Source organism: Rhodococcus sp. Leaf233 (genome assembly GCF_001426165.1).
Lineage (GTDB): Bacteria > Actinomycetota > Actinomycetes > Mycobacteriales > Mycobacteriaceae > Rhodococcoides > Rhodococcoides fascians.
In genome coordinates, this window is sequence record NZ_LMRO01000009.1 from 741,571 (window position 1) to 856,913 (window position 115,343).

Here is a 115,343-nt window from a genome sequence, read left to right on the forward strand (position 1 = left end):
TTGTGCGACGAGAACGACGAGCCGACGCGCCCGGCGAGTGCATCGGCGACCATGAAGCCCACGTTGTGCCGAGTCTTGTCGTACTGCGGACCGGGGTTGCCGAGCCCGACTATCAGGGCGGGGCCGTTTTCGGTGCTCACGGGCGTCATTCTTCCATCGATGGTCCGAAACGAACGGCGCGCCGTCTCCCGAAGGAGAACAGCGCGCCGCTCGAGATGCAGGGGAGAGGATCAGCTCTCGTCGGAGCTGTCTTCGTCCTCGGAAGCTGCTTCTTCCTGAGTCTCGGCCTCGCCGGTCTCGGAGATCGGCTCGGTGCCTTCGCCGTCGGCCTCGAGGTCTTCCTCGGACGGTGCCTCGACGACGTTGACCAGGAGGGTCTCGCCGTCGGAGATGAGGGTGACATCGGACGGCAGATCCAGGTCTGCCGCGGTGATCTGCGTGCCGATCTCGGCACCCTCGACGGAGACGACGAAGTTCTCCGGGATCTCGAGCGCGTCGGCCTCGATCTCGACGGCGGTCGAGTCGGTGGTGACGAGGGTGCCCGGTGCGGCGTCGCCCTCGACGATGATGTTGACCTCGACGGTGACGCGCTCGCCCTTGTTCAGCACGAGGAGGTCTGCGTGCTCGATGCTGCGACGGATCGGGTGCACGACGATCGACTTGGTCAGTGCCAGCTGCGACTTGCCGGCGATGTCGAGGGTGAGCACAGCGTTGGTGCCGTCGTTACGCAGCACGGCAGCGAATGCGCGGGCGTCGAGTGCCAGGTGCTGGGGGTCGGTTGCGTGTCCGTACAGAACGGCGGGAACGAGGCCGTCGCGTCGAGCGCGGCGTGCGGCACCCTTGCCGAATTCGGTGCGGACCTGTGCGGTGAGGTTGTTTACCTTCGATGCCATGGTGCTACATGCTCCTGATAACTGTGATCTGTGGTTCGTGCGGCGTACTTCGTCGGGCTGTCAAACTCGTCGGGGCGGACACGAACGAGCGCGGCCAACGGGGCCGAGCCGCGTCGATAACGGTGGATCCTGATGAGCCGGATCTACCCTCGCCGAGACAACCTGGAAGACAATACACGATGCTCCGCAGTGGCTCGGTTATGTGCCTGCTGGGGCACTTACCCGCGCCACTGCGAGCGCAGCGAGCAACTCGGCGGCCACCGACCGGGCGACGGCGATGGCGTCGTCCCGACCGCCTGCGGTTCCCATGACCACCGCACCTTCGTGCAGCAGTGACAATCGAGTCCCGAGTTCTTCTGAATCGGGGTATCCGGCATCGGCGGCCAGGCGTGCGAACAGCGATCGCGTCCACGCCTTCTCCGACTCGATGATGGCCAACACCGGGCTGTCGGTGCCGCCGAACTCGGCGAATGCGTTGACGAATCCGCAGCCGCGATGGTTGTCGCGCATCCACAGGTCGAGTGCGTCGTAGACCCCGAGTACACGCTGCTCACCCTGGTCGAGGGAGTCGACGTACTGCGTCACGTGCGCACACCAGAGGTCGTATCGCCGCTTCAGATAGCGCTGCACCAGGCCGTCCTTGGAGCCGAAGCGGTCGTACAGGGTCTTCTTGGTCGTGCCGGCTTCCTCGGCGATCAGGTCGACGCCGACGGCGCGGATTCCGCGGTCGTAGAAGAGCTCGCTCGCGACGGCGAGAATTCGTTCCGCTGCGGGGGTCAGTGGCTTGTCGTGCATGACGACCTTTCGAAAGCGCTGGTCGGAGTGGGGTGCACTGCGAGTATACAGACCTGTATGTTTACATCGCTCTCATGACCTCACGCATCGATGTTCTCGCCGGTACGGCTCTGGTGATTCTGTGGAGTTCGGGCTTCATCGGAGCAGAATTCGGCACCGCCGAAGCTCCGGCCCACACGCTGCTGGCATGGAGATACCTGGTGGCAGTCGTGCTCCTCGTCGCGTGGTGCAGATGGCGACGACTCACCCCGACGTGGCACGCGCTGCGTATCCACGCAGTCCTCGGCCTCTTCTGTCAGTTCCTCTACCTCGGTGCCACCATCACCGGCATCGGCATGGGCGTCCCTCCGGGCGTCGCCGCCCTGATCGCTGCTTTGCAGCCGTTGGTGGTCGCGCTGGCCTCGAGCAGGATCTTCGGCGAACGCGTCGGATCGAGAGGAATCCTCGGCCTCGTCGTCGGCATCGCCGGAGTGACGCTCGTCGTCGTCGGTGACCTGTCCGGTGCCGATCTCGCCTGGCCCGTCTACCTGCTTCCTGCCGCGGGCATGCTGGCGCTGTCGGCCGGGACGATCGGGCAACGGCTACTGGATCCGAAAGAACCCATCGCGCTGGCCATGGCCATCCAATGTGGCATCAGCGCAGTCGGTTTCATGACGTGGAGTGCACTTGCCGGCGACGCGGTACCGCCCATGACGACGGGTTTCTGGGCTGCGGTGGCGTGGACGGTGGTGCTGTCGACCTTCGGCGCTTACGGCGCGTACCTGTTCGTCGTACGCCGCAGTGGACCGACTCGTGCCAGCGTGCTGCTCTACCTGACACCGCCGACGACGATGCTCTGGGCTTTCGTGATGTTCGGCGACGCGATCACCTGGTTCGGTATCGCGGGCCTCGCAGTCTCGGGGATCGGGGTCGCCGCCTACCTCAGCGCACATCCGGACCGCAGGGCACGCTCACGCACCGGCGAGCACAGCGAGCATCGTGTCCAGTTCGGCGAAGGTGACGAAGTAGTGCGGGGATGCACGGACGACGGCGTCGAGCCCCCGGCCTGTCATGTCCAGTCGAGTGGAACCGCGATGGCTCACCGTGACCGTCACGTTTCGGTCGGCAAGTCGGTCGCGGACGGCCACCGGCTCCTCACCGTCCACGGTGAACGAGACGATGCCGCTCTTGCGGTCACCGAGATCGTGGACGGTGACCCCGGGAATGCGTCGCATTCCGGCACGTAGGTACTCGGCGCGCTCGGAGATGGCGTCCGCGACGTCGTCGATGCCCAGTTCGAGTAGATAGTCGACGGCCGCGCCGAGGGCGAGGCGGGCTGCGACGTCGCATTCCCAGAACTCGAAACGTGTTGCGTCGTCGGCCATTCGGTAGGTCGACGTGTCTTCCCACTGCGCGCTGTGCAGATCGAGAGCCGGTGGATGCAAGCTTGCAGCCAATTCCGGACGCAGGTACAGGAACCCGGTACCTCGGGGCCCACGTAGCCACTTGCGTCCGGTGGCCGACAGGGCGTCGACGCCGAGTTCGTCCACGTCCACCCGCAGCTGGCCGATGGACTGACACGCGTCGAGCAGAACGAGGGCACCGTGTCGATGGGCGAGATCGGCCACTGCGCGGGCCGGGTTGATCAAGCCTCCGTTGGTGGGCGCATGCACGACCGACACCACCTTGACCCGGTCGTCGAGCATCTGCTCGAGTGCGTCGATGTCGATGCACCCCGACGCGTCGCTCGGAATCACCTCGACCGTGGCCCCGGAGACCTCGGCGCGGTGCAGCGCGGAAATGGCGTTGCTGGCGTATTCGGCCTCGCACAGCAGGATTCGATCCCCGGCCGACAACGGCACCGAGTAGAAGAAGTCGGTCCACGCACGAGTGGCGGAATCGCTCAGAGCGATGGTCGACGCCGGTGCCCCGATCAGGGTTCCGATCGATGCCTTGACGGCCGCGAGATCGTCGAGGCGTTCGCTCGCGGCCCGGTACCCGCCGATCTCCGCCTCGCGGCGCAGATGGGCTATCGCGGTGTCGACGACGACGGTGGGCGGCAGCGAGGAGCCGGCGCTGTCGAGAAATACCCGGCCCGACGCACCAGGGGTGTCGCGGCGAATGCGGTCGTGATCGAGCATCGATAGTCCTTCCGGTAGCGAACTCTCGGGCATCAGGGTTCCACAATCGGTAGCCTCGATACGACGCGGGATCTCGGCGTTTTCGATCCTGGCAGCTGGGTACATTGCGTAGTCGGATCGCGGTGAGTGGGAAAGAAGGAAATGTGTCCTCCAACGAGAAGTCCCTCGAGCTGAGCACGCGCCCAGCCATCGAGGCATACGTGTCGAAGGTGTGTTTCAAGCTGGGGCCACCGTCGCTCATCGGTGCCGAACTCGAATGGCTCACGGCCCTCGACGACGGTTCGCGGCCCTCCCTGTCAGCTCTGGCCGCTGCGCTCGGTGATCACTCCCCGCGCAGTATCGCTCCCGAGTCACCCGCCCTGACGTTGCCGGGCGGAAGTATCGTCACCGTCGAACCGGGCGGCCAAGTCGAATTGTCCAGTTCGCCTTCTATTTCCGTTTCCCAGCTCGAACCGCTGCTCGACGCCGATGCCCGACTGTTGCACGACATGCTCGGTCGCGACGGCATCTCCATCAGCGCAGTTCCCGCCGACGCCGTGCGAGATCCCGAACGACTACTGGTCTTACCGCGCTACTGCGCGATGGAAAACCGTTTCACCACCATCGGGCCTTTCGGCAAGCTGATGATGTGCAACACCGCCGCCACCCAGGTCAGTGTCGACGCCGGACGTGATCGGGCGGAGGTCACTTCGCGATGGCAGATGCTGCACGCCATCGGCCCGGCCTTCGTCGCCGCGTTCGCGCGCTCTCCCGAACTCGCCGGGGCACCGACTGGTGCGTGGGCATCGCAGCGAATGCGGACCTGGCTCGAACTCGATTCCAGCCGGACCACAGTACCGAACACGGGCGATCCGATCGCCGATTACGCGCGGTGGGCACTCGACGTTCCGCTCCTCTGTATTCGGGGAACCACCCAGAACTGGGTAGCGCCGTCCGGCATCACTTTTGCGCAGTGGCTCGACGATCCGAGCGTTGTCGGTCGCCCCGCAACCTACGCCGATCTCGATTACCACCTGACGACACTGTTCCCGCATGTCCGAGCCTGCGGGCACCTCGAAATCCGTTACCTCGACGCGCAACCCGACGGGCAGTGGGTGATACCGGCCGCCGCGTTCGAGGCGCTGTTGTCCACTCCCGGTCTGGTTTCCCAGGCCACCGAACTCGGTGCAGGCACAGCTGGTCGGTGGCTCGATGCGGCCCGGGCAGGTCTGGCCGATGGCGAGCTGCGCAGGGCCGCAAGCGAACTGCTCGATCTCGCATCATCGGCCGGAGGAGAGTTCTCCCAGCAGTTGCGTGCGGCATCTCGGAGATGTCGCGCCGGTATTTCGCCCCACGAATTCGATGCGGTGTCGCCGACATCGCAGAGCCGAAAGGAATCGGTGTGAGCGCCGAAGAACTCAGGACCAGGATCGAGACCGTGCTGACTCGGAGCCGGTCCCGCAGTGCCGCGCTCACCGAGTGCGTGGACGAAACCGAACTGATGGCTCAGCATTCGCCGTTGATGAGCCCGCTGATCTGGGACCTGGCACACATCGGCAGTCAGGAAGAACTCTGGCTCGTGCGCGACGTCGGTGGCCGCGATCCGGTGCGGCCGGACATCGACGAGTTGTACGACGCGTTCAAGCACTCGCGTTCGTCGCGAACGTCCCTGCCGCTCCTGACGCCCGAGGAAGCGCGCGCCTACGTGCATACCGTGCGGGACAAGGCCTGGGACGTGTTGGAGCACAGCACGTTCGAGGGTCGGCCGGTCGAGAAGCACGGGTTCGCGTTCGGAATGATCGCCCAGCACGAGCAGCAGCACGACGAAACCATGCTCGCAACCCACCAGTTACGTTCCGGCCCAGCCGTTCTCACTTCTCCCACACCGCCGACGTCCACGATGCCGGTGGCGGGGGAAGCCATCATTGCCGGTGGGCCGTTCTCGATGGGAACGTCACTCGACCCGTGGGCTCTGGACAACGAGCGGCCTGCGCACGCCGTGCACGTGCCGACCTTCGCCATCGACCGGGCCCCGATCACCAACGCGCAGTACATGAACTTCATCGCCGACGGTGGCTACGAGCGCCCCGAGTTGTGGACGGAGAAGGGGTGGGCGCACCGCGTCGACGCGCAGCTCACCGCCCCGCAGTTCTGGGAGTCCGATTCCGACGGCACCTGGTGGCGTCGGAGCTTCGGGGTGCGCAGGCCGGTGCGTCCGCTGCAACCCGTCGTGCACGTGTGCTGGTTCGAGGCCGACGCCTACGCGCGCTGGGCAGGCAAGCGGCTACCGACGGAAGCGGAATGGGAGAAGGCCGCGCGGTACGACGCGGCGTCGAACACCTCCCGCGCCTATCCCTGGGGAGACGCCGAACCCACTGCAGCACATGCCAATCTGAATCAGCGACATCTCGAACCGGCCGATGTGGGGGCGTATCCGCAGGGTGTGTCCTCGGCCGGGGTCCATCAGCTCATCGGTGACGTGTGGGAGTGGACGTCCTCGGGTTTCGAGGCGTACCCGGGATTCGAGGCATTCCCGTATGCCGAGTACTCGGAGGTGTTTCTGCGCGGCGATTACAAGGTGTTGCGTGGCGGCTCTTTCGGCACCGACGAGGTGGCCTGCCGCGGGACGTTCCGAAACTGGGACCACCCGATTCGTCGGCAGATCTTCAGTGGGTTCCGGTTGGCCCGCGACGTCGAGTCGCACTGAATGTGCCGTCATCTCGGGTACCTCGGAGCAACTACCTCGGTCGGGTCACTGCTGACCCGGGGCGAGAACTCCCTGCGCACACAATCGTTCGCGCCCACCGACATGCGGGGCGGCGGCACCATCAACGCCGACGGGTTCGGCGTTGCCTGGTGGGACGGCGACGACACCGTACGCAGCTATCGCAATCCGATGCCCATCTGGACCGACCCTGCGATCGACGATGCTCTGCCGCAACTGCAGTCGACGTCGGTGATCGCGGCGGTCCGATCGGCCACCGTGGGAATGCCGGTCGAACGCAGTGCCTGTGCCCCGTTCACCGACGAGCGATGGGCATTCAGCCACAACGGCGTCGTGTTCGGTTGGCCGGAATCGTTGGCGGAGCTGTGGTCGGAGATTCCGCCGACCGATGCGTTGATGCTGCCGGCCCCTACCGACGCCGCCGGATTGTGGATCGTGCTGCGAAACCTGTTGCGCACACACGATCCCGAGTCGGCATTGCGCATGCTGGTTCGAGAGGTTCTGGCCAGGTCGCCCAAGGCGCGCCTGAATTTTCTGCTCTCGGACGGCACGTCCATGTATGCCACGGCGGTGCATCATTCGCTGTCGGTACTGCAGACCGAGGATTCGGTCACGATCGCCTCCGAACCCGTCGACGACGATCCCGAATGGATCTCTATCGACGACCGCAGCATCGTCGTCGCGACAGCGACCGGTGTCACCGTTTCGACCCTGGAAGAATGAAGGAGAGTCATGAGCACGGTGGACGTACATCTGACCGATACGACGCTGCTGGACGAATTGCGCAAGGACGTGCGGGAGGGCTTGACGGCCGACCCGAAGTGGCTCTCGCCCAAGTACTTCTACGATGCCGTCGGCAGTGAGCTGTTCGAGCAGATCACGGTGCTGCCGGAGTACTACCCGACCCGCACCGAGCGCGCGCTGATCGAGGAGCATGCACTCGACATCGCCCGGGCCACCGAATCGTCGATGTTGATCGAGCTGGGCTCGGGTTCGTCGGAGAAGACCAAGCTGCTGTTGTCTGCCGGAATCGAACACGGTTCGCTGACAACGTATGTGCCTCAGGATGTGTCCAGTACCGCCTTGGAGGGTGCTATCGAGCAGATCTCGAAGGAGTTCCCGACGCTGGAACTGCACGGCATCGTCAGCGATTTCACCGATACCCTGCACAATCTTCCCTCCGGAACCGGCCGCACCATCGCCTTCCTCGGCGGCACTCTGGGGAACCTCATCCCGCAGGAGCGCGAGGAATTCCTTGCGGCCGTAGCGGACGCACTCGACCCCGGCGAGTTTCTGCTGCTCGGGGTGGGCTTGGTGATCGATCCGGACGTGCTCGTTCCCGCCTACGACGACGCGGCCGGGGTGACAGCGGAGTTCAACCGAAACGTGTTGTCGGTCCTGAACTCTCGGCTCGGCGCGGACTTCGACCCCGAGGCCTTCGAGCACGTGGCACTGTGGAACGCCGAGCACGAGTGGATCGAGATGCGCCTGCGGGCCACAGCTGCGCAGGAGGTGTGTTTGCACGATCTCGACCTGCACGTGCACTTCGAGTCCGGAGAAGATCTACGTACCGAGATCTCCGCGAAGTTCCGGCCGGACGGCATTGCCGGTGAACTGAAGATGGCGGGCTTCGACGTCCTCCATCTGTGGTCCGACGCAGATTCGCGCTTCGCTCTGATCCTGGCCGGAAGGGTCTGAACGGACCGCTGGCATTGCGGGCACCACTGCACACTATGTTCGCCGATCGACGGAATTCCGTCGATCGGCGTCGGTAGTGGGCAACCCTGCCCGTCGATGCCGCGTATTCACGGGAGTCGACGTCCCGTTGCTGCAACCGACTTCCGGCGACGACGCACCACCGTGATGATTTCGTCCACGACGCGATCGAGTTCGGCAAGCGCTGTGGCCGCCGAGTATCGCAGCACCAACCATCCGTCGAGCACCAACTCGTTCTGGCGTCGACGATCGTTGTTGAACGTCGCGGGATCGGTGTGGAACTCTCGTCCGTCGATCTCGACGATGACTCGTGCGGAAAAGTCGACCAGGTCGCCGTAGAACCTACCTACGCGCGCATTGATCTCCATTGTGAAGTGGCGAGCTTTCAATGCCCGCGCCACCACCCGTTCCGGCTCCGACAGAGTTCTCGGGCAACAGGTTCGAAGCTGCTTGCGCACTGCAGCCATCCCGTCCATGCCTTTTGCCGTGTCACACAGTTCAGCGACCCGACGCCACGGCACGTGATTGTCTATGGCGTTGTCGAAGAACTTCTCGAGATCGGGCGTCGACAAGCAGGTCGCGACATCGACGAACGTTTGCTCCAGGGACACCACTCGCATGCCGCGTCGCGTGGTGGTGTCGCCGAGAACTCGGCGATGAACTCGGATCCAGGGCACCGACCTCGACTGGCCGGTCGGGCCGACAGTGACGTCGACCAGACGCGGTTCGTATTGGATCAGTCCCCATAACCATGCCGCACTTTCGTGACTCAGTGCGGCGTCCGGTCTCCACAGGGTGGCCCCGAGGCACAGTCCGAAATAGTCCGGCTTCTCCGTCGCGTAGACCTTCGGCAGCAGTCGCACCAGCTCACCCGACCGCGACCGCCTCGAAATCGTGCTCGTGCTGATTCCTTGTGCGAGCAATTGCTGCACTGTGTAAACCCCCATTGCTACACCGTTGCGGCTGACGGGCCCGCGCAACAGTGGCAATCTCGCAATTGTGGATAACTCGACGACGTTATCCACAGGACTGCCCGGCGGAGCGGGCACGGTTGCACGCTACGGTCGCCGATCGACGGATTTCCGTCGATCGGCGTCGGTAGTGCGCAACCATGCCCCTGGTAGCCAACCCGGAAGCCTCGAGGTCAGGTGTCCGCCAACGCGAGTACCGGCGAGATCTTGTTCGCCCGCCGCGCCGGTGCCAACGATGCTCCGAGCGCCAGAAGCCCGCCGCACAGTACCGTGCCTGCGATGACGGCCCAGGGGAGTGTCGGAGCAGACACGCCGCCGCCGCTCAGCGAACCCAGCAGCGATTGTGCTGCGGCCCAACCGTATCCGATTCCGAGGATCAGCCCGAAGCCCATCGACGCGACCACCATCTGGGTGCTCTCCGAGACGATCATGGAACGAATCTGCTTGCGGGTGAATCCGAGTGCGCGCAACAGACCGATTTCCCGGGTACGTTGCAGAATGCTCAGCAGCAGGTTGTTCACCATGCCGACCGCGGCGATGACGGCGGAGAAACCGATGAGGCCGGTCATGATTCCGACGGTTACCGTCAGCACTTGACCGATGGTCTCCTCGTCGTACTCGTCGACGAGCATCGATCGATAGCTGTACATCGCGACTGCGAAGGTGACCACCAAGGTCACCCCGATGAGCAGGCCCACTGCGGTGCGGGTGCTGCGATCCGGATAGCGAATTGCGTTGGCGGACGCCAATCGTGCGGCCGGCCCGCGGCCCGCCATCTTTCCGACGAGTCGGAGCACGCCGGGCAGAATGCGGTACGCACCCACCATGATGCCGGTGAACGATGCCACACCGCCGAAGAACGCGACCAGTACTCCGCCGGGGTTGACCATCCCGATCAGCACACCGAGGCCGAGCAGCACGACACCGCCCGCGATGAGCACGATCGACAACACCGTCCGTACCCGCCTCGACCGTGGGGTCTCGATCCCGGTGTCGACGGCACCGCCGGTCGCCTGAATCGGAGTGACGTCCAGAACTTTCCGTGATCCGACGTACGACGCCAGCGTCGTCGTCAGAACCACGGTGACGACGGGAAGGACCACGAGCGGTTGTACGGACGTGTACTGCACGTCCGGCAATTGGCGGGCCGATACCGCGACGGCGCGGGCCAGGTGACTGACACCGACACCGAGCACCAGACCGACTGCGCCACCGAACAACCCGACGAGGAAGCCTTCCCGGGCGACCGATCGACGCAGATCGCGAGCCCGGGCACCCAGTAGGCGGAGCAGCGCGATGGTGCGGGTGCGGCCGGCCACGATCGTCGCGAACGTGTTGGAGGTGACGACAGCCGCGACATACAGGGCAAGGCCGATGAACACCAGGGCTACGCAGTACAACGCCACGATTCCGGTGCTGTCGCTGCCGTCGTCGAAGATGTCGACCAGAAACGCAGTGGCCTGGATCAGCACGACGCCGAAGAACGACGCGAGCGCCGTCACCAGAATGCTCGCACCGTGTTCCCGAGACGCCCGAGCAGATGTGGACACGCTCATCGGAGAACACCTTCCATTCCCAGCATGTAGTTCGAGATCTGTTCCGGCGTCGAACGTCCCAGTTCGTCGACGATGCGGCCGTCGGCGAGGAAGACGATGCGATCGGCGTAACTGGCCGCGACTGGATCGTGGGTGACCATCACGATGGATTGACCGTACTGATGTACCGCCGCAGCGAGGAGGCCGAGAACCTCACGCCCGGTGCGGGAATCGAGGTTTCCGGTGGGCTCGTCGGCGAAGATCAGCTGCGGCCGAGTACCCAGAGCTCGAGCGATCGCGACGCGTTGCTGCTGCCCACCCGAGAGCTGATGGGGCCGGTGCCCGACGCGGCTCTGCAACCCCAGGGTGTCGATGAGTTGCTCGATCCAGGCCGACTCCTCAGCGGTGGGCGCGCGGCCGTCCAGCTCGAACGGCAGCAGAATGTTGCCCCTGACGTCGAGCGTCGGAACGAGATTGAACGACTGGAAGATGAAGCCGACCTGCTTGCGGCGCAACGTCGTCAGAGCGTCGTCGCCCGCCGACGTGATGTCGGCTCCGGCCAGCATGAGCTGCCCGGAACTGGGGGTGTCCAACCCTGCCATGACATGCATGAGGGTGGACTTGCCGGAACCCGATGGCCCCATGATGGCGGTGAACCTGCCGCCGTGAATGTCGAGAGAGACGTTGTCGAGCGCGCTCACCGGGTTGGACGAGTCGCCGAAATGCTTGCTGACTTGGATTGCCCGTGCAACAGGGCCTGCTGTGATCGTCATGGCACCAACGCTATGAATTCGCAGGACCGAAGTAATCAGGCGCGAGTCTTCGCGTCGTACATCTGCAGGATGACTTCGGTGTCAGTCTCCAGTCAGTCCGTGCTCGAAGGCGTAGACCACCAACTGCACCCGATCACGCAGGTGGAGTTTGGCGAAGATGCGGCTGATGTGTGTCTTCACGGTGGCTTCGCTGAGATACTCCAGCTCGGCGATCTCGGAGTTACTCAACCCTCGTGCGGTGAGCCTGAACAGCTCCTTCTCCCGCGCCGTGAGAGTGGCGAATTCGGCCGGTGCCTTCGGTACAGCGGGAGTCGGGGTGAAGTGCGCGAGCAGGCCGGTCGTCGCCGACGCGGCAATGACCGAGTTGCCCGCGTGCACCGTGCGGATCGCCGCGAGGAGGAACTCCGGGTCGGCGTCCTTGAGGACGAATCCGCTTGCACCGGAACGGATTGCACGTGCAGCGCTCTCGTCGAGATCGAACGTCGTCAAGACCAGAATCCGGGGCGGGTGCTCGGATGCGGCCAGGATCTGCTCGGTGGCGGCGATACCGTCGAGCACCGGCATCCGTACGTCCATGAGCATCACGTCCGGCGTTGCGGACGCAGCGAGCGCAACGGCCTCGACGCCGTTCCCGGCTTCCCCGACGAACTCGAGGTCGGACTGGGAGGAGATGAGCATACGAATGCCCGCCCGGAACAGTTGCTGGTCGTCCACCAGGGCCACTCTGATGCGCTCGCTCATGACACTTTTCCCTTGCTGGCTTCGGACGCGGCAGGAAGCCACGCAGTGACGGTCCACGACGAGTCGTCACCGGACGCGATGCACGTACCGCCCGAGAGGCCGGCACGCTCCTTCATGCCGGCGACACCGTGGCCGGAGGATTCGGTGACCGAACGGCCGGGATGGACACTGTTGCGGACCGTCAGTTCGACGCCGGCAGAATCGGATTCGATGGTGACGGACACCGGCTCGTCCGGGTCGCCGTGGCGCAGCGCATTGGTCAACGATTCCTGTGCGATGCGGTACAGCGCCAGGTGCGCTCCGGCCCCCAACGACGAGCCGGTGGTGTCGATGGTGGCGTCGATCTGCAGACCGGTGGCCCGCATCGAGGCGAGCAGTCGATCCAGATCCTCAGACGTAGGGTTCGGAAGGTCGCCTTGACTGTGTCGCAGCTGGCCGAGCAGTACCCGTACATCGGACAGCGCGGCGCGAGCGGTATCGGAGATGGTGGTCAGTGCGGTGTCCACCGCGGCGGGATCGACAGCGCGTACGTACCGCGCGCCGTCGGCCTGTGCGATCACCACGGCCAGCGAATGCGCGACGATGTCGTGCATGTCGCGGGCAATTCGGTTGCGCTCCTGCTCGATTGCCACCTCGTGCTCGGCGCGGGCCTGATGAACCTCCGCGAGCTCACGGGCGTGCGCGGATTCGATCGATGTGCGCCGCGCGTAAGCCAAGCGACCCAAGGCCCAGGACAACCCGAGTATCGCCCACAGGCCCGCGAGGAGGAAAGCGAACTGTAGGAGCCGGGGTTCCTGAAAGCCCTCTTCCGTGGGTGGGCCGAACGGATTTCCGTCCACGTAGGCCAGATACACCGCTGCGATCACTCCGCCGCCGACGGCGGACGCGAGCCCGAGGCGTCGAACCACGTTGTCGCCGTACGCGGCCGTGCAATACAGAATCGCGAAGATCGCAGTGTCCGCGGACAGCGGCAGCACTCCGGTGACCATCTGCACGACGGCCAGCACCCAGGCGAGCGCCAAGGACCATCGTGGTGATCGGCGTCGGATGGCCAGTGCAACGCCGAACCCGACCAGAACGCCCACACCTGCGGTACCGGCGACTCCGTTCACGGTGGACGCCAGCAGCAGCAGGACGAACACGACCGCGTACGCGGCGTCGAGTACCTGCCGTGAGATCGAAAGCTTGCGCAGCACTCGATCAGACTACGTGCATCAGTTGGTGCGGCGACGCGCCTTCTCGAGGGCGGCCAGCGTCGTCAGAACGGTCGTCCGCTGCTTCTCGAGGTCCTTCATACGGGCGCGTGCCGGTAGGCCCTGCGCGCCGTCCAGTGCGCTGATCTGTTCGTCCACCGAGGTGAGCTGAGTCAGCAACTTCTCCACCCGCGACTGCAGTTCGATCGCGTCGATCCCGGTGACACCGGCCTGCGACTTCTTGGTGGGTGCTTTCGCCGGAGCGGACCCCGACGTCGTCGCCGAAGAAGACGCCGCTGCGTTCACTGCAGCAGCGGCTCTGGGCCGCAACGCTTTGCGGACCGCGGCCGGGTCGGGGAGCTTCTCGAGTCGAATGCGGTTGAGCACCTCACGCGCATCGCGGGCGGTGACGCGGTACTCGCGCTCCTCCTCGTCGTCGGACGCGAGCGTGCCACCGAGAGGCCGCAGGCCGTACATGCCGATGAAGTGCTTCGCCTCGTCGATGACGGCTTCCTTCTCTCGGCACAGGCCGCACCGCGGCTCGTTACGGAAGGTTTCGACGCTGTCGGTGCTGCCGCACCAGACGCACCCGCCCGGCGTCCATCGAGCGATTCTGACGGTAGTAGTTCCGGCCGGGGCGTTGAGAGAATGTGCGTCGATCACGACGAGTCATCTTAGGTGACAACAAAACCCGCCCCGCACGCCCCCGTCTCGCGAGCTGCATATTCCGGCCACGGGCGTGACGTAGTTCATGCAGTGCAGGTGGGGAGCGGGCGGAGCGGGTTTCGGATCGAGCGAAACAGACCTACTGTTACGCGCTGCCGTTGAAAAGGCTGGTGACCGAACCGTTTTCGAACACCTCGCGGATGGTGCGGGCGAGCAGCGGTGCGATCGAGAGTTCGGTCAGCGTGTCGAAGCGCTTCTCGTCGCTGATCGGCAGGGTATTGGTGACGACGACTTCCTTGGCACCGCAGTTGGCGAGGCGCTCGGCGGCCGGGTTGGACAGCACGCCGTGGGTTGCGGCGATGACGACGTCACCCGCTCCGGCTTCTTTGAGTACCTTGACTGCGCCTGCGATGGTGCCGCCGGTGTCGATCATGTCGTCGATGAGGATGCAGGTGCGGCCTTCGACCTCGCCGACGACGCGGTTGGACTTGACCTGGTTGGGCACCAGGGGATCACGCGTCTTGTGGATGAAGGCGAGCGGTGCGCCGCCGAACGAGTCGGCCCACTTCTCGGCGACGCGCACGCGGCCGGAGTCGGGGGATACGACGGTGATGTGTTCGAGGCTGTACTTGCCGCGGATGTGATCGGCGAGCTGGCTGTGTGCATGCATGTGGTCGACGGGGCCGTCGAAGAAGCCCTGGATCTGGTCGGTGTGCAGATCGACGGTGATGATGCGGTCGGCACCGGCGGTCTTGAGCAGATCGGCGACGAGGCGAGCGGAGATCGGCTCGCGGCCGCGGTGCTTCTTGTCCTGGCGTGCGTACGGGTAGAACGGGAGGATCGCGGTGATGCGCTTGGCGGATCCACGCTTGAGTGCGTCGATCATGATGAGCTGTTCCATCAGCCAGGTGTTCAGCGGGAACGGGTGCGACTGCAGAACGAATGCGTCCGATCCGCGGACCGACTCCTCGAAGCGCACGAAGATCTCGCCGTTGGCGAAGTCACGTGCCGTCTGCGGGGTGACGTCGATTCCGAGTTCCTTGGCGACCTGCTCGGCCAACTCCGGATGTGCTCGGCCAGAGAACAACATGAGGTTCTTCTGGTTGTCGATCCAATTAGGGGTGGTCACTGCTTTTCGCCGTCCTTTAGTTCTTGCCGAGCACGATCTGCGCGCGCCGCTGCCTGTGCAGCTTCGGTTCCGGGCCTGTTGTGAACGACCCAGCCTTCGATATTGCGTTGCTTGCCACCGGACACGGCCAGTGCGCCGGGAGGAACATCGTCCCGAACCACTGTTCCTGCACCGGTGTAAGCGCCGTCGCCCACGTGCACAGGGGCGACGAACGTCGAGTCGGATCCTGTGCGTACGTGGGATCCGATTTCCGTGCGGCTCTTGTTGACGCCGTCGTAGTTGGCGAAGACGTTGGAGCAGCCGATGTTGCTGTGCTCCCCGATCGTGGCGTCGCCGACGTAGGTGAGGTGCGGGACCTTGGTGTGGTTGCCGATCGTCGCGTTCTTCGTCTCCACGTAGGCACCGAGCTTGCCGCCCGTGCCGAGGACGGTCCCGGGGCGCAGGTAGGTGAACGGCCCGACTGTCGCATCCGGTCCGATGACGGCCTGCTCGGCGTGGGTGCGGACGACCGACGCGCGCTCGCCGATCTCGACGTCCCGCAGTGTCGAGTCGGGACCGACGACCGCGTCGTCGGCGATGTGCGTCTTGCCGTGTAGTTGGACGCCGGGTTCGATGCGTACGTCCGCGCCGAGGGTGACGTCGATGTCGATCCAGGTGGTCGCGGGATCGACGACGGTCACGCCTGCGCGCATGTGCCGTTCGATGATGTGGCGGTTGAGCACGGACGTGACGTGCGCCAGCTGAACGCGATCGTTGACGCCCACCACCAGGTCCGGATCGGCGAGCTGGGTGCCGTAGACGGCCTTGCCGTCGGCCTTGCTGATCTTGACGACGTCGGTCAGGTACAGCTCGTGCTGCGCATTGGCGGTGCTGAGCTTGCCCAATGCCGTGCGCAGAGCGACCGCGTCGAATGCGTAGACGCCGGAGTTGACCTCACCGATGAGGACCTGAGCGGGGGTGGCGTCGGCATGTTCGACGATCTCGGCCACCTCGCCGTCGTTCGTACGCACGATGCGGCCGTAGCCGTTGGCATCCTCGGGGAGGAAGGTCAGTACCGTCGCCGCCGCCGGGCGGGGAGCGCTCAGGTGCTCGTCGAGCAGAGCTTTGAGGGTATGGCCGTCGAGCAGCGGGACGTCGGCGGCAGTGACGAGGACGGTGCCCTCGAAGTCGTCCGGTAGCGCCGCAAGGCCGCACTGGACGGCGTGCCCGGTACCGAGCTGTCGGTCCTGCACTGCGGTGTGGATGGTGCGGCCGAACGTGGCGGCCAAATCGTGAACTGCGGCGCTCACCCGTTCGCGATCGTGGCCGACGACGGTGACCAGGTGGTCCGGGCCAAGATCGGCGGCGGCGTGCAGCGCATGGGCGAGCATGGTGCGGCCGGCCAGGGGATGCAGAACTTTCGGAGTCTTGGACCGCATTCGGGTACCTGCACCCGCAGCGAGAACGACCACGGCGGTCTGCACAGGCATTGAGCTCCTCGGGGCGATGACGCGAAACGGGCATGCACGAATGGTCTTGCTCGCTCCGCCGCCAGGACTCGAACCTGAACTATCTGAACCAAAATCAGAGGTGCTGCCATTACACCACGGCGGATAATCGACCAGCGGTGGCAGCAGTGGCCGACGAATCGAACGACGCCTTCGTTAGCCGCTGCGCTCCCACTGAGCGCACCGATCCTCGCATGAGAGGTGGCGGTGAGTCGAACCGCGACGCATAACAGACCACTTGCGTCGTTCCGGCGCGGCCCCTGCGACGGATAAATCGGATGGATCGGGCATCGTTAGTCTGTAGTAGGCGTCGATTCGACGTCCAGATTGCCCACGGTCGGTGACGGAAGCGGTTTTCGATGACAGGCGCAGCCTCCGAGCAGGAACGCACACCTCGTGTCCGCATGACGGGGACACAGAGACGCGAGCAGTTGATCGAGGTGGGGCGCACGCTGTTCGCCGAGCGTGGGTACGAGGCGGCGTCGGTGGAGGAGATCGCCGGACGCGCGAACGTGTCCAAACCGGTGGTCTACGAACACTTCGGGGGCAAGGAAGGCCTCTATGCCGTCATCGTGGATCGCGAGATGTCGACGCTGCTGGGCATGATCACCAGTTCACTCGAACTCAACCGGTCGCGTATTCGGGTCGAACGAGTCGCGCTCGCCCTGCTGACGTACATCGAGGAGCGCACCGACGGATTCCGCATTCTGGTCCGTGATTCGCCGGCATCGGCCGAGGACGGCAAGTACTCGTCTCTCCTCAACGAGGCTGTGGGACGCGTCGGGCACATGCTCGCGGGGGATTTCTCGCGACGCGGTCTGGATCCGGAATTCGCGCCGATGTATGCGCAGGCGTTGGTCGGCATGGTGTCGATGACGGCCCAGTGGTGGCTCGACGTGCGAACGCCGCCCAAGGAAGTGGTTGCGGCCCACGTGGTGAACCTGTGCTGGAACGGGCTGACGAATCTGGAGGCGGACCCTCGACTGACCGAGGAATGACAACTCTGTTTCGGCTCTCACCGAGGAAAAAAGGGGGTATCGTCCCCTTTGTCGGGCGGGAGGGCCGCAACACATCAGGGGCGATTGTCATCCAAACCGATGCATGTTGGCGTCAAAACGTAAAGCTGCTCAGTGGTACCGTTCGGGCGTAATTTGCGCAGTGGAAGTTCAATCGCAGAGGCGGATCCTATGGTCAGGCAGGCTCGCGCTGAGATCACTCGCGACACCGTGCTTGCAGGCGCAGCGAATGTCTTCCTGCGCCTCGGGTACGCGAACGCAAGCCTCAGTGAAATCATCTCTCAGTCCCAGGTCACCAAGGGCGCGTTGTACTTCCATTTCGGCTCGAAGGAAGAACTCGCACGTGCCGTCATCGACGAGGGCAATGCGCGTCTGAGCACGGCTTGCATGCAGTTCAACGACGGGCGCATTCCGGCTCTGGAAGCTGCGATCGGTATCTCCTACATCGTCGTCGACCTCTCCGTCACCGACCCGATGGTGTCGGCGATGCTGCGTCTGAGCCATCAGATCGGTGATTACCGCGGCACCGAGGGCAACGTCATGGCCGGCTGGAGCGTCGCGTTCGACAAGCTCGCCGCCAAGGCCATCGCACAGGGTGACATCGACCCCAGTTCGGATCCGAGCACCATCGGTTCGCTCGTGCTCGAAATCCTCACCGGCGTTCACATGGTCGCCGTCGCCACCTCCACCACCGAGGAACTGCCCTCGCGCATGGAGCGACTCTGGTACTACCTGCTCCCCGCGCTGGTGCCGACGAACAAGTTGGACTACTTCCGCGAATTCGCGGCCCGTCGCGTCATTCGCTTCGGTCCGTAGTTCGGGCCCCCAGTTCCAGGCTCCGATTTCGAGGCCCTGATTCTCGGGCTCGGTCCTGGTTCGACGGCATCTCCCGCGTGTCACGGTGTCGGTGCGCTCCCATAGACTCGACGGGACTGTGCGTGCGCAGCCATCGCCTCGACTCGTTCAGGAGCATTGCTGTTGTCTTCCGATTCCCTGCCTGCCATGACCACGTCCGGGCCGGCCCCGATCGTTCACGACGCGGCGCTTCACCTTTCGGGGCTCGCCAGTGTCGCGTTGACGGATGCGTCGATGGTCGCGGTCGCCGACGCGATCGGAACGGCCGAGCACACGTTGATCGGGCCGCACTCGGTGCGTCCGTTCGTGGCCGCCGCAATCGCGCAGCACACCCAACTTCTGATCGTCACGGCGACGGGACGCGAAGCCGACGACCTGACGAGTGAACTCACCCAGATTCTCGGTGGCGGCGTCGCCATGTTCCCGTCGTGGGAGACGCTGCCGCACGAACGGCTCTCCCCGAGCGCCGATACCGTGGGTAAGCGGCTCGATGTGCTCCGTCGTCTCGCCCGCCCCGGTGACAGCGACTACGGCGATCCGCTGCGTGTCATCGTGACCACCGTTCGCTCGCTGGTGCAGCCGATGGCCCCGGGTCTCGGCGAGATCGAACCCGTCACGCTCAAAGTCGGTCTCGATCTGGACTTCGACGGGCTGATCCATCGCCTCGTCGAATTCGGCTACCTGCGCGTCGACATGGTGGGCAAGCGCGGCGAATTCGCCGTCCGTGGCGGCATTCTCGACCTGTTCTCGCCGACGGCCGATCATCCGGTCCGCGTCGAATTCTGGGGCGACGAGATCACCGAGCTCCGCGCATTCGCGGTCTCCGATCAGCGATCGCTGCCCGATCACGAGGTCGATCTCGTCATCGCGCCGCCGTGCCGAGAATTGCTTCTCACGCAGGAAGTTCGCGATCGCGCGGCCGTGCTCGCCGCCGACAATGCCGGTGACACCGCGTTGGTCGAGATGCTGGACAAGCTGTCGGCCGGCGTCCCGGTGGAGGGCATGGAGGCGCTGCTGCCGCTGCTGCAACCCGGCGAGTTGCAACTGCTCGCCGACACACTGCCCGCCGGAACCCACGTCCTGCTCTGCGATCCCGAGCGAATCCGAACTCGCGCAACCGATTTGGTCCGCACCGGACAGGAATTCCTCGAAGCGTCCTGGACTGCGGCATCCATCGGTGGAGCCGCGCCACTGGATACGTCCGCCCTCGATACGTCCAGCCTCGAGGGGGCCTCGCTCGATCTCGGTGCCTCCGCGTACCGCTCGCTGCGGCAGGTACGCGAGTCGGCCCAGGTGCACGGCCGGCCGTGGTGGACCATCAGCCCCTTGGCGTCGGGCAACGGCGAAGAAGTGGAGCTCGCCGTCGATCCCGTGCCCGAGGTGCGAGGTTCCGAGGAAGCCTTGACGGCGCTGTACGCCACCCTGCGAGCCCACATCGCCACCGGGGGACGGGCCGTCATCTCCGTGGCCGGAGCCGGTACCGCCAAGCGCATCATCGAACGCCTCGCCGAGGCCGAAGTTCCTGCCGCACATCTCGATTCCGGTGCCGTCCCGGTTCCGGACGTCGTCAACGTCCTGTGCGGGTCTTTGCACGACGGTCTGGTGTTTCCCGACGCAAAGCTCGTGGTCGTCACCGAGAGCGATCTCACCGGTAACCGTGTCGCGGCGGCGGGGGAGGGGCGCAAGCTACCGGCCAAGCGTCGCAATCAGGTCGATCCGCTGGCTCTCGTCGCCGGCGACAGCGTCGTGCACGACCAGCACGGCATCGGCCGGTTCGTCGAGATGGTCGAGCGCACCATAGGCGGCGCCAGGCGCGAATACCTCGTCGTCGAATACGCGCCGAGCAAGCGCGGTCATCCCGGCGACCGACTGTTCGTGCCGATGGATTCACTCGATCAACTCTCGCGCTACGTCGGCGGCGAACTGCCGACACTGAGCAAGCTCGGCGGGTCCGACTGGGCGAACACCAAACGCAAGGCGCGCAAGGCGGTTCGCGAGATCGCCGGCGAACTCGTGCAGCTGTATGCCGCTCGTCAGGCGGCTCCGGGACACGCCTTCGGGGCCGACACTCCGTGGCAGCGCGAGATGGAAGATGCGTTCGGGTTCACCGAAACGGTCGATCAGATGACGGCCATCACCGAGGTCAAGGCCGACATGGAGAAGGCCGTACCGATGGACCGCGTCATCCTGGGCGACGTGGGTTACGGCAAGACCGAGATCGCTGTGCGTGCCGCGTTCAAGGCAGTTCAGGACGGCAAGCAGGTGGCCGTCCTGGTCCCGACAACGCTTCTCGCGCAACAGCATCTGCAGACGTTCACCGCGCGGATGGCGTCGTTCCCGGTGACGGTCAAAGGGCTCTCTCGCTTCACCCACGGTGCCGATTCCAAAGAAGTGATGGCCGGATTGGCCGACGGCACCGTCGACATCGTCGTCGGCACGCACAGGTTGCTGCAGACCGGTGTCGCCTGGAAGGACCTCGGCCTGGTCATCGTCGACGAGGAGCAGCGTTTCGGCGTCGAGCACAAGGAGCACATCAAGTCGCTCCGTACTCACGTCGACGTGCTGACGATGTCGGCCACCCCGATTCCGCGAACGCTGGAGATGAGCCTGGCGGGCATTCGCGAGATGTCGACCATCCTCACCCCGCCCGAGGAGCGGCATCCGGTGCTGACCTACGTCGGCGCGTACAACGACAAGCAGGTTGCGGCCGCCATTCGGCGTGAATTGCTGCGCGACGGCCAGGTGTTCTTCGTACACAACCGAGTGAGCTCGATCGACAAGGCCGCGAAGAAGATTCGTGATCTCGTCCCCGAGGCGCGGGTGGCAACCGCGCACGGTCAGATGAACGAGGAAACTCTCGAACGCACCGTGCAGGGTTTCTGGCAACGCGAGACCGACGTGCTGGTGTGTACCACCATCATCGAGACCGGTCTCGACATCTCCAACGCCAATACGCTGATCGTCGAACGCTCCGATTCGCTCGGCCTGTCCCAGCTGCATCAGCTGCGCGGTCGAGTGGGTCGTAGCCGCGAACGCGGGTACGCGTACTTCCTGTACCCGCCGGAGAAGCCGCTCACCGAAACCGCCTACGACCGTTTGGCGACCATCTCGCAGAACTCCGACCTCGGAGCCGGTATGGCCGTGGCGATGAAGGACCTCGAAATTCGTGGTGCCGGAAACGTTCTGGGAGCCGAGCAGTCGGGCCACGTCGCCGGCGTCGGATTCGATCTGTACGTGCGGCTCGTCGGTGAAGCGGTCGAGGCCTACCGCGCTGCCGCCGACGGTAAGCCGATCACGACGGACGAGGCACCCAAGGAAGTGCGTATCGACCTCCCCGTCGACGCGAACATCCCGCCGGATTACGTCACCAGCGATCGGCTCCGGCTCGAGGGGTACCGGAAACTCGCCGCCGCGGCCGACTCCGAAGGCATCGACGCCGTCATCGACGAACTCGTCGATCGCTACGGCCCGCTACCCGAGGAGGTCGGACGCCTGGTCTCCATCGCGAAGCTGCGCCTGATCGCCAAGGAATACGGCCTGACCGACGTCAATGTGGCCGGGACACAGGTGAAATTGGCTCCGATGGACCTGCCCGATTCCAAGCAGATCAGGCTCAAGCGCCTCTACCCGAGCGCGACGTATCGTGCGACCACCGGAGTGGTGCAGCTGCCGTTGCCCCGCGTCGAAGGCGGCGGTGTCGGAGCGGCGCGCGTCCGCGATGTCGAATTGGTGCAGTTCATCGCCGATCTCATCCTATCCTTGGACGGGAAGCCATCTCGGTCCGTCCTGTTGGAGCAAACTGTGGGGGTGTAGCGGTGACGATCGTTCTGCTCGACCCTGTTCGTCCTACTCAGGTACCGGTGGACGCCGTCGAATTTCTCGGTGGCGCAGTGCAGTTCACCGAAGAGGTTCCGGTGAAGGTGCGCTGGTTGTTCTCCGGCACCGCCGCGCCCGACGACGTCGATGCCGTGTTGGTGAGCACCGACCGGACCAATCCCGATGTACAGAACCGGATCGCCCGCGGCGAACGCGTCGTCGCGGCCGAGAAGCTTCCGGGCGACGACGTCATCGCGGCGGTTCAGCTGATGGACCGTTTGCGTAGCGTCGGCGGCTGGGAAGCTCAGCAGACGCACGAGTCGCTGCGCGGCTACCTTCTGGAAGAGACCTACGAGCTGCTCGACGCCATCGCCGCCGGCAACTTGGTCGACCTCCGTGAAGAGCTGGGAGACCTGTTGTTACAGGTGCTCTTTCACTCCCGGATCGCTCAGGACGCCGCCGAGGACCCCTTCGACGTCGATGACGTTGCCGCAGGTCTGGTGCGGAAGCTGACACACCGCAGCCCGCATCTGAGCCGAACCGACACCGGACCGATCGACATCGTCGAGCAGGAGCGGATGTGGGAAGAGAAGAAAGCGTCGGAAAAAGCCAGGGGCTCCTGCCTGGACGGCATCGCGATGTCTCAGCCGTCACTTGCATTGGCGCAGAAGGTGATCGGACGCGCGAGTAAGGCGGGACTGCCCGACGAGCTCGTTCCGGACGGTCTTCGGGTCGTCCACATCGGCGTCGACCATTCGAACGGCGGGGACAGTGCCGAGGACGCATTACGGCGTCGAGTACTCGATTTCGCCGCGTTGATCCGTAATGCCGAGGCATCGGCCCGCAATGCGGGCGTCACGCCGGGAGAGATGAGTGCGTTGGATTGGATCGAACACTGGGGTCTACGGGGCTGACCGGGACGCTTTCTGCTTCCAGGCACGCGAGGACAGCAATCGCATCCCGTTCAAAGCAACGATGACCGTGGAGCTTTCGTGACCGGCCACGCCGATCGGTAGCGGAAGGGTACCGATCAGATCCCAGGCCACCAGCACGACGATGAACGTCGCCGCAATCGCCAGGTTCGCGACCACGATGCGGTGAGCCCGCCGCGAAAGCGCGATGACGGACGCCAGGGCCCCGAGGTCGTCGCGGATCAGGACGGCATCGGCGGTGTCGAGCGCGAGATCGGATCCTCGACGTCCCATGGCGACACCGATGTCGGCCGTGGCCATCGCCGGCGCGTCGTTGACGCCGTCGCCGACCAACAGCACTCGCCGCGGGGTCTCGCCGTCGGTACGTTCGTTCTGCAGTTGTGTGACGGCCTCGGCCTTGTCCTGGGGCAGCAGCCCCGCGCGTACGTCGACAATTCCGGCGCGCGCTGCCACTGCTCGAGCGACGCGGTCGTTGTCGCCGGTGAGGAGCACCGCTCGGGTGCCGACCAGTTCTTCCAGACCTGCGACCGTGGTGTCGGCTTCCGCGCGAACGATGTCGACGAGTCCGATCACCGCGATCGCTTCTCCGTCGAGGTGCACGATCACCGCCGTCATGCCCTCGGCTTCTCGAAGGGCGGCGGTGCGCTCGACCGGGGCGTTCGTGTTGTGCTGTGCGGCTTCGAGTTTGGTGACCGTGACGGTGCGGCCGTCGACCGTTGCCGTGACTCCCATGCCGGGTGTCGAATCGAAGTGCGTTGCCGTGGTGATCGCGACGCCCCGGCTCGTGGCGTAATCGACGACAGCGAGCCCGATGGGGTGCTCGCTTCCGTTCTCGGCTGCCGCTGCCAGGCGGAGCACTTCGAGCTCGTCCAGGGTTCCTAGAGTATCGATGCACTCCACTCGGGGTGTTCCCTCGGTGAGGGTCCCCGTCTTGTCGAAGGCAACCGTGTCGATGGAGCGCAGCTGCTCCATCGCCACGGCAGACTTGACCAGCACGCCGTTTCTGCCCGCGGTGGCCATCGCTGCGAGTAGGGGCGGCATGGTCGCCAGGACCACCGCGCACGGCGAGGCGACGATCATGAACGTCATCGCCCTCAGCAACGACGATTCGAGGTCGTTGCCGAGCAGCATCGGCACCGCGAATATCGCTGCGGTACAGAGCACGACGGTCTTCGAGTAGTACTGCTCGACTTTCTCGATGAACAGTTGCTTCTCGGCCTTGGTCTCGGACGCATGCTCGACCATGGTGACGATGCGCGCGATGATCGTGTCGGACGGGTCGACGTCGATCCTGATCCGTAGTGCGCCGGTGCCGTTCATGGTCCCGGCGAACACCTCGTCGCCCACGGATTTCGAGACGGGTACCGATTCCCCCGTGATCGAGGCCTGATTGATGTCGGATGCACCGTCGACGATGGTGCCTTCACCCGAAATGCGTTCGCCGGGGCGCACTGTCACGATGTCGCCCGGGCGCAGGTCGGATGCATCGACTGTTCGTTCGTGGCCGGGGGCGTCGAGCACGGTCGCGGTCTCGGGTGCCAAATCCAGCAAGCTCCGGATCGAATCGGCGGTGCGTCTGGTGAGCACCGCTTCGAGGGCACCGGACGTGGCGAAAATGACGATCAGCAGTGCGCCGTCGAAGATCTGCCCGATCGCGGCGGCACCGAGTGCGGCGACGATCATCAGCAGGTCGACGTCGAGCGTTCGGTCCCGCAGCGCCCGGAGTCCTTCCAGCGCAGGCTCCCACCCACCGGTGGCGTAGCAGGCGAGGTAGAGCGCCCAGTACGTCCATGTCGGCGCGTCGATCAACTGCGCGAGAAGTCCGAGGGCGAACAGTGCCGTCGCGGCCAGCGCCCATCTGACTTCGGTGATGTCGACGAGACGGGTGCGGCTCGCGCCGGCTGGGGGTCGCACGTCGGCCTGTGCCGGGGCGGTGCTGGTGAAAGTCATGTGGGCCTTCGTTCCTCGGAGAGTGCGAACCTCACCGTACAGGATTACATGAAGACCTTTACATGTGTACATAAACTATAGTTGTCGCATGGGACATGGAGTCGAGGGACGCAGCACGCCGCCTGCGCAGCTCGATGCCGAATCTGCCGCCACGGTGGCCGCGACCCTCCAGGCTCTGGCCACGCCGAGCCGACTGCGCATTCTGACGCAGCTACGGCAGGGGCCGAGCGGGGTCAACGATTTGGCCGAGGCAGTGGAAATGGAACAGTCGGCGGTGTCGCATCAGCTCCGGTTGTTACGCGCCATGGGACTGGTCACCGGGACTCGCTCGGGCCGAAGCGTCATCTATCGCCTGTACGACAACCACGTCGCGATGTTGCTCGACGAGGCCGTCTATCACATCGAGCACCTCGGAATGTCGGCGTCGGATTTCCCCTCCGACGCCGACTCCGCCTGAGATGTTCTCACTTGCCCCAATACTCGCGCTGGCGGGACATTCCTCGTCCCTCGGGTCGGGATCAATGTGGGTTTCAGTCGGTCAGAGTGCAACAATGGCGCATTGATCCGGCCCGGCTACCTACGCCAGAACAGGTGATGAGTCATACCGCTGCTACTCGGGACAACTTCGTGCTCGAATCTGTCGTTCAATTCGTCGGGTGAATCCCACAGCTTCAGGCCCGAGCCGAATTCGATGGGTGCGACGGCGATGTGCATGGTGTCGACCAGATCGGCGTCGAGGAATTCGCGGATACTCGTGACGCCACCGCCGAGTCGCACGTCCTTCCCGTCGGCCGCCTCCTTTGCCCGTTTGAGCACCTCGGCGGGCTCGCCGTCGACGAAGTGAAACGTGGTGTCGGAGAGTGTGATCGACGGCCGTTCGTGGTGGGTGAGTACGAAGACGGGCGTGTGGAACGGCGGCTCGTCACCCCACCAGCCCTGCCACTCGTGATCGGCCCACGGTCCCCGTTGTGGCCCGAACTTGTGTCGGCCCATGATCTCGGCACCGATGTTGTGGGCGAAATCGCGGGCGAAGTAGTCGTCGAGTCCGCGGCTACCGCTCGAACCGGCGTTCCCGGGAAAGCTGGCGGTGGCGAAGTACCACCTCATCAGTGCCAGATGGTCGAGACCGAACGGGCTCTCCAAGCTCTGGTCCTTGCCCGCCGCGATTCCGTCGCTCGAGACGGTGAAATTCTGTACCCGAACCAGCTGACCCATATGTGCTCCCGATGTCGATGACGAAAACATACGACGGTGTAGACCGAACCGCGTGCACGAACTCACCGCCCGCCCGCCCGCGTCAATGGACCATTGCACACCGCGCAGACGTATGCAGTGCGCCCTTCACGCGGACCGGGCTTCCGCGTGAATGAACCCTTGCAGCGGTCAGACGTATGCAAGGGTCCATTGACGCGGACGGGGTGGGGCCGGCGTTCGAATCACTCGAACAGCGTCGAACCCCAGTATTCGGATTCTCCGACGCCGGGTGGGCATGCGAATACTGCAGACCCGACGTGTTGGATGTATTCGTTCAGTGCGTCCTTGCGAGACAGGGCCAACTGCATCGGGACGAATTGGGTCAGGGGATCGCGGCAGTAGGCGATGAAGAACAGTCCGGCGTCGAGGTGTCCGAAGCCGTCCGATCCGTCGGTGAAGTTGTATCCCCGACGCAGGATCTGGACGCCGCCGAGGTTTTCCTTCGACGCCAGACGCACGTGTGCGGTCTTGTCGATGAAGGTGCCTTCCGGTCCCTGTGACTCGAAGTCGAGTGCGTCGAATTCGTCCTTCTGGCCGAGCGGTGCGCCAGTTCCCTTGCTGCGTCCGATCACTCGCTCTTGTTCCTTCAGCGTGGTGCGGTCCCACGATTCGATGAGCATGCGGATGCGGCGGGCCACGAGGTAGGAGCCACCTGCCATCCATTCCTGATCATCGTCAGGGGCAACCCAGACGTTGTCGTCCAGCAAAGACGGGTCCTCGGCCTTGAGGTTGGCGGTCCCGTCCTTGAAGCCGAACAGGTTTCTCGGGGTGTCCTGGGTGGTCGAGGTGGACGAGGTACGCCCGAAGCCCAGCTGAGACCACTTCACCGAGACCGTGCCGAAGCCGACCCGGGCGAGGTTGCGAATGGCGTGCACGGCAACCTGCGGGTCGTCGGCGCAGGCCTGGATGCACAGGTCTCCGCCTGAGCGGCGGGGGTCGAGGTTGTCGGCCGGGAAGTGCTGCAGATCGGCAAGCGACGCAGGCCTTCTCGACGCCAGATCGAATCGATCGAACAGTGCCGGACCGAAACCGATCGTCAGCGTCAGCGACGATGCGGACAGGCCCAGCGCCTCACCGGTGTCGGTGGGCGGGTTGTACTGGCCACCGTCGACAGCTCCGCCGTCGAACGTCTCCTCGCCATGCACCAACCGCTCGGCCATCAGGGTCCACTTCTTCAGCAGCGCAACGAAATCCTCGCGCGAGTCGGTGGTGACGTCGAACGCGACGAAGTGCATGCGGTCCTGCGCCGGGGTGACGATGCCGGCCTGATGGTCGCCGCGGAACTCGACGACGTCCGACGTCGGCACCTCGGCTCCCGAGGCCGTCGCGTGTCCCGCGATGGCCCCGACTCCGACGAGTGCAGCCCCGGTCCCGACGGCACCGAACAGGCGCCGCCGGGAGAACTGTCCAGTCTTACTGTCCGGCAACGACACCCTGCACCTGGCTCACTTCGGCGGACAGTGCGTCGATCTTGTTCGACAGTTCCTGTCGCTGCGGTTCGGTCACGGTGTCGTAGAAGACGAAGCCGTCGCCGCTGCGGTACTTGGCGAGTTCGGCGTCGAGTTCTGCGAAGCGGGCGTCGATCGCGGTGCCCAGTTCGGCGTTGCGCTCGTCGAGGATCGGACGCACGGCCGCGATGGCTGCCTGCGAGCCGTCGACGTTGGCCTGGAAGTCCCACAGGTCGGTGTGCGAGAAGAAGTCCTCTTCACCGCTGATCTTGGTCTTGGCGACCTCGTCGAGCAATCCCTGTGCGCCACCGGCGACCTGGACGGGGTCGATGGTGAAGTCGTCGGCCTTGATCTTGTCTGCGAGTTCGGTGATGTCGGCCTCGAGCTGATCGGCCATCGCGTTGGTGTCGGGCTGCAGTCCCTGCGTCCACAGGTCCTTCTCGATGCGGTGGAAGCCGGTCCACTCCGCGCCGGGCTCGACGTCGGGCTCGCGCAGGTCGATGCGCGGATCGAGATCGTCCGGGAAGCTCTCGGCGACCGGCTCGATGCGCTCGTAATAGCTACGCGCGATGGGGAACTGGGCCTTGGCTGCGGCCACGTCGCCGCTCCTGACCGCGGTGACGAACGACGTCGTGGTCTCCTGCAACGCGTCGATCTGACTGACGACGTAGCGCTTGTAGCCGTCGGCTGCCTCGGTGAGCAAGCCGTCCTCGTCCGTCTGGCGAACCGAATCGCCGGTCACGACGAAATCGGCGCGGACGCCGTCGCCCACCATGCCTGCCTTGCAGGCGGTTTGGTACGTGCCGGGGTCGGGCAGAGCGACGATGAGCTGACGCGTCAGACCCGGTCCGATGTTCTCGACCTCGCCCATGACGCGGTCGCCCTCGCCGTAGACGTAGAACTCGGTGACCTTGCTGCCGTTGTTGGTGATCTGGAACGTGGAGTTTCCGGTGGTGCCCTCGGATGCACCGACGTCGCAGGACGAGTCGGTGGCCGTGACGGCGATATCGCCCGACGCGGCCTCGGTCGAGGACTTCTCGGTGCATCCGGCCAGGGCCATCGGTAGAACCGCGACCGCGGCCAGAGCGTAGGTGGTACGACGCATGGTGGTGGTGCCTTTCAGGAGTTCTGAAGTACAGGCTCGGGAGCCGCGGGAACGCGGACCGGGCGGAGGAAGAGGAACAACACGACGACGATGTACAGCACCCATGCGATCGCTTGGAAGACAGTGGGTTCGGGGCGGAAGTTGAAGATCCCGGCGAGTACCGTGCCGTACCAGCTCGAGGCATCGAAGTGTGCGGTGATGTCGAAGGCGACAGCGCTGCCACCGGGCAGGACTCCGCCGATCTGCAGGGCACGGATGCCGTAGGCCAGGATTCCGGCGGCGACCACGATGAGGAAGATGCCGGTGTACTTGAAGAACACGGCAAAGTTGATGCGCACCGCGCCGAAGTACAGGAACACCGTCAGTACTGCGGCGACGACGATGCCGAGTAAAAGTCCGAGCAGTGGCCACAGGCTGCCGTTGGTGTTCTCGGCGTACCCGACCATGAGCAGTGCCGTCTCGACGCCCTCACGGCCGACGGCGAAGAACGAGAGCGTCAGCACTGCCGCAGGCCCGACGGTAAGAGCTTTCTCCATGTTCGCCCGCAGCTCGCCGGAGATGTTCTTGGCGGCGGTGCGCATCCACAGGACCATGGCCGTGACGATGACGACGGCGACCAGCGAGGCCGCTCCCGCGATGATCTCGGCCGTCAGTCCGGTGACGGTGGACGTGCCGTAGTGGATCACGAAGAAGATCGCCGCCACCATCGCGACGGCCAGGCCGACTCCCAGCCACACCCACTTGAGGGCGTCGCGGCGGTTCGCCTTGACGAGGAACGCCACGAGAATCATCACCACGATGCCGGTCTCGAGACCCTCGCGAAGACCGATCAGACCGCTGCCGAACATCTGGGTAGCGATCGACGGCGCAGATCCTGCGGCAGCCAGTACGGACACGGAAGGTGCTCCTGTTGTGCGTCGAACATTGGTACGCCTTGCCTCGCGAAGGGTAGGCGACCCTCATGCGTGAAGGTTGACAGAAACATACACCCTGCAACCTGGTCCTTATGCACGTTGTACTGGGGTTTTATCGGTCTTTAGCTTTCTATTACCTTCCGTGTGCAGGATGGTGAGGTGATCTCACGAATCTGCGTGCTCGCCACCGCATCGGTACTCCTGGCGCTCACCGCATGTGGCAGCAGCGAGCCGAAGCGTGAGATTCCCGAGGGCATTCCGCCCGGCCCGGGCACGGAGGTGCCGATCATCGACTTCAATGCCCCCGGCCGAACGGCCGATCTGCTCATTGCCTGGGCAGAGCCCCAGACCGATGCGCTCGGTATCTCGGTGACCGCACTCGCGTCGTACGGGCACGCTGCCGCGATCATGGCCGAGACCGACGCGGACTGCGGTATCGCCTGGACGACACTGGCCGGGATCGGGTACATCGAGAGTCGGCACGGCACCTACCAGGGATCTTCCGTGCAACCCGACGGACTCGTCGCACCGCCGATTCGCGGAATCCCACTCGACGGCGGCCCGGGCGTCGCCGAGATCCCGGACACCGACGGCGGATCGATGGACGGCGATGCCGAGTTCGATCGTGCGATGGGACCCATGCAGTTCATCCCCGAGACGTGGAAGAAATGGGGAGTCGACGCCAACGGCGACGGCATCGCAGATCCGGACAACATCGACGACGCCGCTCTGACGGCTGCGCGTTATCTCTGCGCGCGAGGCGGTGATCTGCGGACGGCGCAGGGGTGGGAGAGCGCGTTGATGGCGTACAACCTCTCGGGCCAGTATCTGCGTGACGTGCGAGATCGAGCGGCCGCGTACTCGGTAGGCACCAGGCCGTAGAAACTCCGTGCATCGCGGGCACCATGCAACAGCGGCTAGTCTTGCACCCGGCACAGTCCGCCGGTCCCCGTTACTAGGAGAAGCATTCGTGGCCATCATTGAGCAGGTCGGAGCTCGCGAGATCCTCGATTCCCGTGGCAACCCCACGGTTGAGGTCGAGGTCGCATTGGACGACGGGACGTTGACCCGTGCAGCCGTTCCCTCCGGCGCATCCACCGGTGAGCACGAGGCCGTCGAGCTTCGTGACGGCGGAGACCGCTACGGCGGCAAGGGCGTCGAGAAGGCCGTGAACGCGGTGCTCGACGAGATTGCACCCGCCGTCATCGGCCTCGACGCCATCGAGCAGCGCACCGTCGACCAGGCCCTCCTGGACCTCGACGGCACTCCCGACAAGTCCCGCCTCGGCGCGAACTCCCTACTGGGTGTCTCGCTCGCCGTCGCCAAGGCTGCTGCGGAGTCCACCGGACTCGAGCTCTTCCGCTACCTCGGTGGCCCGAACGCCCACATCCTGCCGGTGCCGATGATGAACATCATCAACGGTGGCGCGCACGCAGACAGCGGCGTCGACGTGCAGGAATTCATGATCGCGCCGATCGGTGCGGCCACGTTCAAGGAGTCGCTGCGCTGGGGTGCCGAGGTCTACCACGCACTCAAGGCAGTGCTCAAGGCCAAGGGCCTGTCCACCGGCCTCGGCGACGAGGGCGGCTTCGCTCCCGATCTCGCCGGCACCAAGGCAGCTCTCGACCTGATCCTCGAGGCCATCGGCAAGACCGGTCTCAAGCCCGGCCAGGATGTCGCGCTCGCCCTCGACGTGGCGGCCACCGAGTTCTACACCGCGGGCACCGGCTACGCCTTCGAGCGTGAGACCAAGTCCGCCGAGCAGATGTCGGCCTTCTACGGCGAGCTCGTCGACGCTTACCCGCTGGTCTCCATCGAGGATCCGCTCGACGAGAACGACTGGGACGGCTGGGTCGCACTCACCGAATCGATCGGCGACAAGGTTCAGCTCGTCGGCGACGACCTGTTCGTCACCAACCCCGAGCGTCTCGAAGACGGCATCGTCAAGGGTGCGGCCAACGCACTGCTGGTCAAGGTCAACCAGATCGGCACGCTGACCGAGACCCTCGATGCAGTGGATCTGGCCCACCGCAACGGCTACAAGACGATGATGAGCCACCGTTCCGGCGAAACCGAGGACACCACCATCGCTGACCTGGCAGTTGCCGTCGGCAGCGGGCAGATCAAGACCGGTGCCCCCGCCCGAAGCGAGCGCGTCGCCAAGTACAACCAGTTGCTGCGAATCGAAGAAGCTCTGGGTGACGCGGCGCGTTACGCAGGCGAGCTGGCTTTCCCCCGGTTCAATTACGAGGGCTGAGTCAATCGATACGTATGCACGAAGTGGAGAGTGAATGATGGCGCGACGCGGGAGGTCCGGGACCAGTCCAGGTGGACGGGACCCCCGACCCCGCGGCCGTCCGTCCTCTCCGAATCGCTCGAAGCCGACCGGGGGTGCGTCTCGCGACGAGACCGCCTCCGGTCGGCCGGCCACTCCACCGGAGCCGTCGGATCAGGCGCGTGACGCCGTGGTGGGTGGCAGAGCTGCTCCCAGACGTGTCGGTGTTCGTAGGCCCAAGATGCCCGAGCGCACCTTCTTCGGGCTGTCCACCGGACGCGCAGTCATTCTCGGTGTCGTGGTGTGCGCGTTGGCGCTGACGCTGGCCGTGCCGCTCAGGACCTACTTCTCGCAACGCGGCGAGCTCGAGTCCGTGTTGGCCGAGCGTCAGACCCTGCAGGATGAGGTGGACGCGCTCGAGACCCAGAAATCTCAGCTCAACGAACCGTCCCGTATCGCCGCCGATGCTCGCGAGCGGCTGCGGTTCGTCATGCCGGGGGAGACGCCGTATCAGGTGCAGCTCCCCGGCGACTACTCGCCGAGCTCCAAGGATCTCGAGGTGGACAACACCCCGACCGGGCCGTGGTACACCGACCTATGGAACACCGCGGTGCAGCCGCAGGGGTCGGACGAGCCGTCGGAGCCCACGTCCGCGCCCATGCCCGTCGTACAGCCAGAACCCGCTCCGGCGCCGCCGGTGCCAGAACCAGAAGGGGGACCCGTCGGGTGAATTCCTCGGCAGTCTCGCAGGAAGATCTCGATGCGGTCGCATCGCAGCTCGGACGTGAACCGCGTGGCGTACTCGAAATCGCGTATCGGTCTCCGGACGGTAGGCCAGGTGTGGTGAAAACTGCCCCGAAGCTTCCCGACGGCACTCCGTTTCCCACCCTGTACTACTTGACCGACCCGCGATTGACGGCGGAAGCAAGTCGGCAGGAATCGGCCGGAGTCATGCGTGAGATGACCGAACGCTTGGGCACAGACCCGGAATTGGCTGCCGCCTATTTGCGTGCACACGAGTCGTACCTGGCTGAGCGCAACGAGATCGAATCTCTCGGAACGGATTTCACCGGCGGCGGCATGCCCGACCGCGTCAAGTGCCTGCACGTGTTGATCGCGCATTCGTTGGCCAAGGGGCCAGGAGTCAATCCGCTCGGCGACGAGTCGGTGGCATTGGCAGCCGAGAACTCGTTGCGCGGCAAAGCTATTCCGGCCGATTGGCCGACCATCGAAGAACTACGTGCGGAGAAATCATGACCAGGGTTGCAGCAATCGATTGCGGCACCAACTCCATCCGCCTGCTCGTCGCAGACAACAACGGTAAGACTCTCGCCGACGTCGCTCGTGAGATGCGGGTCGTGCGCTTGGGGCAAGGCGTCGACGCGACCGGAGCCTTCGTGCCCGAGGCCATCGAGCGCACCCGTGTTGCATTGGTGGAGTACGCGGAGATCATCCGTAAGACCGGGGCCACCGCGGTGCGCATGGTCGCCACCTCCGCCACCCGCGATGCGTCGAATCGGGAGGACTTCTTCTCGATGGTGCGTGAGGTACTCGGCAAGGTCATTCCCGGTGCCGAGGCCGAGGTGATCACCGGAGACGAAGAAGCGCGGCTGTCCTTTGCCGGTGCGGTCGGTGAACTCGATTCTGCGGCAGGGCCTTTCCTGGTCGTCGATCTGGGTGGCGGTTCCACCGAGCTCGTACTGGGCGACGCCAAAGGTGTGAAAGCGGCGTTCTCGGCGAACATCGGCTGTGTGCGTCTGACCGAACGATTCCTGCATTCGGACCCTCCCACCGCAGACGAGATCAACGGTGCGCGTGAGTACGCCCGCGAGAAGTTGGCGGAGGCATTCGAGGAAGTCTCGATCGGCGACGCGTCGAGCTGGGTGGGTGTGGCCGGCACGATGACGACCATCGCGGCCATCGCCAAGGAACTACCCGAGTACGACGCAGACGCGGTGCACTTGTCGCGAGTGCCCTTCGATCAGCTCTTCGAGGTGTGCGAGCGGCTCATCGGCATGACCCACACGCAGCGAAGTGCGTTGGGGCCCATGCATCCCGGACGGGTCGACGTCATCGGCGGCGGAGCGATCGTGTGCAGCGTGCTGGCCGAAGAGTTCGAGCGACGCGGGGCTGTCAGCTCGTTGACGGTCAGTGAGCACGACATCCTCGACGGCATCGCGATGTCGATCAAGATCTGATCTGCAATTCTGCAGACCCGTTCTGCGGCGATGTAGGTTGCATCGCTTCGTGTTTCGGTGAAGCCTGATAGGCGCTGTGGCTCACGTCACTGCTCCCGACGAGGCTAGGACCACCGATGACGACACCCGCCCAGCAGGCCCCGGCCGAGAAAGGTCTGGCGCGCGTAGCGCAAGCGCTCGCCAAGGGAACCGAGAAATGGTTTCCCGACGCGTACATCTTCGCGCTCGTCGGAGTGGTGGTCGTTGCTGTTGCTGCCTTCGCCAACGGTTCGTCTCCGCAGAATGTGGTCGACGCATTCGGGAACGGGTTCTGGGACCTGACGGCCTTCACGCTGCAGATGGCGATGGTCGTGCTCACCGGGTACGTCGTGGCCACCTCTCCACCGGTCGCCAGATTGATCACCCGATTGGCGCAAGTGCCCAAGAGTTCCAGTAGCGCAGTCAGTTTCGTTGCACTGCTGTCCTGTTCGGTCTCGTTCCTCAACTGGGGCCTGAGTCTGGTGTTCGCCGGTCTGTTGGCCCGTGCCATCGCGCGGCGTGACGATTTGCGGACGGACTATCGGGCTCTGGGGGCTGCTGCATTCATGGGACTCGGAGCGGTGTGGGCGCTGGGCATGTCGTCCTCAGCTGCTCAGTTGCAGGCGACGGCCAGTTCGCTTCCGGCGACACTGCTTTCGATAACGGGTGTCCTCGATTTCGGTACGACCATCTTCACGTGGCAGTCGCTGCTGATGTGCGTCATCATCATCGTGTTGACGGTCGTCATTGCACACGTGTCGGCACCCAAGGGCGCAGCCATCAAGACCGCGGCGGATATGGACGTCGATCTCGACGACACCGTCGCGGAGCCGGCACCGCGCACCAGGCCGGGGGAGTGGCTCGAGTACAGCCGCATCCTTCCGCTCTTCGCCGGCGCGATGACGCTGGGATGGCTTGTCTCGCAGCTATTGACGCTGCCGGTGCTGTCGGTGGTCAGCAGCCTGAACGGGTACCTTCTGGTGTTCCTGATGCTCGGTCTCGTGCTGCACGGCACCCCGCGGCGGTTCCTCGATTCGGTCAGCAAGGCGGTCCCCGCCACTGCAGGGATCTTGGTGCAGTTCCCGCTGTACGCCGCAATGGCGGCCATGTTGACCAAGGCAGAGGGTAGGGGAGGCGTCACGATTTCCGAGCACCTCGCCAACTTCTTCACCGACATCGGTAGCGGCGGTGGATTCGCCGTGGTCATCGCGGTCTATACCGTGGTGCTCGGGCTCTTCGTTCCGTCCGGCGGCGGCAAGTGGCTCGTCGAAGCGCCGTACGTCATGCAGTCGGCCACCGACGTGCAAATGAACCTCGGCTGGACCGTCCAGATCTACAACGTCGCCGAGGCGCTGCCGAACCTGATCAACCCGTTCTTCATGCTGCCCTTGCTGGCGGTTCTTGGACTTCGAGCACGAGACTTGATCGGGTTCACGTTCCTGCAGTTCATCTTCCACTTCCCGGTGGTCCTGCTGCTCGTGTGGCTCCTCGGCATGACCTTCGACTTCGTGCCGCCGGTCATTCCGGCGCAATAGCAGCCCGATATGATCATCACCGCTGGAGCGCGACTCCAGCGGTGGCCCCTATAGCCCAATTGGCAGAGGCAGCGGACTTAAAATTCGCACAGTGTCGGTTCGAGTCCGACTGGGGGCACCAGAGTCCATATGGATCCAGATTTCTGGACCAGGACAGTGCTTTTGGGGTGGTAACGTGGACTTCGACGGCCCACCACGGATTTGAGTGGACAACCGAGACAGCGGATTTCAGATCCGCGAGGTTCGCCGATCTCCTGAGCCATGAAAGAGTATTTCCCCAGGTCACGCGCTTGTATGTGGCTCTCTTTGTCGTTCGGTGTCACAACGCTGTCACAACTGCCTCGTGAGGGGCCATCTGGACACAAACCGGCGTACACGGACTCGGCACAACTACTGCGCACGTCACTGTCTTGCCTCAGCAATGGGAGGCCGCGTGGAGACCTTCTTTCATTGGTGCGAGTCAAATGGTCACGTGACGCCTTCAGCACACCCGATAGTTGTTGCCACTTACCTTGTCGATGTGGCCGACACTCGGACCGAAACAAGGGAGCGGGGTCGATCCAGTCGCCACCTTCGGCACATGGATCGCCGCGATTAACCACCAACACCGGACCACCGGCCACCGATCGCCGGCCGTGGACGAACTCGTCGGCGCGACCCTGTCCGGCATCAGACGCGAATATGCCGCGGCGGGGGACCGGCCCCGCACCCCGCGAGATTCCCCTTCTGGTCGACGACATCGAGCTCCTGGTCGAGACAGGCCCGACAGCGGTGCCACGGACGGGCCAACGAGGTCCTGGAACGTCGCGACTCGGCGAACCTGCTTCTCGGGTTCGCCGGTGCTCACCCCCGCCGCGAACTGTCCGAGCTCGTCTGGGGCGATGTCACCATGCATGGCACGACGAACTTCACAACCGGCTACGGAAGTTTAAGACCGACGAGGAGGGTAAGCGAGCGGTGAAGGCCCTGTCCTACAGGGAGTCTCATGAGGCTTATCCGCCCTGCGCCTACGTCCGCTGGATCCAGGTCGTCGCGGCGGTCGACGTCGGCGGACGTCGTCGGTAATCCGACTACTGCGCAAACCTGAGCCGTTCGCCGGGCATGTGTGCCGCGGCGAAGTGCCCCGCACCGCCGCCTGAGCACCACTCTTCCGGGCCGTCGCCAAGAATGGAAACCTCAGTGCAACCGCGCTGTCAGGGGTCGCGATCCTCCAAACTATCCGTCGCCGTGCTGACCACGCAGGCTTCGACCCAGCCGCGCTCGCCAGGCCGGGTGGACACCTCTTCCGGGCCGGATCCGTTACCCAAGGTACCCGCAACGCTGCCGATGGATCCGCCATCAGGCGCCAGACCGGCCACGCCAGCCTCGGCTCCGTAGAGTTCTACACGGCGAGCACGCGCCCAACGATGGAAACGCTGATTTAGATATTGGCTTATAGGCAGCAGACTCACCGAACGAGGGGGAGTACGTCCGGTTTGTCGGTAACTACTCGTAGACTCCAGACAAGAACGCAGGCTGGCTCCGAACAGCGAGGGCACACGTGGCATCTCCAAACACACTTCTCCGAAATTGGCTAAACGACCTTCAAGTACTGAGGCGCGAATTTGATTCCTACGATGAACGCCTAGAAGAGTGGACAGACCCAGGATCGGTCGAGCGTTCCCGCGCGGGAGTGAAGCAGCGGCTCGCGTTCCAGATGGGTATTTTCATGAGATTGGTGGTCGCGAGCGGCGTTCCCTCGCCGACCGATGCATCCGGTGTCCTCGGCTACTCGCACTTTCTGCGTGTCGTACGGCTGATTGCCGATGACGCTTCCATGGAGAAGGCAGTGGCGAGCTACCGGTCGTTGAATGACCAGATGATCACCGTTGGGAGACGTTGGGTCCGTAGTGGTGTGGACGTCGAGGAGTTGGCTGGGCTCCAGGAAGATCTGAAGGCCGAAGCTGACCTCGTCCGCGAACTCGGCGGCGACCCGGAAGTGCCGGAGCAATGGCAAGGATCGGCAAGTGGAGTGCGCTGGTGATGCGAAGCTGATGGGTTCGCTGCAAGTAGCCATTTGTGGAGGACAGGAGTGAGAGCTGAACTATTCGAGCTACTCGCGACAACAGAACCAGTCGTAGTCCTTTGCGGGGACTCGGGCACAGGAAAATCCCTGATCCTCGTAGAGCACCGGAACGAGCAATTGCGACGAGGTCGTCTCGCACCCTCGGTACAGACGTGTGCTTTCGACGACGGTGCTCTGCAAGTCGCAGTGATGGACTCCTTGGCGGAGGCCATCACTACAACAACGGACGCTTCCGGTTGGAGCTCCTTGAGGCGACGCCTTGAAAACGCCAGCCGGGAAGTCGCAGCAGAAGTTGGAAAGAGTTTGGCCAAAGCAGTTACGCATGAGCTACTGGCCCTGGTAAAGGGGCGACTGGGCGAGCACGTCGGCGAGGGGATCGCGGCGTTCGTGAAGGGACTCAGAACCGATCCCCTACAGGAAATCAAGCACGATGTGCGGCGGCGAAGCGACGGCAACGTCGTCAAAGTATTGGTCCGCTTATGCGACGAGGTTGCCGCGGCATTAGAGTTACAGCTCATCATTAGTCTCGATGAGGTACAGAGACTCACCGACGCCGACCAACGGATCCTTGCGTCCCTGACCGACAACCCACCTCGCAAGGCGCGGTTCGTCATCTCGTGGTCCCTCGCTGACCACGCTGCAAATGTAGGCCTAAGCCGATTGCGGACGACTCGAAGCCGGGAGATCAGAATCGGGGGCCTTACCCGCGACGACGTTGCGACTTGGATTGCAGAGGCCGAACTGGATGATTCAATAATTGACCAGTTCATGTTGCTGTCCAGCGGATACCCCTTAATCATTGAGGGGTTGATAAATCAGCTGCAAAACGATGGAAGCATCGCCGAGTACACACCACCAACAGCTTTCACTCAATCGGTCGTAGATTCTATAGCGCGTTTGGATGGTGCCGCAGACTCAGTTGCGAGGCGACTCTCTGCCTTCGTAAGTCCCCCGCCAGAAGACTCCATCACTGAATATCTTTCCATGTCTCCTATCGATTGGGGAAGAATTCGCGACGCGCTCCAGCGTGAACACCTATTGACAGTTGAACGCGACGGCCGCCTCTGGTTCCACGAACAGCGCCGCAAATTTCTATGGAACAAGGTTCTCGACCAACGTCAGCGTGAAGACGTAGGCCAGGAGGCGTTCTCCACCTTGGTCGACCAATTCATGAAGGAGGGTCAGTTCTACACAAGGCTACTTGTCCCTATCTCCCAACTTGCTCGCTTCGCGCGCCAGAGCCAAGCGGATAGCCCCGCGCTACGTCGAGTGGTGGAGTTATCCGAGACCGAACTTGCGGTCATGGCATCGACTATCGAACTCGAACTGAGTACAGACGACGGAAAAAGGTGGACCCAGCCCGAACAGGCGCTGATCTACGCGAACACGGCCTTCGGATGTGACCGCGGCGATGCGATCGACGCACTGCCGGGCTTGATCGAAAAGGGCCTCATTAGGTCACTACCCATCTCGATCCAAGGGAATCATGACACAGACATAGTCGCCGAGGTAGGTGTCGACTTCGCTAGCACTTCCACTCTCGTTCTCCACGGCAGGGTTCAGTCAGTTCTCGGTCGAGCTGTGACCCCCGGTGTCACGGCAAGTGTCATACGTGATCACTTCGACGATCTTCGACTACAAGCCACGTACGTTGTCTCGTCCGTCGGAAGCGCAGAACCCATAGACTTGATTGCGCGAGTTGAAGGGTTCCCATATCGAACCCCACCGAGCCTCGGCCCCGCTAACCCCATGCTTGGAGTATGGGTCGACTATGGTACCGAGACAATCAGTTTGGCAGCCACATTCAGAAATAACTCCGACCTACAACGGGCACGTGAGATTGCCGAGAATGTCACCGGAACGTCATACGGCCAGCGCATTCGGGTCGCAAAACTATTCACCGATCCGAGTCGCGCCCTACCCAGTTGGCGCTTCGTACGTGCGGTGCACTTTGCAACGGGCCGCCAAGTCGCAAAACGACCCGACGGCGAGATCTACATGATCAACAGTCGCCCGGCGCCACTGCGTGAATACGCAGCACGTCAGGTCCTGATCCGTAAAATACTGCAGACGAGTTGTGATGAACTCGAGCGGGCTGTCTACGCGCTTGACAGCAAACCTGGAATGGCATTCGCCGAGCGGGACAACACTTTTCATCTCGTTGAGCTTAGGGGGAGCGGACGGGTCTTCGAAGTAAGCAACGACCTCACTTCGTTGGTCTTCGGACAGCCCTACCGTTTCGCCCGACTTGAACAGGTTCTTGCGCTTCGTCCTTCCGAAACGGTCACACAGTTTCACTCCGTTGGCGGGGCAGTACGCCGACAGCGGAGGGACCCTGTGGTCAGCCGCTTGAACAATCTCCTGCGGACAGCCCGGATGTTCAACGCACACCAGGCACCAGTCGAGATACCGTTGGATGACACATTAGAACGTTACATCTCAACAGCGCATGTTCGAGAAATGGAACTCGCAAAAATCCTGTCCGAGCAAATCACGATTGGTGAACATCGCGGAACCCGCCCTGAGCAATCTCTCCGTGTAGCGGTCTTCAACGGTATGGATCGTCGTATACCACCGCTGGTGGCATTCACGTACATGCCCGGCAACGCGGAAGACGTGATCGTAAAGATCTTGGACGGAGCTCACCCGGCAGATGCGGACGAGTTGTTCCGTAGAGCATTTGGCCCTTCCGTACCCCCGTCCGGTCTGCAGGCGGGGACCGCCAAAGAAGCCCTGGCGTATTTAGCTGGATATCAAATGGATGACGTACAGATTAGTCGAACCATCGTTTGACGTAAGAATTAGTGCTCGCCGTAGTTCGCGCTGCAGGCAGATAGACGCGCAGAGGAAATGGACACCCGCTACCGATAGCGTTGGGACGTCGCTTGGTTTTGCGGTTGGGGGCAGATCAGTCGAGGAGCCCAATGCAGCGTTAAGAACATTGGGCCCGACGTTGCCTATAACGTCGGGACAGTAAACCTCGTCTAGAACCAGACCCCGGCTCGCCTGCGCTCAAGCCTCGAAGAAGAAAGCTGGCAACGATTGTGACGGATGCCAATGAACCGGAGGTCAGCCGACGTCAGTTCACGAGTCCGCCGTACGTGCCAACTTTGCCCGAGTGGCAAGTTGTGAGTCGCCACAGAAACCCTTGGGGACGCGTTCCGATGACCGCGGGCGGCGCAGCGCTCGATGGACGATCGCGGTCGTACATGGACCGGCTATTAGAGACGCAGAACCAGCCGGACCCCATCAGCAGGCGGCACCATTACGTACCGCGGACGTACCTGAAAAGGTGGGGCTTTGGGAAGCTGAAGCGGCGCATTTGGAACCTGGACACCATTACCGGCGAAGTGCGGGCATTGTCGGTCAACGATGTATGTGTGGGTGAGAACTTCTACCGAGTGGTCGGACCAGATGCTCAGGCACACAACAGAGTTGAGTCGATGTTCTCTGTCGCGGACATGGAATTGGCCCGCGTGCAAGCGTTGTTCGAGAACCTACAGGATCCTGACGAGCTCGAATTCGACGACCTGATCGGCCTCGGCGTTACTGTTGCCGTGCAGAGGATGCGAACTGCTCAACAGCGTCGCCTCCGACTACAGCATGACGCCTGGCTCGTCGCGCAGAACCCGAAACAGTTCGAGTCCATGAGTGACCCCATGGACCCGTACCGGGTCGCTGGTATTCATACCGAGCTGCTGTTCAACAGCATGTGGCAATCAGCCGACGTCATGACAACCCGGTCTATCGAGGTGTGGGACGACCCTGAAGGCCGGTTCTGGACATGCGACACACCCGTTCTGGTGCCTTTCCTGAACAACAAGAGACCCGCCCTGATGGCAGCTCCATACATCCTCTGGCCCGTGAGCCCCTACCGCGTGGTCGCGCTGACGAACGCACCCTCGGGCGAGAAGGCAGTGATTCGACAGGCGGCCCCCAAGGACCGTGGTCTGCTGAAAAAGTCGATCGAACAAGGGCGAGAGCGCTGGATTTTCGCCCCGCCCGAGCAGAGGGACCGGCTGCCGAAGACCAAACTGTTCAATCGTCGTACGCAGATGCGACTACGGTGCTCGCAGTACACACCGCAGCACAAATACCTCAAGCCCCCGGGCTGCTGTGTGGAACAGGCTGAAGGGTTCTCTGTCGGTCCAGACGTAGTTCTGTGCGACCGAGGCCTTCACTCAGAGGCCCCAGCCATGTGCGAATACACCTAAACTGAAGCAAAATTCCTGGGGAACATCCATTTTGCAGCAAAGCGGTGGGGAGCAAACAGCGCGCAGAGCAGATCTTGGTTGCTTCGATGCACTCAGGCTGCTGGCACAGCCGTCCGGTCAGGTTCGTGGTCGCCGGTGCCGGTAACTCCCGGCTGAAGCCTGGGCATGGGGTGTGCACGGGGTGTGCACCGGAGTATTATCAATTCATAATGAATCGTCCGAGGTGGTGGGCATGATGGATCTGGATACGCGAGGCGAGTCGTCGGTGGTGGACCGCTTGCGTCAGCGTGGGGCGCTGGAGCGTCTCGGTGAGCGCCGCCGGTACCGCGAAATTGTCGCTGCCAGCAGGAGCGGGGTGTCGCACAAGATCATCAGTGAGCTACTTGGGACGATGTCTCAGGCGACCGTGACACGGGCGCTTCAGCGGTGCTCGGTCGATCCGGATGTTGTGCGGGAGACGCCGGCGGAGGTGATCGATCGGTGTGTCGCAGGTGAGATCACCAGGGCCGAGATGATGGCCGCGTTGTTGAATTGGCGGTACACCTTCGGTGTGGTGCCGACGGTCGGGGGCGTGGCCACCGATGCGTACATCACCGGAGACTGGGACCAGATCGAGGACGCGTACTACAACGATCTGATTTATCAGGACGAGTTCGATCGGCTTTCCGACCGCCAGCTCAAGCTGACCGACGGGTCGAACGTTTAGCAGTGAACGACTCGGACCTACTGCGCGAGGAAGTCGCGCAGCAGCTCGCTGCTCTGTGCGCGCAGGGCGGGTTGCTGCACACCGATGCGCCCGGCAACACTGCGGAGCGGTACCGCTTCGACTCCCGTAACCGTGGGCGGTTTCTCCGAAGCGTTCGAAAGCGCTATCTGGGGTTGCAGGATCCGCCGCGTGAAGGGCGGTCGGCGATCGTCACCGCTGGTGTGCCGGGGGCCGGTAAATCCACGGTCCTCGCTGAACGTATCCCCGACCTGGGTCATTACCGTGTCCTCGACGCGGACATCGTCAAGGTCTATCTCGTCGAGCAAGCTCTCGCAGACGGCATCTACGACGACCTGTTGGGCCGCTCGTTGGCTGACGGGCACAACGTGGCACCGATGGAACTCGCGGCTTTGGTGCACCGAGAATCGACAGCCGTCATCGAAGGTATTCGTCGCCACTGCCTCCGGCGGCGCGAGAACATCGTGATCGAGGGAACCCTCTCGTACCCCGGATACGAACAGACGGTGTTCGACCAACTCGCGGACTCCGACTACACGCAGTTGCAGGTCCTCGGTCTCGAGGTCACCGCCGAGACAGCCCACAGGCAGGCCACGTCACGGTGGTGGTCCGGGCGTGAGCAGTGGAAACGAGGTGACCACGACTTGGGTGGGCGGTTCACCCCACCAGCGGCGATAGACACTGCTTACGATCCGGGTGAGCAGCTGACACGGTGCAGCCGACATGCACTCCGGATCTATGAGCTGGCCCAGCACGGAGCTATCGACACCGTCGACGTTCTGATACTCCGAACTGATCCGTCAACAGGCCCTGTAGTGCTTCACGAGAGAAAATACAAAAGCCAGGGCTGACGCCAGTGCCTGGATGCGCCGGATTTGTGTGTGGCGTGTTTACCTGCGGTTATGTCACGGCCCAGGTTTGGTGTGCGGGTAGCTCGAGGACTGGGCACCGTGCTCGGTCGGGCTCGCGAACATGATTCTTGTGCCTGGGCAGGTCCTCGTTGCACTCGACGGGGCGTCGTTCGCCACTTGTGAGGGGTATGAGCGCTCACGCAGATGAGCAAGCCGGGCCCGGATTGGGCTAGGACCGAGTTCACTTCGATCGGGTTCGCATGCGAGAGAATCGGAAAATGAGCGATTTGGACGTCGAGACCTTGCGGCCGCTGCTGTCCGATCTCCTCGTGGCCGGCACCCACAAAGACATCACCACCCGGTTCGAGAAGATGGGGCTGGTTGGGCCCAGCGAAGAGGTTGCGACGAAAGCCGAGCGTGTGCGGATCCTGGTGGAGACGCTGACCCCGAGCGCGTTGGAAGACGCTGCTGCATGGGTTCTGGACCACATGCAGCCGTCCGCGACGCAGCGCAACGGGCTGCAGGACGTTCTCTGGAGGAACGACGGTCTCGTGATCGAAGAACGCACTCGACGCGAGGTGGCAGCGGCGGTGCCCATCGAGGACTTTCTGCATGACCAGGACCGTTTCGAGGCGCTGCTCGATAGATGGTGGGTGCTTGGAGGTGACGATGTGTTCGGTGACTTCTTCGGTGGTCCGCCCTCGGTACGCAAGCAGATCCAGCAGCACGTCTTCCAGAACCCGGGGGACTGGTCGTGGGAGATGTTGCTCGACCGGTTGGGTGCGTTCGAGACCGTCGACAGGCGGTTCGTCGGTTTCTTGGAGCAGGTTGTCTCCCATGCCGCTCTTCCGACGGAAGAGAATCAGGAACGTGTGGTGTCACTGGTCAACCCTGTGCTCAGGAAGGCGAGCCTGGAGTTGCGTGAGGTAGATAGATCCGGCGGCTATCCCGTTTATCGCCTGGCATCCACCCTGACGCCGTCATCGCGGCCGAAGACCGTCATCTTCGCCTCCTCGAGCAAGCCCGATCTGCGTGTCAGTGATGCGGTGGCCGGTGAGATCGAGATCGTGGATGCGCACGACGCACTTGTATACGACGCACCGATCGGGATAGACGGGCTGCGCTTCGACGCGCTGCGTAGATGGTGGGGCGCGAAGACCCCGGGAATCGACGTCGAGGTAGCCCCGCGGCCCCTGTATGACCGACTCGCTGCGTCCATTCCGGAATCGTCACCTCCGCAGAGCTATCTGTTCTGGATCTACCACAAGCTCTATTGGGACCGGATCGGTTCCGTGCCTGCACTGTTGCCTGAAGTGTGGATGCACTGGGACCCGAAGACCATTCGAGAGCGAGGGGCTAGAGCCTTGCTCGGACAGCGAATGGATTTCTTGATCCTCGGCCCGAACAATCAGCGCATTGTCCTCGAGGTCGATGGCAGCAGCCACTACACCGACGAGGCAGGTCAACCGTCGCCCGCTCGCTATGCCCGGAACACCCAGTACGACCGTGAGATGCAGCTACGCAACTACACTGTGTACCGGTTCGGGGGTTACGAGTTACCGGACCGAGAGCGGCCGATGCTTATGTTTGCCGATTTCTTCGATCGAATGTTCACAAGGCACCACATCACAATCGACCCCTGATAGGTCTCGACGTGCGGCTGGTTCAACCGCCCTAGGAGCCCAGATCGTCGGATGTCTTCGGCATTTTGGCGAATATTTCCGGTGCCACTGCACCGATCATCTTTTCGTCGTGGCCACCCAGCTCCAGCCATCGCATTGTTCCTCGCAGCAAAGCGTGAGTCGCAGCGTCGACGGTATCTGTGATGTAGATGGGGTCCGGAATCGAGGTGGTCCGAAAATGACCTGGTTCGTACTCCTCGGTGGGGACCAGGTCGAAGCCTTCGAGGCCGAACCAGTTTTGTCCGTGGCCGGCTCCACTGGCTGCGTTCCACAGGTACGCCCACTCGTTCGGGTCGCTGCCTGTGGACTCCGCAGCGCCGCGCACCAGATCTTCATAGCCGGGCGGCTTGCGCGTCGGTGTGGTCTCGAACGTGAGATTGGCTGCGCGGGATACGAGATCGGTGATCCGTTGCTCGATTCGGCTTGAATCACTCTTTCTGGCTCCCAGTGCTTTCTTGTGCATTTTGAAGTCGTGGTGCATGAGCCGGACGTGTCGTTGTACGCACTCCTCGAAAGATGTGAGATCGAGGATCCAGAGGGCGTGAGCGGCCGCTTCGAGTCCGGACCGCGCGAGCAGCAGATACGGCCGCGTCCGCACTCTGTTCACGGCACCGGGGACGAATTCATAGGGTGCCACCAGATCGGCCCACAGTGACAGGTTCTCGGCCGAGGAGAGCAGGTAACTACGCGTCCAGACAGAAACCTTCTCCCAGTGATAGATGGCGTCGACCCGATCGAGGGCGCTGTTCGGTACGGGATCGACCGTGCGGGTCAGGACGAGCTCGCAGGCTCGAACCAGGTAGGTGTTTCGCGTCCACACCTGGCTCTGGTCCGGAGGCAGTTGCAGAATGCTCTCGGCCGACCCTGGAGCGTCTCCTGAGGGCGGCGTCATCGGGTTAGGTCCACGACGCAGGCGTCGACGGCCTGAACGTCGGGGTCGCCGGGGGATACGTCCAACTCGGAGCTGGCTCGCGGCCAGCTGGTGGTGTTTCGGGCTCCTCCGGTGGAGGAGTAGACGGTGCCGTTGGCGATTACCCAGACATCGGATCGGTTCTCGACACCACCTGTGGCGGCAAGGGTGGTTCCTCCGATGTAGGTGTAGTCGCCGGCGTCGATGACGGTGCCGTTGGTCAGGGTCAGGCCTGATTCGGAGAAGCCGGAGGAGACCAGATCTACGAGGGACTGATTCGCGGGTGCGCATCGGGGGTCGGAAGTGTACTTCGCGGGAGCTGGGGGAGCTGCGGCCATAGCTGAGGTGGTCGTGGTCGGCGGGACGGTGGTGGTGGCCGGCGGTGTGGTTGTCGACGGGGTGAGCGTGGACGTTTCTTGTGCCGCGGCGCTCGATGTGGTGGACGGAGCAGCCGCCTGAGGGTCGTCGGCGGGCTCGTCCTCGCCGAAGATGGCAGCGAGCACGCCGATCACGACGAACGCGGCGACGATGCCGCCGATGATCTTGACCGCGCGGGGTACGCCTGCCCGGTCGGGCTGGTCGGGTTCAGAGGCACCGGTGGGCGCTGGTTCCTCTGCTGTCGGCTCGGTGGCGGGTTGGGTGTGTTCGGTCCATTGTGTTCCGTCCCAGTACCTGATCAGTCCTGGTTCGCTCGGGTCTGGGTGCCATCCGGGCGGGGGTGTGGGGCTGGTCATCGGGGTGTCCGTTCGTCGTTCTCGGTGATGCTGTCGTGGGGTGTTCCGTCGTTACGGATGAGGCGGAAGATCCGTTCTTCGACGTCGACCGGTGTGTGGCCGGTTGCCGTGCCCCATGCGGTGAGGTGGTCGAGGTAGGCGGCGTAGTCCGCGGTGCGGCCGGCGCGGATCCGGACGTGCGCGTGTCGGCGCAACCACTCGATGACCAGGGCGTCGAGCACGGGAGCGGCGTGTGGAGAGGTTGGATTGCCGCGGGCGGTGACGAAGTACAACCATTTCGTGAAAAACGCCGGGCCGAGCCCGGTGATTCTTCCGTCGTTGTTCAGGTACCGGTATCCCGAGACCGCGCCGCTGTTCTGCGCAATGTCGACTGAGCGCGTGAGCTTTTCGAGCGCGTTGGGGGAGAGTGGTTCACCGGCAGGATCGGCGGCTCCGGCTAAGATTCGTGCGGTGCGGAAGGGGCCGTATCCAGACGAGCCGTGGCCCCACATCATCGCGACGACGAACGCTGCCGCGGTCTTGTCGCCTTGAAGCAGCTCGTCGATTCGTTCAGCCGCGATGGACCGGTCGAGCGCGGCCGGCAGCGTCCCGAGGGCCTCGTCGATCCCGTCCAGGTTGTTGAGCCACGTGGACCAACGCGCGGCCGGGTAGTGGAACGCCCTCTGTGGGACGAATGTGCCGCGGAGCTGATCCTCGAGATCAGCAGGAATCGGTGGTACTGAACCGATGTCTGAGCGATGCCGGTCCATCTGGACAAAGTACGTCAGTCGGTTCGGTCGTACGGTAGTTCCCGGACACGAACCACGTCGCGCAGATGATCGCAGGCCGCTGGCGGCACGGCACGGCGTCGGCGGAGTGAATTGGGTTTCGTATGTCGGCGGTAGTTGCGAGACACTGAGTGTGGGGACCGGCCCGGTTTCGGCGGGCCGGTCCCCACAACGTCAGGTCACGCGTCCGCACGGTCCGTGCGGTGTTCGAGCATGTTGCTGAGGTCCACGCCGTTTCCGACATGGACCTGAGCTAGTGAGGCTCGAGCGTGATCGAGATGGACCCGCGGGCCCATTTGATCGTGAGTCGTACACCACGCATTGCGAGATCCTCCTCCTTTCTCGGTTTATTCAGGAGGGTGGAACTCGGCACGCTCTGCCCTCTCGGTACTCACCATGATGGTCCCGATTTACGGCCGGGCACAAGGGGGTGCGACCCACCATGTCAGCGTCTAGATTAGCTCGTTGTAGCGGAAAGAAGCTACCGTATTAGCCGTCTCAGAGAACTGCATTGGCTGGTTGTCAGGACCATTTGAGCAGACTAGTATTGCGTATCTAACTGGGGATTTGCATAGAGCTCTTACCCCATTATCGCATTACTCCGCTACTCCAGTCGAGACCGCTGAAATGGTAGCAACCGAGAAGATGGCTTGGAGGCGGCACATGGGAACAGTGACCCCAACGGCGAAGCACCTGTTGGAGAAGGCTGTCAAACAGTCGGGCCGGAGGTCGACCGTGCAGCTGCCGGCGGAGTTCGCGCGGGTTGCGAAAGCGGGGCAACCGTCGACGCCTCTGTCGAGGCTCTTCTCGGAGGGTGAGGTCGCGTTCAAGGTGTATCTGACGCTGGTCTTGCTGACCCGTAAAGATCCACACGAGCTGTATCGAGTAATTCCGGATCACTACTGGGCGGAGCTTCTCGGCTACGAGGAACTCAATCCCGCCGACCCCATCGCAGGACCAGGCACCCGGCGAGTCAAACGAGCGATGAAAGCACTGGAGAAGCGCGGTGCCCCCGACGAGAACGGCTGGATTACCCGCACCCCTGAACGGGGCCGCGGGTTCAAACTCACCGTTGTCCATCTGCCCGAACCGAAACAAGCGCCCTACATCACCATCCCGATCGAACTCTGGTCCAAGGGATGGATCTGCGTGATGTCCGCGCGCGCCTTGTACGTGTACCTGTGCTTGCGGCTAGTTCTCGCCGGCAGAGAGGACAGCGTGGGGGCCCACGTTTCGGCGTCGGACCGAAAAGACTTTCTCGTCAAAGACGACACCTGGCAGCGGGGTATGAAAGAGCTGGAAGCTCTACGCCTCGCCCGGAGTGAGATCACCCGGGTCGCGGAAGACAGATGGACGTCGGACCTACGCGAGCGCAAGGTCTACTACCTGAATTCCGACTACCTCAAGAGCACCAACAGTTGGGACTGACAACGACGAACGGAACGGGCGACTCGATGTCTGCGGCCACCCCTTCGTTTCCGAGGAGGCGCTAGTGACCCCCAGCGGTTCTGTCAAGCCAATTTCCTGCAACCGGCCATACCCGGGTCGCAAAGAAGGCCTGTAGGGCCGTTGAGAGGCGTGGAGGCCGTCTCTGTCGTGCCCCGACGTCGTTTGTGTTTTCGACCGGCATCCTGGGGCGATTTTGTGACCCCCAGGACGGTCGTGGTCGTGCGTTGGCCCCAGAACCCTTACTGTGATTCACCGACTGAAACGGGGTGGTTCGGGTGGGTCCGGAGGCAATAGCGGCGGCGTACGCGGTGAAGGACGGGTTGGTCGCGGGGGTTACCGAGACCGCGAAACAGGCGGTGAGTGACGCCTACAGGGAATCAAAGCGATTCTGCGGGAACGGTATACATCGGCGTTGTCGAGGCGGGCCCTCAGATTCCGGCCCGGCAGGCGGTGCTGGCCGGTGAACTCGATCATGCTGGCGCAGGCGTGGACGTCGAACTCGTGGGCGCTGTGCAGGTGCTTCTGACTGCGCTCACGCAGCACACACCCGCTGTAGCACAGGTGGTGGGCGTGCAACTCACGCGCCTGGAGGCCGGCCGGGTCGAGGTCAGTGGAATCCGCGCCGCTGGTGCCAGCGGTGTCGTCGCCGGGGACGTGACCGTTGCCGGGGAGTTGTCGGTGACCGACGTCGACGTCGTCTCGGAGCTGCCGGGCCCTCACTAGGCGCGCCGGCTTCGGGTGGGCGTACACCCGCCGCGCGCGCCCCGGTCTCGTTCTCGGCCCAGCACGTCGATGTCGGTGGTGATTTCACTACCGCGATTACCTCCACCACACGGGTGGTGCAACTTCCACCGGAAGCGTTCCACCCGATGTCGGAGATCGTTGCGCCACCGGGAATGGGCAATCTGGAGTCGTGGCCTGACCGGTTCGTGGGGCGGGAAGTGGAGTTGGCGAGGCTCGACGACGCGCTCACGAGCGGCCGGACGGTTGTGGTGGCGGCCGTGCACGGGCTCGGTGGGGTCGGCAAGTCCAGTCTCGCCGCTTACTGGGCGGGTACCCGCGCGCACGGATTGGGCCCCGTCGTCTGGATCCGAGCGGACTCCCGCGCCGGTGTCGAGCAGGGTCTGGCAGCGTTCGCGACTCGGCTGCAGCCCGCTTTGGCCGAGGTGCTGACCGTCGAGGCCTTGGTCGAGCGCGGATTGCAGTGGCTGGCACTCACACGGGGTGGTTGCTGATCCTCGACAACGTGGAGAACCCGGCGGACATCGCTGTAGTCCGGGCGCGGGCTCGCGGTGGGCGAATCATTGTCACCGGTCGATTGTCGATGTTGTGGGCGTCCGATGCGGCGGTGATCTCGTTGGATGTTCTCGATGCAGACGACGCCGAGGAGCTGTTGACTGGATTGGTCACCGCCGCCGGACCTCGCAACCTGGACGGAGCCGCAGACTTATGTGAGGCGTTGGGCTACCTTCCTCTCGCAATCAATCAGGCCGGGGCGTATCTGGCGCATCAGCGGTTCACCACACCGCGCGCCTACCTGCAGTTACTCAACGACCAACCCCGCCCGACCCTGGACCGCGCTGCCACTGGCACCGATGCCGAACGCACAATTACTCGGATCTGGCGTGTCACGTTGGACCGCATCGCCGAGACTGAGCCCTACGCGGTGGAACTGCTCCGCATCCTTGCCTGGTACGCGCCCGACAACGTTCCGCTCACCCTTTGTCGCGACGAGACCGATCAAGCCCGTGGTGACGCTGCCATCGGGATGCTGTTGGCTTACAACATGATCACCGCAGATCCGGCCGGTGAGTCGGTGTCGATCCATCGGCTGGTGCAAGCAGTTTCCCGCACCCCGGATCCGCTGGACCCTCACCGCGACGGCGTCGCGATCGAACGCGCTCACGCCACCGCAATAGACGCGATGTGGCGCGCTCTGCCCGACCATAAGAAGCCGGGCAGCTGGCCGGTCTGGCGAAATCTACTGCCGCACATCATTGCACTTGAGCGGACCCTCGACGACCGTGAGCGGCTGCTGGGCGGCGAGCACCCCCGCAGCTTGGCCTTCCGCGAGAATCTTGCGTTTGCCTACGAGTCTGCAGGGCAGACGGGTGAGGTGATTTCATTGTTTGAGCGGACGCTCGTAGACCTGGAGCGGCAGTTGGGTGCCGAGCACGCGCATACTTTGACATTCCGCAAGAATCTGGCGGAAGCCTACTGGTCGGCGGGGCGGACAGATGAAGCGATTGAACAGTTCGAGAGGATCCTCGCTGATCGTGAGCGGGTGTTGGGCGACGACCATCCGGATACCGTGAAGTCCCGCGAAAATCTCGCCCACGCCTATACGAACAACATGAAAGCGGCCGGACTGTACGAGAGCATCCTGGCTGATCGTGAGCGGCTGTTGGGTGCCGAGCATCCGGACACTCTGAGGTGCCGCGACAATCTCGCCAGTGCCTACTTTTGGTCGGGGCGGCGGAGAGATGCGGTCAGAATGTTCAAGCAGATCCTCGCTGATCGTGAGCGGCTGTTGGGTGACGAGCACCCGGACACCTTGGAGTCCCGCCGCACTCTCTACCACTATGGGTGGGGCGTACGGGATACGTAAGTGCGTACTCGGCGAAGGAAAGTTCCAGCGCGGCCTCGGCCGCTGCGCCAAGATTGGTCCGGGTACGCGTGGCTTCTTAGCTAAGCATCGCTCGTTCGCGTAGCCACTCGTCGCGCCACTGGTGAAACTCGACGGCGAACGCTGAGCATCGTTTGAGCTCTGCATGGACGTTGTCCCGTTGTTTCTTCGACGCGTGCTGCTCTACGGAGGACGGTCCGCAGAGCACTGCCATCGATTTCGGGCACGCCTTCCACTTCAGCACCAGCCGCTTGCTCACGAACGTCAGCAATTCCGATGCCGCCGCATTGGAGTTCTCCGACTCTGGTTCCGATGGAGCGCGTCCGGAATGGATCACGCTGTTGCGGACATCGACGATGTGCTCTCGCCAGCGACTCACTGGACCGTCACCGTCGACGTGCCAACTGCCTCCGAGGCGGCCCGCATATAGGGTTTTCACCCGTGCGGTGATCGAACTCGTGGCGGCCCATACCTGTGCGGCCTCGGCGGGCGTTCGGCCTTCTTCCCAGAGCAACGCGGCGAGGGTGCTGTCGAGCATTAGCTCACACGTGATGGCAAGACTGAGCACTGACGCGCGGCGGTCACCAGCGGAGTGCTCGGCGTACGCGCGAGCGAAGTGATCGCGTACCAGCGCGCTGATGCTGCCGCGAGTAAGTTCATGGAAGATCTTGCCGATCGCAGTTGGGTCGACCGGCTCCGGTGAGTGGAGCATCGAGGGAAGGTGGTCCAGCAAAATCGCAGTCTGTTTCTCATTGAAATTGATCTCTCCGGCTTCACTGATCACCCCAAACGTGGCTGGAACGATCGGGTTCAGCGATCGGTAGCGAAGCTCTGGTATCGGCACCATGGAGGCTATCCGTGACGATCGCGCGGCATCAGCGATCAGCCAGTGTGCGAGCGTCAGCGGATCTACTTTGCCGTCGCGCGGTGGGGTAAAGGCGGCAGCACGGTTCTTGACGGGGATGAGAACGACTACAGTCGAGCGCTTCTGTCCGAAGTCTTCGCTGAGCGGTGGGGTGGGGTGGGGGTCCTGACCGGTGATCTTGGCCAGCGCGGCGGATGCCACCGTTGTGTCCTCGAAGACGGGATGGGTTTCGTCGGTCACCACAGACCAGATCGCCACGCAGCTGCACGGCATCTGCATCCAGGACCGGTCGAACTCGGCCGGTGCCACGCCGCGGATACGCAAGTACTCTTCGTCGACGCCGATCGGTATTGCCTGCGGTTCCAGTGGAAGCAGGAACGGAAGCACGAACGAGAACGCCACCACGCCCTCGACCCGATCAGGGTCGTCGCAGTCGGGGTGGGTCGGTTGCTGAGATGTAGCAGCGTCGTCAGTCACAACCGCCAGCGTCGCACGAAGCATTGTCGGCTGAGGTTTACCCCGGTTGGTGGACACCGAGATAGCGGGACCGAGGGTTCCGCTTGAAGGGTGTCCTCATGTCCCGCAAACGCAGGTCGTTCACGACCAAGTACAAGGTCGAGGCCGCCCGGAGGGTGATCGATTCCGGCCGCACCATCGCCGAGGTCGCCCGCGAATTGGGCATCAACGAAGGACTGCTCGGCCGCTGGGTCGCCGACGAACGCCGCCGGATCGAGGCCGCCGCCACCTCAGGTGATCAACCGCTCACGGCAGCCGAACGCACCGAGCTGGCCCGGTTACGCCGGCAGGTCTCCGAGCAGGAGAAAGACATCGCGTTCTTTAAAAAAAGCGTCCGCGTACTTCGCAGCCAATCAACAAGAGTAGAGCTCTACTCGTTGATGGCCGCGGGGTACGCGAACTCCGCAGTCCACCGGATGGCACGACTGCTCGAGGTCTCGACATCCGGTTTCTACAAACACCAAGGACGCAGTGTGACAACCAGATTGGCAGAGAGAGAACAACGACGCGCTGATCGGAGGTGAAGATCCTGGCGATCCACCGGCAGTCGAAAGGCGTCTACGGAGCACCCCGAATCACCGCCGAACTCCATGACTGGGGCGAGGTGATCACCGAGAAAACCGTCGCGAAGATCATGCGCTCCCTCGGCGTCGTCGGGATCAGCCCACGCACGTTCGAGATCCGCACCACCGTGGTCGACCCCTTCGCCTCGTTCCCGAGGATCTGGTGCAACGCCGGTTCGATCAGGGCACGTCGATGCGCTGTGGACCTCGGGCATCACGTATCTGACCTGCGGAGAGGGCGATATGTACCTGTGCGCCATCAAGGACGAGCACTCGAAAAAGGTCCTCGGGTGGGGCGTCGCCGATCACATGCGCACCGCACTCGTCCTCGACGCTCTGGACATGGGAGTTGCAGGACGTGGCGGCGATGTTGCGGGCACAATCATGCACTCGGACGGGGGAAGCCAGTACACCGCTGCGATCATGAAGGAAGCGTGCGAACGCTACGGGTTGCGGCGCTCGATGGGCGAGACCGGCATCTGCTGGAACAACGCCGGCGCGGAGAGCTTGTGGTCGACGTTCGAGCACGAGTACTACTACCGCCACACGGTCGCGTACAGGACCGAATTGGTTGCTGCAGTTGACAACTGGATGAACTTCTACAACACTCGACGACGGCACTCCACAATCGGAATGCTCAGCCCTCACAGTTACGAATAGTCACTGAACGCGCCCATCATGGCCGCGTAGCCACTGTCCACTTTTCGGGGGGAACCTCACTTTTCTAGCGCTGAAACCGAGCTATTGTTCGGCCTTGTCGGTGATCACGCCAACTCACCTATGCCTTGGACTACACGGATCTCGCCGACATCGAATCGATAGGCGACAAGGCCGGTCACGAATAGTGACGATCTCATCGCTTCGATTAGCCGTAGTCGCGGTGCACTGCATTTTGCTCGGGAATGCGTCGCGTGGCTGGCACTATCGTGACGGGTTCATTGTGGATGTTTCGCGAATCGTATTCGCGGTCGCAGGCCGAAATCCGTGTCACCGGACGGCTCTGTGCCTGCTCGATTACAGGGTCTCGCTGTCGCGAGTCCGCACAAAGTGTCTTTACAATCTAGCGCTCTGCGTCCACCCGGTACCGTGGCTGTCCGTGACCGATCACGGCCGTCTTGCGTTGACGAACCCGCGGTGTCTCGGTGTCACGAGGGTGTCACAAGTCGGTACGTTCGGACCCGGACTGGGCTGGACGGTCAGGCACGAAAAACGTTGTGAATAAACAAATATCGAGTCCAGAGGCGTTCAAGTGGATCCACTTCCAGGGACTTAAAATCCGCACAGTGTCGGTTCGAGTCCGACTGGGGGCACCAGTGCCGCCGAACTCGAAGTTAGGGATGGATTTCGGGCGGATTTCGTCCCTAACTTCGAGTTCGACTGAGTTGAGTTGACATACGGGCCAAGGCGTTCCTCGCCGCGTCTGTCGGCTGTCGGCTGTCGGGTGTCGATCTCGGATCGTCCCGCACCCTGTTCACGTATAGGGGTAGGGCAGGTCGGTGTCGACGTCTTCGTCGACGAGTAGCTGGCGTCCGAGTTGTGGGAATGCGCGTTGTGAACACGAGGTGCGTTCGCACACCCTGCATCCGGGACCGATGGGAATCGATGCGCCGGGGGAGTGCAGCGGTAGGTTGTCGGCGTAGACCAGTTTGTGAGCATAGGCGATGTCACATCCGAGGCCGATCGCGAAACTTTTCCGTGGTGATCGGTATCCGAGTCCGCCACTGTCGGTGGCGCGCGCAATCCACAGATAGGAGCGGTCGTCGGGCATGGTGGCGATCTGTGTGAGAATTCGCCCCGATGCCGCGAATGCGTCATGCACAACCCACAGTGGACAGCTTCCACCGACACGTGAGAAGTGGAATGCACTGGCGGACTGACGTTTCGAGATGTTTCCGGCTCGGTCGGTGCGGATGAAGAAGAACGGAACGCCCTTCGCCCCTGGTCGCTGCAGCGTGGACAATCGGTGACACACGGTTTCGAAGCCGACCTCGAAGGTCAGCGACAGCAGATCGATGTCGTATCGCAGCGACTCCGCAGCGGCGAGGAACCGTCCGTAGGGCAACAGCAGGGCTCCGGCGAAATAGTTGGCCAGCCCGACGCGGGCCAGCTCTCGGGCCTGAGTGCTCAGGTTCGTATCGGCATCGACGATCGTGTCGATTGTCGTCGACTGCGAGAGAAATGCCAGCTGGGTTGCGATCTGGTAGGCGCGTTGCCCGGCGGTCAGTCGACGCGCGAGCAGGAGAGTCCCGCCGGTGTCGTCGAAGATTCGTTTGGGGCCGAGTGCGCCGGGATCGTCGTCGCCGATAGTCACCGTGATGCCGTGGTCCGCTTCGATGACCCGTGCGAGTTGTAGATCGAGCGCCCCGATACTGAGCCCAGTTCGCTCGAAGAGTTCCTCAGCCGCAGTATCCAATTCGGGGATGTGATTGCGCCGGTCGTAGAAGAAGTCTCGGACTTCCTCGTAGGGCATCGGGGCGTGACCGCCCGTCGGGACATCGGGTTTGGGCCCGTCGAGTCCGACCGTGAGCCGATCCACCTGATCGGTCGCTGCATGGAGCTTGCGGTGCAGCGACACGAGGGTGCGCCCGATGTCCGGCATGCGCGCGACCAATTCCTGGATGTCGGACATCGACACCTCGCCTCGGTCGGAGGTTTCGGTGAGTACATCGTGCAGGTCGGCGACGAGGCGAGCGTCGGTGTCGGTGGCGAAGAACGAGGGGTCGAGCTCGAACATTGTGTTGAGCTTGAGCAGTACCTGGACGGTCAGAGGTCGTTGGTCGTTCTCGAGTTGGTTGAGGTAACTCGGCGAGAGCTCGAGTGTCTTCGCCAGCGCGGACTGCGTCAGCTGTCGTTCCTCGCGTAGGCGACGCAGCCGCCCGCCTGCGTAGATCTTCTGCATCTTTGTCGCTGCCTCCTTCGGGTGTCGACACTGTAGCCGAACTGGACTTCGCAACATTTGCCGATTTGCAGGAATTGCCTCGCAAAAATAGGCATTTGCGATGTCTTCCGCAGGTCCGGACTCGTGCGTAGCTTGTGAATGAAGCGTAGTAAGCCCTTTCATCAGCACGGAGGATTTTCTGTGAAGACCCATCTCGTACGCACCCGTACATCCGCCGAGGACTTTCCCCAGTCCGAGCACCTGGCTTGGAAGGTTGCCGAGGTCGCCACCGACGCAGTGGAGGTACCCGAAGCGACGGCCGAGATGATCGTCAACCGGATCATCGACAATGCCTCGGTGGCTGCGGCCTCGCTGGTGCGCCGTCCAGTGACGAGTGCTCGCACACAGGCGCAGGCGCACCCGTACAGCCCCGGTGCCACTGTGTTCGGAATCGGTGGAAAGTACTCACCCGAGTGGTCCGCGTGGGCCAATGGGGTAGCGGTGCGAGAACTGGACTTTCACGACACGTTCCTCGCCGCCGAGTACTCCCACCCGGGGGACAACATTCCGCCGATCCTCGCAGTCGCCCAGCACGCCGGGCGCTCGGGGCGCGATCTGATCCGCGGTCTGGCCACCGGGTACGAGATTCAGATCGACCTCGTTCGCGCAATCTCGTTGCACGAGCACAAGATCGACCACGTTGCCCATCTCGGTCCCTCTGCTGCCGCCGGTATCGGCACCCTGCTCGGCCTCGACACCGAAACCATCTACCAGGCCGTCGGGCAAGCGCTGCACACCACGACAGCCACCCGTCAGTCCCGCAAGGGGTCGATCTCGAGTTGGAAGGCCTACGCCCCTGCGCTCGCAGGGAAGGTTGCCGTCGAAGCCGTCGATCGAGCACTGCGCGGCGAGGGTGCCCCGTCGCCGATCTGGGAGGGTGAGGACGGGGTCATCGCGTGGCTTCTCGGGGGACCGAACGCGGAATATCATGTGCCGCTTCCCCGCCCGGGTGAAGCCAAGCGTGCAATTCTCGACAGTTACACGAAGGAACACTCCGCCGAGTACCAGAGTCAGGCCCCGATCGACCTCGCCCGACGAATGCGGGAAAAGATCTCCGATCTCGAACAGATCGAGACGATCGTGTTGCACACCAGTCACCACACGCATTACGTCATCGGCACCGGCTCGAACGATCCACAGAAGTTCGATCCCACCGCCTCCCGGGAAACCCTCGATCACTCGGTGATGTACATCTTCGCAGTCGCGCTCGAGGACGGAATCTGGCATCACGAGCACTCGTACGCCCCCGAACGCGCGCAGAGGCCGAACACCGTCGCGTTGTGGAACAAGATCTCGACCGTAGAAGACCCCGAGTGGACGCGCCGATACCACTCTGTCGATCCGGACGAAAAGGCGTTCGGTGCACGCGCGGAGATCACGCTGAAAGACGGCACGGTCATCGTCGACGAACTCGCGGTCGCCGACGCGCACCCCCTCGGTGGCCGCCCGTTCGCCCGCGAGCAGTACATCGCGAAGTTCCGTTCGTTGGCCGATGGTGTGATCGCACCCTGGGAACAGGATCGCTTCCTTCGCGCAGCCGAGCGGGCTCCCGAGCTCGCCGCAGGTGAACTCGATCAGCTGACCTTCACCGTCGCCGACGATGTCCTCGGGAGGGCTCCTAAGACCCCGAAGGGCATCTTCTGATGCCGGGCCTCATTGCGGCCTCGACGTCGGCCGCGGACAAGCGTATTGCGTTGCGCGCCACGCTTGCGTCGACGTCGATCACTCGGCTTCCCGGCGCTATCAACCCGCTGACCGCAAAGTTGATTCAGGAGATCGGCTTCGAGGGGGTCTATATCTCCGGTGGCGCATTCTCTGCCGGGCTCGGTCTGCCCGACATCGGACTCACCACGTTGACCGAGGTCATCACCCACAGTGCGCAGATCGCGGCCGTCACCGACTTGCCGGTACTGATCGACGCCGACACCGGATTCGGTGAGCCGATGTCCGCGGCACGCACGGTGCTGGCGGCCGAGGATGCGGGGATCGCTGGGCTGCACCTCGAAGACCAGATCAACCCGAAACGCTGCGGGCACCTCGACGGCAAAGCGATTGTCCCGATAGAGGAGATGGTGCGACGCCTCCGCGCGGCCATCACCGCGCGGCGAGATCCGAACTTCGTCATCTGCGCCCGCACCGATGCAGCGGGTATCGACGGAATCGACGCCGCGATCGAACGAGCCAGATCTTATGCCGACGCCGGAGCAGACCTGATCTTCACCGAGGCGCTCGCCGAGGAAGCCGACTTCGTGAAGTTCCGTGCTGCAGTGGACATCCCACTGCTGGCGAACATGACCGAGTTCGGCAAGTCCGAGCTGATCTCCGCGCAGAGACTCGAGGACATCGGCTACAACGCCGTCCTGTACCCGGTCACCACGTTGCGACTGGCCATGGGTGCCATCGAAACCGGAATGCGTGAAATCCACGACCGCGGAACGCAAAAGGGACTCCTCGACCGGATGCAGACCCGCTCACGTCTGTACGAACTGCTCGAGTACGACAAGTACAACGAATTCGATACCGGAATATTCAATTTCACGTTAGGGACGAAGTCATGACCGAAGCCATCTACAAGGGGCTGGCCGGTGTCGTGGTCGACACCACCGCCATTTCCAAGGTCGTCCCCGAGACGAACTCGCTGACCTACCGCGGATACGCCGTGCAGGATCTCGCCGCGCACTGCAGCTTCGAGCAGGTCGCGTATTTGCTGTGGCACGGCGAGCTCCCGTCCCTGCAGCAACTCGAACTGTTCGTTCAGCGCGAGCGGGCCCAACGGCGAGCAGACCGCTCGTTGCTCTCGCTCGTGACGAAAATGCCCGACAATTGTCATCCGATGGATGTCGTGCGCACCGCGATCAGCTATCTCGGTGCCGAAGACCCTGCCGAGGAGGATAATTCGGTGTCGGCGAACCTGGCCAAGGCGCTGCGCATGACGGCAGTGTTGCCGACCATCGTCGCCGCCGACCATCGCCGCCGACACGGCCTCGATCCCATCGCCCCTCATTCGCATCTTGGATTCGCGGAGAACTTCCTCTACATGTGCTTCGGCTCCGTTCCCGAACCGGAAATCGTCAAGGCCTTCGAGGTTTCCCTGATCCTGTACGCCGAGCACAGCTTCAACGCCTCCACCTTTGCTGCCCGCGTGGTCACCTCGACACTGTCGGATATCTACAGCGCCGTCACCGCCGCCATCGGAGCGCTGAAGGGTCCGTTGCACGGCGGTGCCAACGAAGCTGTCATGCGAGACATGCTCGAGATCGACGACCCCGAACGGGCCGCACAGTGGCTGCAGAACAAACTCGCAGCCAAAGACAAGGTCATGGGGTTCGGTCACCGTGTCTACAAGAACGGCGACTCACGCGTACCGACGATGAACGCAGCATTCCGCGACGTCGCCGCGGTGACCGGCGGAGACAAGTGGGTGCGCATGTACGATATCCTCGAAAAGACCATGCACGGTGCCACCGGCATCAAACCCAACCTCGATTTTCCTACCGGTCCGACGTACTACCTGATGGGCTTTGACATCGACGTGTTCACACCGATTTTCGTCATGAGTCGCATCACCGGTTGGACGGCTCACATCATCGAGCAAGGTGCGTCGAATGCGCTGATCCGACCACTGAGCCAGTACTCGGGAGTGCCGCAACGCGCTGTCGTCGCCTGACGCCGGCCAACCCGTTGGTCCGATTCCCCACTGCACGTCGGGTGGCCGCTGTTCTCGACCTGGTCGCTGGATCGAGCCCGCTTTCGACGGCTCGGGTGCGGAGAGATGAACAAGTGCGATGATTTCTGTCATGGCACGGGACGTCACGGGCACGGTGCGAGGCATTACCCTTCAGCAGTTGCGCTACTTCGTAGAAGTGGCCGCCGAGGGGTCCATCAGTGCCGCGGCGGACTTGCTCTACATCGCGCAACCGACCATGTCGGCCGCATTGAAAGACCTGGAACGTCGCGTGGGTCGGACCCTCTTCGTTCGCTCGACCCGTGGGGTGACACTCACGGAGGATGGAACCGAATTTCTCGGCTACGCGCGCCAGGTGGTCGAGCAATCAGAACTCTTGGAACAGCGGTACCTCGGCCGCGGGCCCGCTCGCCGACTCTTGGCCGTCTCGACTCAGCACTACTCATTCGTCGTCGACGCTTTCGTCCGCATGGTGAAAGCCTCTGAGGCTCCGGAGTATTCGTTCAGTCTTCGAGAGACCCGTACGTGGGAAATCATCGAGGATGTCCGCACGCTCCGCAGTGAACTCGGTGTCCTCTATCGCAACGAGTTCAATGCAAGCGTGATCGACAAGCTGATTCGCGAAGCGGGTCTTGTTTTCACGCCGCTGTTTCTGGCATCGCCGCATATTTTCATCGCTCGCACGAATCCCCTGGCGGGGCGAAAGAGTGTGGAGCTGAGTGATCTCGAAGAATTTCCGCGTCTCACGTTCGACCAGGGCGCGAACAATTCCTTCTACCTCTCCGAAGAAATACTCTCCACCCGTTCGTCCAAACAAGAAATCCGGGTGAGCGATCGTGCCACGATCTTCAACCTCATGATCGGTCTGGGCGGATACACGATCTCCACCGGCATTGTCTCGGATGATCTCGATCCGTCCATTGTCGCTGTTCCGCTCGATGTCGACGATCGCATCGAGATCGGTTGGATCGGTCATGCCTCGGTGTCTTTGACCGTCCAGGCTCAGCGCTTCGTGGCGGAGATGCGCGACGTCGTGTCTGGTTTCGGCGTCGACTTATTGACATAGCCATTGCCTATGGCCAGACATAATCGAGAGTGATTAGGCTATGTCGACTGGTCGATTTAGGCTGATGCTCAGGCCGCTTCGGACAGCTGCCTCCCGGTTCTATGGACCTGAGAAATCGGCCCGACCATCGAGTAACTCGGTCGAAGTGTTGCGAGGGCTCAGGCAGTGAACCCGTGTGGTGACGCGTTCGTCACCACATTCACCGCACGTGATTGGGGTTACTAATCAGCATGAGGAACGACTGCACTTTCAGCATCAGCACGACGCGCTTCGGCGAGGATTACACCCCGTCGACGAACTCGCGTCGCACGACCAACTTTGCGAATCTTGCACGCGGCGAGGATGGTCGACAGAACTTGCGTAACGCGGTGACGATGATGAACACCCGTCTCAACGAGGTGGTTCACTGGGACAATCCACGTGGTGACCGCTACGCACTCGAACTCGACATCATCTCGGTGGATCTGCAACTAGTATCCGTCGGGGCCGACGCCGCATTTCCGGTAATCGAAATTCTCGATGTCGGAATAGTCGATACCACTACCGGCACCCGCACAGAGGGCATCGTCGGAAACAACTTCTCCTCATACATTCGCGACCACGATTTCGTTGTTCAGCTCCCGAAGCACCGAGCGACGGGAATTCCGAACGACTTCGGCGATGTACATGGTCAGGTCTTTCAGCGTTTTGTCGATTCGCCCGAGTACCGTGAACGGTTCTCGCAACCACCTGTCATCTGTATCAGTGTGTCGACTTCCAGTACCTACCGTCGCCTCACGAATCATCACCCGATCGTCGGGCTCGAATACGGGGCAGAGGACACCTCGATCACCGATCAGTACTTCGGAAAAATGGGTCTCGGGGTTCGCTACTTCATGCCCAAGGGATCCGTCGCTCCCTTGGCGTTCTACCACTGCGGTGACTTGCTCAACGACTATTCGGTCCTGGCACTCGCGGGCACGATCGCGACGATGGAGACTTTCCAAAAAATCTATCGGCCTGAAATTTACAACGCGAATACTGCTGCCTCGGAGGTCTACCAGCCGAGTCTCGACAACGAAAACTATTCACTTCCGCAGGTGAGCTACGACCGTGTCGAGCGCAATCGACTTGCGACGACACAGGCAGAGTTCGCCGACGTGAATCTGATGCAACCGTATGGGTCAGTCCTGAAGCGGTGGGCTACCGATCGATGCGCCTGACCGAGCGAGACCGAAAGGTATAAGAGATGTTCCCACTCCTGCCCACCTCGATCGTCGGAAGCCTACCCAAGCCCTCGTGGCTCTGTGAGCCGAAGAAGCTCTGGTCGCCGTGGAAATTACGAGACGACGAACTGCGCGAAGGAAGACTCGACGCTCAGGCGCTCGCAGCTGATGAGCAGCGTCGTGCCGGTCTCGACATCATCAGCGATGGTGAACAAACGCGTCAGCACTTCGTGACCACGTTCATCGAGCATCTCGAGGGTGTCGACTTCGATCGACGCGAAACTGTGCGAATTCGGGACCGATACGATGCGAGCGTTCCGACGGTTGTCGGTGCGGTGAGCCGCGAACAATCAGTGTTTGCCGCAGATGCGACGCGCCTTCGAGCAGTGACCGACCAGCCGATCAAATGGGCACTGCCTGGCCCTATGACAATGATCGACACGCTCTACGACGACCATTACAAGAGTCGCGAGAAGCTGGCATGGGAGTTCGCGACTCTTCTGAACCAAGAGGCAAAAGACTTGGAAGCGGTAGGCGTCGACATCATTCAGATCGACGAGCCCGCATTCAACGTGTTTTTCGACGAGCTCGAAGACTGGGGAATCGCGACACTCGAGCGTGCAATCGAAGGGCTGAATTGCGGAACAGCCGTACACATCTGTTACGGCTACGGCATCAAAGCCAACACCGACTGGAAGGCAACTCTCGGGGCCGAGTGGCGCCAGTACGAACGGTCATTCCCACTGTTGCAACAGTCTTCGATCGACATCGTGTCGCTGGAGAGTCACAATTCGCGCGTACCTATCGACTTGATCGAACTGCTTCGAGGTAAGAAGGTCATGCTGGGTGCGATCGATGTAGCAAGCGACACCGTCGAGACTGTCGAAGAAGTCGCTGAAACCCTCAGTCGCGCACTTCCGTTCGTCGACGCAGACAAGCTCTACCCAAGTACGAATTGCGGTATGGCGCCACTCGACCGACGCGTCGCACGAGACAAGATGGTCGCGCTCACCGCTGGCGCGGAACTCCTGCGACGTCAATTGTCCAAGTAGCTCTCTGCCGGACTCGAAGTTGTGGATGGATTTCGGCCGGATTCCGTCCACAACTTCGAGTTCGACCGACGGTGTCAGGTTGCCCGGTTGGTTTCGTGTACCTCGATGTCGGCGTGATCACCGGAGTCGTCGCGTTGGCCTGCTGGGATCTTCCGCATGATCAGCCAGGAGGCGCCGCCTGCGACGACCATCAAGCATGCGGCGATACCAGACGTGATGGTCACGCCACTGGTGAAGGCGTCTGCAGCCGAGTCGAGCAATCCACTGGCCTGTTCGGCCGGCAGTCGGTCCGCTACGGCTTGGGCACCGCCGAGGGTTTCTCGCGCCGCGGAAGTGTCGAAACCGGCGTTCTCGGGCGTGACGACATTGGCACGGTACTGCGCCAACAGGATTGCACCGAGCACGGACGTACCGGTGACGGCACCGAGCTCGTAGGCCGTCTCGGAAATAGCGGCCGCGGCACCGGCCTTTTCCGGGGGAGCTGTGGACAAGATCATGTCGTTCGAGATGGTCTCTGCAACTCCGATACCTGCTCCGAGGGCCGCGAACGCCGCGACGAAGGACCACACCGATGTCGGCTCGGCGAACACCGCGATCGTTGCGTATCCGAACGCCGCCAACATCATTCCGCCCGAGATGATCATGGCAGGCCGCAGCATTCGTGCCAGTACGACTGCCAGGAGGCCTGCGGTGATCATCGCCAGAATGCCGGGCAGCAAGCGGAGCCCAGCTTGCATCGGGCTCAACCCGACGACGAGCTGAAGGTGTTGCGATACGAAATACAAGAATCCGACGAGCGCGAATATCGCGAGCAGGTTGACCAACACTGCGCCGGCGAAGGCAGGCACGGTGAACATGCGAACATCGAGCATCGGGTCGGGTCGGCGGAGCTGCCTGCGTACGAACATCCAGACTGCCAGTGCTCCGATCAGCGCGGGTAGCGCCGTGCCGAACAAGCTTCCTCCACTTGCCAAATCCTTGATTGCATAGACGATCGGGGTCAAGGCGAGTAGGGACAGGGCGATGCTGATGCCGTCGATACGCGCAGGATCGGGGTCCTTCGATTCGGGTACCAGAACCGGTGCCAGTATCAGCAACGGCACCAGGAGTGGAATCGCGAACAAGAACACCGAACCCCACCAGAAGTGCTCCAACAAGAATCCGCCGACGACAGGTCCCATAGCCGCACCCGCTCCGATGGAGGCCGACCAGATCGCGATCGCCAGACGGCGTTCGGAGCGATCGGTGAACAGATTGCGCAATAGAGACAGGGTCGCGGGCATCAAGGTGGCACCGAAAAAGCCGAGGCCGGCACGTGCGGCTATCAACATCTCGGGCGTCTGCGAGTAGGCCGCAACAACGGATACCGCTGCGAAGCCGGTCGCGCCGATGAGCAGTAAGCGTCGTCGTCCGATTCGGTCGCCCAGGCTACCCATCGCGACGAGCAGCCCTGCCAAGACGAGGGGGTAGGCGTCGATGATCCAGAGTTGTTGTGCGCCGGATGGTTCGAGAGTTTCGGCGATCGAAGGTAAAGCGAAGGACAGCACTGTGTTGTCGATCGCGATGATCAACACGGGCAGCATCAGGACAGCGAGCGCGCACCATTGGCGAACCCCCGCCGTTCTGTCGTGCGAGAGGTGGCCCGGAGTGGGCGGACTTGTGAGTTCAGGCATGTGCCGTCTTCCGATGAGGTTGGGCGGGACTTCGTTACTGTACCAACCAGACGGTGCAGTAACGAAGCCGAAGCCGCGTTCGCCCGTAAACTCGCCCTGTGCCTCCTCCTCCTGTAGCGCGTGACAAGTCGTTGAACGCTTTCGTCAAGCTCGTGCTGGAGCAGGGGGAGAAGGCGGCGACCCTCGATGCGGTTGCCGCTGCTGCCGGGATCTCGAAGGGCGGCTTGATGTACCACTTCCCCAGCAAGGAAGCCTTGGTGGAGGGTTTGATGCGTGTCGTGGAGGAGCTCGCGGCCGAGGATGTTCGACGGATGAGGGAGCATCCAGAGGGCCCAGCGGATTACCACATACGCACATCGACGTTCCACGACACTGCTGTCGATCGTGCCGTGGTTGCCACGATGCGGCTGAGCCAGGGTGCGAACGAGGTTGCGCAGCAGACCCTGGAGCGAATCCGGCAATCCTGGTTGGATGCGTTGAACGAGCAGATCGCTGATCCGGCGGTCGCAGAAGCGGTCCTTCTGATGGGCGACGGCCTCTACTTCGCCGCAGCATCGGCCGGAACGGACCACCGATCGCCCGACCACATCGAGGCGTTGGTAGGCGTTGTACACAGGCTCATCGACTCTCGTCCCTGAAGGAGCCACGTGGCTCATCGCCCGACGCTGCATTCACACCGTGCTCGCAGTGCTGGGTGGTGACTTCAGAAGGGCGTCCCTCCCGCTTGCGGGGCGAACGCTGCCCGATGCACGCCATGAATGTGGACAAGCACTGATCGGGTCGAATTCCGCAGCACCCCTGACCGCCGTCTATGGATTGGGGCAGATGCTAGGACCGCTGATGGTCGCGCCGGTCATCGGCGATGGCTACCGAGTTGCATTCACCATTGCGTTCGTCGTACTCGCCTGTGCTACCGCGCTTTCCGTGATCTTCGCACGGAAAACCCTTCCCCGGAGATCAGACTGGAAGGCGGTCGGTCAGTTCAAGCATTTTGCCAATCGGTGAAAGCAACGTCGAGAAACCAACGAACGGCTCGTGGCGGCATCGGTCCATCACGCCACGCCAGCCGCACCTGGGTCGGCGGTGCGCCGTCGATAGGGAGAAACCGTAATCCGGGGTGAGAGATCCGTCGTGCGGCCAGTTCCGGAACAATGCCGATTCCGCGTCCAGCAGCGATATTCTCGAGCCACTCCTCGAAATTTCGGCAGGTGATCACCACTCGCGGTACACCGTTTTCGGCAACCGGAATGGAGTCGGCTGTTGTGGAACCGGACAGCGTGTTGACCACCAATGGACCGGGTGGGAGCGAGTCCCACCGCACCTCGGTGGCATCACCGAAGGAAGGGTTCGACCGGCTCACCGCAAGAATTCGTCGTTCGGTGCCGACCTGACGAGTCACCGTGCCGGCGGTCAAATGATGTGGGCAACTTCGGTAGAGCGCCACATCGACGTGGCGCGCATCCAGAGCTGCGAGAGGGTCGTCGACGCGGCGCACGTCCACGTCCGCGGCGTATTGACGTACGAGAGAGGCACGCGTGGCAGCGAACCATCCGTCGGGGAGCAACCATGCAAAGCCCAACCGCACGACCGGGTGGTCGTCGAGATCTGCGATCAGTGAATCCACCTCTCCCAGGATTCTGCGTGCACGCCCCAGCACGACCAATCCGTCCTCGGTCAGTTCGGCAGTACGGGACTCGATCAATCGACGCCCGCAACGCTGTTCGAGTTGACGAACCGAACGCGTCAGTGTCGGCTGCGAAACGCGCAGTTCGGCGGCTGCGGCGGTGTGAGTGCCACAGTCCGCCAGAGCGACCAACGCGCGCAGGTGTCTCAGCTCGACCTCCATACGTCCAGTGTATATCCACCGGTGCTCGGCGTATTGGCCTGCTGCGCCGATGGCTCCTACTCTCGGACTCACTGCCTCACCCTTCACTAGGAGTTTCGATGTTTCGTTACGAGTCGTTGCAGGTGCCTATCGTCGGAGCGCCGATGGCGGGAGGCCCGACGACGCCTGACCTGGTTGCAGCAGTACGGAATTCAGGTGGGCTGGGGTTCCTTGCCGCGGGTTATCTCACCCCGGAAAGGTTGACCGCGGACATCGTTGCCGTTCGCGGTGCTGGCATAGAAACGTTCGGGGTCAATCTGTTCGTCCCCGAGGACGGGCAGGTTGTCGACACCGAGGACATTGCGCGGTATCGCGCGCTGCTCCAGCCCTACGCCGATGATCTCGGCGTCGAACTCCCCGCCGACAGCACCCTTGCCGAGAATATCGACGACTACTGGGAGGAGAAGCTCGACATCGTCGTGGCCGAAGCCATCCCGGTCGTGTCGTTCACCTTCGGGTGCCCGAGTGCCGACATCATCGCCCGCCTGCACGACGCCGGGAGCGCCGTCACCGTCACCGTCACCGATGAAGAGGACGCGCGCGCGGCGGTCGATGTAGGTGCCGACTCCCTGTGCGTGCAAGGCCCCGATGCCGGCGGGCACCGCTCGACCTTTCGCATCGATGCCGAGAGTTCGGACATTTCCCTCGACGAGTTGATTCCTGCGATACGCCGAGCAGTGTCGGTTCCCCTCGTGGCGGCTGGCGGGATCACCACCGCGTCCGATGTCCGTCGAGTCCTGGGCTACGGGGCAGTGGCGGCTCAGGTCGGAACCGCCCTGCTCCGGTCGCCGGAAGCCGGGACGAAGCCTGCCCACGCCGCCGCCTTGGTCGATCCTCGGTTCACCGAAACGGTGGTCACTCGAGCCTTCAGCGGCCGTCCCGCCCGAGCCTTGCGCAACAAGTTCGTCGATCGGTTCGATACAGGATCGTCACGCCAGTACCCCGCCGTGAACACGCTGACCGGCGGCATCCGCAAGGCCGCAGCGAACGACCCTCACGGCATCAACCTGTGGGCCGGTGCCGGGCACCGCAGCGCTTCCGCTGACCCGGCAGCGCGAATTATCGAAGAATTGGCCTCGGAGTTGTGAGGAATGTCCAGGTGTAAAAACCGCACGGATCGTGGTGTTTGAACCCACGCTCCAAAACCCGCATCGGGTGTACGGGATTGAGTACCGTCGTAGACATGCAACTGACTCGCTTCAGCGATCTGGCCCTACGGGCGATGATGTTGCTGGCAGCCGCCGGCCCGGACGGCCCACGGATGACCACCGGAGCCATTGCAGTTCGAGTCAACGCGTCGGAACACCATGTAGCGAAAGCGATTACACGCTTGGTCGGATTGGGCTGCGTCCGTGCGCAGCGCGGCCGCACCGGTGGGCTCTTCCTCACCGACACGGGCCGATCGATATCGGTTGGCCACCTGATCCGTCAACTCGAAGGCGATCGCGAAGTCGTCGAGTGCGTAGGGGACCAGCCCTGCCCACTTCTTGCCGCTTGCCGATTGCGGCATGCCCTGGCCGTCGCCAAAGAAGCGTTCTATGGCGAACTCGACCGCTACACGATCGACGATCTAGCCGCGTCCCCGACCATTCCACTCGCAATGGTCGCTTTTCCCTCACCCTGACCTGCCATTTCGACGTCGGCGGTCCATTGGAAGGAATACCTGTGTCCACGTTCGGTCCCCTCACTGTCGAGCACGAGCTCCAACCCGATCACGTCGACGTCGTCAGAGCGACGTTGCCGTTGGTGGGTGCCAATATCGACGCCATCACAACAAACTTCTATGCGCGCATGTTCGCCGCACGACCGGAGCTGCTGCGATATCTGTTCAACCGCGGGAATCAGGCACAGGGAGCGCAGCAACGAGCTCTGGCCGCGTCGATCGCGACGTACGCCACTCATCTGGTGGACCCGACGCTGCCGCACCCGGACGAAATGCTGTCCCGGATCGGACACAAGCACGCATCTCTCGGAATTACCGCCGACCAGTACTCGATCGTGTACGAGCACCTCTTCGCTGCGATCGTCGACGTACTCGGTGCCGAGACAGTGACGACTAAAGTCGCGGAAGCCTGGGACCGGGTGTATTGGATGATGGCCGACACTCTCGTCGATCTCGAGAACCGCCTTTACGAGAGCGCGGGAGTGGTTGCGGGACAGGTCTTTCACCGCGGAATCGTCACTACGCGCACCGAAGATCCGTCCGGGGTAAAGGTGATCGGTGTGACCGGCGACTGGCCGGAGCTTCGAAAAGAGCACCCGGGTGGGTACGTCTCGGTCGGAGTGACTCTGCCCGACGGCGCGCGACAGATCCGCCAGTACAGCCTCATCTCCGGCAGTGACACAGGCGAATTGACGTTCGCCGTCAAGCCTGTCGTCGCCAGCGGTGGCTGCCCGGCAGGTGAAGTGTCGAACTGGATCTCGAGCACGCTACGCCCGGGAGACCTGGTCGACATCAGCATCCCGTTCGGTGATCTGCCGACAGCCGACATCTCTGCGGGGCCCGCCGTATTGATCTCGGCCGGCATCGGCATCACGCCGATGAACGGGATCCTCGAACACCTCGTTCTGGCGGACAGTCGATCCGAGGTGCTGGTTGTCCACGCAGACCGTACCCCCGTCAGCCATCCGCTTCGGACGCGTCAGCGACAACTGGTCGACGCCTTGCCGAACGCCGTCCTCGAACTCTGGTACGAGGAGCCCGGCGATGTGGCCGATGCACACCATGGGCGGTTGGATCTCACTCTTGTCGACCTTCCGCAGGGTGCGACGTTCTTCGTCTGCGGCGGTATCGGTTTCGTGCGGGCCGTCACTTCGCAACTCGTCGACTGTGGGGTCGACAAGTCGCGTGTCCATTGCGAACTGTTCGCCCCGGACGAGTGGTTGCTCGGCGCAAGCGTCGGCCGGTAGCCGCGCCGGCGTCCCGGGCTACCTTCGGTCAAAGTCCGTACTTGCCGTCGGCCCAGTACGGTCGCACAGTAACGCTGCGCCTTGCCAAGCCGAGCCCCTCGATGAGTGCTTTCCTGTGGCGTTGGATCGATTGGGCGTGGCCGAGCAGCCAGGCTCCACTGATATGCCCGAGGTCCCCGGCGACGATGGCGGCCTCCAGCCATGACTGCAGTGCGTCACCGGGTGCGTCGGTTGCGGGCACGAAGCGATACTTCGGCCATCGGATTGCCAAGTAGGGGAGAGCTTTCGCTCTCACTTCGATGACTATGTCGGCCACTGGGTTGTCCTGGCCGTAGGCATCGAGCGTGCCGAGAGAGCACGAGTCACCGAGACACAGGCGTCGGGTTCCATTCCTGAACGACGAACGGTGCCTGCCCGCCAGCAGGGTCATGTCGTCGCCGGGCCGCAGCCGGCTGATCCATGCGGCTCCCGGTCCCGATGGCGTGGTGTCCACGAGGATTCCGATGCGTTCCAACTCTTGGCTGTTGTTTACCGTTCGGACGGTGTAGCGGCGTCCGAGAGTGGGGGTCACTCGAAACTGGATCTCGTGGCCCGGGTGCCACCCGCCCGGTGGCGCGTCCGCAGCCAGCTGTAGTTCGATGAAGCCGGGGGCCGGAGCACTCACGTCGAGCACGCGAGCCCGTCGACCCAACGCCGATTGTGCCAAATTTCCTATGAATGCTGGTGATTGGGGCACGGGGGTCCTCGAATCGACTGGGTGCGCCGATGCTTCGTGGCGCGGGGTTGGTTGACGGGTTTTCACTCGACCGACGCAGAAGGTGCCGGTTCGTTGCTTGTTTCGGCTGCCGGCAGAAAGAAGGCGATGAGTAGGGGGACAGCACTCAAACCTATTGTCCACCAGAAGCTATGGGCGAAGGCCGCGAGCTGGCCGGCCTGAGTCGTGGCATCGTCGAGCAGATTTTGGAGGATGATTGCGATGACTGCGACGCCGAAGGGTGCCCCGACACGTTGGACCACGCTGAATGCAGCACTGCCTCTCGGCGCTTCGTCGTGACCGAGGCTCGCGAAGGCGAGGGTCATCACCGGGAACGTTGCGGCGCCGAAACCGATACCCTGCAAAACCTGGCCGGCCAGCATCAACGCAGTCCCGCCTTCCGCACCCGCGAGAGCGAACGGCAGGATCCCGATCATCGTCATGAGCACCCCTGCGGCGACGACGATCCGGGCGTCCACGGCGGCAGCGAATCTGCGTAGGACGAGGAAGAACAACATCGTTCCGAGCCCCTGCGGGATGAGCAACAATCCGGTGGCGAGCACCGACTCGCCACGGACCTGCTGATAGAAGAGCGGCAGCAAGAACATGACTGCGTACACCGAAAATCCGCTGACGAAAGTGATGATGCTGGTCAAGCCGAAGCTGCGTCGCGTGAACAACCGGACGTCCAGCAGCGCTGGGCGTCGGGCGCGCAGCGAGTGGAATGTGAATGCTGTCAGTAGTGCAATCCCGCCCGCGATGGGCGACCACGCTGCGACGGCGAGGAATCCTCCGTGTTCCGGTGCCTGGCTGACGCCATAGGCGATCGCCACAATCGCGGGGGTGAGCATAGCGAAGCCGAGTAAATCGAACCGATGATGACGGCTGCCCGAAGTGGCGGGCAGAACCCACGGTCCCAGTGCGAGTGCAGCGAGGCAGAAGGGGACGTTCACGAAAAAGAGCCAATGCCAGTGCAGTGACTGCAGAATCAATCCTCCGAGAACCGATCCCAGGATGGGCGCGAGTTGGGCAGGCAGTGCCACTGCGATCATCGCGCGACCGATTCGCGGTTTACCCGCCGCGCGCGTGAGGATCGAGATCGTGATGGGGAGAACCATGCCTCCGCCGATTCCTTGAAGCACTCGGAATCCGATGAGCGCCGGCAGCGAGTCGACCACTCCGCAGAGGATCGAGCCGGCCAAGAACGTTCCGACCGCAACCATCCACGCATTTCGCGAACCGATTCTCTCGGAGAACCATCCGCTGACGGGTATGACCGCGACGAACGCGAGTAGGTATGCGGTTGTCACCCATTGGGTTTGCGCCACCGATGCGCCGAAAGCCGTATGCAGGTGATCGAGAGCGATATTGACGATCGTGGTGTCGAGAAGCGTCGTGAAGGCACCGAGGACCAGTACCAGGCTGATGGCATTCAGTCTGCGGTCGGTTACCGCAGCAGAAGGGGGAGAGAAAGTTGTCATGCAGCTAAACTAGACGGTTCAGTTTAGTAGCGCAAGACTGTACGGTACAGTTCACTTCGCAGGCCGATTCGAAGGAGATGACGCGGGTGAACGACAGCAAGGCTACGAAGCCGGTCCGTGAAGGATCCCCACTCAAGCGCGCGGCGATCGTCGCCGCAGCGCGCGAGCTTTTCGTCCAGCAAGGAGTCGATCGCGTCAGCATGGATGCCGTTGCGTCCAGTGCGAAGGTGTCCAAAGCGACTGTCTACGAATACTTCGGCGACAAACGCCGCCTTTTCCTGGCCATACTCGCCGATGTTTCGCAGTCCCTACTGGCGACAGTTCAGCTCACGCTCGACAAGCATCTGTCGGACACGGCGCCCATCACGACCGTGCCGCAGTTACAGCAGACGCTCACCGAGGTTGCCATCGACTTGGGGCAATCTGTTGTCGATTCGGCTGACTACAGCGACGGATTCGCACTCGTCGCACAAGAACGACTGCGTACTCCATCGACCGAAGACGACATCGCAACGGACGCCGTTGTTCTGGCCCTCGCCGAGCGTCTCGGGCATTTCGTGGACGTTGGGTTGGTAGAGACCGACCGTCCAGAATTGGCGGCAGAGCATTTCTTCGCATTGACTGTTCTGTTGGCATTCGACCGACACCCCGGCCCAGCCAATCGCGACGCTCAGGGCATTCGCCAGACAATGATCGACGGTGTGCACGCCTTCGTTCGTGCGTATTCCCCGCGTTAGAGACCGTTGCTGTCCAGTCGGGTCCAGTCGTCAGATGGAAACGCCGTGGCGGCGATCTCCGAGAACGCGTTCGGCCACAAGAGCTTCCATAGCGGCCGAGAAGGGCTCATGTCTGCCCTCCGTGACGGCAACATTGCCTGTGTATTCCGAGTCGTTGTTCGTAGTCGAGGTCATTGTCGGGCATCTCCATCTCGTTCGGTGTTCTTCACAGGATCGACGAAGACGTATGGATGCGCAAGAAAGTTTGCTGTTTGCGCAAAGAGGGGAGGCGATGTGAGACTTCGGTGCGGCGTTGCCCGACGCGCGAAATCAGGTGGCGAGTTGCACCTTCCGTAGGGTCATGTGGTGCAGTGAGCATATTCCGCCCAATGAGGAAGGCTCGCACATGTTCTCGTCCTTCATCCCGCCGCGCCAAGTCACGATCGGGGCAGCCGCCGCCTTCGTCGGCACCACTCCGCGAGCGATTCGCCACTATCACCAGATGGGTCTGTTGCCGGAGCCCGAGCGGGGCAGCGACGACCGCCGCCGCTACGGCTACGACGAGATGATTCGGCTGATGTGGATCCGCCGAATGGCGGACGCCGGCATTGCCCTCGACGATATCCGCGACGCGTTGGCCGACGCGTCCGGCACCTCCGACAGCGACGTCGCGCGCATCCTTGATCGGCTCGAAGGGGTCATCGTCGCCCGGCAGGCCGAACTCGAGCGGCAACGGACCGCCGTGCAGCGCATGCGTGCGCGGGGGAGCAGGTTGGGCCTGCTCTCCGATGTGGTGAGTGAGCGCCTCGTCGACTTGCCCCAGGGAGCGGTGCGGCAAGACGACCTGGACACCCTGCTCGTGACCGAGCGGATCTTCGGCGAGCTCGGCGCGTCGGTCCAGGCATCGCGTGTCATCGCCCTGGCCACCCACCTGGACTTGCGAGAGTATTCCGACCGAGTCGACGCCGCTGAAGGGGCGCTCGACGACTCGGTCTCCGTCGACGACCCCCGCGTGGCGGAGGTCGCGGCCGAACGGCACGCCTTCGAGACCGCCCTCCATGCGGTCATCGAGAGCTCCGGCCTGGCGCAGGCCGACGACGCCCGGTTCGACGCCTGGGACGAGTCGCACCCCGCTCCCGCCGACGCCGGTCCGGCGTGCGGGTCGACGAGCCTCACCGAGGCCGTCCGGATGATGCCGTACGACTTCTCTCCTGCACGCCTGCGGTGCATGGAATTGGCCCTGGAACTCGACGAACCCCGGTAGCGCTTCGGGAATCAGGTGATGGGCGCAGAGGAATTCAGGTGTGTTGGGGCGCTCTACGCAAGGGCTGCGCGATACGGTCGGAAGAACTCGCGTAGTTCTCGAGCGTACAGCTCGGGCTCCACGAACGGAGCGAAGTGCCCACCGCGCGGAAGTTCTCTTACACGAACGACATTCGCGACGCGGTCGAGCCACGCGCGGGGCGGATTCGTGAAGAGGTCACCCGAAAAGAACGAGAACCCCGACGGCACCTCGACGCGGCGGGCGTGCTGCTCCGAGGGAATGGACGCGTTGGCGTTGTACATACGCATCGACGAGCCGATGGTCTCGGTGAGCCAGTAGAGGGTGACGTTCATGAGGATCTCGTCCTTGGTGAAATTGCGCTCGATGTCACCGTCGCCGTCGGTCCACCCTCGCAGCTTCTCGACGATCCATGCGGCCAACCCGGCCGGGGAGTCGGTCAACCCGACGGCAGCGGTCTGCGGTTTCGTGCGGTGCATCGCAGCGTATGCACCCTCTGTACTGCCCCACGCGGCGGACCTGTCGAGAAAGTCCTGCTCCTGCGGTGACAGTTCGGCGCGGTCGCCGGTGAACACGGGCAGTCCCGCATCCATACGGTGGACGGCCACGACAGAGTCGGGGTGATCGAGTGCCAGGTAGCGGCTCACGGCGCTTCCGATGTCGCCTCCGGCAGCCCCATAACGGGTGTACCCCAGAATGTGCATCAGCTCGGCCCAAAGACCGGCAACCGCAATCGAATTCAAAGGGGTGCCTGCCGGTGTATCCGAATAGCCGTAACCTGGCATGTCGGGCACGATGACGTCGAATGCATCGGCGGGGTCGGCACCGTGTGCGCCCGGATCGGTCAGTAGCGACACCACTTTCGAGTAGCGCCAGAACGAGTCCGGCCATCCATGGCTGAGAACCACGGGAAGAACCGGGCCCACCGGTGCCACTGCCCGCGCGTGCACGAAGTGGATGCCCAGATCGCCGACGTCGACCCGGAATCGAGGATGTCTCGACAGGGCAGACTCCTGTGCTGTCCAGTCGAATTCGTCGGCCCAGTATTCGACGAGTTCACGCAGGTACTCGACGTCGACACCGAGCGACCACCCAGCATCGGCAGGACTGTCCGGCCACCGTGTTGCGCGAAGTCGTGTTCTCAGGTCATCCAGCGTCGCAGCAAGAGTCGTCGAAACGAATGGTTCGGGACGCGTCATGAAGGGGAGTCTACGTCCTGATGTGGCCGGGGTCAGGGGAGTCGGTGGGACCAAGTGGTCACGTCCGCCGCTGTGCCAGAGTCAGTTTCGTCGCTACAGAGCTTCGGCCACTACCGACCGATTCGATACCGAAGGGGTCGAAGTCCTCGGCCATCCAGTTCGGCGATAGGGGCCCATCGGGTCGTCGGTCACATTGGTTGTCCCGTTCACGCTCCGGCCATTGTTCGTTCACTGGTGCGCCCGATTCGGTTCGGACCATGGTCACAGGCGGTAGCGAATCGCCGCGAGGAGGACGGGACCATGCCATACCCACCAACCACGGAACGGGCAGTCGCCGCAGCGCGACGAACCCCGTGGTACCGACATCTGTACATCTGGGTCCTGATCGCCATGGCCCTCGGCACCTCGGTCGGCCTCCTCTGGCCCACGACCGGCAAAGCCCTCAAACCACTGGGCGACGCCTTCGTCAGCCTTCTGACGATGACGCTCGCACCATTGGTGCTGTGCATGGTCGTCGCAGGCATCGGCGCGGTCGCAAATCTCGGTTCGGTCGGAAAGGTCGCTCTGCGGTCGCTTCTCTACTTCGAAGTTGTCACCTCGATCGCACTCGGCCTCGGCCTCCTTGCCGTCAATATGATCGAACCGGGCGCGGGCCTGAACACGGACGTCGACTCGCTCGAAGTGACCGACAAAGTCGCGGACGGCATCGCCGCCGGCCAGGACCTCTCCTGGTACGACTACATCCTTCAGATCATCCCGTCCAACATCATTGCCAGTTTGGCAGACGGTGCCATCCTCCCGATTCTGTTCTTCGCAATTCTCTTCGGCATCAGCCTCCAGCTGATGGGGGAGCGCGGACGCGACATCGCTCGCGGTGTGGAACGGCTGAGCGAGGCGCTTTTTCAGGTCGTCAGAATCGTGGTGTGGGCGGCACCGGTCGGTGTATTCGGGGCCATGGCCTTCACCGCAGGAAATTTCGGTGCCGCTTCGTTGGGTGCGCTGGCCAAACTGATTGCGACGTTCTATGCCACGTCCCTGGTGTTTGTCGTCGTCGTCCTGGGCGGCATCCTCATGCTGGTCGGTTTGCGGCCGTGGCGAGTGCTGCGTTACTTCAAAGATGAGGTTCTGCTCGCTCTCGGTGCGTCGTCGTCGGAGGTCGCGTTGCCGGGGATCGTGCGCAAACTGGAGAATATCGGCGTCACGAAAGGCACGGCAGGCATCAGTGTCACCGCTGGATACTCCTTCAACCTCGACGGCACGTGTATCTACCTGACTTTGACGACGGTATTCATAGCTCAAGCACTCGGCATCGACCTTTCGTTGGGCCAACAGGTAATCCTGATCTTGGTAATGCTGTTGGCCTCCAAGGGAACTGCGGGGGTCACCGGCGGGGGATTCGTCATGCTGACCACCAGTGTTTCCGCGACGAACCTGATACCGGTGGCCGGTGTCATGCTGGTGTTCGGGGTCGACAGGTTCATGTCCGAGTGCCGCGCGGTGGTGAATTCGCTCGGCAATGCGGTGGCGGGCATCGTCGTCGCCCGCTGGCAGGGTGAAATCGAACCGGACAAGGTGCACGCGATCATGGCCGGACACCAGCCGGGCTTCGTGCTCGAATCGAACAAGATGACAAAGGGTTTCGACACCACTGCACTCGTGCCGGATCAACAACCTGTCACCTCGGCACGATGACGCTCACCAGTCTGCAACGGCTGCGAGTGTACGTGGGCATCGTGGATGCCGGCAGCGTATCCGCTGGGGCGCGCGCTCTGGGCATCACCCAATCCACGGCGTCGACACACCTCCGGCAGCTCGAAGTCGAAGTGGGATCACTGCTCATCGAACGAACCGGCCGGCGCTTCGCGCCGACCGAGGCAGGCAACGTCCTGCTCGCACACGCCCGTCGCCTGATCGTTGTCGCCGACGAGGCTGTGGACGATTTGGCCAAGATGAGCCTGCGGCCGTTGACCGGGGCCCTCGTCGTAGGGGCGACGACGACAACCACCGAGGGCTCTTTCCTTCCCGCTACGTTGCGAAAATTCACAGCTGCCTACCCGGAGGTCACTCTCGATCTGCGGGTGGAGAACTCGACCACATTGCTACGCAAAGTGTTCGACGGTGATGTCGGAGTGGCAATTCTCGCCGACGAGGTGGACAGCCCTTTGCTCACCGTCGTGCCACTCGCGCCGGAGGAACAAACAGTCATCGTCTCCCGTGCGCACCCGTTGGCAGGGTTGTCGGGTGATTCTCGAACCCTGCGGGGCTCGGTTGTCCTCTTGCGTGAAGAGGGATCTGCAACAAGGCGATTCCAGGAATCGCTGCTGGAAAGTTGGAAAATCCCACTGGTTCGCACATGGACTCTGGCGAGTACCGGTGCGATCGTATCCGCAGTGGCGGAAGGTTTGGGTATGTCCTTCCTGCCGCGAGTGGCATGCCAAGATGCGTTGGCGTCGAACAGGATTGCCGAGCTGAACCTGGACCCGCTGCCATCGCCCCGGCCGGTCTCTCTGATACATCGTAACGACCGCCACCTGAGCCGAGCCGAAGAGCATTTCCTCGCTCTCGTCGCCGACGGCATTCCCACCACGACACATTCACAACAAGGAGTTACACCATGAAGTCCCGTACGTTCAGCGTCAATTCCCGTACCTATGTCCTGCCGGAGGCGCCGGTGGTGGTGATCTGCATCGACGGCAGTGAGCCCGACTATCACGTCGAGGCGATGAAGGCCGGACTGATGCCGTGGCTGAGCAACATGCTCAATGGTGAGTCGAGTTCGTGGCCCGCGCACTGCGCTATGCCGGCGTTGACCAACCCGAACAACATCTCCATCGCCACCGGACATCCCCCCAAGGTGCACGGAATCAGCGGCAACTACATCTACGACACCGCGACCGGCGAAGAAGTACTCATGAATGACAAGCGGTTTCTCCGGGCACCCACCGTCTTCGCAGCAGCCAACGACGCCGGCCTCGACGTCGTGGTGGTCACCGCGAAAGACAAGCTACGACGCCTGCTCGGTGCCGGGCTCGTCGAAGAGGGACCAAGCATGAACGGCAGCGGGACATTCGAAATGCCGTCCCGGACCGGCATCTGCTTCTCGGCGGAGAAGGCCGATCAGGCAACTATCGCCGACAATGGAATCGACAACGTCCTCGAACTGGTCGGAAAGCCCTTGCCGCAGGTGTATTCGGCGGACCTCTCGGAATTCGCGCTCGCCGCCGGAGTCGAGATCCTCGAATCCCGTGGTGCGGACCTGATGTATCTGACGTTGACCGACTACATCCAGCACAAGCACGCCCCCGGGACCGACGTCGCAAACGCCTTCTACGCGATGATCGATTCCTATGCAGCGCGACTCGACGCGTTGGGAGCAGTTGTCGTGCTGACTGCCGACCACGGAATGAGTGCAAAGACCGACGCCGACGGTGTCACGCGTGTGGTCTATGTAGAGGACGAGGTGCGTCGCATTCTCGGAGTCGCTCCGACAGATGCCAATAGCGAGGGCGCAGAGGGCATTCGCGTGATCCTCCCGATCACCGACCCGTACACGGTGCACCACGGGGCACTCGGTTCGTTCGCCAGCATCTACCTGCCGGCCGACGCGAACAGGAATTTTGTCATCGAACAACTGCGGAAATTGGACGGGGTGCAGGCAGTCCACACCCGAGATGAAGCGGTGGAGATCTACCACCAGCCGGCGGACCGGATCGGAGACATCATTCTGCTCGCCGAAGCCGGGACGGCGGTGGGTCGATACGCTGACTGGCACGATCTCAGCGGATTGGATGCACCGCTCCGCTCGCATGGAGCGCTGGGTGAACTGCAAGTCCCGTTCATCGTGAACCGCCGATTGCCGCAGCCCGAGCAGCTGGACGAGCCCTACGGCGAGCCGGCGGTGGTGCACAACTACGACGCGTTCTGGATAGCAACAACATTGGTTGCCGAAGCAGAGGCTCTCGCCGCCGGCTGAGCAGCAGGCAAGCAACGACTCGAGGACCTCGTTAGGCCGATCACGCCGAGTGCAGAGTCTCGGAGGCGCCCCGTCGGACACGTCATGCCCGACGGGGCGAACCAGCATCCGGCCATGGCCCGTCCCGCCGAGTTCATGCCGGGTTGAGCGCTGGCCTCAACTTCGACAGCCCCGGGCTCTATTGTCAAGCAGTGTAGACAGTTTCGCCATCGATCAAGGTGCGTAATATTCTACGGTCGAGCAGCGATTCGACGTCCTCATCACTCGGCCATTCACCCTCGAGCACTGCCAAGTCGGCGCGTTGCCCGACAGCCAGCGTCCCGCGCCACAGTTCCGCACGGTCTCGGATGGCTGCACCGCCGGTCAACAGCGCAAGGGCGTCCACGGTGGTTATGCCTTCGTGGTCCTCTGCCGGCACAGGGCCTTCCCAGCAATGGGCACGTGTCACAGCATTGACAACTGCGGGGCGCCAGTCGGGCGGTACCACTGGAGCGTCCGAGGTAATCCCCGGACGAACGCCGGCGTGAAGGGTCGATTTGATCGGCTCCGTACGCAAAATTCGATCTTTGGCAAGAAATCGCACGAAGGTGCCCATGATCACAGGATTGAAGCACGCACCAATTCCGTTGGCAGCCAGCGTTTCCCATCCGCTTGGGTACAACTCGGTGGTATGAATGAGGTAGTGCCGCAACGGGCTGTTCGGAGCAATTTCGGCGATGGTGTCGATAACGGTTTCGACTGTTTGATCGCCGATTGCGTGAATGGCGACTTGAAGTCCGGCCTCGTCGACGATCTTGATGATCTCGCGCAGCTCTGCGACCTTGTCGACATCGGTGTCGCCGGTTATTACCATGTGTCCGCAGTGATGCCCTGGAGGGTTCTGCTCGTGAACGGGGTCTTTGTGCCAAGTGGTGCCGTTCTGCGGTGTGCCGTCCGCGAAAACCTTGACGCCGGCAATCGTCAACCTTCGTGGGTCGACGTCGCGGTCCTCGTAGCGATGGGCGAGACCCGCGTCCAGGTGAAATTTCACGTCTGCGGCGTTGGCTCCACCTGTTCCATTGGGCAGGACCAGTACTGAAATTCGCATAGTCAAGTCACCGGCCTCGGCAAGGTCGGCCAGCGCGTCCAATGCCTCGACCGAACCCGATCCGTCCAACAGTGCCCGATGGCCAGGACCGAGACCAGGTTCGGTAAGGGCCGTGATTCCGAGTGCGTGCAGATCGGCCTGGCCCGCGCGGTAGGCATCGAGTAGCTGTTCTCTCGGCACTGGTGGAACCACTGCGATCAACAATGAAATCGCTGAGTCGGTGAGAAACCCTTCCGGGTTCCCGTCAGCGTCGCGTTCGATGACACCGCCGGCCGGGTCGGGTGTGTCGGCGGTGATACCTGCGAGCGAGAGAGCAATGCTATTCGCCGTGAGCGAATGACCGCTCCAGTCGAAAAGTACGACGGGGGTGCCGGCGATGCCGTTGACCGTAAGGACGCTGTCGATGTCGGACGCAGTCAGCTTACGGCCGAGGGTGAGGGCGTCCCAGCCGTGCCCGCGAATCCAGCCGCTTTCATCGATCCGGTCCGCGGTCAGGAAGCCGGCCAGCTGATCGACATTGGTAAAGATGTCGGTACCCAGTTTTACATAGGTGTGGCTTGTGACCGAGTAGGCCGTGAAGTGCAGGTGACCGTCATTGATTCCGGGAATCACAGTATTGCCGTTCAGTTCGACGACCTGCGTATCTGGCCCGATCAGATCTTCCGCGGCGGTTCCGAGCGCGACGATATTGCCTTGCCTGATCGCAATTGCGCGAGGCCGTTCTCCCCGCCAAGGCTGAGTTACGCGATCGCCCGGCTTCCAATCGGACAGATCGAGCACGGGGCCACCCCGTAGCACTGTATCGGCGTAAGCAACTTCGGTCACGAGTGCAGTCATAGGTACATAGTGCGCTCGTCGTCACCGGCGTCAAGCGAGAGAGTTCACTGATCGGACCGTCTGGCGAATAAGTCGATCGGTTCGCTCACCGAAACAATCGGGCCAGTATTTCGTGCCAGGCGTGCAACGTGGCAGCGGTATGGTTCGTGAAATGTGCGAGTGAACGCGATCGAGTAACGAAGTGGTAAAGCGTAATTCGGGCGAGACGGTTGGATTTGTACGTCATGAGCCCTAGCTGTGCACAACTGCGAATCGACACCCGACTGCCATGAACGAAATGAACGGGAGAAGTTTTTATGCAGAAGGCTTACGTGAATGCGGCCGTATACACGGGGCAGTCACCCGCATCTTGGGCTTCGGTTATTCTCGAAAGCGAGGGCAAGATATCGGCTGTCGGTGACTCGGCTTCACTGGCGGAGGAAATCTCCGAGGCATACGAGGTCATCGACTTGGGTGGACGTATGGTCATGCCGGGAATTCATGATGCCCATACCCACTTGGTCAGTGGTCTGAATCGCTGGGAAGTAGCGCTGCCGCACGGCGCGGGAGAGGCCGAAATTTTGGACGCCCTCCGCAGCTGGAACGGGCCGAGACCTGTTGATCGTCAGGGTAACCGGTGGCTGATCGGTGGACGGTATTGGCCTGATTCGTTTGGTGACAAGGGCCCTGGCCGTGCCTTCCTTGATCGCGAATTCCCGGACGAGCCCGTTGTTCTCCACGACAGATCGGCGCACAATGTGTTGGTCAATTCCTGTGCGCTGAGGCTTGCGGGCATCGACGACGGAACACCGGATACCGAAAACGGTGAAGTCATCAGAGATGCAACGGGTCGGTTGACGGGTGAGCTTTACGAACAGGCCCGTTGGCCGGTGTTTCGTGCGCTTGGCACACATGCAGACAGTGTCATGTCGCAAGCAATTCGCTACGCCCGCGATCTGAACCACAGGTACGGGGTGACCTCTGTACAGGATGCCTCGTCAACGGAGCAGCTGCTCAGGGTGATGAGCCAGCTCGACTCCGCCGACGAACTGCAGCTTCACGTGGCAGCGCATCTTGTTTGGCGGGAAGAGTCCTTCGGAATGGCCGGGCTTGATGTCCTCGATCATATGATCGATCATCACGAAGATTTCGCGTCGAACCACGTCGACACCCGCTTCGTGAAGTTCTGGCTCGACGGGTCACCGATTCCGCCTTACTGGACTCAATCGTGCATTCACGACGATGGCACTGTCGATGAAGAGAACCTACTGATCCCGCAGGATGAAATGAATGCTGCCATGGTGCGGTTCGACGCTGCGGGACTGATGGTCAAGGTGCATTGCGGCGGCGAAGGAGCCATCCGGCGAGCGCTCGACGCTGTGGAACATGCTCGTTCCGTCAATGGACCTGATGGACCGCGGCATGAATTGGCGCACTGCTGCCTGGTCCACAAAGACGATTTCGAGCGTTTCGCGGCGCTACGGGTGGGTGCCGAGATGTCGCCCGCCGTATGGCATCTTCCGGAGCACGGGGTCAGTCACCTGTACGAATTCGACTCGGTGGCACGAGCTGGAGCAGAGATGACCTTCGGCACAGACTGGAGTATCGCCGACTCGCCGAATCTATTTCCAGCGTTGCAGGGTGCCATCGAACACGGAGAACAGTCGATCGACCTCGCGAGGGGGTTGGCGGCGATGACGATAAATGGGGCCCATGCAGTGGGACGGAGCGAGCACCGTGGCACCATCGAAGTCGGCAAGGATGCCGACTTCATCGTGCTCGACCGCAACTTGTTCGACATCCCGACCAGCTCGATCGGCGGGACACAAGTGCTTCGCACGGTCTTCGCTGGACGTACCGTATACGAAGCCGAAGCCGAAGCCGAAGCCGAAGCCGAAGCCGAAGCCTAGGTTGGAGTCGATGTCCCGACAAGAACTACGGCGTGGTCAATTTCCGTGCGCAGTCACAGGATTTCGGCGATAGACCTGCTTTTGTACTGTCCCACGTCGTGACGGGGACGTGTTGTTCGTAGTCCCGGGGCACGACTTCTCTTCGAGCAGGTGCGTCCAACGAACAGGGTCACGTGGGTCGTTGCGGCCTTCCCGTTGGGCTGTAACGCAGCGCGCACATGGCTCTACGGTCATCGAATTCACCTCGGTGTCGTTGTGTGCAAACGGGGTCTGCCGACGAGCACACCGCTCTCACAAGACGCCGGGTGAGGCTCGCGGCCGTGGAGCTGCTTGTGTCGCCAGCTCCACAGCGAGCGGCACCAGGACGCCCGATGACTGCCCATCGACGAGGCGGCAGTACCCGAGAAGTCTGCCGAGCAAAATGCGCCCTCGGCGTAGTCGCACAGAGGGGGTGTTCGCTGTTCTGCCGTCGTGTCGGGGCGCGGTATCCACTGTCGTCCTCCGTTCTTCGGCCCGTCATGGTCGCAAAGATGCCAAAGGTCGGTGTGCCGGCCTCGGATAAAGGCTTGGTCTGCAGGTTCGACTAATCCATCGACGGATTGGAACGAATCGCGGCTGCAGATCCACCTGGCATCGTCATGCGGTCGATCCAAGACCCTGTTCCGGGTTGTTTCGTTCAGCGAAACTTCGCCATAAACCGGTCACGGACACATGTTGTACTCGTCACACCTCGACCGCAGTTTTTTCGCTCAGAGTGACTCGCATACCACCGGAAAACGTTACGGCTCTTTGGAGGAACCAATTGACGAAAACAACCCGCCGCTCTGTAGCCACGATCGCGCCGATCGTCCTCACCGCAGCGTTGGTCTTGGGTGCCTGCGCGTCCAATCCTGGCCCCGAGGGAGACTCGAAATTCACCGTGGGAATCTCGAATCCGCAGGGTGCCCAGCCAATTCTGAAGATGACTCAAGATACGTTCACTTCGGCTGCTGCCCGGGACGGCATCGCGGTGAAGGCCCTCGATGCGCAACTGGATCCCGCGAAGCAGGTAACGGACGTAGACCAGCTCATAGCACAACAGGTCGACCTGATTGTCGTCTATCCGTTGGACGCAAATTCGCTGAAGCCGGCTCTTCAAAGGGCGAACGCCGCGGGCATCAAAGTTGTCGGTTGGGCCGGTCTGGAATCGCCAGAGTCCGATCCAGGAGTCCTCACGTCGAATGTAGATACCGGCGGCAGCTATCGCGGTTCCAAACTGCTGTCCGATTTTGTCAAAGATAAACTGGGCGGCAAGGGAAATGTACTGGGAGTTGGCCTTGGTGTGCCGGTTCCCATCCTCGAGACGATGATGTCACAGTACGAGAAGAACACGACAGAGGGCAGCGCCATCCACTGGCTCGGCCGTGTCGACGACCCTACCGATGATATCGCCGGCGGCCAGAAGGTGGTCGCGACTGCTCTCACGAAGTACCAGAACGATATTCAGGGAATCATGGCTTACAACGATGCCGCCGCGATCGGAGCTGCTGTTGCAGTCAAGGCGGCCGGTCTCGACGATGTGGTGATCGTGGGCCAGAACGGCGACGAGGATGGGATCAAAGCAGTCGAGGACGGTCGTCTCAGCGCGACGATCGACCTGGTCCCGTGGCGCACCGGACTGATACTCGAGTCGATCTCGCGTGCCGTTCTGAACGGACAGGAAGTGCCTGCGTTCGTGGAAAGCCCAACCGAGCTCTACACCGCGGGCAACGCTGGCAATCGTCTGCCGTGGGCCGACGCGGCGGCACAGATCGAGTCGGGCGAAATCACCTGTGCACAAGGCGGCGGTTGCCCGGAAGACGTTGTACGACTTGCCAACTAATCTCGAGCGAGCATTGGAATGATTCCCCAGGAGACACGCATGGAACCACCGCTCTTGCAGATGCAGTCCGTCCACAAACGCTTTGGCCGAACTCATGCCCTGAAGGGAGTCGACTTCGAGATCCGCGCTGGAGAAGCGCACGCATTGTTGGGCGAGAACGGGTCCGGTAAGTCCACCCTGATGAAGATTGCCTACGGTGAAGTCACTGCCAGCAGCGGTCATGTGCTGCTACGGGGTGAGCCGGTGAAGTTCGCCAACCCACTTCAGGCATCCCGGGCCGGCATCGCAATGGTTGCGCAGGAGGTGCCCGTTGTGGAAAGCCTGACAGTCGCGGAGAACATTGCGTTGGGGAATTTGCCCGGCTCGCGATTCCGAATCGATTGGACCAAAGCTCACCGGAGCGCGACCGAGGCCTTGGGCGAGCTAGGTTCCGGGATACGGTCCGATCGAATAGTAGGCACTCTTGGTCCGGGTGATCGTCAGGTCGTCGCGATTGCCCGGGCCATTGCGTCGAAGTCTTCGGTTGTCATTTTCGACGAACCTACGAGTTCGCTCACTGCGGAATTGACGGAATCGCTGTTCGACATCATTCGTAAAATGAAGAGTTTCGGTTTGGCCATCGCATTCATCTCTCAGCGGCTTCAAGATATCGAACCCGTGGCAGACCGCGTCACCGTGCTACGTGACGGCGCGCTGGTGAAGACGATGGACCTGGCCGAAGCCGATGAAGGCACAATTACTCGATTGATGGTCGGCAGGCCTCTCACAGACTACTTCCATCGAGAAATTGCCAAGACTCGATTCCCATCGGACAAACCGGCCCTATCGGTCCGTCACCTGTCGGCTCCTGACCGCGTCGAGGACGTTGGTTTCGACATTTGGCCCGGGGAAGTCGTCGGACTTGCGGGTTTGGTGGGTTGTGGTCGAGTCGAGGTCGTCCGGTCCATCTTCGGTGCCGATGCAGGTACAGGAGATGTGACGGTTGAGGGGAAGGCCTACACCCGTCGGACACCTCGTCGGTCCATCCAGCGGGACCTGGCGTTCGTCACCGGCGACCGTAAAGGCGAAGGGCTCGTTCCGGGCGCAAGCGTGTTCCACAACTTGAGTCTCATTGCAAACAACAGGCTGAATCTCCTGCCCATCAACAGAGGAAGTCAGCGCGTCGCTGCTTCCAGCGCCATGCAAGAACTGCAGGTTCGACCAGCTGACATGAGTCTGCTTGCGGGAAGCCTGTCGGGTGGCAATCAGCAAAAAGTGGTCATAGGCCGATGGCTGTCGAGCGCGCCCAAAGTCTTGCTGATGGACGAGCCCACGCGAGGTGTGGATGTAGGTGCCAAGTCCGAGATCTATCGGCTTCTGAGGGAGCTCGCGTCGCAGGGCGTGGCTGTTCTCATCAGTTCTTCCGAAAACAACGAGCTGCTCGGTGTGTGCGATCGCGTACTGGTGATGTTTCGTGGCCGGATTGTCGCCGACCGCCCATCCGATCAGCTCGATGAATTGACAATTGCTGAACTCGCCGCAGGAGTTATTAATGTCTGAACCAACCGTTGCCGCGCCAAAAGATTCGTCCGACGCGGAGATGCCTACGCCCGACCGTGCGGAACGTCCGGGGATGTCGACGTCGGCGGGTGCTGTACTGAAGAACTTCCGCGGGTTCGGTGGAGCATTGGCCGCGCTTCTCATCATGGTCGTCTACCTATCGGTAACGCAGGAGTTCTTCTTCACGAAAGCAAACATCCTGAATGTGCTGTCCGGCAATAGCGCGTTGATGATTACGGCTATTGGTCTTACGTTCGTAGTATTGTCTGCAGGTTTCGATCTTTCCGTTGGAGCAATCTACGCCGCGGCCGGGTATGTCGCGTACCGCGCCCTGGAGTCCGGACTCCCGGAGGTGATAGCTCTTGTGCTGGGCGGTCTTACGGGAATTCTGCTGGGTGGAGCGGTGAACGGAGTGCTGATCGGACGTATTCGCCTCAACTTCTTCGTTGTCACTCTCGGCACCACGTCCCTTTTCACCGGTGCGCTGAACGTTGTGACGAACGGTAAGACCAACACGATACCCATCGAGGAGGGGAGCCTTCTATACGCGCTCGGAAACGGCACTATCATGACCATTCCCGTGCCGGTTGTCCTGAGCCTCGCGGTCCTGGTGTTGAGTGGCTACTTGCTCCGCTTCACGTCGTTCGGGCGCGCCGTCTATGCGGTGGGCGGTAACCCGGAAGCCGCACGATTGGCGGGTATCAACGTCTCTTGGGTATACGTGTGCGTGTACGGTCTCGGCGGACTTTTCGCTTCGGTGGCGGGCATGGTGGATGCAAGTCGACTCGCATCAGCGTCACCGACCGCTGGTGCGAGTTTGGCTTTGACTGCCGGTGCCGCCGTTCTACTCGGGGGAACCAGTTTCTACGGCGGCCTGGGTGGAGTCTTCGGGACAGTAGTAGGAGTGCTTCTCATTGCCGTCCTGCAAAACGGACTCGGTTTGATGGGAGTTTCCGCATTTTGGCAGGGGGTTGTTACTGGCACCGTTCTGGTCGTGGCTGTGCTGCTCGACAAACTTCAGTCTCGATCGACCTGAGGACGCCGCGCGCATTTACGGACGGTGCTTTTGCATCCGCAATGGGGTGTGCGTGGTGGGATGTCGACGACACGAATCTCTTGGCAATCGGATGCCATGCTCGGGATCGAGTCAGGCTTACAACATGATTCGCGGCAGTGTGCACCACGCATCAGCTCTTTGTTTTCGGATATCCGACGCCGATCGGAAGCCAATATTCGAATCTGGGGAGCTGATCATCGTGGGGGACAGTATCGGGGCACGTCACGCGACGATGGAGGCACCGATGATGCGTTCGGTTTCGTTCCAGAGGAATGCGCCCAATTCCGGATCACGGCTTGTACGAACGGGTTCGGTGATCACCGGTGGGCCCGAGGCATTCCTTCGCGGACCGAGGTAGACCTGCCCGAGCGGTAGATCGCGAGCTGCGATTGCCGCTACCGCTGATTCGGCAGCCGAGTCCTTGCCCTGCACCACGGACGTGAATGCGGGCCCGAGGACCCGGGCAGCTGCTCGGAAAACGACAGGTCGAGTGTGGATCCCCGGCCGATCAGCGGTCAATGCGTCGATTGCTCCGCCTGGATGGGCAACGATCGACGCGACCGAAGAATGCCGGCTCCGAAGTCTGCGGGACAGCTCGAAACCCAGAATCTCCGTCGCGTGTTTTGACATGGCGTACGCCGCACGTGGGCGATAGGACTGCTGTGACAGCCAGTTGTTCGGATCGAACGAAATGCGCTGCGTCAGCATGCTTCCGATGCTCACGACTCGGGCACCCGGTGCCCGTTCCAAGGATGGAAGGGCGAGACGGAGTAGTTCCACATGTGCGAGCGCATTCGTGCCCACAGTCAGCTCTACGCCGAAGGGACCACTCTCGAACGACGCGGGTGCAGCAACCAAGCCTGCATTCATGATCAGACCATCGAGTTGTGCGGTGTTGCTCAACTCTTCCCCCGCCCGACGGACAGAGTCGATGTCCGTCAGGTCCATCTCCAGGAACCGGTGGCGATCGGAGTGGGGTAGAAGGCCGATTGCATGTCGTCCTCGTTCCGGAGATCGGGCCACCACGATCACCTCGGCACCCAGGCCCGCCAGCCGTTCGGCAACGAAATATCCGATTCCCGACGTAGCGCCTGTGACGGCGACCGTGCGCCCGTCGAGTCGATCCAGTTTCAACATCCGCATCTCCTTCAAGTCTTGAACTATCAAGGTACTTCAAGACTTGAAGGAGTGCTAGTCTGCTGATGTGGACATTCTCGAGGCGACCCTGCGCTTGCAAGAACTTGCGCTTCGGATCAACGACGATTTTCTGCCGTATGCCACGCGGGAGGGCCTGACACTCGTTACGGCGCATGCACTCTGGAAAGTTCACCCGGATCGAACCGACCTGACGATGTCCGAGGTTGCCGCACAACTGGGATGCAATGCCTCCAATGCCACATTCGTCGTCAAGCAATTGGAAGCCCGCGGTTTCGTCGAACGGACCCCCGACCCGGTCGACGGGAGGCGCAAATTCGTCGGATTGACCGATGACGGAGCGCGCGCACGAGGACGCCTCGGCCAGGCGCTGACGTCCGTCAGTCCGCTGAAGAGCCTGGCCGAGGAGGAACTGGCGTTGTTCGTGAGCACTCTGGATGCCCTGCGCGGTTGAAGCCGGGAGTCAGGCTGTCTGTGATCTCAGGTTGCTGCACATGCGTGGGATCGCTGCTGTCGAATGTGGTCTTATCGGGGTGCACTCAGGACGTGGGCGATACTGACTGCGCCGATTCCAACCAAGTGGGCAAGTCCATATCGTGCCGACGGTTGCTGGCGTTCTCCTGCCTCGCCGCGCAGCTGTCGCGTGATTTCGACGATCTGTCCGACGCCGGTGGGTCCGACGGGATGGCCCATACCCAGGAGCCCGCCGGAAGGGCTGATTGCGACTCTGCCACCGATATCGAATTCACCATCGCGCAGGCGGCCAGGAGCCTCGCCCTCTGCGCAGATACCCATCGCCTCGACGTATTGGAGTTCCTCGATCGTGAACGCATCGTGCAGTTCGACAACGTCCAGGTCCTCCGCGCCGATGCCGGCCTCGGCGAGAGCCTCCGCAGTGGTCACACGTGTTAATTCGACGTCATGGCTCTTCGTGCCGTAGAGCTCCTCCGATCGCTGAGCGCTCGACAGAACTCGGACTGCTCTGCTCCTGTCCAGTTCGAGGCGATCGATCGCATCCTCGGATACGACGATCACGGCGGAGGCACCTTCACCGACGGGGCAGCATTGCAACCGTGTCAGTGCGCCGGCAATAGGGCGATCGTCGAGTATCTCGTCGAGCGTTCGTTCCGTTCGCCGTTGCGCGAAGGGGTTCTTGGCCGCGTTGTTGTGGTTCTTCACTGCGACTCGGGCCAAGTCGGAAACGTCGGCGCGGCGAGTGCTGAGATATTCCGCCGCAAGAAGTGCGTAATGCACCGGCGGAGTGAGGATCCCATCGTCGTAGGGAGTTACACCCGTCAGGCTTTCCGCCCGCACGCTCGCGCCGACCTTGTCGACCCCCGCTGCCAGAACCACATCTGCGAAGCCGGCCGCGACATCGCGAATGGCACATCGGAATGCCGAGGAACCGGACGCAGACGCGTTCTCCACCTGCGTCATCGGAATTCCGGTGACTCCGAGATGGCGAAGGATGGGTCGAGACACGGCCATTCCGATCCGCGTCGTCCCGGTATAGGCCGCTTCGACCGAGTTCCACGGCACCCCGGCATCGGCAAGTGCCGCACGGACTGCGGTGAGGCCGAGATCGACGAAGCTCGTATCCGACTTTCGCTGGTACGGATGCAGACCGATCCCGACGACGTACACCGGGCGCAACGTGCTCATGTTCTCGCGACTCACAGTTCGCCCTCCGTCTTGTAGAAGACCAATGCGCCGTCTGCCTCACGTGCTTCGACGCGATCGCCCGCGCTGCATCCCGGTTCGAGTCGAGACCGCACTGCGATTCCCTCGTCCAGAACCACCGTTCCGATGGCGAGCGGGGTCGACAGAGATTTGTTCGGATGTTCGCTGACTGTCACCGCGGAACGTACCTGTCCGTTTCCGGACAGAGTCGTAGGCATGAAATCAGGGGAGACGCTGCCGCATCGCTCACATCCGAAGGTCTGAACTGGCAAGCAGATCGTTCCGCAAAGACGACATTTCATTCCCGACAGGGGCTGTGCATCTGTTTGCATTCGTAGTCTTCTCTCTGAGCGAGGAAATGCATTGAAGTGTTGGTAGAGAGCGAATGTGCACGTGCAACCGAAACCAGATCGAGGTGCAATCCGTTTCTCGACGAAGACCGTCGCGCAACACCAAGTTAGCAACTTGCTGTACAGACAGCAAGTAAAATGAAAAGATCGAGCGATGGGTATACCAGTGGACTTCCGCCTCGGTGATCTGGTCGATCTCGATGAGCTCTCGTCGGTATGCACATCGGCCGAACAGGGGCCCTACGCGGGACTTCAAGCCATCGAGGCACGCCACGATCCGCTGGTGCAACTCACGGTCGCGTCCACGGCAACATCACAGATCAGGCTGACCAGTGCGGTAGTGGTGGCGTTCGCGCGCAACCCAATGAGCACGGCAATCGCGGCGGCGGACCTGGCGTCCCTGTCTCGAGGACGGTTCGTCCTGGGTCTGGGCAGTCAGATCAGGCCGCATATCGAACGTCGCTTCGGTATGCCCTGGAGCCGCCCCGCACAGCGCATGGAGGAATTCGTAGACGCCGTTCGTGCAATCTGGCGTTGTTGGGAAACCGGTGACGCGCTCGATTTTCGCGGTGAGTTCTATCGGCACACGTTGATGAACTCGACGTTCCGACGTGAGATGCCCTTCGGTTCCCCAAAGATTTCGGTGGCTGCGGTCGGACCGGCAATGACACGCGTGGCCGGCCGAGTCGGTGACGGACTGCTGGTTCATCCGTTCACGACTCGTCGATACCTGTCGGAGGTGTTGCTGCCCAGGGCCTTCGAGGCTCGGCGCGCAAGTATCCGCGCCGACGAGCCGTACGAAGTCAGCGGCGGAATCCTCATTGCCACCGGATCGTCCGACGAAACGTTCGAGGCTTCCGTCCACGCGTTGCGCCGTCAGATCGCACTGCACGGCTGGGAAGCACTCGGAGAGGAGCTGCACCGCCTCTCCAAGACCGACGACTCGCGACGCTGGGACGTGATGACAGCGCTGATCGACGACGAGGTGTTGACCACTATCGGCGTCGTTGCCGCCGAGCGCGAGCTTGCACATGCTCTCCGCGAGCGCGTCGACGGCGTGTGGAATCGAGTGGCGCTGTATCCGTGCGCCCCGGTTTCGGCGACGTCGATGGCGGATGTAGCTACTGCATTGCGTGAGAGCACGTAGCCGACGCGAATCCATGGCAGGCTCGGGGCGAGGCTGGAACGACCTTAGGATTGTTGGAGATGGCAACCACAGACGCGCGAAGCAAAGACAACGGTAAACGCTCGATGACTCAGGAAGAACGCAGTTCGAATGCTCGGTCCGCGTTGATCGATGCGACCCTGTCGATCCTCGTCAACGAGGGATTTCGGAACGCGACCTTTACACGCATCCAGCAGGAGGCCGGCGTGAGTCGGGGGCTCATCGGGTACCACTTCGGAACCAAGTCGACCTTGATGGAGAGCGTGATTCACGCGGTGCAGGACCGCTATCACGCTGATACGGAACGATTGATCGGCGACGACGTAACCGGCATCGATGCTTTGCGTAATGTGTTGAGTTCGTACTTGGGCAGACTGGCAGTCAATCCGCTTCCCGCACAGGCGATGTTGGTGTTGGCGACCGAGTCGATCAGTGAAGCGCCGGAGATCAGGCGTGCGGTGCGAGAAAGTTTTGCGGTGATGCGTTCGGAATTCGGCGAACTGCTCGCCAGAGGCCAGCGAGACGGAACGATCCGAGACAGTGTCGATCCGGTCGGTTACGCCGTGGTCCTCGAGGGTGTACTCCGAGGAGCGGCTCTGCAGTTTCTCGTCGACCCGCAGGACGTCGACCTCGACGCCGCCCGTACGGCTGTTCTGGGGCTTGTCGACGGTATAGCCGCGTAGGCAGATTTCAGGTGTGCGTTCCATGGTCGAACAGGGCGGGGAAGTGCACGAGCGGGCCGGCTGTGGGGTCGTCGACCACCAGAGAGGTGCTCCTCTCTCGTACCGACTCGACCGCAGCGTAGGGCGCGAGCACCGGGGCCGAGGGCACCCCGGAGCTCGTCAACAGCCGCAGCGCGTCGAAACTCGGTATGGTCGAGAGACGTTGTGCAAGAGCGCTGTTGATCTCGTCGACGCACAGGGAACGGGCCGAGAACGTGGCGTATCGGGGTCCTGCCCAGTCGTCCAAGTCGAGGCTTTGCACCAGTCGACTCCAGAAGTGGTCCTCGATAGCGGCCACTGTGATCAGAGCGTCGTCGCTGCAGCGGAATACTCCGTACGCGGGCCGCTCCAGGGCGGCCACGCGTTGCTCGGTGACACTCTCCACCGCTCCTCCCGCAAAGGCACCCAGTCGAGGATTCAGCCAGTGAGCCAGGCAGTCTCGGATAGCGAGATCGATGAAGCATCCTTGCCCGGTTCTCTGCCGTGCGACGAGGCCGGCGAGCACGGAGCCAACGCCGTACGTTGCTGCCGCGAGGTCACCCACCGGAACGCCGGGGCCCCAGACGGGGTCGTGTCCTGCTTCGCCGGCCAGGGCGAGTACTCCGGATCGGGCGGCGTAGTCGATGTCGTGTCCGGGGGTCTGCGCAAGCGGACCCAGTTGCCCGTATCCCGACAGTGACAGATAGACCATGTGCGGCAACTGCGCCCGAACGGCATCAGGTCCGAGACCCAGCTTCGCCATCACTCCGGGGCGGTAGCCCTCGATCATGATGTCTGCGTCTCGCAACAATGTCCACGCAGCCTCGACGTCGGCGTCGGTCTTCAGATCGAGAGTCCGTAGCTCCTTGCCGCGGTTGACAGCCGCGAACGCTCCCGCACCGAGGTGCCGGGCGTTGTCGCCGCCGGGACGCTCGATCTTGATGACCCTGGCCCCCATGTCCACCAGGGCCTGAGTCAGGAAGGGACCCGGAAGCAGCTCGGTGAAGTCGACGACGACAACGCCCTCCAGAGGCATTGTCATGCCGGGCTTTTCGACATGGTCGTGGTCACCACGAGGGCGTCCAGTGCGACGGATCCCGGCCCCGACGAACCGGCAGGTCGCACTATTACAGGATTGAGGTCGACCTCTTCGATGCTGCTTCGATGCGCACTCACGCAGTCGGAGACCGAGACCAACAAGTCGGCGAGCGCGTCGATGTCGTAGGTTGCGCCGCCACGCATGCCGGCCAGAATCGGATACATCCGCAGAGACTCGATCAACTTCAATGCCGTGCTGCGATCCAGAGGAAGAAGATGGCGCGCAGTGTCGTTCAGCAATTCGACGAATACACCGCCGGCACCCACCGTGATGAGGTGACCGAAGACAGGGTCGCGGTGCACGCCGACGATCATTTCCACCGAATCGCCGGTCATCATCTCCTCGATGAGTATGCCCCGAACCGATGCTCCCGGAGCCTTGGCCGCGACTGCGGCGAGGATGTCCTGTCTTGCCCGACAGGCGGACTCGGCGTCCTGTAGGCCGACGACGACACCGCCGACGTCTGTTTTGTGGGCGAGGTCGGTGCTCACCACCTTGGCGACGACGGGCGCACGGAGTCCGCTCATCGCAGTGTGAACGCCCTTGTCGTCGTGCACGGTGAACCCCCGGGGAACGGTGACCCCGTGCTCGGCGAGCCACGCTTTGGCTTCGGGCTCGGTCGCGACCGAGCGCGGCAGATCGAGTTCGTCTCGCGCGGGTTCGACTGCGAAGGGAGCCGGGGTAGGAGAGGTGCTCTGTCCGTCGCGCCAGCGCCCGTATTCGGCCCATCGCGCGACTGCGAGGACCCCCTTGGACAGCCCCCGCGGGCTGCAGAACCCGGCGTCGGCAAGGATGTCGTACCCCTTGCCGTGCACGTCGCTCATCCAGATCGGAACTATTGGAACGGTGACCAGCTTCTGCACTGCCGCAAGACTGAGCGATGTCCCTGCGGTGCGCTCGCCGTAGTCCAGCGCCAGGGGAGCCAGAATCACGTCGACTCCAGGGTCTTCGGCGAGAATCTCCAAGCTCTTCTGTTCGATCGACGAATCGGCGATGGCAGCAGCGGTGATGTCCACCGGGTTGGCTGTGGAGGCGAAGCTGGGAAGGATGGCGGACAGTCTTTGGACGGTATCTTCCTGGAGCTGTGCGAGTGTCAGGCCGGCTTGTCCCACGTGATCGGCACACAGAGATAAGGCACCGCCCGACGCGCCCCAGATCGCTACCCGAGTCGACGGGGCGGGCTGTGCCCTCGACAGGAGCCAGCCGACGTCCATGAGCTCGTCCGTGTCGTCGACCTCGATCACGCCGAGTTGTCGCAGTACCGCTGAATTGACCACAGCAGAGCCTGCGATCGCTGCGGTGTGCGACTGAACTGCTCTTGCGCCGTATTCCGATCTTCCGACCTTCAGGGCCACCACAGGTTTGTCTGCTGCCGCGGCTATGCGCGCTGCCCGGATCAAGGCCGGTCCGTCGGCGATTCCTTCGAGCAACGTGGCGATTACCGCGATGCGCGGGTCGTGCGCGAAATACTCGATGACATCAGGAACATCGAGATCGGCGGCATTGCCCAGAGACGCCCACAGAGACACACCTGCACCTCTGGCTCCGGCCTGAAGCATGTTTCGGCCCAGGCCTCCTCCGTGGGTTGCCAGTCCGATCGGTCCGACACTGCGGTCGTTACGAAAGGACGGGGAGAAGGTCATTCCGATGTTGTCGGCAATATTGCACAGCCCAGGGCAATTCGGGCCGATGACTCGCATCCCGGTTCGCTGTGCGATGTCGCTGATCTTCTGCTGATCCGCGATCCCGGTATCTCCTGTCTCTGCGAAGCCCGAGGTCAACACCAGGGCGAACGAGACATTCTTGGTGCCGCATTCTTGCAGTGCAGCTATTACGTGCGAGGCAGGAACCGCAACGATGGCTACGTCGACGGGCTCGGGTAGCGATGCGACGTCGGGAAGCGCGGTGATCCCGTCGATCACGTTCTTCTTCGGGTTCACCAGGTACAGCGCGCCTTCGAAGTCGGAATGTTCGAGGAGGTTCTTCACCACCCAGTTGCCGATGCTGCCGGACTTCTCCGATGCGCCGACCACAACGATCGACTTCGGGTTGAACAGGCGGGTGAGATCACTGGTTGTCATGAAAGCAGAACGTCCTTCAACGAAGAGCCGAGATGCCGAGAATTTCTCGACCGGCGATGAGTGTCTGAATTTCGGTGGTACCTTCCGGGATGCTGCTTCCTCGGGTGTCCCGAAAGATTCGCTCGATCGGGTATTCGGTGGAATAGCCGATCGCCCCGTGAACCTGCATAGCCGCACTCGCCACTTCGTGGGCTACTTCGCTCGCATACAGCTTGGCCAACGACGCCTCGAGTGTGGCCGGTCTTCCGTTGTTCATCGCTGCTGCTGCCATGTACGACAGTGACCGGGCCGCGTCGATCTTCATTCGCATCTGCACGATGTGTTGCTGCACCAGCTGAAACGACGCGATGCTCTTCCCGAATTGTGTGCGCCCCTTGACATATTCGACCGAAAGATCGTATGCCTTCTGTGCGGCACCGACAGCACCCATGGCGATGTTGATACGGGCCCCGGCGAGTCCGGCCAACGTCGATCGGAGGGCGTCACCCTCCGTGCCGATGAGGTTCCCACGCGGAATACGCACGTTGTCGAAGGTCAACTCGGCCGTCCCGGTCGAATGCAACACCATGGTGTCGATCGCCCTGACCTCGAACGGCGATTCTCTTCTGTCGACCAGGAACAGTGACAGGGCGCCGTCGCACGTCGGGCTGAACGTACGGGCGACGACCGTTCCCCAATCTGCGAAGGCTCCTCCGGTGATCCACATCTTGGTACCACTGAGGACCCAGTGGTCTCCGTCGAGGTCGGCACGGAAGCGAACACTGGACACGTCCGAACCGACATCCGGCTCGGTGAGACCGTTGAAGATCTTTGCTTCTCCGGCAAACAGCGGTGTCAGATATCGGGCCTTGAGCTCGTCGGAACCGGTCCGAGCGAGTTTCTCCATCGGAGCATTGGTGATGTTGACCATGGTGCGCAGCGATGGCCACGTGTACCCGAGTTCCTCCATCATCATCGCCCAGGTGATGTGGTCGATCCCCATGCCTCCGAGGCTTTCCGGCAGCCAGCCACCGAGGTAACCGAACTGCGCAAGGCGCGGCAACAGGTCATGGGGGAAGGTCTTGGACCGCTCGTGCTCGGCGATGAGAGGTTCGACCTCCGATTGCATGAAACCTCTGATGCTGCGCAGCAATTGGCGCTGTTCTTCGTTCGGCTCGAAATCCATGTCGAAACCTTTCCTGTGACGGATCGCCTCTGTACATCTGTGACCTACGCCATCTAGAATACTTGCTGACCGTCCAGCAAACAAGGAGTTGACATGTCTGATCTTTTGGCTTTGAAGGGGCGTACCGCATTCGTCACCGGTGCAGGGCAGGGCGTCGGCCGTCGGATAGCGCTGCATTTCGCGGAGCATGGGGCCGGAGCTGTGGTCATCAACGACTACCGACTCGACCGTGCGGAGGCCGTTGCCGCGGAGGTCGAGGCGGCGGGGGCGAAAGCGTTGGCCATCGCCGGCGACGTGTCGAATTTGGAATCGGTCAATGACGCAGTTGCACAGTCGCTTCAGATGTTCGGCAGCATCGACATCCTCGTCAACAATGCCGGCAACGCCGGTCCCAACCCGACAGACGAGATGACGCGTCCGTTCTGGGAGCAGACGCCCACGGAGTGGCACGGCTACCTGGGGACCAACCTGTACGGACCGCTGAACGTGTGCCATGCGGTGGCTCCGGCGATGATCGAGCACGGGTACGGCCGAATCGTGAACATGATCTCCGACGCGGCTCGATTCGGGGAGCCGGGTAGGGAAACGTACGCCGCCGGTAAAGCCGGTACGGCAGGCTTCACGCGCTCGCTGGCCGCCAGCCTCGGAAGGTTCGGCATCACCGCGAATTGCGTATCTCTCGCCGCTACCCGAACACCTCGAACGGAGAAGGGTATGGAGAACGAGGCCGCGGTCAAAAAGATGATGAGCCGCTACATCATTCGTCGTCCCGGCGAGGTGGACGACGCGGCGAACATGGTTCTCATGCTCGCCTCCGATGCTTCGTCCTGGGTAACCGGTCAGACGATTCCCGTCAATGGCGGATACTCCTTCGCGCTATGAGTGCATCCGAGAGCGTGCCGAGGCGTCAACCCGACCACCGACCACGAGGGGAGCGATCGTGACGAACGAGGTAGTACTGAGCCGAGTGGAAGGCGATGTCGCATTGGTGACCTTGAACCGGCCCGAGGCGAAGAATGCCCTGAATCTGGAGTTGCGCACGGAACTCGACGCGGCGCTGCGCAGGTGTGACACCGACCCGTCCGTTCTGGTCGTGATCCTCACCGGGGCCGGTGGGTCGTTCTGTTCGGGACGCGACCTCAAGGCCGCCAAAGACGGTGAGCCGATGTACAGCTCGCGACAGCAAGCGCAGAACCATTTCACCCGAACGTCGATTGCGAAGCCCGTGATCGCTGCGGTCGAGGGCTTTGCTCTGGCCGGCGGACTGGAACTCGCTCTCGCGTGCGATCTTATCGTGGCGGCCGACGATGCCGTTTTCGGATTGCCGGAAGTGCGTCGAAACCTGGTTGCAGTGGGCGGGGGTCTGATCCGGATGCCCGTGCGGATTCCGTACCATCGAGCGATGGAATTGGCGCTGACCGGCGAGAAGATCTCTGCGTCGCAGATGCACCAATGGGGAGTGGTCAGTTCGATCGCGCAACCTGGGGAAGCGCTCGATGACGCGATGGTTCTGGCGCGCACGATCGCGGCGAACGGGCCGAGCGCGGTGCGGGCAACCAAAGAGATTGTGCGGCGGTCAAATTCGTGGGCGACCGAAGCCGATGCGTTCGATGCCCAGTTCACGATCGCAGAACCTGCTTTGTCGTCTCCGGATCGCCACGAGGGCATTGCGGCATTCCTGGAAAAGCGTCCAGCGCGGTGGACCGACCGCTAGCTGTGGGTCGACGACACTGAAAGGCCCGGGTCGGCAGTTGCCGGCCCGGGCCTTTCAGTTGGTTCAGTCGAGTTGGATATGACTGTGACGCTGAGTGATTGCGTCTCGAGGGTCCGCAGGTGGAGACAGTGGTCGACCCGCCTTCACCATGAGGTGTAAGCGGGTCGACGGTGAGAGCCGTTACGAGTCGGAGCTCGCAGCCCTCGTATCCCTCAGGTCCTCCGATTCGATATCCACATCGCGGCTCTCACGCAGTGTGAATGCCGCGATGAGACTGATTGCCGCGGTGGCGACCACGTACCACGCGAAGTAGTTCGAATGACCGGCGTCTTCGAGTGCGGTGGCGATCAGGGGGACAGTACCGCCGAAGAGTGCGATCGACAGTGAGTAGGGGAATCCCAGCCCGGTGACGCGCACTCGCGCAGGGAACATTTCGACCATCACTGCCGATCCTATGGAGGTGGCGAAGCTGAGCATCAACATTCCCGTGGCTTGCACGAGTACCAGGACTGCCAAGCTGGTTCCCTCGATGGACAGGAGCGGAACGGTCAGCACGATAGAGGAAATGCCGTAGATGTACAGGCTGGGTTTACGACCGATCTTGTCGGACAACAACCCAGCGAGTGGCTGGATTGCGAGGTAGAAGATCAACGAGATCAAACCGGCCGCCAACGCCGTCGACGAGGCTGCACCGTTCTTGATCTCGAAGTACGCGGTCAGGTAAGTTGCCCAGAAGTATTGACCGACCGCCAAACCTGTTGTCAGGAAGAAGATCTGAAGAGTCTGTTTCGGGTATGCGCGGATCGCATCGAACGGCCTCGGTCGCGATGATTTCTGCTTCTCGGAGGAGACGTCCAATGTCTCGACGGTGCTGCGTCGAATCCACCACGCGACAACGGCCCCCAGTCCACCCACCGCGAATGGAATTCTCCATCCCCACTCGGTCATGGTCTCCGTTCCGAGGACGGTGACCAGTAACGTGATGAAACCCAAGGCGAAGAGTTTGCCGGAGGTGGACGCGACGAACATGAAGCTGGAGTAGAAGCCTCGTCTGTTCGCAGGCGCGGACTCGACAATGAACGCCGATGCACTGGTGTACTCGCCGCCCGCACTGAGCCCCTGTAGCAGCCGGGCGGTCACCAGGATGATCGGCGCCAGAATTCCTACCTGGTCGTAGGTCGGACTGACCGCGATCAGCAGGCTTCCTCCGGCCATCATCGAGATCGTCAATGTCATTGCCTGACGGCGTCCGAAGCGGTCGGCGAACAGGCCGATCACCAGACCGGCGATCGGTCTGGCCAAGAACCCGATGGCGAACACACCGAATGTCTGGAGCAGCGGAAGCAGCCGCGAATCCGACTGCGGGAAGAAGGATGTAGAAAAGTAGACCGCAAGATAGGCGTAGGCAAGGAAATCGAAGAATTCGATACCGTGACCCAGAATTCCACCGAACAACTGACGACGGTGGTTGATGGGCGCGGTGCCTGTCTCGGTCGGAGCGGTCTGCAGTGGTGGTTCCGATTTGTCGGTGTTCATCTTTGCCTTCGCTGGAGCATCGGTCGGATGGTGGAGTGCATCGAAGCGCGGACGGTGCCACCCGAGCGCGCGGTACCTATCGCGCCGACGTGGATGCCGATCCGGAAGTAGTGTTGTCGATCACACCGTAACCACTTACTGGCCGTACAGCAAGGAAAAGTTTTACACCGAGATCACCGGCCCCTCCCGCGACCGCGTTGTGGAGCCACACCGACGCCGATGACCATCGACGTCCAGCTCAGCACCGGCTACAGCGTCGATCGTCACCTCGTGCGCGAGTGCCCGACCCCACAACTGAGGTCGGGCACTCGAGCCGTTCTCGGGCCTCGGCTATCTGCCCGCCAGATCGCTTTCGTCTCGCAACGCGGAAGTATTGCGATCGAGTGTCTTGCCCTCGAAGAATGCGGGATGGCGGAACCTCATGACGATCATCAGCACAGCGCCAAGGACGAGGATGCCGAAGCCGAGGAAGAACACGAGTCCGATGCCGCCGATCGAGGCTCCGCTGGCGTTGTCGGGATTCATGCTCTCGCCGAGTGATATGACGAAAACGGCGAGCAGCATGAGGCCACCGAGGAGCGGAAACAGGAAGCGGAAGACGGTGTTACGGACGCTGTCGAACAGCCTGCCGCGGAAATACCAGATGCATGCAAAAGCCGTGATGCCGTAATACCAGCAGATCATGATGCCCAGTGCCGCGATGGTGTCGATCAGAGTGCGCTCGGACAGGAACGTGACCACTGTGTAGAACCCTGCGGTGATGGCCCCTGCGACGACGGTTGCGTAGGAAGGCACCAGGAAGCGAGGTGACACTTCGGCGAATTTCTTGGGGAAGGCACCGTAGGAACCCATCGCCAGCATCGTTCGCGCAGCCGGAAGGAACGTGGTCTGCAAACTCGCCAGTGAGGACACCAGCACGGCCAGGAACAGCAGCAGTCCGCCCCATTTACCGAGCACCGGGTCGGCCAGAGAGCCGAAGACGTTCTCGGCGTTGTCCGGGTTACCCAGGCCCAGGCCGTCCTCGCCTACCCCTGCATACATCATGGCGGCCACCGCGACGAGGAGGTACGTGAGCAGAATGGTTGCCACGCAGAGCAACCCGGCGCGGCCGGGCGTCGTCTTCGGGTTCTTCGATTCCTCGCCGAGCGTCAGGCACGTATCCCAACCCCAGAAAGCGAAGATGGATCCCGTGAGTCCGATGACGAACGCACCGACAGCCACGCCGGTGAACGGGTTGAACCAGTCCAAGTCGAAAGTGACCTCGCCCGGGGCGTCTCCTGCTCCGACATGAATCAGCGCAACGACGGCGAAGACGACGAGAAGCACCATCTGAAAGCCGACCGTGACGATCTGCAGCTTTTCGCTGGTGGTGATGCCCCTGCTGGCAATCCAGGTGGCCGCTGCGATGAACACCAGCGTCGTACCGACATTGACGAACTTGTTGCCCGGTAGATCGGCGATCGACGGTGTGTCGAACAACTTCGCTATGAACAGATAGAAGAACTGCACCGCGATGGCCGCAAGATTGGACAACACGATGATCGTCGCAATCACCATGCCCCACCCACACATCCATCCGACGTAGGGTCCGAATGCTTTGGTCGACCACGTGAACGACGCGCCGCAATCGGGAGACTCGGAGTTCAGCTCGCGGTAGGCATAAGCGGTGAGAAACATCGGAACGAAGCCCGCGATCAGGATTGCCGGCATCTTCAGACCTACGGCCGCGACGATCAGGCCGATGCTTGCGGTCAGAGTGTAACCCGGTGCGACAGAGGAGATTCCGAGTATCGCACCCGAGAAGGTGCCGACTGTGCCTGTCGCCAACCCCTTGGCGCTGACTTCACCGGCAGTGGGCGAGGGCCCGCTTGCGTTCTTGCCCATATTCGAGCCTTCCGTCGACGAATTCATGATTCGAACTCCTGCTTGGGGACGACCACCATGGGAACGGGCAGGACGCGAAGCATCTTTGCGGCCGTCGAACCGAGAAAGAGTCGGCGCGGTTGGGCAAGACGGCTGGAGCCGACCATGACGAGGTCGCCGTCCTGCCAGTCGAGCGTCCGCACCGCAGACTCGACGGACGACCCGTCCGCTATGGTCACCGATATCGGAAAATCCTCCGGCAACGTGGATTTCGCTTCGTCCACAAGGGCACGTGCGTGCGCGACGGCCCGGTCACGCGCGCTGTCGTAGCTGTCCCGGGCATCGCGAAGATCGTTGCGGGGGTCGAGCGCAACCAGGGACACGAGCCGCAGTGGAGTGTGCATTCTTTCGCAGGTGCGTACCGCCGTCCGCAGCAATACATCCGCTCCCGTCCTGGTCCCGAGTGCGCAGGTCACCTGACGAATCTCCCGAGCAGACGAGTGCCGGGTGCCGCGCGGCGCGAGTGCAAGCGGTACGTGTGCCGAATGCAGCAGTTCGGTCGAGACCGAGCCGACGGAATGCCGTCCGAGCAGGCCGTCTCCGGACGCACCCACGACGATGGCCGAGGCCCCCAGCCGAGCCACCTCGTCCAGCAGTCCCTGGGCGAACGAGTCGTTGAAACTCGCGTGCACGGCGACCTCGATGTCGGACGGCACCAAGGATTTCGCCTCGTCGAGCCAGCCTTGCGCTCGTGTGACCAGGACGTCCTCGTACCCGGTTTCGGCGGGGACTCTGGACGCAACGGTGCGGTCCGGTGGTAGGACCATGCAGATGTCGAGTTGAGCACCCAGACTGCGGGCGAGCTGCACCCCGAGGGTAAGACCGTCCTTACCGCTGGGGGTGGCGAGATATCCGACGATCAAGCGCATGGGGACGGCTCCTTCGTTTCGATCGAACAGGTAGAGGTAGTGCGAATCATCGGCACCGAGACAGGGCGAGCGACAGCTCTGCGCTCACCACGCACACTTGCGAATTGCTCAGCCCTTCCACGCTGTGGAGTTCACCGACCATCTGGGCCAATCGTTCGACGGAATTGGTGTGCACAGACTGCCACGCTGCAACGGCGTCGGTAGCAGAATCGGTGTGTACCGCCTCGGACAGGACCTGTTCGGTCATGTTGTGCCAGTGCTCACGAATCGCATCGACCAGAATCGCGCTTGCCATGGCGTCCCAGTAGTCGGCTCCACCGGAGGCGACAGAGGAGCGTTCCACCAACCGGTCGAGACCCACGACGCGGCCGAATTCGAGATACGTCTGCGCCACGTGCGCTATCGGTCGGGCAAGCGACCGGGCCGTCGTCTCCAATGCGAATGCCTCGGAGAGGATTCGAAGTGTGTTCTGATCGACGACGAGATCGCCGGTCAACTCCGGCAACGATTCTCGGAGTTCACGTACCGGCCGCGTTAGGCGTTCGATCGTCTCCAGAGGCGTCGAATGTTCGTCGCGGTTCCGCAACAACCACGACGTGGTCCGCTCGATCAGATCCTGAACACCGAACTGCAAAACCAGCCTGGTGCTCTGCGGGATTCCAGGTAGATCGGCAACGACGTCCCACAGGTGGTCGATGTCGAAAACCTGGCGCACGACGGCATACGCGACCGCGATATCGGCAGTGCTTACGCCCAGCCTCTCCTCCAGCCGGTGAATCATGCCGGGCCCGACGCGGTCGATCATGTGTCCGGTCACGACGACCGCCACGATCTCCCGCGCCAGTGGATGCCTGCGAATGTGGTGAGGAACCAGGACACGGATCGATTCTGGAAAATAGCCGGCGAGTACCCCGTCGAACACCGGGTCGTCCAATAGGGGAGAGGCGAGCAATTCGGTGGCCACCAGGTTCTTCGACTGCGCCAACAGCACCGCGATCTCGGGCCGAACCAGTCCCTGCCCCAAGCGATGTCGAGCCCGCAACTCGGCAGGCGAGGGAAGAACCGCAGCGACTCGACTGATTCCCGCGTCGCGTTCGAGGTTGTCGATCAACCGTTCGTGCCGGCCCAGCAGGAACGGCGCGTGGGCCTCGGCGAGGCTGATCGCCAGGGTCTGCGATGCAGCATCTGCAAGCACCGACTCGGCAACCTCGTCCTGAACCTGGGACAGCGCTCTGTTGCGCTCGGTGACGGACAGCTCGCCGTCCGCGACGGCCGCATCCACCGCGATTTTCAGATTCACCTCTCGATCGGAGGTTGCGACGCCCGTGGCGTTGTCGATGAAGTCGGCGTTGACGCAACCCCCGGCAAGGGCGAATTCGATTCGAGCACGCTGCGTGAGGCCGAGATTGCCACCCTCGCCCACCACCCGGGCCTGCAGTTCGGACGCGTCGACGCGAACGGAATCGTTGGCCGGATCGGCGGAGTCGGAGTGTCCCTCGGTCGAGGCCTTGACGTAGGTGCCGATCCCTCCGTTCCACAGTAGATCCACCGGGGCGGTGAGCAGCGCCTCGACGAGTGCATTGGGGGAGAGGGAGCCGACATCGATTCCGAGTCGTGCCTGCATCTGCGGTGACAGTTCGATGGACTTGACCGAACGGGGCCACACCGCACCGCCCGACGACAGTGCCCTGGTGTCGTAATCTGCCCAGCTGCTTCCGGCGATCGATGCCAGCCGTTCCCGTTCGCGGTACGAGACCTCGGAGTCGGGGTTCGGATCGAGAAAGATGTGCCGGTGATCGAACGCGCCGACGAGTCGGATGGCGTGGCTCAGGAGCATTCCATTGCCGAACACATCACCCGACATGTCTCCGATACCGACCACCGTGAACGCATCGGTATCGACGTCGATCCCTTTCTCGGCGAAGTGGCGTCGTACCGACAGCCACCCGCCGCGTGCGGTGATTCCCATGGCCTTGTGGTCGTAGCCCGCCGAGCCTCCCGAGGCGAACGCATCCCCGAGCCAGAAGCCTCGGCGGACTGCAATGCTGTTGGCGAGGTCGGAGAATCGGGCAGTCCCCTTGTCGGCGGCGACGACGAGATACGGGTCGTCGCCGTCGCGGATCACCGTGCGCGTCGGATGCACCACCGCGCCGTCGACGACGTTGTCGGTGACATCGAGCAGTGCCTCGATGAAATCGGTGTAGGCGTTGCGGACACCTTCGGGAGTCGTCTCCGTTCGAACCACGAAAGCGCCCTTGGCGCCCATCGGCACGATCGGTGAATTCTTGACGTGTTGCGTCTTCATCAGATCGAGTACTTCGGTGCGGAAATCGTCGTGCCGGTCCGAATGACGCAGGCCCCCGCGAGATATCGCACCGCTCCGAACGTGACTTCCTTCGACGATCGGAGAGTGCACGAAGATTTCGCGGTACGGGGTGACGGCCGCAGAGAGGGACAATCGTGCCGGGTCGATCTTGAACGCTGCGGGTGGGACGCCTACCGTGCGGTCGTGCTGAAACCAATTGGTGCGCAACACTGCCGAGAGGAAAGAACGCAGTCCTCGTAACAAGCGATCTTCGTCGAGTGCCGAGGTGCGCTCGACAGCGGTGTCGAGAATGTCCTCGGCGGCAGCCGTCAGCCTGTCGCGGTCGGTCACGTCGGGATCGAATCGTGCATGGAAGAGTGCGCAGAATCCTCGGACGAAGTCGCTGTGCCGCAGCAGTATCGAGACCACAGTGGGTTCGGATAGCTCCAGCCCTACCTGGCCCAGATAGCGGGCTGCGGCGCGAATGAGAACGGCGTCGGTGAACGGGATGGACGCCGATGCGATGAGGCGAGTGAAACCATCGACCTCGAGATCGCCCGATGCAGCGGCCTCGAATGCGGCCCGCAGCAGGTTCGGAGTTGCTGCGGACCAATCGATTTCATCGGTACTGAAACCGAATCTGTGAACGAGGGCGTCGCTGTCGTCGCCCGAGGGCAACAACTCGTGGTTCGCCACACGCAGCCCGAGATCGGCGAACAGTGCGACCAGATCGGCGAGAAGTGGAGCGCGACGCTGCCACTCCAGGATGGCAACGGGCAGCTGCTCGTCCACAGTGTCGATGAACCGCAGCCGCACACCGCTGTCCTCCCGGACTGCACCGGCACCGCTCATTTGTTTCTCCTGACCATGCTCGACGAGGGTGAGGCGACGCTCACTGTCGGCTAAGTCTGGCTGAACGAGACGCACGACACAGCTGACGAAATGGACAGCCGACGTCCTCGGACCGCTCCATTCCGGTCCTTGTGCTGCTTCATCACCCGTTCCGCAGCGCCTCGTCGATTCGTGCTCCCACGGCGGCGGCACCGGCCGAGGTCATGATCGTGCCGGCATGGTCCAGTTCCATCATCGGGGTGATCGAGGTCAGGTCGAGCGCATCGATGTCTTCGGGCGAGTACATCGGTGCCGAGTTCTTACCAATGCTCCACTGCGCGTGCAGGAATCGGATCGGCATCGTCAGTTCTCGGAACCGTGACTCGCCGAAGAACACATCCTCTGCGTCGGAGACGACTGCATCGGTCGACAGTCGCACCGACCCGTTGACCAGATCGTGTTCGGCGTACGTCCGCAGGAGTGGATCCGCCGGGTCGAGAAGCGGCAGCGACGTCGAGACCAAGAAGTCGACGTAGTCGTCGACGGCGTCGAAATGCTTCTGAGTTCGAGCAATTCTGTCCGCGAACACAGCTCCGACGGTCTCGCGGGTGAGACCGGCGGGCGGTGCCACCGGAACGCCTCCGTCGACGAGAACGAGACTCTTCACTCGAGATGGATACCGGGCCGCGAACTCGACTGCCACGAATCCACCCATGGATATTCCGCACACGTGTGCAGCGTCGAGTCCGAGGACATCCATGACGGCGTCCAGGTCGTCTGCGTGCCGAGCGAGCGACGACGGCCCCGTGACCTCGACGCTGTCGCCCCTGCCGCGCAGATCCGGTGCGACCAGTGTCAGGTGTGGCGATTCCGCCCGCAGCCAGCCCCACAGCACGCGCTGGCTGGACACGCCGTGCACCACGAGGACGGGCTCGCTGGTGCCGGTGTGTGTTTCGACGACGAGATCTCCGCCGGGTACAGGTACTCGATCGATGGTCATGGTGCCGACAGTAGGGGAAGCAGGCTTCAGGGGGGATGGATTCTTCGCCCACTGCGCACGCCGAAATATGGATGAGTCGTCCGCATCGGGGAGGGAACCGTCGCCTGGACGGAGTAGGGGATGCAGAACACCGAGCGGTACACGTCCGGGCCACACGACCAGGCGGTACGTTGCTGGTGTGGACCACCCGGGCAAAGGATCGAGGTGCACGTAATTCCGGTCAGCGAACCGCTGGCCAGCGGTTCGAAATCGTCGAAACCGGGTGCTCATGGCGGGTTCCAGCTGGGTCGAGGCCGGCCTCGGTGTCACTGAGCGGACCTTTCACATGGCGACCAGGTGAATATCTCTCCACACTGATCGCTATTCGACGGCGCTCGTCGTCCTTGGTGTTCGCAGGAGGAGTTGAAATCTATGGTGCCACGTACGCAGAGCAGCGCATCGACGACTGAGGGGTCGACCGAGCTCGCGCAGGGAAGTCTCAATGTCGCGCACATCGTGTTCATGGTGATGGCCACGGTTGCGCCCGCCGGAGGCGCTGTGGCAATTCTGCCGCTCGCCATCGGACTGGGGGTAGGTATCGGTACACCCGGAATGTACGTGTTCGTACTCGTCATCATGCTTCTGTTCGCCGTCGGTTTCACCCGGATGGTTCCCTATGTGCAGAACGCCGGAGCCTTCTTCGCCTACATCGTGCGAGGGCTGGGGCGTCCCGTCGGCTTGGCCGGTGCCTACATCGCTACCAGTGCCTACATCGCGCTGGCATGCGCCACCAGTGGCGCGATGGGTTTCTTCGCCTCGGGTAGCGCCAACAAGATTTTCGGCATCGATCTTCCATGGTGGGTCTATACCTTGGTGGGCCTGGTGATCGTGTTCCTGCTCGGCTATCGCAAGATCACGCTTGCTGCAGGCGTACTCGGAGTGGCCCTCGTCGTCGAGCTCGTGGTCATTCTGGTGCTCGACATTGCGATCATCGCGCGAAACGGGATCGGCAGCTTTCCGATGGAATCGTTCAGTCCCAGTCAGGTTTTCGTTCCCGGAGCCATCGGCGTCGCGATGATTTTCGCGTTCTCGTGCTACCAGGGCTTCGAAGGGACAGCGATCTACGCTGAGGAAGCACGCGATCCGAAACGCACCGTTCCTCGTGCGACGTACATTTCGATGGGATGCATCGGCTTCTTCTTCGTCCTGACGTCCTGGGCATTCCTGGCCAGTTCGAGTGGCGCCACCGCCGCGGCAGCCGCAAGCCCGGGCACATTCGTCTACGACCTCAGCGACGAGTTCGTCGGTTCCGCGTGGACAACGACACTCGAGGCGTTGATCGTGACGAGTTGCTTCGCCGGAGTGCTTGCCTTCCACAACGCAGCGTCACGGTATTTGTTCGCACTGGGCCGGGACGGCTTCCTGCCGCGGTCGATGCGAACCCTGCACCCGCGCCATCAGTCGCCGGTGGTTGCCGGTTCGACGAGCTATGTGATCGAGACGGCGGTCGTCGTCGTCTTCGCCGTCGCCGGGCTCGACCCTCTGACGACCCTCACGTCCGCGCTGACCGGTTTCGGAGCGGTCGGTCTGATGGTCTTGATCACCACGACATCGCTGTCAGTGCTGGTGTTCTTCGCTCGGCAGCGTCGATTCGGTTGGGGCCACACGGTTGCGCCGGCCCTGGCGCTGATCGGTTTCGGAGCAATCACATATTTCGCGCTGTCCAACTTCTCGGCCATCACCGGTACCGATTCGGTGATCATCAACGGTCTACCGTTGCTGCATCTCGCGACGATCGTGGTGGCAATCGGGGTTGCGCTGTACGCACGCAAGAACCGGCAGGACACCTACGCGAACATGGGCCGAACCCTTGTCGACTGAAGCCGTGCTCGACGACACCACGACCCTCGTGCGCTTCGGCTACGCCGACACCCCGCTCGGTCAACTGCACTATGCAGAAGCCGGAGTCGAGGGAGTCCCGTTGATCTGCCTGCACCAGACCCCGCGTTCGTGGGACGAATTCGCCGAGTTGATGCCCCTCGTCGGCCCGTCCCGTCGCATCATCGCCATGGACATGTACGGATTCGGTCAGTCCGCCAAACCTGTTGGCCCGCAAACGATCGAGCAGTATGCCTCGGGTGTTCTGCATCTAGCGGATGCGTTGGGTCTCGATCAGTTCTCGGTGATGGGTCACCACACCGGGGCCGTGGTCGCGGTGGAGGTCGCCAGTGCGGCACCAGGTCGGGTGAAGTCCGTGATCCTGTCGTCGCCGTCCTACACCGGCCCCGAATACCGTGCCGGTCACGCTGACGGCCCCGGCGTCGACGTCGCGGAAATCGACTCGCACGGTGGCCATCTCACGACGTGGTGGGGCCAGCGAGAACCGTATTATCCGCCGAATCGTCCGGACCTACTCGATCGCTTCGTGCGCGACGCGCTTGCGCCGGGGGTGGATCCGGCCGAGGGACATATCGCGTGTTCGCGGTACGTCATGGAAGATCGGATCGGCGAGGTGACGGCCCCGGTACTCATCCTCGGTGGCGACGCGGACCCGTTCTCCTTCCCCGATGTCGGCCTCGTGCGGGACGGTCTCGTGCAGGCAGCGACGGTCGACATCGTGGTCATCGAGGGCGGCACCATTCCCATGGTGGAGCAACTACCGACACCGGTGGCCGACGCGGTCGTCGGCTTCCTCGACACGCACACGCCCAAGGATCGCTGAAACCGACGTCGACAAGCTCGAACGCTGGTGTGCACAATGCACACCAGCGTTCGAGCTTGTGCGCTGCGACGGTCAGGGGATTTCGGAGTCCCATTCCTGCACAATGAATTCCGCGGTTCTGCGTGCGTAGGCTTCGATCGACACCATGGGGTTCACCCCAGGCGCAGTGGGTAGCGCGCTCGCATCCGCGACATAGACTCCGGAACAATCGTGGAGGCGACCGCGGCCGTTCACCACCGATGTCGTCGGGTCGAGGCCGGTAGGGCAGGAGCCGCTCTGGTGTGCCGACAACGTCAGGATGTCCGTGGCGTCCAGGCTGCCGAGCGTGTCGAGAAATGCATCGAAGTCATCGCCCTGACGCCAGCGAGGGTCGGACGGAAGAAACGTGAAAATTTCTTCGGCACCCGATGCCCGGAGGATGCGCGCGAGTTCCTGATGCGTACGGCGGACGACTGCCAGGTCGACCGGATCGTCGAGACCCCATGTGACGACCGGCATTCCGTGCGCGTCGCCCTCCACCCGTCCGGAGCCGTGATCTCGAACGAAGCCCCAGACCCCGGAGACGTGTTCGAGGCGTAACTGCTCCTGCTTGTGTTGCTCACCGGAGTGCCACGGTGTGAGACCCGTCCAGAAGCCGAGGCCCATGGGCGCGGCTTCCACGACGAATCCGTGTTCGCCTTCCACGTGCTCGAAGTCATGACTGACGCTGGTGAGAATCTGCCCGGCCCAGCCCTTCACGACCTCGTCGTACACTCCGCTGACGAAGTACGAGGGGTGAACGTGCAGGTTTCGACCGACGCTCGGCCCACCCAGCCCGGAACGTTGCAGCAGAACGGGCGAGGCGAGCGCGCCCGCGGCGACCACGACGATCGGTGCCTCCACGAGTACGTCCCGGTCTCCGTCGGGAGTGTTCACCACCGCTCGGACGCCGACTGCGCGGCCATCGGCGTGCACGATTTCCTGGACGTCGCACTGGGGTAGCAACTGCGCACCCGAGTCGCTTGCATCTTGAAGGAAAGTTTTCATCGTGGATTGTTTGCATCCTACGAGGCAACCGGCATTGCACTCGCCGCAGAATCGGTCGTCGTTGTCTTTGGCATTGCGTGCCAGGGTATTTCGTCGGAGTCCGGCAGCGTCGAGGCCGCGATTGAGAATTCGGTTGACGCTGTTGTGCACGGTATTGGCGGGTACAGCGTTGATCCGCTGCATCACCGATTCGATGTGCGGGCCGAACTCGTCCGAGGACGCGCCCTCCATGCCTGCCTCGACCCATTCGTCCAGTACGTACTCGGGCGTCGGGAGACACGCCATGGAGTTGACCGTGGTTCCGCCACCGACAGTCGAGCCCGCCAACAGGCCGACGCTGGCATCGGTCGACCAGACGAAGCCACCGCCGAGATACAGATTCGGAAACGACAACGCCTCCAACTGAGGTAGATCGGGCTCGTTGCGATAGCCACCTTTCTCCAGTACGAGAACCTTCATACCCGCGGCCGCAAGACGGGCCGCGGCAACGCCGCCGCCCGCACCGGAACCCACGACCACCGCATCGACCGTCAACGTGACCGACCCGTTGTCGGGTAGCTCGGCCACGGTCAAGGTCTTCGGAAACTGCACTGCGGTCGGCGGTTCGAGCAACGGACCGGCAAAGCCGAGGGCCGGCCACGTCGGGTTCTTCGACGCCTCGTCCGGCACGGTGTAGAACATTGCCAACACCGTGCTCTGCACTATCAGAGCGCCAGGACGAGTCGACGGGTCGGCGAGCACCGTCAGCCACTGCTCGTCGCGTCGATCGGGCGAGCTGTCCGCGAACGATTCCGACAGGGCGTCGAGGGTACGGCCTACGAGGATGTGCACATGTGGGGCCCAGAGTGGGAGGACCGAGTCGAGAATCCGGTCCACGGCGAGATCGGAGGCACTCGTGCTCCAGAACACCTGCTCGTCCGTCGAGGCCGAATGTGGCGCAGAGATTCGCGGAATCAGAGTGTCGCAGAGTGCGGCCAAAACACGGCGGTCCCAGGATGATCGTGCGGAATCGACAGTCACCAGAACTCCTTTCAGTCAGAATTCGCCAGTGTCCACCTCGACCATCGATCGCAGGGCCCGCAGTCTCGGTGAGCGAACCGGCACAGCGTGATCGGGGCAGATGCCCCGCGATACTGCGTGCGGCGGCCGCCCGGGCGGAGCTCGCGACACAGAGGCCCGGCTGTCTCGAGGACCGCTGAGCAAAACATCGAGCTGCGCGCTCGACCGCACACTGGTTGTGTAGGAAGCACACGCTGGCGACTCGAGATCTCGACCAGATGAATGCTATGAAAGGAACACCCGTGCGTCATCCGCTCTTCGATTCCCTGACATCCGACGAGTTTCGCCGCGTCGCAGATGTCGTTCGTCGTGAGGCCATCGCAGAAAGGCCGGGGTTCGCCGCGGTCTACACCGACGAGCCGGACAAGCGACTGCTCCGCGAAGGTCACGAGATCGCCCGTCGCGCAAGGGTTCTGTTGGTCGATCGTGCGTCCGGAACGACGCACGATGTCGTCGTCGATCTCGATGCCGACGCCGTGGTCTCGTCCTCCGTTATCACCGACGGTGCTGCACCCGTCCTGCTCGAGGAGTTCGATCTTGCTCCCGACCTGATCAAGCAGGATCCGCGGTACGTCGAGGCGCTTGCGCTGCGCGGCATCACCGACATGGACAAGGTCCAGATCGATCCGTGGGGCGTCGGCAACATGGCCGTGCCCGGCGTGCTCGATTACCCCGTCGACGGCAGGCGTCTGGCCGGCTCGGTCTCCTACTACCGCGATTTTCCCGACGACAACGGGTACGCGCACCCCATCGAGGGTGTCATCGCTGTGGTCGATCTGGTGGCGCTGAAGGTCATCGACGTCCACGACTTCGGCGTGCGGCCGATGAACGTCGAGCAAGCCAACTACACGGCGGACGCGAACGAGCCGATGCGCTCCGACGTCGCCCCGCTCGTCATCACTCAGCCCGAGGGCGTCGGATTCAAGATCGACGGCCGCGAGCTCACCTGGCAGAAGTGGCGCTTCCGGATCAACTGGCATCCGCTCGAGGGACTGGTGCTGCATGCGGTGGAGTACCTGGACGGGGACGAGTACCGCTCGGTTCTGCACCGCGCGTCCCTGGGCGAAATGGTCGTACCCTACGGCGACCCTTCCAAGGAGCACTTCTGGCGCAGCGCATTCGACGCCGGCGAGTTCGGCCTCGGAAAGCTCGCCAATTCGCTTCGACTCGGCTGTGACTGCCTCGGTGAGATCGTCTACCTGGACGCGGAGAATGCCGGCGAGAACGGTGAACCGACCACTATCGAGAATGCGATCTGCATCCACGAAGAGGACGCGGGCATTCTGTGGAAGCACACCGACTGGATGACCGGCAAGGTCGACGTACGTCGCTCGCGTCGCCTGGTCGTCAGCTTCATCGCCACCGTCGGCAACTACCACTACGGCTTCTACTGGAACTTCTACCAGGACGCCTCCATTCAAATGGAGGTCAAGCTACTGGGGATCGTGCAGACCCGCTCCGTCGAAGAGGGTGAGACCTCTGCGCACGGCACCCGGATCGCCAAGAACATCGTGTCCAGCTACCACCAGCATCTGTTCTCGTTCCGGCTCGATACCGAAATCGACGGATGGCAGAACACTGTCGTACAGAACGATGCCTACGGGGTGCCTGTCGGCCCGGACAATCCCTACGGCAACGCAATCGGAGTCAAGAAAACGGTCATCGACCGCGAATTGACCGGTGACGACCACACCAACACGCAGTCGTCTCGCAGTTGGCAGATCATGAACACCGCCAAGAAGAACGCCTGGGGCAATCCGGTCAGTTACAAGTTCCTGCCCGGTTGGTCGTCGGCAACGATGCTGGCGCAGGATCCCTCATTGATTGCCAAGCGAGCCGGTTTCGGCACCCGCAACATGTGGGTGACGCCGTACTCGCCCGCTGAAATGCGCCCCTCGGGTGACTTCCCGAACCAGAGCCGCTCCGGTGACGGTCTTCCCCGATGGACTGCGGAAAATCGCGCGACCGACAACACGGATGTGGTGCTGTGGCACACCCTGGGAGTGACACACATTCCGCGCGCCGAGGACTGGCCGGTCATGCCGACCGAGGTCGTCGGTTTCCACCTGCTGCCGGTGAACTTCTTCGACAAGAACCCGGCGCTGGACGTGCCTGCTTCGTCGAGTGCACACGGCGGGAGCACTGCAGACGACCAGCCGGGCGAAGCGTCGTGTCACTGACCCTCGGGCCTGTGGTGGGCATGCCACCCGGGCGCGAAAGAACCAGGGCTGGAGTCGATCTCGTCGATGCCGTCCTCGCCGCTGTTGCGATTCTGTGTCTTGTGGTGCACGTCGTGTTGCTCATCGTCACGGGCACGGCGATGCTCGGCATGGTTGTGCCGATGCTCGTTCTGTCCGGCCTGTGCGTGGCGTTCACGTGCAGGAAGGGCAACGGCCACCGCGTACGCGAGTACGCGGTGACCGCCGGTTTCGGTATCGCGATGCTCACTGTGCACTGGGCGTTGATGTCGACGTCGCTGGGCCACTCGAGCCACACGGCGGCGGAAAGCGGCGCCATGGATCACGCTGCGATGGGGCACGGGGCGATGGACATGGCAGGCTCCGGCAGTGTTCTGTCCGCGCAGTCGTTCGAGGGATTGATGCAGGCCGGGTTGTTCTTCGCAGCCCTTCAGATCGTGTTGGCAGTGGGCGCATCGGTGCGTGCACTGCGTGCCGGCGGTGAGTAGATCCATCGCCGCGACCGAGAGCGAACACGGAAACTCCGGTGCCGACGGCACCGGAGTTTCCGCGTCCGCGGTGACGGCACCGTCGGGTCGGGGCCGTCTTCGCTTGGTCGTGATGCTCGGTGCGCTCACCGCACTCGGTCCGTTCACCGTCGACATGTATCTCTCGGCTTTTCCCGTCATCGCAACCGAATTCGCGATATCGG

The 115,343-nt window shown here is 62.6% G+C and carries 96 protein-coding genes, 2 tRNA genes and 3 pseudogenes (2 of these 101 only partly in view); 59 read left to right on the top strand and 42 right to left on the bottom strand.

The annotated features are described in order from the left end of the window. From pth to ASH04_RS14245, 3 genes are all read right to left on the bottom strand, one after another. Positions 1 to 149 carry the 5' end (the start) of an aminoacyl-tRNA hydrolase gene (gene pth, locus ASH04_RS14235; protein WP_027496085.1) on the bottom strand. It extends 445 nt beyond the left edge of the window, so 149 of the gene's 594 nt are visible here — the first part of the coding sequence; its start codon is at positions 147 to 149; the stop codon falls past the left edge of the window. A gap of 81 nt (positions 150 to 230) precedes the next feature. Further along, entirely contained in the window at positions 231 to 893 is a 663-nt protein-coding gene (locus tag ASH04_RS14240) for a 50S ribosomal protein L25/general stress protein Ctc (RefSeq protein WP_027496086.1), read from the bottom strand. Positions 894 to 1,091: 198 nt separating this feature from the next. Continuing rightward, on the bottom strand, positions 1,092 to 1,688 hold the full coding sequence (locus ASH04_RS14245) for a TetR/AcrR family transcriptional regulator (protein ID WP_032385662.1): 597 nt from the start codon (positions 1,686 to 1,688) through the stop codon (positions 1,092 to 1,094). Between the two features lie 74 nt (positions 1,689 to 1,762). On the opposite strand from ASH04_RS14245, the pseudogene ASH04_RS26170 reads away from it, so the two are divergent. After that, positions 1,763 to 2,590: pseudogene (locus tag ASH04_RS26170) on the top strand (DMT family transporter); the annotation flags it as partial. Positions 2,591 to 2,638: 48 nt separating this feature from the next. Here ASH04_RS26170 and ASH04_RS14250 read toward each other — a convergent pair. Continuing rightward, positions 2,639 to 3,808 carry an aminotransferase class V-fold PLP-dependent enzyme gene (locus tag ASH04_RS14250; RefSeq protein ID WP_057473969.1) on the bottom strand — a complete coding sequence of 390 codons (1,170 nt, stop codon included), beginning with the start codon at positions 3,806 to 3,808 and terminating at the stop codon, positions 2,639 to 2,641. Positions 3,809 to 3,951: 143 nt separating this feature from the next. Here ASH04_RS14250 and egtA point away from each other — a divergent pair, with 143 nt between their 5' ends. The 4 genes from egtA to egtD are packed head-to-tail and all read left to right on the top strand — an operon-like array spanning position 3,952 to position 8,210. Next, positions 3,952 to 5,193: an ergothioneine biosynthesis glutamate--cysteine ligase EgtA gene (gene egtA, locus ASH04_RS14255; RefSeq protein ID WP_057473761.1), complete on the top strand. Its 1,242-nt coding sequence runs from the start codon at positions 3,952 to 3,954 to the stop codon at positions 5,191 to 5,193. Further along, on the top strand, positions 5,190 to 6,494 hold the full coding sequence (gene egtB / locus ASH04_RS14260) for an ergothioneine biosynthesis protein EgtB (protein ID WP_200937323.1): 1,305 nt from the start codon (positions 5,190 to 5,192) through the stop codon (positions 6,492 to 6,494). The genes egtA and egtB overlap by 4 nt, the downstream gene beginning before the upstream one ends. After that, on the top strand, positions 6,495 to 7,235 hold the full coding sequence (gene egtC / locus ASH04_RS14265) for an ergothioneine biosynthesis protein EgtC (RefSeq protein ID WP_032364113.1): 741 nt from the start codon (positions 6,495 to 6,497) through the stop codon (positions 7,233 to 7,235). It abuts the gene before it with no gap. Positions 7,236 to 7,244: 9 nt separating this feature from the next. After that, on the top strand, positions 7,245 to 8,210 hold the full coding sequence (gene egtD / locus ASH04_RS14270) for an L-histidine N(alpha)-methyltransferase (RefSeq protein WP_057473763.1): 966 nt from the start codon (positions 7,245 to 7,247) through the stop codon (positions 8,208 to 8,210). 107 nt (positions 8,211 to 8,317) lie between these two features. On the opposite strand, the gene ASH04_RS14275 is transcribed toward egtD, so the two are convergent. The 9 genes from ASH04_RS14275 to ASH04_RS14315 all read right to left on the bottom strand — a co-directional run bounded on the left by ASH04_RS14275 (position 8,318) and on the right by ASH04_RS14315 (position 16,829). Next, positions 8,318 to 9,175 carry a DUF559 domain-containing protein gene (locus ASH04_RS14275; protein WP_057473764.1) on the bottom strand — a complete coding sequence of 286 codons (858 nt, stop codon included), beginning with the start codon at positions 9,173 to 9,175 and terminating at the stop codon, positions 8,318 to 8,320. 197 nt (positions 9,176 to 9,372) lie between these two features. After that, positions 9,373 to 10,755 (bottom strand): ABC transporter permease, encoded by a 1,383-nt coding sequence (locus ASH04_RS14280; protein ID WP_057473765.1) that lies wholly within the window; start codon positions 10,753 to 10,755, stop codon positions 9,373 to 9,375. Next, positions 10,752 to 11,507, bottom strand: a complete 756-nt coding sequence (locus tag ASH04_RS14285; RefSeq protein WP_027496096.1) for an ABC transporter ATP-binding protein — start codon at positions 11,505 to 11,507, stop codon at positions 10,752 to 10,754. Before ASH04_RS14285 ends, ASH04_RS14280 begins: the two co-directional genes overlap by 4 nt. Positions 11,508 to 11,588: 81 nt before the next feature. Beyond that, on the bottom strand, positions 11,589 to 12,248 hold the full coding sequence (locus ASH04_RS14290; RefSeq protein WP_032364108.1) for a response regulator: 660 nt from the start codon (positions 12,246 to 12,248) through the stop codon (positions 11,589 to 11,591). Further along, positions 12,245 to 13,444 carry a sensor histidine kinase gene (locus ASH04_RS14295; RefSeq protein WP_057473766.1) on the bottom strand — a complete coding sequence of 400 codons (1,200 nt, stop codon included), beginning with the start codon at positions 13,442 to 13,444 and terminating at the stop codon, positions 12,245 to 12,247. Before ASH04_RS14295 ends, ASH04_RS14290 begins: the two co-directional genes overlap by 4 nt. An 18-nt stretch (positions 13,445 to 13,462) precedes the next feature. Beyond that, positions 13,463 to 14,104, bottom strand: a complete 642-nt coding sequence (locus tag ASH04_RS14300) for a hypothetical protein (protein WP_027496099.1) — start codon at positions 14,102 to 14,104, stop codon at positions 13,463 to 13,465. 148 nt (positions 14,105 to 14,252) lie between these two features. After that, positions 14,253 to 15,236, bottom strand: a complete 984-nt coding sequence (locus tag ASH04_RS14305) for a ribose-phosphate diphosphokinase (RefSeq protein WP_027496100.1) — start codon at positions 15,234 to 15,236, stop codon at positions 14,253 to 14,255. Further along, on the bottom strand, positions 15,233 to 16,705 hold the full coding sequence (gene glmU, locus ASH04_RS14310; RefSeq protein WP_027496101.1) for a bifunctional UDP-N-acetylglucosamine diphosphorylase/glucosamine-1-phosphate N-acetyltransferase GlmU: 1,473 nt from the start codon (positions 16,703 to 16,705) through the stop codon (positions 15,233 to 15,235). Before glmU ends, ASH04_RS14305 begins: the two co-directional genes overlap by 4 nt. A gap of 53 nt (positions 16,706 to 16,758) precedes the next feature. Then, a tRNA-Gln gene (locus ASH04_RS14315) sits at positions 16,759 to 16,829 on the bottom strand. A 253-nt stretch (positions 16,830 to 17,082) separates the two neighbouring features. On the opposite strand from ASH04_RS14315, the gene ASH04_RS14320 reads away from it, so the two are divergent. The 4 genes from ASH04_RS14320 to ASH04_RS14335 all read left to right on the top strand — a co-directional run bounded on the left by ASH04_RS14320 (position 17,083) and on the right by ASH04_RS14335 (position 23,324). Further along, positions 17,083 to 17,721: a TetR/AcrR family transcriptional regulator gene (locus ASH04_RS14320; protein ID WP_032364106.1), complete on the top strand. Its 639-nt coding sequence runs from the start codon at positions 17,083 to 17,085 to the stop codon at positions 17,719 to 17,721. 189 nt (positions 17,722 to 17,910) lie between these two features. Continuing rightward, the gene (locus ASH04_RS14325) at positions 17,911 to 18,555 is read left to right on the top strand and encodes a ScbR family autoregulator-binding transcription factor (RefSeq protein WP_027496103.1); all 645 of its coding nucleotides are present in this window, start codon (positions 17,911 to 17,913) and stop codon (positions 18,553 to 18,555) included. 186 nt (positions 18,556 to 18,741) lie between these two features. Beyond that, complete coding sequence (gene mfd, locus ASH04_RS14330) at positions 18,742 to 22,407, top strand: transcription-repair coupling factor (protein WP_057473767.1); 3,666 nt, start codon at positions 18,742 to 18,744, stop codon at positions 22,405 to 22,407. A 2-nt stretch (positions 22,408 to 22,409) separates the two neighbouring features. Next, complete coding sequence (locus ASH04_RS14335; protein ID WP_027496105.1) at positions 22,410 to 23,324, top strand: MazG family protein; 915 nt, start codon at positions 22,410 to 22,412, stop codon at positions 23,322 to 23,324. Here ASH04_RS14335 and ASH04_RS14340 read toward each other — a convergent pair. Beyond that, positions 23,313 to 25,292 carry a heavy metal translocating P-type ATPase gene (locus ASH04_RS14340; RefSeq protein WP_082519249.1) on the bottom strand — a complete coding sequence of 660 codons (1,980 nt, stop codon included), beginning with the start codon at positions 25,290 to 25,292 and terminating at the stop codon, positions 23,313 to 23,315. The two genes, ASH04_RS14335 and ASH04_RS14340, sit on opposite strands and share 12 nt — an antisense overlap. Before the next feature lie 88 nt (positions 25,293 to 25,380). Between ASH04_RS14340 and ASH04_RS14345 the strand changes: the two genes are divergently transcribed. Next, positions 25,381 to 25,749 (top strand): ArsR/SmtB family transcription factor, encoded by a 369-nt coding sequence (locus ASH04_RS14345; RefSeq protein WP_032407560.1) that lies wholly within the window; start codon positions 25,381 to 25,383, stop codon positions 25,747 to 25,749. A 116-nt stretch (positions 25,750 to 25,865) separates the two neighbouring features. Here the strand turns inward: ASH04_RS14345 and ASH04_RS14350 are convergent, their stop codons facing one another. The 4 genes from ASH04_RS14350 to efeU form a co-directional block, all read right to left on the bottom strand. Continuing rightward, positions 25,866 to 26,507, bottom strand: coding sequence for a dihydrofolate reductase family protein (locus tag ASH04_RS14350; protein WP_057473768.1), 642 nt, complete (start codon positions 26,505 to 26,507; stop codon positions 25,866 to 25,868). A gap of 221 nt (positions 26,508 to 26,728) precedes the next feature. Then, positions 26,729 to 27,979 carry an iron uptake transporter deferrochelatase/peroxidase subunit gene (gene efeB, locus ASH04_RS14355; RefSeq protein WP_082519250.1) on the bottom strand — a complete coding sequence of 417 codons (1,251 nt, stop codon included), beginning with the start codon at positions 27,977 to 27,979 and terminating at the stop codon, positions 26,729 to 26,731. After that, entirely contained in the window at positions 27,960 to 29,099 is a 1,140-nt protein-coding gene (gene efeO / locus ASH04_RS14360; protein WP_057473769.1) for an iron uptake system protein EfeO, read from the bottom strand. Before efeO ends, efeB begins: the two co-directional genes overlap by 20 nt. A gap of 14 nt (positions 29,100 to 29,113) precedes the next feature. Continuing rightward, positions 29,114 to 29,995: an iron uptake transporter permease EfeU gene (gene efeU / locus ASH04_RS14365; protein WP_032373011.1), complete on the bottom strand. Its 882-nt coding sequence runs from the start codon at positions 29,993 to 29,995 to the stop codon at positions 29,114 to 29,116. Positions 29,996 to 30,184: 189 nt separating this feature from the next. Here efeU and ASH04_RS14370 point away from each other — a divergent pair, with 189 nt between their 5' ends. From ASH04_RS14370 to ASH04_RS14430, 13 genes are all read left to right on the top strand, one after another. After that, positions 30,185 to 30,895: a lytic transglycosylase domain-containing protein gene (locus tag ASH04_RS14370; RefSeq protein ID WP_045842124.1), complete on the top strand. Its 711-nt coding sequence runs from the start codon at positions 30,185 to 30,187 to the stop codon at positions 30,893 to 30,895. Between the two features lie 88 nt (positions 30,896 to 30,983). After that, the gene (eno, locus tag ASH04_RS14375) at positions 30,984 to 32,270 is read left to right on the top strand and encodes a phosphopyruvate hydratase (protein WP_027496113.1); all 1,287 of its coding nucleotides are present in this window, start codon (positions 30,984 to 30,986) and stop codon (positions 32,268 to 32,270) included. Positions 32,271 to 32,529: 259 nt separating this feature from the next. Next, entirely contained in the window at positions 32,530 to 33,018 is a 489-nt protein-coding gene (locus ASH04_RS14380) for an FtsB family cell division protein (RefSeq protein WP_027496114.1), read from the top strand. Next, entirely contained in the window at positions 33,015 to 33,545 is a 531-nt protein-coding gene (locus tag ASH04_RS14385) for a DUF501 domain-containing protein (protein ID WP_032371198.1), read from the top strand. Before ASH04_RS14380 ends, ASH04_RS14385 begins: the two co-directional genes overlap by 4 nt. After that, positions 33,542 to 34,486 (top strand): Ppx/GppA phosphatase family protein, encoded by a 945-nt coding sequence (locus ASH04_RS14390; RefSeq protein ID WP_032385652.1) that lies wholly within the window; start codon positions 33,542 to 33,544, stop codon positions 34,484 to 34,486. Before ASH04_RS14385 ends, ASH04_RS14390 begins: the two co-directional genes overlap by 4 nt. 116 nt (positions 34,487 to 34,602) lie before the next feature. Further along, on the top strand, positions 34,603 to 36,039 hold the full coding sequence (locus tag ASH04_RS14395; protein WP_057473770.1) for a short-chain fatty acid transporter: 1,437 nt from the start codon (positions 34,603 to 34,605) through the stop codon (positions 36,037 to 36,039). Between the two features lie 44 nt (positions 36,040 to 36,083). Then, positions 36,084 to 36,160, top strand: a tRNA-Leu gene (locus tag ASH04_RS14400). A 1,419-nt stretch (positions 36,161 to 37,579) separates the two neighbouring features. Next, positions 37,580 to 38,062: a hypothetical protein gene (locus ASH04_RS14405; protein ID WP_156394541.1), complete on the top strand. Its 483-nt coding sequence runs from the start codon at positions 37,580 to 37,582 to the stop codon at positions 38,060 to 38,062. A 228-nt stretch (positions 38,063 to 38,290) separates the two neighbouring features. Continuing rightward, positions 38,291 to 40,897, top strand: a complete 2,607-nt coding sequence (locus ASH04_RS14410; RefSeq protein WP_057473772.1) for a hypothetical protein — start codon at positions 38,291 to 38,293, stop codon at positions 40,895 to 40,897. A 371-nt stretch (positions 40,898 to 41,268) separates the two neighbouring features. Beyond that, positions 41,269 to 42,318 carry a DUF4238 domain-containing protein gene (locus tag ASH04_RS14415; protein WP_082519251.1) on the top strand — a complete coding sequence of 350 codons (1,050 nt, stop codon included), beginning with the start codon at positions 41,269 to 41,271 and terminating at the stop codon, positions 42,316 to 42,318. A gap of 232 nt (positions 42,319 to 42,550) precedes the next feature. Then, on the top strand, positions 42,551 to 43,024 hold the full coding sequence (locus ASH04_RS14420) for a winged helix-turn-helix domain-containing protein (protein WP_235580008.1): 474 nt from the start codon (positions 42,551 to 42,553) through the stop codon (positions 43,022 to 43,024). Between the two features lie 2 nt (positions 43,025 to 43,026). After that, positions 43,027 to 43,893 carry a zeta toxin family protein gene (locus ASH04_RS14425; RefSeq protein WP_057473774.1) on the top strand — a complete coding sequence of 289 codons (867 nt, stop codon included), beginning with the start codon at positions 43,027 to 43,029 and terminating at the stop codon, positions 43,891 to 43,893. Between the two features lie 278 nt (positions 43,894 to 44,171). Further along, the gene (locus ASH04_RS14430) at positions 44,172 to 45,536 is read left to right on the top strand and encodes a hypothetical protein (protein ID WP_057473775.1); all 1,365 of its coding nucleotides are present in this window, start codon (positions 44,172 to 44,174) and stop codon (positions 45,534 to 45,536) included. A gap of 31 nt (positions 45,537 to 45,567) precedes the next feature. Here the strand turns inward: ASH04_RS14430 and ASH04_RS14435 are convergent, their stop codons facing one another. Genes ASH04_RS14435 through ASH04_RS14445 form a run of 3 tightly spaced genes read right to left on the bottom strand, consistent with a single transcriptional unit; the run spans position 45,568 to position 47,968 of the window. After that, positions 45,568 to 46,467, bottom strand: a complete 900-nt coding sequence (locus ASH04_RS14435) for a hypothetical protein (RefSeq protein ID WP_057473776.1) — start codon at positions 46,465 to 46,467, stop codon at positions 45,568 to 45,570. Next, positions 46,464 to 47,219 (bottom strand): DUF2510 domain-containing protein, encoded by a 756-nt coding sequence (locus tag ASH04_RS26180; protein ID WP_082519253.1) that lies wholly within the window; start codon positions 47,217 to 47,219, stop codon positions 46,464 to 46,466. The genes ASH04_RS14435 and ASH04_RS26180 overlap by 4 nt, the downstream gene beginning before the upstream one ends. Further along, positions 47,216 to 47,968 carry an 8-oxoguanine DNA glycosylase OGG fold protein gene (locus tag ASH04_RS14445; RefSeq protein WP_057473777.1) on the bottom strand — a complete coding sequence of 251 codons (753 nt, stop codon included), beginning with the start codon at positions 47,966 to 47,968 and terminating at the stop codon, positions 47,216 to 47,218. The genes ASH04_RS26180 and ASH04_RS14445 overlap by 4 nt, the downstream gene beginning before the upstream one ends. A gap of 681 nt (positions 47,969 to 48,649) precedes the next feature. Between ASH04_RS14445 and ASH04_RS14450 the strand changes: the two genes are divergently transcribed. The 4 genes from ASH04_RS14450 (at position 48,650) to ASH04_RS14465 (ending at position 52,043) form a co-directional block, all read left to right on the top strand. After that, positions 48,650 to 49,414, top strand: a complete 765-nt coding sequence (locus ASH04_RS14450) for a hypothetical protein (RefSeq protein WP_057473778.1) — start codon at positions 48,650 to 48,652, stop codon at positions 49,412 to 49,414. A 381-nt stretch (positions 49,415 to 49,795) separates the two neighbouring features. Beyond that, positions 49,796 to 50,158: a hypothetical protein gene (locus ASH04_RS14455; RefSeq protein WP_156394543.1), complete on the top strand. Its 363-nt coding sequence runs from the start codon at positions 49,796 to 49,798 to the stop codon at positions 50,156 to 50,158. 146 nt (positions 50,159 to 50,304) lie between these two features. Then, positions 50,305 to 50,670 (top strand): ATP-binding protein, encoded by a 366-nt coding sequence (locus ASH04_RS14460; RefSeq protein WP_156394544.1) that lies wholly within the window; start codon positions 50,305 to 50,307, stop codon positions 50,668 to 50,670. Next, positions 50,664 to 52,043: a tetratricopeptide repeat protein gene (locus ASH04_RS14465; protein ID WP_156394545.1), complete on the top strand. Its 1,380-nt coding sequence runs from the start codon at positions 50,664 to 50,666 to the stop codon at positions 52,041 to 52,043. The genes ASH04_RS14460 and ASH04_RS14465 overlap by 7 nt, the downstream gene beginning before the upstream one ends. A gap of 76 nt (positions 52,044 to 52,119) precedes the next feature. Here the strand turns inward: ASH04_RS14465 and ASH04_RS14470 are convergent, their stop codons facing one another. Further along, entirely contained in the window at positions 52,120 to 53,235 is a 1,116-nt protein-coding gene (locus ASH04_RS14470; protein WP_156394546.1) for a hypothetical protein, read from the bottom strand. Positions 53,236 to 53,501: 266 nt separating this feature from the next. On the opposite strand from ASH04_RS14470, the gene ASH04_RS26555 reads away from it, so the two are divergent. The 3 genes and pseudogenes from ASH04_RS26555 to ASH04_RS27225 all read left to right on the top strand — a co-directional run bounded on the left by ASH04_RS26555 (position 53,502) and on the right by ASH04_RS27225 (position 54,665). Further along, complete coding sequence (locus ASH04_RS26555; protein WP_156394547.1) at positions 53,502 to 53,966, top strand: transposase; 465 nt, start codon at positions 53,502 to 53,504, stop codon at positions 53,964 to 53,966. Next, positions 53,963 to 54,100 (top strand): annotated as a pseudogene (locus ASH04_RS27560) (IS3 family transposase); the annotation flags it as partial. The gene ASH04_RS26555 and the pseudogene ASH04_RS27560, both read left to right, overlap by 4 nt. Positions 54,101 to 54,203: 103 nt before the next feature. Then, positions 54,204 to 54,665 (top strand): IS3 family transposase, encoded by a 462-nt coding sequence (locus ASH04_RS27225; protein WP_268793681.1) that lies wholly within the window; start codon positions 54,204 to 54,206, stop codon positions 54,663 to 54,665. 811 nt (positions 54,666 to 55,476) lie between these two features. Here the strand turns inward: ASH04_RS27225 and ASH04_RS14485 are convergent. Further along, on the bottom strand, positions 55,477 to 56,904 hold the full coding sequence (locus tag ASH04_RS14485; protein WP_179274202.1) for a short-chain fatty acyl-CoA regulator family protein: 1,428 nt from the start codon (positions 56,902 to 56,904) through the stop codon (positions 55,477 to 55,479). Positions 56,905 to 57,084: 180 nt separating this feature from the next. Between ASH04_RS14485 and prpD the strand changes: the two genes are divergently transcribed. The 6 genes from prpD (at position 57,085) to ASH04_RS14515 (ending at position 63,951) form a co-directional block, all read left to right on the top strand. Further along, positions 57,085 to 58,587 (top strand): 2-methylcitrate dehydratase PrpD, encoded by a 1,503-nt coding sequence (prpD, locus tag ASH04_RS14490; RefSeq protein WP_057473783.1) that lies wholly within the window; start codon positions 57,085 to 57,087, stop codon positions 58,585 to 58,587. After that, positions 58,587 to 59,501: a methylisocitrate lyase gene (prpB, locus tag ASH04_RS14495; RefSeq protein ID WP_032385635.1), complete on the top strand. Its 915-nt coding sequence runs from the start codon at positions 58,587 to 58,589 to the stop codon at positions 59,499 to 59,501. Before prpD ends, prpB begins: the two co-directional genes overlap by 1 nt. Beyond that, on the top strand, positions 59,498 to 60,610 hold the full coding sequence (locus ASH04_RS14500) for a bifunctional 2-methylcitrate synthase/citrate synthase (RefSeq protein WP_057473784.1): 1,113 nt from the start codon (positions 59,498 to 59,500) through the stop codon (positions 60,608 to 60,610). Before prpB ends, ASH04_RS14500 begins: the two co-directional genes overlap by 4 nt. Positions 60,611 to 60,740: 130 nt before the next feature. Continuing rightward, positions 60,741 to 61,694 (top strand): LysR family transcriptional regulator, encoded by a 954-nt coding sequence (locus tag ASH04_RS14505; RefSeq protein ID WP_057473974.1) that lies wholly within the window; start codon positions 60,741 to 60,743, stop codon positions 61,692 to 61,694. Between the two features lie 230 nt (positions 61,695 to 61,924). After that, positions 61,925 to 62,896, top strand: coding sequence for a putative oxygenase MesX (locus ASH04_RS14510; protein WP_057473785.1), 972 nt, complete (start codon positions 61,925 to 61,927; stop codon positions 62,894 to 62,896). A gap of 26 nt (positions 62,897 to 62,922) precedes the next feature. After that, a complete protein-coding gene (locus ASH04_RS14515; RefSeq protein ID WP_057473786.1) occupies positions 62,923 to 63,951 on the top strand; it encodes a methionine synthase in 1,029 nt (342 codons plus the stop codon). Positions 63,952 to 64,025: 74 nt separating this feature from the next. On the opposite strand, the gene ASH04_RS14520 is transcribed toward ASH04_RS14515, so the two are convergent. Beyond that, positions 64,026 to 65,624: an MFS transporter gene (locus tag ASH04_RS14520; RefSeq protein WP_082519254.1), complete on the bottom strand. Its 1,599-nt coding sequence runs from the start codon at positions 65,622 to 65,624 to the stop codon at positions 64,026 to 64,028. Between the two features lie 98 nt (positions 65,625 to 65,722). Between ASH04_RS14520 and ASH04_RS14525 the strand changes: the two genes are divergently transcribed. After that, the gene (locus ASH04_RS14525) at positions 65,723 to 66,262 is read left to right on the top strand and encodes a TetR/AcrR family transcriptional regulator (RefSeq protein WP_032393227.1); all 540 of its coding nucleotides are present in this window, start codon (positions 65,723 to 65,725) and stop codon (positions 66,260 to 66,262) included. Positions 66,263 to 66,606: 344 nt separating this feature from the next. Here the strand turns inward: ASH04_RS14525 and ASH04_RS14530 are convergent, their stop codons facing one another. Next, positions 66,607 to 67,470, bottom strand: a complete 864-nt coding sequence (locus tag ASH04_RS14530; RefSeq protein ID WP_057473787.1) for a LysR family transcriptional regulator — start codon at positions 67,468 to 67,470, stop codon at positions 66,607 to 66,609. Positions 67,471 to 67,568: 98 nt separating this feature from the next. Here ASH04_RS14530 and ASH04_RS14535 point away from each other — a divergent pair, with 98 nt between their 5' ends. The 3 genes from ASH04_RS14535 to ASH04_RS14545 all read left to right on the top strand — a co-directional run bounded on the left by ASH04_RS14535 (position 67,569) and on the right by ASH04_RS14545 (position 70,419). Continuing rightward, a complete protein-coding gene (locus tag ASH04_RS14535) occupies positions 67,569 to 68,597 on the top strand; it encodes a nitronate monooxygenase (RefSeq protein WP_057473788.1) in 1,029 nt (342 codons plus the stop codon). A 95-nt stretch (positions 68,598 to 68,692) separates the two neighbouring features. After that, on the top strand, positions 68,693 to 69,133 hold the full coding sequence (locus tag ASH04_RS26185) for an RrF2 family transcriptional regulator (protein WP_048319493.1): 441 nt from the start codon (positions 68,693 to 68,695) through the stop codon (positions 69,131 to 69,133). Between the two features lie 41 nt (positions 69,134 to 69,174). Next, positions 69,175 to 70,419, top strand: a complete 1,245-nt coding sequence (locus ASH04_RS14545) for a globin domain-containing protein (protein WP_057473790.1) — start codon at positions 69,175 to 69,177, stop codon at positions 70,417 to 70,419. Positions 70,420 to 70,447: 28 nt separating this feature from the next. On the opposite strand, the gene ASH04_RS14550 is transcribed toward ASH04_RS14545, so the two are convergent. Together ASH04_RS14550 and ASH04_RS14555 are read right to left on the bottom strand one after the other, a co-directional pair. After that, positions 70,448 to 71,083: a hypothetical protein gene (locus tag ASH04_RS14550; protein ID WP_200937324.1), complete on the bottom strand. Its 636-nt coding sequence runs from the start codon at positions 71,081 to 71,083 to the stop codon at positions 70,448 to 70,450. A 134-nt stretch (positions 71,084 to 71,217) separates the two neighbouring features. Beyond that, positions 71,218 to 72,654, bottom strand: a complete 1,437-nt coding sequence (locus ASH04_RS14555) for an MDR family MFS transporter (protein ID WP_057473792.1) — start codon at positions 72,652 to 72,654, stop codon at positions 71,218 to 71,220. A gap of 86 nt (positions 72,655 to 72,740) precedes the next feature. Between ASH04_RS14555 and ASH04_RS14560 the strand changes: the two genes are divergently transcribed. Beyond that, positions 72,741 to 73,391, top strand: coding sequence for a TetR/AcrR family transcriptional regulator (locus ASH04_RS14560; protein WP_235580010.1), 651 nt, complete (start codon positions 72,741 to 72,743; stop codon positions 73,389 to 73,391). 30 nt (positions 73,392 to 73,421) lie between these two features. Here the strand turns inward: ASH04_RS14560 and ASH04_RS26560 are convergent, their stop codons facing one another. After that, positions 73,422 to 73,565, bottom strand: a complete 144-nt coding sequence (locus ASH04_RS26560; RefSeq protein ID WP_156394549.1) for a hypothetical protein — start codon at positions 73,563 to 73,565, stop codon at positions 73,422 to 73,424. Positions 73,566 to 73,776: 211 nt separating this feature from the next. On the opposite strand from ASH04_RS26560, the gene ASH04_RS14565 reads away from it, so the two are divergent. Next, the gene (locus ASH04_RS14565; protein ID WP_032385625.1) at positions 73,777 to 74,634 is read left to right on the top strand and encodes a MerR family transcriptional regulator; all 858 of its coding nucleotides are present in this window, start codon (positions 73,777 to 73,779) and stop codon (positions 74,632 to 74,634) included. Positions 74,635 to 74,687: 53 nt separating this feature from the next. On the opposite strand, the gene ASH04_RS14570 is transcribed toward ASH04_RS14565, so the two are convergent. Next, complete coding sequence (locus tag ASH04_RS14570; protein WP_057473794.1) at positions 74,688 to 75,851, bottom strand: epoxide hydrolase family protein; 1,164 nt, start codon at positions 75,849 to 75,851, stop codon at positions 74,688 to 74,690. Positions 75,852 to 76,151: 300 nt separating this feature from the next. Between ASH04_RS14570 and ASH04_RS14575 the strand changes: the two genes are divergently transcribed. Genes ASH04_RS14575 through phnA form a run of 3 tightly spaced genes read left to right on the top strand, consistent with a single transcriptional unit; the run spans position 76,152 to position 79,824 of the window. Continuing rightward, a complete protein-coding gene (locus ASH04_RS14575; protein WP_156394550.1) occupies positions 76,152 to 77,543 on the top strand; it encodes a cation:dicarboxylate symporter family transporter in 1,392 nt (463 codons plus the stop codon). After that, on the top strand, positions 77,540 to 78,469 hold the full coding sequence (locus tag ASH04_RS14580; protein ID WP_057473796.1) for a LysR family transcriptional regulator: 930 nt from the start codon (positions 77,540 to 77,542) through the stop codon (positions 78,467 to 78,469). The genes ASH04_RS14575 and ASH04_RS14580 overlap by 4 nt, the downstream gene beginning before the upstream one ends. Continuing rightward, positions 78,466 to 79,824, top strand: coding sequence for a phosphonoacetate hydrolase (gene phnA / locus ASH04_RS14585; RefSeq protein ID WP_057473797.1), 1,359 nt, complete (start codon positions 78,466 to 78,468; stop codon positions 79,822 to 79,824). The genes ASH04_RS14580 and phnA overlap by 4 nt, the downstream gene beginning before the upstream one ends. Positions 79,825 to 80,008: 184 nt before the next feature. Here phnA and ASH04_RS14590 read toward each other — a convergent pair whose 3' ends face one another. After that, complete coding sequence (locus ASH04_RS14590; protein WP_057473798.1) at positions 80,009 to 81,748, bottom strand: amidohydrolase; 1,740 nt, start codon at positions 81,746 to 81,748, stop codon at positions 80,009 to 80,011. 296 nt (positions 81,749 to 82,044) lie between these two features. Between ASH04_RS14590 and ASH04_RS26190 the strand changes: the two genes are divergently transcribed. The 4 genes from ASH04_RS26190 to ASH04_RS14620 all read left to right on the top strand — a co-directional run bounded on the left by ASH04_RS26190 (position 82,045) and on the right by ASH04_RS14620 (position 88,073). After that, positions 82,045 to 83,637 carry an amidohydrolase gene (locus tag ASH04_RS26190; RefSeq protein WP_082519255.1) on the top strand — a complete coding sequence of 531 codons (1,593 nt, stop codon included), beginning with the start codon at positions 82,045 to 82,047 and terminating at the stop codon, positions 83,635 to 83,637. 802 nt (positions 83,638 to 84,439) lie between these two features. Next, on the top strand, positions 84,440 to 85,498 hold the full coding sequence (locus ASH04_RS14610) for a sugar ABC transporter substrate-binding protein (RefSeq protein WP_156394551.1): 1,059 nt from the start codon (positions 84,440 to 84,442) through the stop codon (positions 85,496 to 85,498). A gap of 39 nt (positions 85,499 to 85,537) precedes the next feature. Continuing rightward, complete coding sequence (locus tag ASH04_RS14615; protein WP_162247534.1) at positions 85,538 to 87,037, top strand: sugar ABC transporter ATP-binding protein; 1,500 nt, start codon at positions 85,538 to 85,540, stop codon at positions 87,035 to 87,037. Next, complete coding sequence (locus ASH04_RS14620; RefSeq protein ID WP_082519256.1) at positions 87,030 to 88,073, top strand: ABC transporter permease; 1,044 nt, start codon at positions 87,030 to 87,032, stop codon at positions 88,071 to 88,073. The genes ASH04_RS14615 and ASH04_RS14620 overlap by 8 nt, the downstream gene beginning before the upstream one ends. Before the next feature lie 243 nt (positions 88,074 to 88,316). On the opposite strand, the gene ASH04_RS14625 is transcribed toward ASH04_RS14620, so the two are convergent. After that, positions 88,317 to 89,231: an SDR family NAD(P)-dependent oxidoreductase gene (locus tag ASH04_RS14625; protein WP_162247535.1), complete on the bottom strand. Its 915-nt coding sequence runs from the start codon at positions 89,229 to 89,231 to the stop codon at positions 88,317 to 88,319. A gap of 67 nt (positions 89,232 to 89,298) precedes the next feature. On the opposite strand from ASH04_RS14625, the gene ASH04_RS14630 reads away from it, so the two are divergent. Beyond that, the gene (locus ASH04_RS14630; protein ID WP_057473806.1) at positions 89,299 to 89,703 is read left to right on the top strand and encodes a MarR family winged helix-turn-helix transcriptional regulator; all 405 of its coding nucleotides are present in this window, start codon (positions 89,299 to 89,301) and stop codon (positions 89,701 to 89,703) included. A 71-nt stretch (positions 89,704 to 89,774) separates the two neighbouring features. Here ASH04_RS14630 and ASH04_RS14635 read toward each other — a convergent pair whose 3' ends face one another. Next, entirely contained in the window at positions 89,775 to 90,926 is a 1,152-nt protein-coding gene (locus tag ASH04_RS14635; RefSeq protein ID WP_235580011.1) for a thiolase family protein, read from the bottom strand. Next, positions 90,923 to 91,147 carry an OB-fold domain-containing protein gene (locus ASH04_RS14640; RefSeq protein ID WP_057473807.1) on the bottom strand — a complete coding sequence of 75 codons (225 nt, stop codon included), beginning with the start codon at positions 91,145 to 91,147 and terminating at the stop codon, positions 90,923 to 90,925. The genes ASH04_RS14635 and ASH04_RS14640 overlap by 4 nt, the downstream gene beginning before the upstream one ends. Positions 91,148 to 91,433: 286 nt before the next feature. On the opposite strand from ASH04_RS14640, the gene ASH04_RS14645 reads away from it, so the two are divergent. After that, positions 91,434 to 92,426 carry a TIGR03617 family F420-dependent LLM class oxidoreductase gene (locus ASH04_RS14645; protein ID WP_057473808.1) on the top strand — a complete coding sequence of 331 codons (993 nt, stop codon included), beginning with the start codon at positions 91,434 to 91,436 and terminating at the stop codon, positions 92,424 to 92,426. 59 nt (positions 92,427 to 92,485) lie between these two features. Continuing rightward, positions 92,486 to 93,127 (top strand): TetR/AcrR family transcriptional regulator, encoded by a 642-nt coding sequence (locus ASH04_RS14650; protein WP_057473809.1) that lies wholly within the window; start codon positions 92,486 to 92,488, stop codon positions 93,125 to 93,127. Positions 93,128 to 93,134: 7 nt separating this feature from the next. On the opposite strand, the gene ASH04_RS14655 is transcribed toward ASH04_RS14650, so the two are convergent. From ASH04_RS14655 to ASH04_RS14665, 3 genes are read right to left on the bottom strand one after another with little or no spacing between them, the layout of a single operon-like run. Beyond that, positions 93,135 to 94,187, bottom strand: coding sequence for a CaiB/BaiF CoA transferase family protein (locus tag ASH04_RS14655; RefSeq protein WP_082519257.1), 1,053 nt, complete (start codon positions 94,185 to 94,187; stop codon positions 93,135 to 93,137). Continuing rightward, positions 94,184 to 96,325: an acetate--CoA ligase family protein gene (locus ASH04_RS14660; protein WP_057473811.1), complete on the bottom strand. Its 2,142-nt coding sequence runs from the start codon at positions 96,323 to 96,325 to the stop codon at positions 94,184 to 94,186. The genes ASH04_RS14655 and ASH04_RS14660 overlap by 4 nt, the downstream gene beginning before the upstream one ends. 16 nt (positions 96,326 to 96,341) lie before the next feature. After that, complete coding sequence (locus tag ASH04_RS14665; RefSeq protein WP_057473812.1) at positions 96,342 to 97,490, bottom strand: acyl-CoA dehydrogenase family protein; 1,149 nt, start codon at positions 97,488 to 97,490, stop codon at positions 96,342 to 96,344. A gap of 93 nt (positions 97,491 to 97,583) precedes the next feature. On the opposite strand from ASH04_RS14665, the gene ASH04_RS14670 reads away from it, so the two are divergent. Together ASH04_RS14670 and ASH04_RS14675 are read left to right on the top strand one after the other, a co-directional pair. Beyond that, entirely contained in the window at positions 97,584 to 98,372 is a 789-nt protein-coding gene (locus ASH04_RS14670) for an SDR family NAD(P)-dependent oxidoreductase (RefSeq protein ID WP_057473813.1), read from the top strand. A 58-nt stretch (positions 98,373 to 98,430) separates the two neighbouring features. Continuing rightward, a complete protein-coding gene (locus ASH04_RS14675) occupies positions 98,431 to 99,204 on the top strand; it encodes a crotonase/enoyl-CoA hydratase family protein (protein WP_057473814.1) in 774 nt (257 codons plus the stop codon). Positions 99,205 to 99,384: 180 nt separating this feature from the next. On the opposite strand, the gene ASH04_RS14680 is transcribed toward ASH04_RS14675, so the two are convergent. From ASH04_RS14680 to ASH04_RS14700, 5 genes are all read right to left on the bottom strand, one after another. Continuing rightward, positions 99,385 to 100,740 (bottom strand): MFS transporter, encoded by a 1,356-nt coding sequence (locus ASH04_RS14680; RefSeq protein ID WP_057473815.1) that lies wholly within the window; start codon positions 100,738 to 100,740, stop codon positions 99,385 to 99,387. A gap of 330 nt (positions 100,741 to 101,070) precedes the next feature. Further along, on the bottom strand, positions 101,071 to 102,624 hold the full coding sequence (locus ASH04_RS14685; RefSeq protein ID WP_032383980.1) for an APC family permease: 1,554 nt from the start codon (positions 102,622 to 102,624) through the stop codon (positions 101,071 to 101,073). Between the two features lie 23 nt (positions 102,625 to 102,647). After that, positions 102,648 to 103,532 carry a universal stress protein gene (locus tag ASH04_RS14690; RefSeq protein ID WP_027496138.1) on the bottom strand — a complete coding sequence of 295 codons (885 nt, stop codon included), beginning with the start codon at positions 103,530 to 103,532 and terminating at the stop codon, positions 102,648 to 102,650. Between the two features lie 46 nt (positions 103,533 to 103,578). Then, positions 103,579 to 106,689, bottom strand: coding sequence for an NAD-glutamate dehydrogenase domain-containing protein (locus ASH04_RS14695; protein ID WP_057473816.1), 3,111 nt, complete (start codon positions 106,687 to 106,689; stop codon positions 103,579 to 103,581). Positions 106,690 to 106,831: 142 nt separating this feature from the next. Next, entirely contained in the window at positions 106,832 to 107,668 is an 837-nt protein-coding gene (locus tag ASH04_RS14700) for an alpha/beta fold hydrolase (RefSeq protein ID WP_057473817.1), read from the bottom strand. A 411-nt stretch (positions 107,669 to 108,079) separates the two neighbouring features. Between ASH04_RS14700 and ASH04_RS14705 the strand changes: the two genes are divergently transcribed. Both ASH04_RS14705 and ASH04_RS14710 read left to right on the top strand, forming a co-directional pair. After that, a complete protein-coding gene (locus tag ASH04_RS14705) occupies positions 108,080 to 109,528 on the top strand; it encodes an APC family permease (RefSeq protein WP_057473818.1) in 1,449 nt (482 codons plus the stop codon). Positions 109,529 to 109,532: 4 nt separating this feature from the next. Then, complete coding sequence (locus ASH04_RS14710) at positions 109,533 to 110,369, top strand: alpha/beta fold hydrolase (protein ID WP_230591082.1); 837 nt, start codon at positions 109,533 to 109,535, stop codon at positions 110,367 to 110,369. 72 nt (positions 110,370 to 110,441) lie between these two features. Here ASH04_RS14710 and ASH04_RS14715 read toward each other — a convergent pair whose 3' ends face one another. Continuing rightward, positions 110,442 to 112,415: a GMC family oxidoreductase N-terminal domain-containing protein gene (locus tag ASH04_RS14715; protein WP_156394552.1), complete on the bottom strand. Its 1,974-nt coding sequence runs from the start codon at positions 112,413 to 112,415 to the stop codon at positions 110,442 to 110,444. 281 nt (positions 112,416 to 112,696) lie between these two features. On the opposite strand from ASH04_RS14715, the gene ASH04_RS14720 reads away from it, so the two are divergent. The 3 genes and pseudogenes from ASH04_RS14720 to ASH04_RS26950 all read left to right on the top strand — a co-directional run. After that, the gene (locus tag ASH04_RS14720; protein WP_162247536.1) at positions 112,697 to 114,634 is read left to right on the top strand and encodes a primary-amine oxidase; all 1,938 of its coding nucleotides are present in this window, start codon (positions 112,697 to 112,699) and stop codon (positions 114,632 to 114,634) included. Next, positions 114,625 to 115,140, top strand: a complete 516-nt coding sequence (locus ASH04_RS14725; RefSeq protein WP_048319512.1) for a hypothetical protein — start codon at positions 114,625 to 114,627, stop codon at positions 115,138 to 115,140. The genes ASH04_RS14720 and ASH04_RS14725 overlap by 10 nt, the downstream gene beginning before the upstream one ends. 109 nt (positions 115,141 to 115,249) lie before the next feature. Further along, a pseudogene (locus tag ASH04_RS26950) lies at positions 115,250 to 115,343 on the top strand (multidrug effflux MFS transporter) (its annotated part continues 1,022 nt past the right edge of the window); the annotation flags it as partial.

Excerpts from the sequence above, each read along its gene's own strand:
- ASH04_RS14555 (WP_057473792.1), bottom strand. The coding sequence starts at position 72,654 with ATGACAACTTTCTCTCCCCCTTCTGCTGCGGTAACCGACCGCAGACTG.
- ASH04_RS14345 (WP_032407560.1), top strand. The coding sequence starts at position 25,381 with ATGGGACATGGAGTCGAGGGACGCAGCACGCCGCCTGCGCAGCTCGAT.
- ASH04_RS14520 (WP_082519254.1), bottom strand. The coding sequence starts at position 65,624 with ATGCCTGAACTCACAAGTCCGCCCACTCCGGGCCACCTCTCGCACGAC.
- ASH04_RS14380 (WP_027496114.1), top strand. The coding sequence starts at position 32,530 with ATGCCCGAGCGCACCTTCTTCGGGCTGTCCACCGGACGCGCAGTCATT.
- ASH04_RS14700 (WP_057473817.1), bottom strand. The coding sequence starts at position 107,668 with ATGACCATCGATCGAGTACCTGTACCCGGCGGAGATCTCGTCGTCGAA.
- ASH04_RS14320 (WP_032364106.1), top strand. The coding sequence starts at position 17,083 with ATGACAGGCGCAGCCTCCGAGCAGGAACGCACACCTCGTGTCCGCATG.
- ASH04_RS14705 (WP_057473818.1), top strand. The coding sequence starts at position 108,080 with ATGGTGCCACGTACGCAGAGCAGCGCATCGACGACTGAGGGGTCGACC.
- ASH04_RS26190 (WP_082519255.1), top strand. The coding sequence starts at position 82,045 with ATGCAGAAGGCTTACGTGAATGCGGCCGTATACACGGGGCAGTCACCC.
- ASH04_RS14625 (WP_162247535.1), bottom strand. The coding sequence starts at position 89,231 with ATGTTGAAACTGGATCGACTCGACGGGCGCACGGTCGCCGTCACAGGC.
- ASH04_RS14580 (WP_057473796.1), top strand. The coding sequence starts at position 77,540 with ATGACGCTCACCAGTCTGCAACGGCTGCGAGTGTACGTGGGCATCGTG.
- ASH04_RS14445 (WP_057473777.1), bottom strand. The coding sequence starts at position 47,968 with ATGGACCGGCATCGCTCAGACATCGGTTCAGTACCACCGATTCCTGCT.
- ASH04_RS14395 (WP_057473770.1), top strand. The coding sequence starts at position 34,603 with ATGACGACACCCGCCCAGCAGGCCCCGGCCGAGAAAGGTCTGGCGCGC.
- egtC (WP_032364113.1), top strand. The coding sequence starts at position 6,495 with ATGTGCCGTCATCTCGGGTACCTCGGAGCAACTACCTCGGTCGGGTCA.
- ASH04_RS26560 (WP_156394549.1), bottom strand. The coding sequence starts at position 73,565 with ATGACCTCGACTACGAACAACGACTCGGAATACACAGGCAATGTTGCC.
- ASH04_RS14660 (WP_057473811.1), bottom strand. The coding sequence starts at position 96,325 with ATGACAACCAGTGATCTCACCCGCCTGTTCAACCCGAAGTCGATCGTT.
- ASH04_RS14240 (WP_027496086.1), bottom strand. The coding sequence starts at position 893 with ATGGCATCGAAGGTAAACAACCTCACCGCACAGGTCCGCACCGAATTC.
- ASH04_RS14665 (WP_057473812.1), bottom strand. The coding sequence starts at position 97,490 with ATGGATTTCGAGCCGAACGAAGAACAGCGCCAATTGCTGCGCAGCATC.
- ASH04_RS14680 (WP_057473815.1), bottom strand. The coding sequence starts at position 100,740 with ATGAACACCGACAAATCGGAACCACCACTGCAGACCGCTCCGACCGAG.
- ASH04_RS14620 (WP_082519256.1), top strand. The coding sequence starts at position 87,030 with ATGTCTGAACCAACCGTTGCCGCGCCAAAAGATTCGTCCGACGCGGAG.
- ASH04_RS14645 (WP_057473808.1), top strand. The coding sequence starts at position 91,434 with ATGGGTATACCAGTGGACTTCCGCCTCGGTGATCTGGTCGATCTCGAT.
- ASH04_RS14590 (WP_057473798.1), bottom strand. The coding sequence starts at position 81,748 with ATGACTGCACTCGTGACCGAAGTTGCTTACGCCGATACAGTGCTACGG.
- ASH04_RS14430 (WP_057473775.1), top strand. The coding sequence starts at position 44,172 with ATGAGCGATTTGGACGTCGAGACCTTGCGGCCGCTGCTGTCCGATCTC.
- glmU (WP_027496101.1), bottom strand. The coding sequence starts at position 16,705 with ATGCCTGTGCAGACCGCCGTGGTCGTTCTCGCTGCGGGTGCAGGTACC.
- ASH04_RS14420 (WP_235580008.1), top strand. The coding sequence starts at position 42,551 with ATGATGGATCTGGATACGCGAGGCGAGTCGTCGGTGGTGGACCGCTTG.
- ASH04_RS14390 (WP_032385652.1), top strand. The coding sequence starts at position 33,542 with ATGACCAGGGTTGCAGCAATCGATTGCGGCACCAACTCCATCCGCCTG.
- ASH04_RS14570 (WP_057473794.1), bottom strand. The coding sequence starts at position 75,851 with ATGACGCGTCCCGAACCATTCGTTTCGACGACTCTTGCTGCGACGCTG.
- ASH04_RS14615 (WP_162247534.1), top strand. The coding sequence starts at position 85,538 with ATGGAACCACCGCTCTTGCAGATGCAGTCCGTCCACAAACGCTTTGGC.
- ASH04_RS14670 (WP_057473813.1), top strand. The coding sequence starts at position 97,584 with ATGTCTGATCTTTTGGCTTTGAAGGGGCGTACCGCATTCGTCACCGGT.
- ASH04_RS14515 (WP_057473786.1), top strand. The coding sequence starts at position 62,923 with ATGTTCCCACTCCTGCCCACCTCGATCGTCGGAAGCCTACCCAAGCCC.
- ASH04_RS14565 (WP_032385625.1), top strand. The coding sequence starts at position 73,777 with ATGTTCTCGTCCTTCATCCCGCCGCGCCAAGTCACGATCGGGGCAGCC.
- ASH04_RS14485 (WP_179274202.1), bottom strand. The coding sequence starts at position 56,904 with ATGCAGAAGATCTACGCAGGCGGGCGGCTGCGTCGCCTACGCGAGGAA.
- ASH04_RS14640 (WP_057473807.1), bottom strand. The coding sequence starts at position 91,147 with ATGCCTACGACTCTGTCCGGAAACGGACAGGTACGTTCCGCGGTGACA.
- ASH04_RS14290 (WP_032364108.1), bottom strand. The coding sequence starts at position 12,248 with ATGAGCGAGCGCATCAGAGTGGCCCTGGTGGACGACCAGCAACTGTTC.
- ASH04_RS14435 (WP_057473776.1), bottom strand. The coding sequence starts at position 46,467 with ATGACGCCGCCCTCAGGAGACGCTCCAGGGTCGGCCGAGAGCATTCTG.
- prpB (WP_032385635.1), top strand. The coding sequence starts at position 58,587 with ATGCCGGGCCTCATTGCGGCCTCGACGTCGGCCGCGGACAAGCGTATT.
- ASH04_RS14690 (WP_027496138.1), bottom strand. The coding sequence starts at position 103,532 with ATGCGCTTGATCGTCGGATATCTCGCCACCCCCAGCGGTAAGGACGGT.
- egtD (WP_057473763.1), top strand. The coding sequence starts at position 7,245 with ATGAGCACGGTGGACGTACATCTGACCGATACGACGCTGCTGGACGAA.
- ASH04_RS14685 (WP_032383980.1), bottom strand. The coding sequence starts at position 102,624 with ATGGGCAAGAACGCAAGCGGGCCCTCGCCCACTGCCGGTGAAGTCAGC.
- ASH04_RS14650 (WP_057473809.1), top strand. The coding sequence starts at position 92,486 with ATGGCAACCACAGACGCGCGAAGCAAAGACAACGGTAAACGCTCGATG.
- efeO (WP_057473769.1), bottom strand. The coding sequence starts at position 29,099 with ATGCGTCGTACCACCTACGCTCTGGCCGCGGTCGCGGTTCTACCGATG.
- ASH04_RS26555 (WP_156394547.1), top strand. The coding sequence starts at position 53,502 with ATGTCCCGCAAACGCAGGTCGTTCACGACCAAGTACAAGGTCGAGGCC.
- ASH04_RS14510 (WP_057473785.1), top strand. The coding sequence starts at position 61,925 with ATGAGGAACGACTGCACTTTCAGCATCAGCACGACGCGCTTCGGCGAG.
- ASH04_RS26180 (WP_082519253.1), bottom strand. The coding sequence starts at position 47,219 with ATGACCAGCCCCACACCCCCGCCCGGATGGCACCCAGACCCGAGCGAA.
- ASH04_RS14245 (WP_032385662.1), bottom strand. The coding sequence starts at position 1,688 with ATGCACGACAAGCCACTGACCCCCGCAGCGGAACGAATTCTCGCCGTC.
- ASH04_RS14530 (WP_057473787.1), bottom strand. The coding sequence starts at position 67,470 with ATGGAGGTCGAGCTGAGACACCTGCGCGCGTTGGTCGCTCTGGCGGAC.
- ASH04_RS14275 (WP_057473764.1), bottom strand. The coding sequence starts at position 9,175 with ATGGGGGTTTACACAGTGCAGCAATTGCTCGCACAAGGAATCAGCACG.
- ASH04_RS14535 (WP_057473788.1), top strand. The coding sequence starts at position 67,569 with ATGTTTCGTTACGAGTCGTTGCAGGTGCCTATCGTCGGAGCGCCGATG.
- ASH04_RS14655 (WP_082519257.1), bottom strand. The coding sequence starts at position 94,187 with ATGACAATGCCTCTGGAGGGCGTTGTCGTCGTCGACTTCACCGAGCTG.
- ASH04_RS14505 (WP_057473974.1), top strand. The coding sequence starts at position 60,741 with ATGGCACGGGACGTCACGGGCACGGTGCGAGGCATTACCCTTCAGCAG.
- phnA (WP_057473797.1), top strand. The coding sequence starts at position 78,466 with ATGAAGTCCCGTACGTTCAGCGTCAATTCCCGTACCTATGTCCTGCCG.
- ASH04_RS14460 (WP_156394544.1), top strand. The coding sequence starts at position 50,305 with ATGTCGGAGATCGTTGCGCCACCGGGAATGGGCAATCTGGAGTCGTGG.
- ASH04_RS14415 (WP_082519251.1), top strand. The coding sequence starts at position 41,269 with ATGACCGCGGGCGGCGCAGCGCTCGATGGACGATCGCGGTCGTACATG.
- ASH04_RS14340 (WP_082519249.1), bottom strand. The coding sequence starts at position 25,292 with ATGACTTTCACCAGCACCGCCCCGGCACAGGCCGACGTGCGACCCCCA.
- ASH04_RS14500 (WP_057473784.1), top strand. The coding sequence starts at position 59,498 with ATGACCGAAGCCATCTACAAGGGGCTGGCCGGTGTCGTGGTCGACACC.
- ASH04_RS14280 (WP_057473765.1), bottom strand. The coding sequence starts at position 10,755 with ATGAGCGTGTCCACATCTGCTCGGGCGTCTCGGGAACACGGTGCGAGC.
- ASH04_RS14285 (WP_027496096.1), bottom strand. The coding sequence starts at position 11,507 with ATGACGATCACAGCAGGCCCTGTTGCACGGGCAATCCAAGTCAGCAAG.
- mfd (WP_057473767.1), top strand. The coding sequence starts at position 18,742 with ATGACCACGTCCGGGCCGGCCCCGATCGTTCACGACGCGGCGCTTCAC.
- ASH04_RS14450 (WP_057473778.1), top strand. The coding sequence starts at position 48,650 with ATGGGAACAGTGACCCCAACGGCGAAGCACCTGTTGGAGAAGGCTGTC.
- ASH04_RS14250 (WP_057473969.1), bottom strand. The coding sequence starts at position 3,808 with ATGCTCGATCACGACCGCATTCGCCGCGACACCCCTGGTGCGTCGGGC.
- ASH04_RS14350 (WP_057473768.1), bottom strand. The coding sequence starts at position 26,507 with ATGGGTCAGCTGGTTCGGGTACAGAATTTCACCGTCTCGAGCGACGGA.
- ASH04_RS26185 (WP_048319493.1), top strand. The coding sequence starts at position 68,693 with ATGCAACTGACTCGCTTCAGCGATCTGGCCCTACGGGCGATGATGTTG.
- ASH04_RS14695 (WP_057473816.1), bottom strand. The coding sequence starts at position 106,689 with ATGAGCGGTGCCGGTGCAGTCCGGGAGGACAGCGGTGTGCGGCTGCGG.
- ASH04_RS14325 (WP_027496103.1), top strand. The coding sequence starts at position 17,911 with ATGGTCAGGCAGGCTCGCGCTGAGATCACTCGCGACACCGTGCTTGCA.
- ASH04_RS14575 (WP_156394550.1), top strand. The coding sequence starts at position 76,152 with ATGCCATACCCACCAACCACGGAACGGGCAGTCGCCGCAGCGCGACGA.